The following is a 111899-nucleotide window of genomic DNA, read 5'->3' as shown; positions in this document are numbered from 1 at the left end:
CGCCCACCGCCTGGTTCTCTGTGGGTGAAGCGACTGCGGCGGTGCTGCAGTCCGCCGGTCTGAAGGTGACTTTCCCTGCGCAAGGTGATGACAGTGAGGCCTTGCTCGCACTCCCGATCCTGCGCGAGGCTATCGCAGTTCCTACGTCACGCGTGGTGATTGCCCGTGGCGTTGGAGGTCGCGAACTTCTGGCCGAGCGTCTTGCAGAGCAAGGTGCTAGTGTCGAATATCTGGAACTGTATCGTCGCTGCCTGCCGGACTACCCGGCGGGCACGCTGATGCGCCGCATAGAAGCGGAACGCCTCAATGGCCTGGTGGTCAGCAGTGGGCAGGGTCTTGAACATTTGCAGCAGATGGCCGCCGCCGACTGGCCGCAGGTAGCCAGGCTGCCATTGTTCGTGCCCAGCCCAAGGGTCGCAGAACAGGCCCGGGCCGCCGGGGCCCAACAGGTTGTGGATTGCCGTGGCGCGAGTGCCACGGCCTTGCTGGCAGCCGTGCAGCGCAGCGCTGCACCTGCTTCTCAAGGCGCTTCGCACTAGCGCGAAGCGCCCCCATGCAAAGGATGGATACGTGAGCGAAACTGTCTTGTCCAACAATGATCAGCCGTCGGCCCAGGAGCCGGCGCAACCCGTCACCGACAAGCCCGTAAAGCGCTCTGGCGGTGGTCTGGCCATGCTGGCGCTGTTGGTCGGTGCGGCCGGGGTTGCAGTAGGCGGCTGGGGTGTCTGGCAGGTGCGCCACCTGCAAGGCAGCGAAGCGAACCAGGGCCAGCATCTCGAAGCGCTCGACCAGCGCGCCGCTGCTCTGCAGCAGCGCGAGCAACAGATCAGTGCGCAACTGGCCAGCCTGCCGGCAGCCAGCGAGCTGGAAGACCGCCGCCGCCTGGTGGCGCAGCTGCAGGGCGACCAGCAACGCCTGAGCCAGCGTCTGGAAACCGTCCTTGGCGAAAGCCGCAAGGAGTGGCGCCTGGCAGAAGCCGAGCACTTGCTGCGCCTGGCTACCTTGCGCCTGTCGGCCTTGCAGGACATCACCAGCGCCAAGGCGCTGGTCGAAGGTGCTGACGAAATCCTTCGCGAGCAGAGCGACCCGGGTGCCTTTGCCGCCCGCGAGCAACTGGCGCGCAGCCTGGCCACGCTCAACAGCACCCAGCAGCCGGACCGCACCGGCCTGTTCCTCAAGCTCGCCGCCCAGCGTGAGCTGGTGCAGCAGCTCAGCGCCCAGTCGCCCGAGTTCGCCAGCAACGCCGATGCGCTGGGTGCGCTGACCGCTGATGGTGATGGGGCCAGTCGCCTGTCGCAGTGGTGGGCAGAAATCTCCAAGTACTTCCAGATCGACTTCAACGCCGACGACAATGTGCGGCCGTTGCTGGCTGGCCAGCAGCTGAACCAGCTGCGCCTGGCCCTGAGCCTGACCATCGAGCAGGCGCAGTGGGCTGCGCTCAATGGCGAGGCCAAGGTCTACACTCAGGCCCTGGATGATGCACGCAGCGTGCTGCTGGCCAACTTCAATGCCGACAACCCGCAAAGCAAGGCGATGCTCGACAGCCTCAATGCGCTGGCTGAGCAGCCTGTCTCGGTAGTGACCCCAGACCTGAGCGAAAGCCTGGCCGCAGTGCAGGCGTACATCCAGCGCCGCCATCTGCCAGCCGAGGCGGAAGGGGGCAAGCCATGAAGCGTGTCTACCTGCTGGCCGTATTGGCAATCGTGATTGCCGCAGCGCTGGGCATTGCAGTGGCCAAGCACAGTGGTTACGTGCTGATTGCCTACGGCGGTTTCCGCTACCAGTCCGGGTTATGGGCGGCGCTCGCAGCGCTGGTTGGCGTAATCGTATTGCTGTTGCTGCTGCGTTACCTGGTCGGCCTGGTGCTGACTTCCAGTGGCGTGGTCAACCCGTGGTCGCGACGCAACCGCAGCCGACGCGTGCGGATTGCTATCGAGCAAGGCCAGCTGGACCTGGCCGAAGGTCGTTGGGCCAGTGCCCAGCGTCACCTGCATCGTGCTGCCGAGGCCGAGCGTCAGCCGTTGCTGTATTACCTGGGTGCCGCCCGCGCCGCCAATGAGCAGGGGCGCAAGGAAGACAGCGACAGCCTGCTTGAGCGTGCCCTGGAGCGTCAGCCCCAGGCCGAGCTGGCCATTGCCCTGACCCATGCGCAATTGCAGATGGACCGTGGCGAGCGCGATGGTGCGCTGGAAACCCTGCTGGCCATGCAGGAGCGCCATCCACACAACACGCAGGTGCTGCGCCTTCTGCAGCGCCTGCACCTGGAGCGTGGCGACTGGTCGGCATTGATTCGCCTGCTGCCGGACCTGCGCAAGGGCAAGGTATTGCCAGCCGACGAGCTGGCCGCGCTGGAGAAGCGCGCCTGGGGCCAAAACCTTGGCCTGGCGACCACCCGCGGCGAGGATTCGCACAGTGCCCGTCAGGCCCTTGAGCGTGCCTGGCAGCAACTGACCGCAGCCCAGCGCCAGGAGCCGCAACTGGTGCTGGCCTATGCCGAACAGCTGCGCCAGGTGGGTGCCCAAGGCGAAGCCGAGCAGGTGCTGCGCACTGCGCTCAAACGCGAGTACGAAAGCCACCTGGCTCGCCTGTATGGCCTGGTACGCGGTGATGACCCGGCGCGTCAGCTGCAAACCGCCGAAGGTTGGCTGAAGGCCCATCCGGAAGACCCGAGCCTGTTGCTTACCCTCGGTCGCCTGAGCCTGCAAAACCGCCTGTGGGGCAAGGCACGCGACTATCTCGAAAGCAGCCTGCGCATGGAGCGTAATCCGGAAGCCTGTGCCGAGCTTGCGCGCCTGCTCGCCAGCCTGGGCGAAACCGAGCGCAGCAATCAGCTGTTCGAAGAAGGCCTGGGCCTGCTCGATGAGCGTCTTCTGGCGTTGCCGCTGCCACACGGCGAGCGCGCCTGAGCATCCCATGAGCCCGCGCGGGTGCGCGGGCTCATGGGGAGTAACTTTTTCCGCGTTGTAAGTTAGTTCTGCAGAATCTACTTAGGAAGTTTCCTACAGCTCGGGTGGAAACTTCCCTTGCAATACAGCGACTTGTCATTCCAGTAGCGCCTTGAAACAACCCCGGACTTTCCTCTACCGTTCCAGGTTACTTCAACTTTCCCGGGACCTTTCTGCCCATGTCGATGGCCAGTCTGCGCACGTTTTTCATTCCGGCATGCCTTGCTTCGCTGGGGGTGCTGGGCGTGTCGTTCTATCTCGAGAGTGCCCTTGGGCTTGTGCCTTGCCCGCTGTGTTTCAGTCAACGGCTACTGCTGGGCGTTTACGCACTGGTCTGCCTGTGTGCGGCGCTGCATGGGCCTGGTATTGTCGGGGCACGGCGGTACGCGCGAACGGCGCTGCTGTGCGCGGCCAGCGGTGTCCTGCTGGCGGCACGGCATGTGTGGTTGCAAGGCGCGACCGATGCCAGCCATATGTGTCCGTTGCCAATCGGGCGCGTGTTCGAGCTGTCGTGGCGTGATGCTGCGCGGCAACTTTTGCTCGGCGGCCCTGACTGCAGTTCGCTGACCTGGAGCTTTCTCGACCTGACCTTGCCGGAGTGGAGCCTGCTGGGGTTTCTACTGCTGGCGTTGCTGCCCTTGAGTTGGCTGCTGGCGTATCGTTTCCGCTCGCTTGGCAATCCTTGATCTGGCGCAGGCCGGTGGTCGATAGCGCGACCAATGGTGGTGCATCGGGGTATTAAACACTTGTATGAACTTTGTCTGCTGCGTACCTTGATGCCAAGCACGCTCGGGAATAATCTCGCAGCACGCATACCGAAAATACAACTGCTCGATGCCGTCCTGCTGATGTCACCTTTGTGCTGCACGGTCGTGGTGCGAGGTGCAGCGGCATCTACCCAGAAGGGAAGAGATTGCCATGCTCGATAGTTGCCAGAACGCCCAGGAACGCTGGGGTGGGGTTCACAAGCTGATCGACCGTTGGCTCGATGAGCGAGAGGCGCTGGTCCAGGCTTTCCGCACCTTGCGCGACGCCAAGCCGGCCTTTGCCGACAAGGACACAAACGGCGACTTTTGCACGCTACTGGTCGACTACGTTTCGGCGTGGCATTTCGAGGTCAGCGAGCAATTGGTCAGTGAAGCGAAAGCGTTCGGCGATACACGAGGCCTGGAACTGGCCACGCAGATCAATCCGCGCATTGATGAAAGCACTCAGTTTGCCTTGGCCTTCAACGACCATTGCGACAAGGGGGAATGCAAGGATCCTGCGCGTTTCGCCGAAAAACTCGGCAAGCTGGGCGGCCTTCTGCACGAACGCTTCGAGCTGGAAGACTGCCTGATCGAGGTGCTGCATAACGCGCACAAGGAAGAGGGCGCGGTTGAAGCCTGAAGGCCGGCGTCATTCGCCGACCGAGAGTAACTCGATTTCGAACACCAGCGGCGTGTAGGGCGCGATCAGGTCACCTGCGCCCTCGGCACCGTAGGCCTGTGCCGAGGGGATCACCAGGCGCCAGGCCGAACCCGCTTTCATGTGTGGCAGCGCCACCTGCCAGCCTTCGATCACCGAGCCCAGGCTGAACCACTGCGGTTGCTGGTTCTGGTCAAACACTGAGCCGTCGGGGAGCCTACCCACATAGCGCACCTGTACCTTGCCTCCGGCTTTCGGTTGCGCGCCATTACCCGCTTTCAGCTCACTGTACAGCACACCTTCCGGCAGCTCGTGCACACCGGCACGAGCCCGCTCGTTGGCCATGAAGCGGGTTTCCACGGCCTGCAGCCGGGTCACTTCGGCTTGTTCGGCGGCGCTGCTGGCCTGTTCTTCGTGCTCCTGGAGAATGGCCTGCATGCGTGCCTTGTCGAGCTGCAATGGCTGGCCCTGATAGGACTGGCGCAGGCCTTCGACCAGCGCATCCAGCTGCAGGCCAGGCACCTCCTCGCGCAGGCGCTCACCGAGGCTGGCGCCGAGGCTGTAGGCCAGGTCGTGATCATTGGCAGGAGCGGTATCGGTGGCGGCCAGTGCGAATGGCACCATCAGGTACAGGCCAAAAACAAGATAACGCGGCATGGGTAACTCCAGCTCAATGAGCAGGGAAGTATGCCAGCCTTGTTGCTTGTACATGCGTAAATATCAGCAACGTTTTGTTAAGCAACTACACTTGCATGGAGCTGCAAGATAACAACTTTGCCCAGGCATGCAACGCGGCGCCATCAATACTGTCAACATGCCCTAGCGGCGGTAGCAGCAGAAGCATAGTATGAGCCGCAATCTCGTCAGCCAGGAGGTAAACCATGTCGGCTAAAAAGAAGCCAGTAAGTACGCCGTTGCACCTGCTCCAGCAACTTTCGGGCAGCCTGCTCGAACACTTGGAAGAAGCCTGCTCGCAAGCGCTGGCTGATGCGGAGAAATTGCTGGCCAAGTTGGAAAAGCAGCGCGGCAAAGCTCAGGAAAAACTGCACAACGGTCGCCTGAAGTTGCAGGATTCGGCCAAGGCCGGCAAAGCCAAGGCGCAGAACAAGGCGCAAAAGGCTATTGGTGAACTTGAAGCATTGCTCGATTCGCTCAAGGAACGCCAGACCCAGACCCGTACCTACATTCAGCAACTCAAACGTGATGCCCAGGAAAGCCTGAAACTGGCTCAAGGTGTCGGCAAGGTTCGTGAGGCAGCTGGCAAGGCGCTCGACCAGCGTGCAGTGGCTGCCAAAACCGTGAAACCGGCTGCTGCCAAGGCACCGGCCCGCAGCGCCAAGCCTGCAGCCGCCAAGGCTCCAGCCAAACCGGCCGCAACCAAGGCCCCGGCCCGCGCCGCCGCCAGGCCAGCCGCGAAACCTGCTGCAGCCAAGCCAGCGGCCGCGAAGCCAGCAGCCAAAGCCCCGGCCAGAACTGCCGCTGCCAAACCTGCCGCCAAGCCAGCTGCGAAGCCTGCTGCTGCCAAGGCCCCAGCCAAGCCAGCGGCCGCCAAACCTGCATCAGCCAAAGCACCGGCCCGAACCGCCGCCGCAAAGCCAGCTGCCAAACCAGTCGCCGCCAAACCCGCCGCAGCCAAGCCAGCCGCTAAACCTGCTGCTGCCAAGTCTCCAGCCAAACCCGCTGCAGCCAAACCTGCCGCTGCCAAGCCTGCTGCTGCCAAAGCACCGGCCAAACCTGCCGCCGCCAAGCCAGCAGCCAGATCTGCAGCGAAGGCCCCGGCGAAACCTGCCGAAACCAAACCGGCTGCACCAGCAGCCAGTGCGCCAGCGACCAACTCGGCCGCTCCTGCCCCGTCTTCGGCACCTGCCAGCACCCCAGCTCAGTCGCCGTCTTCGGCCTCCTGAAGCCCTGCGGCCGCGACGCGCAAGTCAACCAGCGCGTCGTGGCCACGGGCCTGGTCCGGTGCCAGCCGGTCCAGCCAATCGTCCTTGGGCTCCTGCGAGCCCGAAGGCCACTGTTGCGCACAGGTTTGTAGCCGTTGCAGCAATTGCTTCTCCGCTTGCAACTCCAGCCCCTTCACTTGCTCACGCACCTCCGCCAGGTGTGGATCGTGCTGCGCGGGCGTGCGCCATTGCTGGCGCAGACTGCGTAACGGCGTAACCACATCGCGTTGCCATGGCCCGGCAATGGCGAGCAGTGCCTGGGCGCGCTCTTCATTGAAGGGCACTGCACGCGCCTGCAACCAGGTTGCACAGAGCAGCAGGCAGACGTCGCCCCCCATCGCCTGCACATCCAGGCAGGCCTTTTCGACACCCGGGCGGGCATACAGCGCCAGGGCGTAATTCCACAGGTCGGTGTACATGATTCCACTCACGCTGCGGGCCGAGGAAGCTGGTAGACTCCGCGACCACTATGATCAGACTATCCAACCTCACTTTACAGCGTGGTCCGCAGCGCTTGCTAGAAGGCGCCGAGATGACCCTGCACGCCGGTCACAAGGCCGGCCTGATTGGCGCCAATGGCGCCGGAAAATCCAGCCTGTTCGCCATGCTGCGCGGTGAGCTCTCGCCCGATGGCGGCGATTGCCAGCTGCCCGGCGACTGGCGCATTGCCCACATGCGCCAGGAGGTCGATACCCTCGACCGCCTGGCCGTGGACTATGTACTTGACGGCGACGCCCGCCTGCGCAAGGTCCAGGCCGAATTGGCCGTGGCCGAACAGGCCCACGACGGCACTGCCCTGGCACGCCTGCACAGTGAGCTGGAAGTGGCCGACGGCTACACCGCCGATGCCCGCGCGCGCAAGCTGCTGGCTGGCCTGGGTTTCACCAACGAGCAGATGGACCGCCGCGTCGGCGATTTCTCCGGTGGCTGGCGGATGCGCCTGAACCTGGCCCAGGCACTGATGTGCCCGTCCGACCTGCTGCTGCTCGATGAACCGACCAACCACCTCGACCTCGATGCAATTCTGTGGCTGGAAGACTGGCTCAAGGGTTACCCGGGTACGCTGTTGCTGATCTCCCACGACCGCGATTTCCTTGATGCGGTGGTCGACCATGTGCTGCATGTCGAGCAGCGCAAGCTCAACCTGTACAAGGGCGGTTACACGGCCTTCGAGCGCACCCGTGCCGAGCGTCTGGCCCAGCAGCAGCAGGCCTACGAGAAGCAGCAGGCGCAGCGCGCGCACATGGAAAAGTACATCGCCCGCTTCAAGGCCCAGGCCACCAAGGCCCGTCAGGCGCAGAGCCGGATCAAGGCCCTGGAACGCATGGAAGAGCTGTCGGCGGCGCATGTTGATTCGCCGTTCGACTTCGTTTTCCGCGAATCGCAGAAGATCTCCAGCCCGCTGCTGAGCCTGTCCGAAGGCCGCCTGGGCTATGGCGACAAGGCGATCCTCGACAAGGTCAAGCTGCAGCTGGTCCCGGGTGCGCGCATCGGCCTGCTCGGCCCCAACGGCGCCGGCAAGTCGACCCTGATCAAGAACCTCGCCGGTGAGCTCGAGCCGCTGTCGGGCCGCCTGGTCCGTGGCGAGAACCTCGCCGTCGGCTACTTCGCCCAGCACCAGCTCGACTCGCTGGACGACAAGGCCAGCCCACTGCTGCACCTGCAACGTATCGCGCCGACCGAACGTGAGCAGACCCTGCGCGACTTCCTGGGTGGTTTCGATTTCCATGGCGACCGTGTCGACGAGCCGGTGGTGAACTTCTCCGGCGGCGAGAAGGCCCGCCTGGCCCTGGCGCTGATCGCCTGGGAACGGCCGAACCTGCTGCTGCTCGACGAACCGACCAACCACCTCGACCTGGAAATGCGCCTGGCGCTGACCATGGCCCTGCAGGAGTTTGCCGGTGCCGTGGTGGTGGTTTCCCACGACCGCCACCTGCTCAAGAGCACCACCGACGATTTCCTGCTGGTGGCCGATGGCAAGGTCGAGCCCTTCGATGGCGACCTTGACGACTACAGCCGTTGGCTGGTCGAGTACCGTCAGCGCAGTGCGCCGGCCAGCAATGCGCCGGCCAACCCGGACAAGACCGACAAGAAGGCCCAGCGTCAGGCTGCGGCAGCCTTGCGCCAACAGTTGGCACCGCACAAGAAGGCGGCCGACAAGCTCGAGAGCGAGCTCAACCAGGTGCATGCGCAGCTGGCCGAGGTTGAGGCTGCGCTGGGCGACGGCGGTGTGTACGAGGCGGCGCGCAAGGATGAGCTGCGCGATCTGCTGGCTCGGCAGACCAAGTTGAAGCAGCGTGAGGGTGAGCTTGAAGAGGCCTGGATGGAGGCTCTGGAAGCTTTGGAGAGCATGCAGGCTGAACTCGAGGCGATGTCCTGACCCATTGATGTTGCAAGTGCTGGCCTCTTCGCGGGTAAACCCGCTCCTACAGGGGCCAGTGCAGGCGATAGATGCCCGCAGAATTTGCTGGTTATTTTTTCGCCAAAACCTTAGCTTAACGTTTTGCAACAATTGTTGAGCGAGGTGTGTGATGTCGATGGAAGTGTGGTTGGGCTTCTTTGCCGCGTGCTGGGTGATCAGCCTGTCGCCGGGTGCCGGGGCCATTGCCTCGATGTCCAGCGGGCTGCAGTACGGTTTCTGGCGTGGATACTGGAATGCCCTAGGCCTGCAACTGGGCCTGATCGTGCAGATCGCCATCATCGCTGCTGGTGTCGGCGCCATCCTGGCCGCTTCCGCCACCGCCTTCCAGGTCATCAAGTGGTTCGGCGTGGGCTATCTGGTCTACCTGGCGTACAAACAATGGCGCGCCTTGCCCATGGACATGACCGACGATTCCAGCGTGCGCCCGATCGGCAAGCCGCTGAGCCTGGTGTTCCGTGGTTTCCTGGTCAACGTCAGCAACCCCAAGGCGCTGGTGTTCATGCTCGCCGTGCTGCCGCAGTTCATCAACCCGCACGCGCCGCTGCTGGCGCAGTACATCGCGATCACCGTGACCATGATCAGCGTCGACATGCTGGTGATGGCGGGCTACACCGGGTTGGCTTCGCGGGTGCTGCGCCTGCTGCGCACGCCCAAGCAGCAGAAGCGCCTGAACCGTACCTTTGCCGGGTTGTTTATTGGCGCGGCGACCTTCCTCGCCACCCTGCGCCGGGCGCCTATCTGATCGTACGCCGGGGCTGCCTTGCAGCCCCGCTCATTTCTGCTTGTCCACCAACCCCTTGAGTAAGTCGACCGGTAACGGAAAAACAATGGTCGAGCTCTTATCCCCGGCAATCGTCCCCAGCGTCTGCATGTAGCGCAACTGCATGGCCCCCGGCTCCTTGCTGAGCATCTGCGCGGCCTGCATCAGCTTTTCCGACGCCTGCAATTCGCCCTCGGCGTGAATCACCTTGGCCCGCCGCTCACGTTCGGCTTCTGCCTGGCGGGCGATGGCGCGGACCATCGATTCGTTGAGGTCGACGTGCTTGATCTCGACGTTGGCCACCTTGATGCCCCAGGCGTCGGTCTGTGCGTCCAGTACCTGGCGGATGTCCAAATTCAGTTGCTCGCGCTCGGCCAGCAGTTCGTCCAGCTCGTGCTTGCCCAGCACGGCACGCAAGGTGGTCTGGGCCAGCTGGCTGGTGGCGACGAGGAAGTCCTCGACCTGGATGATCGCTTTCTGCGGGTCGAGCACGCGGAAATACAGCACGGCATTGACCTTCACCGACACGTTGTCGCGGGTGATCACATCCTGTGGCGGCACATCCAGCACCACGGTACGCAGGTCGACCCGGACCATCTGCTGGATCACCGGGATCAGCAGGATCAGCCCCGGCCCTTTGACCTGCCAGAAGCGCCCCAGCTGGAATACCACGCCCCGCTCGTACTCGCGCAGGATGCGAAATGCCGACAGCAACAGCATCGCCAGCACGATCAGCACCGCGCCGAAACCCACTTGCATGAACATCATCGGTCTCCTTGCGCCGCAGGCGCGGCGGCGCTCACTTCCAGCATCACCCCATGGCGTGCCGTGACCCGGACGTTCTGCCCGAGCTGCAGCGGCGTGGCGCACTGGGCTTGCCATTGTTCGCCCTGGGCTTGGACCGAGCCACAGAACGGGTTGCCCGCCATCACCTGGGTGACCGTCACCAGGCTGCCGACCAGGCCAGCATCACCGCTGACCAGCGCCCGTCGGCGCGCCTTGAGGGCCATGCCCAGCAGACCGCCGATCATCAGCGCCGAAAGCACGGCGAGGGCACCGATGAGCGTCAGCGGGATACCAAAGCCCGGTGCATCGGTGTCGATCAGGATCACGGCGCCGACCACGAAAGCGACGATGCCGCTGAAACCGATCACGCCGAAGCTGGGCAGGAACGCCTCGGCGATGATGAAGGCGATACCGAGCAGGATCAGCGGCACGCTCAGATTGGTGATGACGGCCTCCAACTCGGTGCCCTGGGCCTTGGCCTGTCCGAGGTTGCTAATCAGGCAGTCGGCGCTGGCCGGGGCAAGACCAAGCAGCAACAGCAGCAAGCAGCTGAAACATCGAGTGATCACCTGTCGTCACCTCGTTGACCTCTCTGTTTGAAGTTTAGCCATGCCTGCCCACCCGCGGCCTAAAATTGGAAATTGGGGGCGAAACCGGAGGTGCATCATGCGTATGGCCAAGACCCTGCAGCAGCGCCTGGACCAGGCCAACTGCGACTACGACATCATTCCCCACCCACACTCGGCCACTAGCCTTGAATCGGCGCGCACGGCCGGGGTACCCGCCGAGCGGGTCGCCAAGTCGGTCATGCTCGACGATCGCCACGGCAACTACATCATGGCCGTGCTACCGGCCAACCGGCACATGGACATGAGCAAGGTGCGCATGTTCGGCGACTGGCAAATGACCCGTGAAAGCGCCTTGCCGATGCTGTTCGGCGATTGCGAGCGGGGCGCCATTCCGGCAATGGGCGACGCCTATCAGATAAAGATGCTGCTCGATTCGAGTCTTACCCGTCAGGGCGATGTCTATCTGGAGGCGGGTGATCACGATCACCTGATCCACATGAGCATGGAGCAGTACCTCAAACTGGTACCGCACGCCGAAGTACGAGAACTGTGCTGATGATAACCAACCCATGCCGGGCCGAAAGCTCAGCTGACCGGCCCGGTGCTAAGGAGGCAACATGGAAAAACCGAACCACCACTTCTCGGAAATTTTCAAGCAACTGGGGCTGCCTGATGATCCCGTTGAAATCGAGCGCTTCATTACCACGCACTCGCCGTTGGATGACGGTGTGAAATTGGTGGATGCGCCTTTCTGGAATGAAGGGCAGCGCGCATTTCTCAAGGAAAGCTATACCGCTGATGCAGACTGGATACCGATGATCGACCAGTTGAACGAGGCACTGCATCCGAAGAAAAAATAAGTGCCGAGCGGCACCTGACGAGTGATCGGCCGTTGCTATGCTCAGGAAAAACAATAGGGGATAGCGCGATGAAAGATCCCTACGCACCAGGTTTCTGGTGCTCCGTGACGATCCTGGGCACCCTGACGGCCGGTTACTTCTTTGGCATCCGCCACACCCAGCAGATGAATCAGGCCATACAGTTTCTCTACGCTGGCGCTGCATTTTCCGCCGCCACCGCGATGGTGGCGCTGACCTGGATTGCCTGGCAGCAGTTGCGCCTGAACAAGCGTGAAGTGATCCAGGGTCGAACGCTGCTGACCATCTGGAACACCAAGGTTGCGCTACGCCGCGTCGAAACAGTATTCGACCGATACTTCTGGGGCAGCTACTGGCATTCCGGTCGCACCTTCGAGGAGGTCATGGGCGAGCTCAAGGGTACTCCGCTGGAGCAAAGCCTGGATGCGTTGAAACGCCAGTGCCGGGTTCTCGACCGTGAAATCCACGACCATCATCATCACTGGCTGGCCAATGCCCGAGACCTGTCCAGCGTGGCCACGGCCATGGCCCGCGAGCGTTATCAGCTGGACCTGTGCGAGCCTTCGGGCAACGGCCATGGCAACACCGCCGTGCTCAATCGTGACCTGGAGGTGCTGGTGTACACCTGGTCGGCGCGCCTGCGCAGCTTCGACCATCAGCTGGACGAGCTGGAGCGCGCCTACCACTGAGGCGTGGTCATTCGCCGCGAATGTATTGCTCCAGTTGCTTGATCAGGCTGGCCTGTTCGGCAATGGTTTCCTTGACCAGGTCACCGATGGACAGCAGGCCGAGCAGCTTGCCGTTTTCCACGACTGGCAGGTGGCGCAGGTGGCGGTCGGTCATCTGCTGCATGCAGTAATCCAGGTTTCTTTTTGGTTCCACCGTGATCACTGGCGCGCTCATGATTTCGCGCACCGGGGTGGCAGCGGAGGAGCGGCCCTTGAGCACCAGCTTACGGGCATAGTCCCGTTCACTGACGATGCCCACCACCTGGTCGTTCTCCACCACCGGCAGTGCACCCACGTTTTTCTCCGCCAGCAGTTTCAGGGCGTCGAGCACCGAGTCATCCGGGCCGATGGTGTACACGGTCTGGTGCTGGGACTTGGTCTTGAGGATTTGTTCGACGGTCTTCATACGGGCCTCTGCGGGAGAAAAGACGAGCTCTTGGAGTAAATAAAGCATCCGGCACGCCGGCCTGCACGGCAATGCAGGAAACGGCATCGAGTCGATTAAAAAACGTCATGGGTGTTTCTTGTACCGGCCTCTTCGCGGCTAAAGCCGCTCCCACCGGGACGGCACATGCCTTGAAGCTGATGAAAATCCTGTGGGAGCGGCTTTAGCCGCGAAGAGGCCGGTACGGCTGGCTCAGAGCTTCGGCATCTGCCCGATCCGCGCCACCATCTCGCTCACCACCTGCAGGTCGAGCATGAACTGTTCCACGGTCTTGAACTCGTTGTCGTTGTGCCCGGTGTACTTCACGTCCGGCATGGCCAGGCCGAACTGCACGCCATTGGGCAGGTCATGCACCGAGGTGGCGCCGGCCGAGGTGCCGAATTCATGTTTCATCCCCAGGTTCTCGCTGGCCACATCGAGCAGCGCCTTGACCCACTCGCCTTCGGGGTTGCGGAACATCGGCTCGTCGAGGCTGTAGTCGAAGGCCACCGAGGTGTGGCTCTGGCGGGTCCATTTGCCAAGCTTGTCGGCCAATTGGTCCTTCAGCGTGGCCAACGGCTTGCCTTTGGGGATGCGCAGGTTCACGGCCAGCTTCAGGCCCTTGGCATCCACCCCGACGAAGGTCAGTGAGGTGGTCAGCGGGCCCATGAACGAGTCTTCGAAGCCGATGCCGAGCTTCTTGCCCAGATAGTCCAGGCCCCAGTTGTCGGCGGCGTAGCGGGCGGCGTCGGTGAAGTGGTTGTGCTTGAGCGGCACCTGCTGGCCCAGGCCATTGAGGAAGTCGAGCATGCGGGCCACCGGGTTGACGCCGGACTCCGGTTCCGAGGAGTGGGCAGACACGCCGGTCACGGTCAGCAGCACGTTCTTGCCGTCGACCTTGGCGTCGATGCTGAAGTCCTTGCCATTGCGCTTCACATAGTCGGCGCCAGCCTTCTCCAAGTGTTTGGCCAGCTCGGCCGGGTTGTCCGCCACCAAGGTCGCCACCGACGTGGTCGGAATCTGGTTGGTCGCCAGGCCGCCGGTCAGGTTGACGATTTCCGCACCCTGGCCCGTGGCCGGGCGCTTGCTGAAGCTGGCCATGACCGTACCGTAGCCTTTCTCGGCAATCACCACCGGGTAGCCGCCATCGAGTGCCAGGTTGTAGTCCGGCGTGGGGTTACGCTCGAAGTAGTACGGGATGGCGTCGCCGCTGGTTTCTTCGGTGGTGTCGATCAGCAGCTTGAACTGCCGGGCCAGCGGTAGCTTTTCATCCTTGGCCACTTTCAATGCATACATCGCCACGATGATGCCGTTCTTGTCGTCCTCGGTGCCACGGCCGTACATGCGGTCGCCGACCAGGGTGACCTTGAACGGGTCGAGACGGGTGCCGTCGGCCAGTTTCCAGTTGTCCGGGTTGACCGGTACCACGTCGGCGTGGGCGTGGATGCCGACCACTTCCTTGCCTTCACCCAGCGAGATCTCGTAGACGCGGTTGTCGACGTTGCGGAAGGCCAGGCCGAAGCTCTCGGCCAGGGCCTTGATCTTGTCGGCGATCTTCAGGAATTCGGGGTTTTCGTGCTGCGGCACACCGTCGACGCTGAAGGTGGGGATGGCTACCAGCTCGCGCAGGTTTTCCGTGGCGGCTTTGGCGTACTTGATGCGGGTGTACAGGCCGAGCAGGCGGTTGATCTCGTTCTGCTGTTCGGCGGCGAGCGGCTTGCCGGCCAGGTAGGCGTCGAGCGTGGCGGTGAGGTTGTCGGCCTTGGCCAGGTCACTGCCCTTGAGGTTGCCGAGGAAATGCTTGAAATCGACCGGATCACTGCCATCGAAGGTTTTGATGATGGCGGCGGATTGCTGCTGGGTAAGGTTGGCCTGGGCAGGGATTGAAAACATGGAAACGCCGGTCACCAACAGTGACGTAGCGAAGATCTTGGCAAATGTCATGGGAATGCACATTCCTTTGCAATGTAGATGAGGCCCGATCAAAAAAACGAGCAGGGTCTCACGCTATCACCAATGCACAGTGGGAGGGAGAGAGGAAGGTATCTATTCCTACAGAATTGTAGGAGCTGTCACTCGCGACGAGGCATCCCGGTCTCATAGCTAGCCGGTGATCACTAATGTTCCCATGCAGTGAGTCTCACGACAGCGACAAGGAGCGCTTCCATGCGAATGCTGAAATTCTTATCCCTCACGGGCGCACTGGCCTTTACATTGGCCGGTGCTTGTTTTGCCAATGCTCTGGACGATGGTACTGATCACTCGATCACTGTCGAAAAGTTCGTGCATTCCTTCACCGTTCAGCCTGACGGCAGTTTCCAGCTGGAAGCCGAGTCGACTTTCCGCATCAATGAGGAACGGGCCATTCGGCAAGCGGCTCAGCGTGCGCTTAGCTTCAACCATTCGCTAGAAACCTTGACGATCATTGACGCATACACCCAGAAGCCTGATGGGCGAAAGGTGGTGGTGGATGCATCACAGATCAAGGAGCAGCAAGAGCAGATATCTTCCTTTGCGCCGATGTTCCAGGATTCGCGCGTCAAGGTGGTGATCTATCCACAGGTTGCCGTAGGTGATCGCCTGGTGCTGCGCTACAAGCTTGATCGCGCTACTGCGCTGTTCCCAGGCCACTTCGAAGAGCTGATCACACCAGGGTTCCATCCTGTGGAGCAGTTCACCATTATTTATGACCTGCCAGCAGGCATGCCGTTATACGCCGATGCCCGCGGCTTCAAGGCATCGGCCCCGGAAAGTGGCAATGGGCGTAAGGTCCATCGCTGGGACTTCGTGCCAGCCAACCAGGCACGGATCGAAGAAGGCGCGGTGTCCTATCTGGACTACGGCAGCTACCTCGCGGTTTCGACGTTCAAGGATTATGCCGCACTGGCATCCAGCTACCAGGCCCGTGCCACCGTTGAGGTGACGCCAGCGATAGCGACACTGGCCGAACAGTTGACGGCGGATACAGACGATGACCGTGCCAAGGCACTCAAGCTCAGTGACTGGGTGCGAAAGAACATTCGCTATGTGGCTGTTTACGTCGGTGCTGGCGGCGTGGTTCCGCACACGGCGCAGACCGTTCTGAACAACCGCTATGGTGACTGCAAGGACCATGTGGCATTGCTCAATGCGCTGCTGAACGCAGCAGGCATCGAAAGTTCGCCAGCGCTGATCAATCAGGGTAACGCCTACTCCTTGCCGAAGGTGGCAACGCTCGGCGTGCTCAACCACGCGGTGACTTACATCCCGAGCCTGGACCTGTATCTGGATTCTACCGATCCATCGGTCGCTGCCGGCTTTCTTCCGCAACTGGTACTAAACAAGCCAACAATACTGACCGTGTCGGGTAAGTTCGGGAGCACGCCACCTACTCAATTTGGCAGGGTGGCAAGTGATTTGCTGTTCAAAATAGACAGCAAGGGTGCTGCTGACTTCACCAGCACTGCGGCGATCGAGGGCTGGGCCAGTGAGTACCACCGATTCGGCGTCAAAAGCATGGATCCGGCTGACCTGGATCGCTACGTCGAACAAGTGCTCAACCACTATGGGCAGCGAGGTAGTGGCAAGATTGTCATTTTGCCTTCCCAGGGGCCTGAGCATTTCACCAGTGTGGCCGAAGGGCATACCGCGAATTTGGTCAATTTGCCTGGTCCGGTCGGGGTGGCGGCAATCAGCAGTCTGTTTGGTGGCATTGCGGGGCTTGTCAGCGACTACGCCGGGGAAAGTAACCGAACCCAACCCTTCGCCTGCTTTGGCGATGAAATGCTGGAAAAGGCGCGTTTTGAATTCCCGGCTGAAATCGCCATTCAGGCAATCCCCGAAAGCATCACTGTGAAAGATGACAGTTTCGACTACAGCGCTCGTTATACACAGGACGGCCATGCGGTCGTCATCGAACGGCGCATTCAGTTCAAGCACAACAAGGCGGTGTGCACTCCCGAGCAGTTCCAGGCGATGAAGCCGGCCATCGAAATGATGGTCAAGGACCTACAAGGGCAGATCATCGTGCAAGGCTGACTGCCCTCAACGCAAAAAGCCCCGCCAGAATGAACTGTGCGGGGCTTTTTGCGTGCATCTCGATCAGCCAAGCGACCGGGAGTGCTGAATTCATGGCGCACTCGGCGGGATTCGAACCCACGACCCCTGCCTTCGGAGGGCAGTACTCTATCCAGCTGAGCTACGAGTGCAACGCGCACGCATGATACCCATCTGATTCGGCGGCGTCCATCGCCTTGATCTAAGGCTGTTTTTCCACTGCTACTGGATCGGGCCAGCGAAAATCCATCTATCCATATGCGATATCAGTATTTCCTTACAGGCTCTTATGCCCTCTATTCTCTCGTCACAACTTGTTATAACAAGTCATCGATCAGCGAAGAGACCCATGGCCGAACTGCTCCCCCTTTCTCCGGTACCGCTCTACACCCAGCTCAAGGAATTGCTGCGCGAGCGCATCCTCGACGGCACTTATCCACCGCATAGCCGCATGCCCTCGGAAAGCGAACTGGGCAAGGCGTTCGACGTCAGCCGCATCACCGTGCGCCAAGCGCTGGGTGATCTGCAGAAAGAAGGGCTGATCTTCAAGATCCATGGCAAAGGCACTTTCGTCGCCAAGCCCAAGGCGTTCCAGAACGTCAGCACCCTGCAGGGCCTGGGCGAGTCGATGACGCAGATGGGCTACGAGGTGATCAACCGCTTGCGCAGCTTCCGCCATGTGCCGGCCAACGCACTTGTTGCCGCGCGGCTGCAGGTCGAGGAGGGCAGCCTGGTCACCGAGATCCGCCGGGTGCGGCTGATCAACCGCGAGCCGGTGTCGCTGGAACTGACTTGGCTGCCCAAGGCCGTCGGTGAAAGGCTGGAGAAGGCCGACCTGGTCACCCGCGACATCTTCCTGCTGCTGGAAAACGACTGCGGCATCGCCCTGGGTCATGCCGACCTGGCCATCGATGCGGTGCTGGCCGACAGCGACCTGACCCAGGCGCTGGAGGTGGAGGAGGGCGCGCCGATCATGCGCATCGAACGCCTGACCCACGCCGCCGACGGCACGCCACTGGACTTCGAACACCTGTATTACCGCGGCGATGCCTTCCAGTACCGCCTGCGCATCGACCGCCAGAAGGGGAGCAAGGCATGAGTATCGAGACCCAGGATTACGACATCATCGTCATCGGCGGCGGCACCGCCGGGCCGATGGCCGCGATCAAGGCCAAGGAGCACGACAAGAGTCTGCGCGTGCTGCTGCTGGACAAGGCCAACGTCAAGCGCAGTGGCGCCATCAGCATGGGCATGGACGGCCTGAACAACGCCATCATCCCCGGCCATGCCACGCCCGAGCAGTACACCAAGGAAATCACCGTGGCCAACGACGGTATCGTCAACCAGGCCGCCGTGCATGCCTACGCGACCCACAGCTTCGAGACCATCGAACAGCTCGACCGCTGGGGGGTGAAGTTCGAGAAGGACGAGACCGGCGACTACGCGGTGAAGAAGGTCCACCACATGGGCGCCTATGTGTTGCCCATGCCCGAAGGCCACGACATCAAGAAGGTGCTCTACCGCCAGCTCAAGCGTGCCCGTGTCGAGATCAGCAACCGCATGGTCTGCACCCGCGTGTTGCTCGATGCCGAAGGCGCCGCTGCCGGTGTGCTTGGCTTCGACTGCCGTAGCGGCGAGTTCCGCGTGGTCCGCGCCAAGGCGGTGATCCTCGCCTGCGGTGCCGCCGGGCGCCTGGGCCTGCCATCGTCGGGTTACCTGATGGGCACCTACGAGAACCCGACCAATGCCGGCGACGGCTATGCCATGGCCTACCATGCCGGCGCCGAGCTGGCCAACCTCGAGTGCTTCCAGATCAACCCGCTGATCAAGGACTACAACGGCCCGGCCTGCGCCTACGTCACCGGCCCGCTGGGTGGCTACACCGCCAACAGCAAGGGCGAGCGCTTCATCGAGTGCGACTACTGGAGCGGGCAGATGATGTGGGAGTTCCACCAGGAGCTTGAAGGCGGTAACGGCCCGGTGTTCCTCAAGCTCGACCACCTGGCCGAGGAAACCATCCAGAACATCGAAGAAATCCTGCACAGCAACGAGCGCCCCAGCCGCGGCCAGTTCCATGCCGGGCGGGGCACCGACTACCGCCAGCACATGGTCGAGATGCATATCTCCGAGATCGGCTTCTGCTCGGGGCATTCGGCCTCGGGGGTGTGGGTCAACGAGAAGGCCGAGACCAGCGTGAAGGGCTTGTATGCCGCCGGAGACATGGCTGCGGTGCCGCACAACTACATGCTTGGCGCATTTACCTACGGCTGGTTTGCCGGTGTGAACGCCGCGCAGTACGTGGCCGGGCGGGACCTGGCCGAGGTCGACGCCGAGCAGGTCGAGCGCGAGCGCGCGCGGGTGTTCGCCCCGCTGCAACGCGAGCATGGCCTGCCGCCTGCGCAGGTTGAGTACAAGCTGCGGCGCATGGTCAACGACTACCTGCAGCCGCCGAAGGTCACCAAGAAGATGGAGATCGGTCTGGCACGTTTTGCCGAGATCGAACGTGATCTCGACCAGATGAAAGCCAGTAACCCGCACGAGCTGATGCGTGCCATGGAAGTGTCGGTGATCCGCGACTGTGCCGAGATGGCGGCACGCGCCTCATTGTTCCGCAAAGAGAGCCGCTGGGGCCTGTACCACCACCGCGTGGACTTCCCTGAGCGCAACGATGGTGAGTGGTTCTGCCATTGCCATCTGAAAAAAGGCGAAAACGGTGAGATGACCAGTTTCAAGAAAGCAGTCGAGCCGTACCTGATCGCGCTGGATGCCCAGGAACAGACCGCCTATGACCGGCTGCGGGTCAAAGCCGACGCCGCCTGAATAAAACAGCGGGCCGAGGGCCCCAAGGACCCCGTGAAATGGCTTACCAGCCCCAGGAAATCTTTTTTCGCAGCAGCGCCCCGGTAACCATCGACGAAGACAAGTGCATCGCCGAAAAAGGCTGCACCGTCTGTGTCGAGGTCTGCCCCATGGACCTGCTGGCGATCAACCCGGCCACGCAAAAGGCCTACATGGCCTTCGACGAGTGCTGGTACTGCATGCCTTGCGAGAAAGACTGCCCCACCGGCGCGGTCAAGGTCGACATCCCGTACCTGCTGCGCTGATTCTTCCCCGCTACCGGTGAACCACCGGACGCGCCTTCCTGCACTGCCCCTCGTTTCCCACCCCCCAAGCCGGGCGGCGGAGACGATTCCAGAACTCAAAACGATTCGAGGGGAAACACCCATGCGCCTTGTAGCAACCGTGGCCGGCCTCGCGCTGGCGCTCACCGGCCTGAACGCCAACGCCGAAACCATCCGCATCGCCATTGGTACCCAGGACACCACGATCAACTGCGCCACTGGCGGCCTGCTGATCCGCGAGCTGGGCCTGCTCGACAAGTACCTGCCGCATGACGGCAAGTACAAGGATGCCCAGTACCAGGTCGAGTGGAAGAACTTCACCAGCGGCGCGCCGCTGACCAACGAGATGGTCGCGGGCAAGCTCGACTTCGGCGCCATGGCTGATTTCCCTGGCTCATTCAACGGTGTCGCGCACCTGGATGCCGGCAAGCGCAGCCTGTTCATCAGTGTGCTGTCGGGCAGTGTGCATGGCAGCGGCAACGGCATCGTCGTGCCGGCAGCGTCGAAGGTGCAGTCGCTGGCTGAGCTCAAGGGCAAGACCATCTCCGTGCCGTTCGCCTCCACCGCCCACGGCATGCTGCTGCGCGCCGTCGCCGCCCAAGGCTGGGACCCGCAGAAGGACGTGCGGATCATTGCACAGGCCCCGGAAATAGCAGGCTCCGCCTTGCGCAGCAACCGCATCGAGGCCCACGCCGACTTCGTTCCGTTCGCCGAACTGTTCCCCAATCGCGGCTTCGCCCGCAAAGTCTACGACGGTGCCCAGGCCAACGCGCCAACGTTCCATGGCGCCTTGGTGGATGCCGATTACGCGAAGAAGTACCCGGAAGTGGTCACCGCCTACCTGCGCGCCAGCCTTGAAGCCGACCGCCTGATTGCAGCCGAACCGGAGAAGTACAGCGAGCTGATCGAAAAGGTCACCGGCATCGAAGCCGAGGTCAACTACCTGTTCCACGGCCCGCTCGGCCTGCAGACCCGCGACCTGACCTGGAAGCCGGAATACCGCCAGGCCGTGGCCACCTCCATTGATACGCTGAAGCTGCTGAAAAAGACCGACCGCGGCCTCGATACCGACCAGTTCATCGACGACCAGTACATCCGTGCCGCCTACAAGCAGGCTGGCCTCGACTACGACAAGGCGCTGAAGAATTACGACCCGCTGCCGCTCAAGGCTAATGATGCGCTCACCGGCAAGCCGATCACCGACCTCAGCCGCCTGGCGCAGATCTGGGTGCGCGGTGAAGACAAGGTGCGTCATTACGCTTCGCCGCAAGCGGCCCTCGGCGCCCTGGCCCAGCTGGAGCAAGAGGGCAAAGACATCCGCGCGATCTACGCTCAGGCTGCCGACAGCGGCATCAAGCTGCTGGCCAACCAGGCCTGGTTCGTGCGCAACGCCAAGGGCGAGCTGTCGGCATTCCTGCTCAAGGACCAGGCCGAGCAGTACGCCAAGGCCCATGGCGGTGAAGCGCTGGACTTCGTCAGTGCCAACCAGAAGCTGGTCGCCCAGCGCTGACCGGGAGGCACCGACATGACCCGCGACCTCAAACGCTGGCCCGTGCGCCTGGCTTCGCTGCTGGCCTGCCTGTTGTTCTGGCAGGTGGCGGCCAGCGTCAAGCTGGACCTTGGCCTGCTGACCTTTACCTATGTCCCCACACCGCAGGCGGTGCTGGAGGCGGCCTGGCAGTTGCTGACCTCCAGCGCCCTGCTGGCGCACCTGGGCAGCAGCCTGTCGCGGGTGTTTGCCGGGTATGCCGCTGCGGCACTGCTGGGCGTGACCCTGGGGCTATTGATTGGCCGCTCGAAATGGGCCGAGGACACCTTGCTGCCGCCGCTCGAAGTGTTGCGACCGATACCGGCGGTGGCGTGGATCCCGCTGGCGATCCTGATGTTCCCTTCCTCGGAGCTGTCGATGGTATTCATCACCTTCACCGGTGCGCTGTTCCCGATCCTGCTCAACACCGTGCATGGCGCTGAGGCGGTCGACCCGCGTCTGGTGGCGTCGGCGCGCAGCCTGGGTGCCGGGCGCTGGGCGATCCTGCGCGAAGTGGTGCTGCCTGGTGCGCTGCCGAGCATCGTCACCGGCCTTGCCATCGGCATGGGCACCTCGTGGTTCTGCCTGGTCACCGCCGAGATGATCGCCGGGCAGTTCGGCATCGGTTACTACACCTGGGAGTCGTACACCTTGCAGAACTACCCGGACATCATCGTCGGCATGCTGCTGATCGGCGTGCTGGGCATGGGCAGCAGCGCGCTGGTCAAGCGCCTCGGCGCATTCGCCACGCCCTGGTACCGCACGCGGAGGGCTGGCTGATGAACAGTTATCAACAGCCGCCCGGGCGAATCGATGGGCATGCGCTGTCGATTCGGCTGGGTGAGGCCCGAGAGGCCTTCGAGGCGGTGCAGCGCCTGGATTTCGCCGTGGAACCGGGCGAATTTGTCTGCATCCTGGGGCCCTCCGGCTGTGGCAAGTCGACGCTGCTCGGCGCCTTGGCCGGGCACCTGGTGCCCAGCAGCGGAGTGCTGAGCGTGGATGGCCAGGCCATCGCCGGGCCGTCGCCTCAGCGCGGCATGGTGTTTCAGCACCACACCTTGCTGCCGTGGCGCAGCGTGCTCGACAACGTCGCCTTCGGCTTGAAGATGCAAGGCCTGGGCAAGGCCGAACGCCGCCAGCAGGCGCGTGAAATGCTCCAGCTGGTGGGCCTGGCCGATTTCGCCGAGCGCTGGCCCAGCCAGTTGTCGGGTGGCATGCAGCAGCGCGCCGAAATTGCCCGGGTGCTGATCAACCGCCCGCGTCTGCTGCTGATGGACGAGCCGTTCGGCGCACTGGATGCGCAAACCCGCTCGCGCATGCAGGAACTACTGCTGGATATCTGGGCGCGCATCCGTACCACCGTGGTGTTCGTCACCCACGATATCGACGAAGCCTTGTTCCTGGCCGACCGCATTCTGGTGATGAGCCCGCGCCCCGGCCGCTTCATCGAGAACCTGCGCCTGGACTTTGCCCGCCCGCGCCGCGCCAGCCTGTTGACCAGCCCTGAATTCACCCACCTCAAACGCCATTGTCTGGCCTTGCTGCGCCATGAAGAGGGCCGTGAATTGCCGCGCCTGACGCCGCTTGGCCTGCCGGCCGTCGACCCTCTGCCGTTAAGGATCGCATTATGACTGCGCGAAGCACCGACAACCCCGAGATTCTTGAACTGCTGCCACGCCTCGAAGCCGATGACGCCGGCGTGCGGCACATTGCCCTGATCGAACTGGCCGACCTGGAAGACCCGGACGCCTTGCCGTGGCTTACCGATGCCCTGCTGGTCGATGCTGCTGACGAAGTGCGCGCCGAGGCCGCGCGCCTGCTGGAAGCCTGGGAGGAGCCGGAAGTGGTTCAGGCCTTGTGCGCCGCACTGGCAGATAGCGCCGAAGCGGTACGCTTGGCCGCAGCACAGAGCCTCAGCGAATTGAAGAGCCCAGAGACCGGGCAGCTGATTTTGCCCTGGACGATCCACGCAGATACTTTCGTCCGCGCCAGTACCTTGCGTGCCCTGCGTGAGCTGCGCCTTGAAGACGCCGCCGGGCCTGCACTGCGGGCGCTGGAGGACCCCGACGCGGCAGTGCGGCGCGAAGCCGTAGGTATTCTGGGTTGGCTCAAACATGAGCCGGCGTTGCCCGCGCTGGCCAGGCTGGCCGAGCACGAGCCCGACACCGAGGTGCGTCGTGCTGCAATTGGTGCCCTGGGGCTTGCGCGTGATTCCGGCGTGCTGCCGGCGTTGGTCAGCGCGTTGCGCGACCCGGCCTGGCAGGTGCGCGAGGAAGCCGCGACGACGCTGGGCAAGGTGGGCCATGCCCAGGCGGGCCCAGCATTGGTAGCGGCGTTGGACGATGGCTTCTGGCAAGTGCGCTTGCGCGCTGCCCGCTCGCTGGGCCGTTTGCGTCACGCCGAAGCGCTGGATGCTTTGGCCGACTTGCTTGGCCACGGCATCGCCAACCTGCGCAAGGAAGCCGCGCTGGCGCTCGGCGAACTGGGCCAGGCCAGTGCCTTGCCGGCATTGCAGGCGGCTGAAGCAGACAGCGACCCGGAAGTGCGCAAGGCCGTGCGTATCGCCTTGGCGCAGCTGCGCGGGGCGGCTTGATGAACAGCCCGAGTGCAATACGCAACCAGCGCGAGGCAGGGCATCTGACTGTGCAATGGCAGGATGCCGAGCAGGTTATCAGCCACGCCCGCTTACGCGCTGCCTGCCCTTGCTCGCAATGCCGCGCTGCCCGCTTGGGCGGTGCGATTGCCGTGGTGCAGGACGATGTGCGGGTAGCGCGCATCGAGCCGCAGGGTTACGGCGTGCAGTTGCTGTTCAGCGATGGGCACCAACGGGGTATCTACCCTTGGGAGTATTTGCGCGGACTGGGGGCGGCATAGCAGTACCTCATTCATCTAACCGGGGCGGCGCAATTTCAAGGCTTGCGAACCGAGGAACAAACCGGTCTATGCCATGCGCACCGGTCTGCCGTTCGACCGGCAGGTCTATAAGCAGAAGGTGCAGCATGACGCCGTGGTCGAGCGCTTCTTGCCCGCGGCGGATTGGGCCTAGAGGGCAATCAGTTCGGGCCGCAAACCTTCCACTCGGCGGGCCGGCGGCGGCAGGTAGCCGCCGTCACCGGTGATCTGGTGCAGGACTTTTTCGCGCAGCCCATGCAACGCCACACCGGTGCGCAGGCGTGGGTGTGGCAGGTCGATCTCCACCACCGACTTGATCCGCCCTGGGCGCGGTTCCAGCACCACAACCCGGTCGGCGAGGTAGGTGGCTTCTTCAGCATCGTGGGTGACCAACAAGGTGGTGATGCCGGCGCGCTCGCGGATGGCCAGCAGTTCATCCTGCAACTGCTGGCGCGTCAGTGCATCGAGCGCGCCGAACGGCTCATCAAGCAGCAGGATGCGCGGGCTCGCCACCAGGCCGCGGGCAATCGCCACGCGCTGGGCCATGCCACCGGAAAGCTGGTGGGGGTAGGCCGACTCGAAACCGACCAGGCCTACCAGTTGCACGAACTCATGTACACGGCGGGCGCGCTCGCCCTGGGTCAGGCGCTCGTTGACCAGGCCCAGAGCGATGTTCTGCTCAACCGTCAGCCAGGGGAACAGGCGGTGCTCCTGGAACACGATGCCACGCTCGCCACCGATGCCGCTAACCGCCTGGCCATCGACGCGGATGCTACCGCTGTAGTCGGTGTCCAACCCCACCAGCAGGCGCAGCAGGGTTGACTTGCCGCAGCCCGAGGCGCCGACAATGGCGATGAATTCACCTTCATTGATGGCCAGGTTGAAGTTGCGGATGGCCTCGAACGGCTGGCCATCGACGCTGAAGACTTTGCCGACGCCCTCGAAGCTGACCAGTGGCGGTGTGGTGTCGGCCTGGTTGGCCGCGAGCAGGTGTGAGGCATTGAAGGCATTCATGCGGTTCTCCAGCGCGTGGCGCGCGATTCGAGGCGTTGACCGAGGGTGCCGAGCAGGGCGCCGACCAGGCCGATCAGAACCATGGCGGCCATGACCTGGTCCATGCGGAACAGTTGCTGGGCACCAATCATCAGGCTGGCAATGCCGCCGTCCGAGGGCATGAAGTACTCGGCGCCGATGGTGCCCAGCCAGGCGTAGATCAATGACAGGCGCAAGCCGGCGAATATCGCTGGCGCGGCGCCGGGCAGCACCAGCAGGCGCAGGCGTTGCCACAGGTTAAGGCGAAGTGTGCGGGCCGCTTCGCCCAGCTGTGGCGAGAGGCCGGCGATACCGCGTTGGGTGGCGATCAGCAGCGGGAAGAAAGCGGCCAGGCCGACGAACACGTTTTTGGCCCCTTCGCCAAGGCCGAACCAGGCGGTGAGCAAGGGCACCCAGGCGAACAGCGCCACTTGCCGCAGCGCCGTCAGGCTTGGCCCGAAAAGACGTTCCGCATTGCGCGAGAGTCCCAGCAACAGACCGCTCAGCAAGCCGGCGCCGCCGCCCAGGACCAGGCCGGTCAGGGTGCGCTGCAGGCTCAGCAGCATGGCTTCTGGCAGCGATCCATCGGCCAGCCCGGCGAGCAAGGTGCGCAGCACGTCCAGCGGTGAGGAGAGAATGTTCGGGTCGATCCAGGCGAGGCTGTTGCTGGCCTGCCACAGCGCCAACAGTGCCGCCGGCAGCAGCAGGCTCTGCCAGCCCCGCGGCATGGGCCCGCGCTGCTGTTCACCGGTGGCCGGTTGCGGCCAGTACAGCAGGTGTTTTTCCAGGGTCGAGAAACCACGCTCCAGCAACGCACCGACCACGCCGATCACCAGGATGCAAAGCAACACCAGGTCGAGCATGAACAGTTGCCGGCCCCAGACCATCAGGTAGCCAATGCCTTCGCTGGAGGCCAGCAACTCGACGGCCAGCAACGAGGTCCAGCCCGTTGCCAGGGCCAGGCGCACGCCGGTGAGGAACGCGGGCAGGGCAGCCGGCAGCAGCAAGCGCAGGAACAGCAGGTGACGCGGCAGGCGCAGGGCGGCGGCGGCCTCGCGCAGTTTGGGCTGGGCATCGCGCACGCCGACCAGGGTATGCAAGGTGACCGGCACCACCACGGCCTTCACCAGCACTACCAGCTTGAGCAGCTCGCCGATCCCGAAGAACAGCATGAACAGCGGAATCCAGGCCAGGGTAGGGATCTGCGCCAGGGCCACGAAGGTTGGCAGCACCCAGGTCTGCGCATGGCGTGAGGTGCCCAGCCAAGTGCCGAGCAGCAAGCCGCTGCTGATGCCCGCCAACAATCCCCAGAACAGCCGCTGCAGGCTTATCCACAAGTGCCCCCAAAGCTCACCGGAGCCAAACTCCAGCGCGCTTTGCCACACCAGTGAGGGGGCTGGCAGGATCTGCTCGCTCATCCAGTGCTGCCGGCTCGCCACTACCCACAACAGCGCAATAAAGACCGGTACTGCCCACGGCAAGAGTCTGCCCTTGTGGGAGCGGCCATGCGTCGCGATTGGGCCGCGCAGCGGCCCTCGAAGCCAACCTCGCCCTCTGCTCAGAACTCCATTCATCGGCCATCTCTCGAAGCGTTCCAATGTTATTCACTTATGGAATTAAAAAATTACACAAGTAGCTTTCAAGAGATAAGAGCATGCAACCCCTGCATACGGAACCCCCTTGTCATTGCGTTTTCCTCATATTTTCCATGCGTTTCCCGCAAGCCGTCCTGCGCCCCGCATGAATCCTCATTTATGTCTTTCAGTTACTAAAAAATGAAGTTTTGATCTTTGTAGGTTCTAACAAGACCTGCCTAGCTTCTGGCCAAAGCGCCGGCCATCGCCGGTGGCAGCCTGCCAAGGAGCCTTGCCATGAAAACCCCTCTGCGCCACCTCATCACCGCTCTCGGTCTAGCCTTCACCCTAAGCGGGCACGCGGCCGAGCTGGCAAAGCCTGAGAGCATCCGCATCGCCGTGCCCGACCTGAGTGCTGGCAGCAAGCACAGTGCTGGCGGCGTGGTGGATGTACTGCGTGACCAGCAGCTGCTGGAAAAGGAATTCGCCAAAGACGGCATCCGCATCGACTGGCATTTCTTCAAGGGTGCCGGGCCTGTGGTCAACGAAGCTTTGGCCAACGGCCAGGCCGATTTCGCCTACCTGGGCGACCTGGCGGCTATCGTCGGCAAGGCCAATGGCCTCGACACCCGCGTGCTGTCAGCCGGCGTGCGTGGGGTGAAGAGCTACCTGGGCGTGGTACCGGGCTCCGGCATCAAGACCCTGCACGACCTCAAGGGCAAGCGCGTGGCGGTGTTCCGCGGCACCGCCAACCAGCTGTCGTTCGCCAGCGCGTTGGCCAGCCAGGGGCTGTCGGAGCGCGACCTGAAAGTGATCAACCTGGACTTCAACGCCGCCAACGCTGCACTGGCCGCCAAGCAGATCGACGCTACCTGGGGCCTTTCCAACCTGCTGTCGCTGCGTGAGCGCGGGCTGGTCGAGCTGCCGGTCAACTCTCGCGACCTGAAGGGGGCCGGCAGCACCCAGGCGGTCTTGCTCGGCACGGGCGATTTCATCCGCAAGTACCCCGAACTAGTGCAGCGCCTGGTCAATGCCCAGGAGCAGGCCGCGAGCTGGCTGCGTGACGAGCACAACCGCGATGCCTACGTCGACCTGGTGGCAAGCAACGCCAACTGGCCACGCAGCATCCTCAGTGATGACCTGGCCAAGGAAGACCTCGGTCACTACTTCGACCCACGGCTGGACGCCGACTTCGTCGCCCAGCTGCAGCAGGGTGTCGACCTGGCCACCCGCGAGCGCCTGATCCGCCGAGGTTTCCAGGTTTCCGAGTGGATCGAACCGCGCTTCCTCGATGCCGCACTGCAACACGAACAGGCCGTGCAGGCCGCCCGCTGAACCCACAACCCGCCCCTGACCGCAAGGACCACGACCATGAGCAATGCCGCACTGGCCACCGCGCCGCACGCCCTCGAACTCGACATCCACCCGGTTGCCGGCCGTATCGGTGCCGAGATCCGCGGGGTGAAGCTGTCCGCCGACCTGGATGCCGCCACCGTCGATGCCATCCAGGCCGCCCTGGTGAAACACAAGGTGATCTTCTTCCGTGGCCAGACCCACCTGGATGACCAGAGCCAGGAAGGTTTCGCCAAGCTGCTCGGCGAGCCCGTCGCCCACCCCACCGTACCGGTGGTGGACGGCACCAGCTACCTGCTGCAGCTGGACGGGGCCGAAGGCCAGCGGGCCAATTCCTGGCACACCGACGTGACCTTCGTCGATGCCTACCCCAAGGCCTCGATCCTGCGCAGCGTGGTGGCGCCGGCTTCCGGCGGCGATACCGTGTGGGCCAACACGGCGGCGGCCTATCAGGAACTGCCCGAGCCGCTGCGCGAACTGGCTGACAAGTTGTGGGCAGTGCACAGCAACGAATATGACTATGCGAGCATCAAGCCCGATGTCGACCCGGCCAAGCTTGAGCGTTATCGCAAGGTGTTCACCTCGACCGTGTACGAGACCGAACACCCGGTGGTGCGGGTGCACCCGATCAGTGGTGAGCGGGCATTGCAGCTGGGCCATTTCGTGAAGCGCATCAAAGGTTATTCGCTGGCCGACTCGCAGCATCTGTTTGCAGTGCTGCAGGGGCATGTGACGCGGTTGGAGAACACCGTGCGCTGGCGCTGGGAGGCAGGGGATGTGGCGATCTGGGATAACCGCGCCACGCAGCATTATGCGGTCGATGACTACGGCACCCAGCCGCGCGTGGTGCGGCGGGTGACCCTGGCCGGCGAAGTGCCGGTTGGGGTTGATGGGCAGTTGAGCCGGACAACCCGCAAGGGGTAGGCCTGCAGACAACACCTGTGGGAGCGGGCATGCCCGCGAAGCAGGCGCCGCGATTGATGGCACCGGCTCCGCCGGTGTTCGCGGGCGCGCCCGCTCCCACAGATTGAGGTGGCCGTCAGATCTCGGTATCACAGTCAATCAATTGCCTGACCAGTCCCTGAGCCAATGGCGACAAGCCATATCCCACCCGGCTCACGACCCCATAGCGGGTGTAGAACGCCTCTTCCTGCTCCGGTAACAGGTCCACCAGTTTCAACGCCACCAGACCCCGCTCCCTCTGGTAGGGCCGCAAGTTGGCATTGCAGGCAATACCGATGGTGTCCGAATGCATCACCACGTTCAGCAGCGCGTAGCCGTGCTCGCATTCCACCGTCGGAAGAAAGTCTTGACGGCCGCTGAGGTCGCTGAGGATCTTGCGGATGTTCGGCGGGCGAAAAGTGGTTGCCAGCGGGTAGTCGAAAACATCGCGTGCGTGCACTTCGGCCTGCTCGGTCAGCGGGTGCCCGACCCGACAGCAAAAGTGCCAGCGCTGCGGCGCCAGCTTATGCACGCGGTAATCCGGGTCGGACTCGAACTGGCGGGTGTCGGCAACGAAGAACTCGATCTCCTCGGCGATCAGCTTGCGGTTCAGCGCCTGCCAGTTATCCACCTGGAAGCAGGTGCGCGCTGCCGGGTACTCGGCCACGAAGCGCGCCACGGCCTTTGGCACCAGGCCACCCGCGGGCGCCGGGCCGGAGCCGAAACGCACCACGCCCGTGGTGGCGCCATTGAACTGTTGGATCTCGTTGACCAGGTTATGCGCGCCATGCACCAGGCGCCGCGAGTGCTCCAGTACCAGCAGGCCCTGGCGGGTGGGTGAAAGTTCCTTGCTGGCACGGTCGACCAAGCGGCAGCCGACGTTGTGCTCCAAGGTCTGGATGCTGCGGCTGAAGGCCGATTGCGACAGGTTCACCGCCGCGGCTGCGGCGACAAAACTGCGGTGCTCGACAAGGGCAATGTAGTGGCGCAGCTGACGCAGATCGATATGCATTTTCTACATTAAAACCTTCGGTCAAATGCAATTGCTGACAAGGGTGAGTCCCCTTATAAAGGGAGTCACTTATTCCACAAAATATGAATTATAAATATTTATATCTCTTAAAAGAATATAAGCCCGACTGACCGCGATTCGGTTCCGCCAACGGAAATGCTCGCCCAGGGCCCATGCCTCAAGGAGCATTTGCATGTCTGGACTTTCCCGTTGGCCTGCGCGCGCGTCGCGTTTCACCTTGCAACCCTTGGCCGCCGGCGTGTTGCTGGCGGCATCCAGCGGCAGCTTCGCCGAAGAGCCCGTCAGCGTTACCCCGGCTGTGGAACAGGAAGCCAAGCTCGGCACCGTCACCGTCAACGCCCGTCGTCGAGAGGAAACCGCGCAGAGCGTGCCCACGCCGATCAGCGTGCTCAGCAGCGAAACCCTGGAAACCCAGCGCATTTATCGTGTGCAGGATCTGCAACAGCTGGTGCCCAGTACCAACGTCGCTTATGTGCATGCACGCCAGTCGAGCATCTCGATTCGCGGCCTGGGCAACAACCCGGCCAGCGATGGCCTGGAGGGCAGCGTCGGCATCTACCTGGACAACGTCTACCTTGGCCGCCCGGGCATGGCCGTGTTCGACCTGCTCGACGTCGAGCAGCTGGAAGTGCTGCGCGGCCCGCAGGGCACGCTGTTCGGCAAGAACACCACGGCTGGGGTGCTGAACATCACCACGCGCAAGCCGACCTTCCACCCGGAAGGCAGCATCCAGCAATCGATTGGCGAGGACGGCTACCTGCAGACCCAGGGCAGCTACTCCGGGCCGATCACCGAGACGCTGGCCGGGCGAATCAGTGCCTATCACACTGAAGACGATGGCTATGTGAAGAACATCCACAACGGCGACGAACTCAACGGCGGCAAGCGCCAGGGCTTTCGTACCCAGTTGCTGTTCCAGCCGAGCGAAACCTTCAACTTGCGCTGGATCGGCGAATATAACGAGGAAGATTCCAACAACGGCATCCTTAGCCTGTACAGCACCGGGCCGACCATCAACGGCGTCAACCGCTATGAAAGCCTGGCCGCCCAGGCGGGTGCGACGCTGGTGTCGGGCAAGGACCGCAAGGTCAATTTCGACGCCGACCAACAGGTGACGGTGTTCCAGGGCGGTACTTCGGTGGAAGCCAACTGGACCCTGCCCAACGACTTCACCCTGACCTCGATCAGCGCCTACCGCTGGTGGGACTTCACCCCGCGCAATGACGACGGCCTCAATGTGCCGGTGTTCTACAGCGCCGGGGTATCGGTGCGCGACAAGCAGTACTCCCAGGAGATCCGCCTGGCGTCGCCGACCGGTGGCCTCTTCGACTATGTGCTTGGCGCGTACTACTTCAAGCAGGACCTGGACAACAAGTCCTTCACTTATTACGGCCCTCAGGCCGACATCTGGAACATCACCCCGGCCGGCGCCCTGGCCAACGTCAATACCATCGGCAACGGCCACATCGATACCGACAGCTACGCGCTGTTCGCTCAGGGCACCTGGCACCTCACCGACCGCCTGGACTTCACCGCCGGCATCCGCGGCACCTACGAAGAAAAGAGCGCATGGGTGACCCGCGATGCGCCAACCGGTGGTGCTGCCGTGACCGGTGCTGCCGCTGCTGCGCGTCAGGGCAGGGTGGGGGCGTACGATTCGGGGGACCTCAACCAGTACAGCTTCAGCCCCTCCGGCCTGCTGGGACTGAGCTATCGGTTCAACGACCAGTTGCTCGGCTACGCCACCCTGACCCACGGCGAGAAGTCCGGTGGCGTGAACCTCACCGTCGGCGCTGCGCCACGCCTGGGCACCGACTCGTTGCTGGTCGGTACCGAGCGGGCCAACAACGCCGAGCTGGGCCTCAAGAGCACGCTGTTCGACAACCGCCTGCAACTCAACACCAACCTGTTCTGGACAGAGGTGCATGGCTACCAGGCCAACGTCTACGACCAGATCAACCGCGTGCAGTACCTGGCCAATGCCGGCAGCGTGCGCTCGCGGGGCCTGGAGTTCGAAGCCACGGCGCTGCCGATCAAAGGCCTGACGGTGAACTTCAACGGTTCGTGGAACGACGTGCGCTACCTGAAGTACGACGACGCACCGTGCCCGCCGGAAGTGAGCCTGGCCAACGCCAGCGCCACCTGCGACCTGTCCGGCCACCAGGTGGTCGGGGCCTCCAAGTACATCGCCAACCTCAACGGCGAATACAAGTGGCAGGCCAGCCAGCACGTCGAGCCCTACGTCACCGCCAGCTACGCGTTCCGCTCAAGAGCGGTGGGCACCATCGATGATTCCGACTTCGGCCAGATCCCCAGCTACGCGCTGGTCAACCTCTCCGCCGGCGTGCGCCTGGACCAGGGCGACGGCGTGGTCGACCTGTCGCTATGGGTGAAGAACGCCGGCGACAAGACCTATTTCACCAGCCTGTGGAATTCCGCCAACGGTGGTTATGCCGGCGTGCTCGGTACTCCGCGCACCTTCGGCGCCACCGCCCGTTACGACTTCTGAGTAAAAAGGAGCTTTGCCATGAATGCCAAGACCCAAACCCCTGAACTGCCCGAAGGCGCCTGCCTCACGGCCAAAGTCCCCGAGCGCGGCGAGGCGCTGCTCGGCGATGTGGTGGTCAACCCTTACCGCCTGGCGCCGCTGACCGCAATCATCCGCGATGGCGGCCGCAGCTTGAGCGCCGCCCATGTGCGGGTGCGCGGCAAGGGCGAGCGCGGTGTGGACATCGCCTACGAGGTGTCCGAGCGCTCGCTGTGGACCTATGGCGGCATCCCGGTATTCGGCCTGTACCCGGATCACGTCAACCAGGTGGAAGTGAGCTACAAGCTCGACGGCGAGCGCATCCGCGAGCAATACCAGATCTACGCCCCGGCAGTGCGCTTGCCGGTGGTGGCGAAACAGACCGCCGCGCTGCCGGAGGTGGAGCCGGTCAAGGTGGCGCCCGGTTTCGAACAGCGCCTGTACCTGTTCAACCACTTGCAAGGGGATATTCCCGGTGGCCGAGCCTTCAAGTGGAACGGCCTGGGCGGCGCTGCCGAGTGGGACCAGGTCGGCAACAACTGGATCTCCGACAGTAACGGTGACGTGCGCTGGTACCTGGACATCGAGCAGATCCACGATTCCAATCGCCGCGACGGCCTGGGCGGCACCATGGGCTTCCAGCAGACCCGCGATGGCAAGCTGATCTGGGGCCAGGGCCAGACCTACTCCAAGTTCGACCTGCTGGGCCGGCGTATCTGGCAGCGCAACCTGCCGGACAAGTTCGCCGACTTCTCCCATGAGATTCGCGAAACCACCAACGGCACCTACCTGCTGCGTGTCGGCACCAGCGATTACCGTCGTCCGGATGGCAAGCGGGTGCGCTCGATCCGTGACCACATCATCGAAGTCAGCGAGGCGGGGGATGTGCTGGACTTCTGGGACTTGAACCAGATTCTCGACCCCTATCGCGGCGACTTGCTGGAAACCCTGGGCAAGGCGGCGATCCAGCTGCCCGAGGGTGTACAAAAGCAGGATGATCGGCTGGCCAACGAACTGGCCGAAGGCAACCTGCCGTTCGGTGATACCCCGGGCGTGGGCACCGGGCGCAACTGGGCACACGTCAATGCCATCGACTACGATGCCGATGACGACAGCATTATCGTTTCAGCCAGGCATCAGGGGGTGGCCAAGATCGGTCGGGACAAGCAGGTGAAGTGGATTCTCGCTTCACCCCAGGGCTGGCCGCAGCACCTGCGCGAGAAAGTGCTGACACCTGTCGCAAGCGAAGGCTTCGACTGGTCCTGGACCCAGCACACTGCCTGGCTCACCGGTAAAGGCACGCTAACCGTGTTCGACAACGGCTGGGGCCGCGACTTTGCGCCCACCAAGCTCAGCGGTAACTACAGCCGGGCGGTGGAGTACAAGATCGACGAGGCCAAGGGCACCGTCGAGCAGGTGTGGGAATACGGCAAGGAGCGTGGCGACGAGTGGTACAGCCCGGTGACCTCGGTGGTGGCCTACCGGCCAGAGACCGATACCCAGTTCATTTATTCGGCTTCAGTGAACTTCCTCACGCCCGAGAAATTGACCACCACAGTGCTCAATGAAGTGCGTCGCGGCACGCAGGAGGTGCTGGTGGAGCTGAAGGTGCACAGCCGCCAGCCGGGCTCCGTTGGCTACCGGGCTCTCGTGATCGACCTGGCCAAGGCGTTCTGATTCCTTCCCCCTCCGGGAGGGCCGTCGGTCCTCCCATCACATTTCCTTCAGCTCGATCGTCTAACCTGTACCGGCCTCTTCGCGGGCGCGCCCGCTCCCACAGGAGTCTCACAACTTCTGAATTCGATGGGGTACCTGTGGGAGCGGGCATGCCCGCGAAGAGGCCGGCTGCTACAGCACAGAATTGTGAAATTTCCGCCGGGGTGTTCAACCATTCGTTCTTTTTTTCGAACAGCCTATTGTCCAACACCCCAGCAGCCGCTTAGCATTCGTTTGAGATTTCAAACGCTCGATGCCCTGCCTTGGGCGCTTTTCATACAATCAACAATTCGGGAAGCCGACATGCAGCTCAAAGACGCTCAGTTGTTCCGCCAGCAAGCCTTCATCAACGGTGAGTGGCTGGATGCGGACAGCGGCCAGACCATCAACGTGACCAACCCGGCCACTGGTGAAGTCATCGGTACCGTGCCGAAGATGGGCTCTGCGGAAACCCGCCGCGCCATCGAAGCTGCCGACAAGGCCCTGCCGGCCTGGCGCGCACTGACCGCCAAGGAGCGTTCGAACAAGCTGCGTCGCTGGTTCGAACTGATGATCGAGAACCAGGACGACCTGGCTCGCCTGATGACCACCGAACAAGGCAAGCCGCTGGCCGAAGCCAAGGGCGAAATCGCCTATGCCGCCTCGTTCATCGAGTGGTTCGCTGAAGAAGCCAAGCGCGTCTACGGTGACACCATTCCGGGCCACCAGCCAGACAAGCGCCTGATCGTCATCAAGCAGCCGATCGGCGTTACCGCGGCCATCACCCCGTGGAACTTCCCGGCCGCGATGATCACCCGTAAAGCCGGCCCGGCCCTGGCCGCTGGCTGCACCATGGTGCTCAAGCCTGCTTCGCAAACCCCGTACTCCGCCTTGGCCCTGGTCGAGCTGGCTACCCGTGCCGGCATCCCGGCGGGTGTGCTGAGCGTCGTCACCGGCAGCGCTGGCGAAGTCGGCGGCGAGCTGACCGGCAACTCCCTGGTACGCAAGCTGTCCTTCACCGGCTCGACCGAAATCGGTCGCCAGCTGATGGAAGAATGCGCCAAGGATATCAAGAAGGTTTCCCTGGAGCTGGGTGGCAACGCCCCGTTCATCGTGTTCGACGACGCCGATCTGGACAAGGCGGTCGAGGGCGCGATCATCTCCAAATACCGCAACAACGGCCAGACCTGCGTCTGCGCCAACCGTATCTACGTGCAGGACGGCGTCTACGACGCGTTCGCCCAGAAGCTGGCCGCGGCTGTCGCCAAGCTGAAGATCGGTAACGGCCTGGAAGAAGGCACCACCACCGGCCCGCTGATCGACGGCAAGGCTGTCGCCAAGGTTCAGGAACACATCGAAGACGCGGTGGGCAAAGGCGCCAAGGTGCTGTCCGGTGGCAAACTGATCGAAGGCAACTTCTTCGAGCCGACCATCCTGGTCGACGTGCCGAAAACCGCTGCTGTCGCTAAAGAAGAGACCTTCGGCCCACTGGCGCCGCTGTTCCGCTTCAAAGACGAAGCCGAAGTCATCGCCATGTCCAACGACACCGAGTTCGGCCTGGCCTCGTACTTCTACGCCCGTGACATGAGCCGTGTGTTCCGTGTCGCCGAGGCCCTGGAATACGGCATGGTGGGTATCAACACCGGCCTGATCTCCAACGAAGTCGCGCCATTCGGCGGTATCAAGGCCTCCGGCCTGGGCCGCGAAGGTTCCAAATACGGTATCGAGGACTACCTCGAAATCAAATACCTGTGCATCAGCGTCTGATCGCCGGGTAAACGCTTTTACCTCTGCCAGCGGGGCGCGAGAGCGACGTCTCGCTGGCCTTTTTGACATAGCAGTACCTGGTGGCCAGGGCGTTCATGGCAGTCGATCAACGAATACTGTTCGCGAACACTCCCAGCCACCCCCGAATAAAAGCGCCGCCATTGGCGCAATGAGGGCTTTATGAGCAAGACCAACGAATCCTTGATGCAACGTCGTGTCGCCGCCGTCCCACGTGGCGTTGGCCAGATCCACCCGATCTTCGTCGAATCCGCGAAGAACTCGACGGTGATCGACGTTGAAGGCCGCGAACTGATCGACTTCGCCGGCGGCATCGCAGTACTGAACACCGGCCACCTGCACCCGAAAGTGGTTGCCGCTGTGCAAGAGCAGCTGACCAAGGTCAGCCACACCTGCTTCCAGGTGCTGGCCTACGAGCCTTACGTAGAGCTGTGCGAAAAGATCAACAAGCTGGTCCCAGGCGACTTCGACAAGAAGACCCTGCTGGTTTCCACCGGCTCAGAAGCCGTTGAAAACGCCGTGAAGATCGCCCGTGCCGCCACTGGCCGCGCTGGCGTGATCGCCTTCACCGGTGGTTACCATGGCCGTACCATGATGACCCTGGGCCTGACCGGCAAGGTCGTGCCGTACTCCGCTGGCATGGGCCTGATGCCAGGCGGCATCTTCCGCGCCCTGTTCCCGAGCGAACTGCACGGTGTCAGCGTTGACGACGCCATCGCTTCGGTCGAGCGCATCTTCAAGAACGACGCCGAGCCGCGCGACATCGCCGCGATCATCCTCGAGCCAGTACAAGGCGAAGGCGGCTTCCTGCCAGCACCGAAAGAGCTGATGAAGCGCCTGCGCGAGCTGTGCGACAAGCACGGCATCCTGCTGATCGCCGACGAAGTGCAGACCGGCGCTGGCCGTACCGGCACCTTCTTCGCCATGGAACAGATGGGCGTCGCGCCTGACCTGACCACCTTCGCCAAGTCCATCGCTGGCGGCTTCCCGCTGGCTGGTGTGTGCGGCAAGGCCGAAATCATGGACGCCATTGCTCCGGGCGGCCTGGGCGGCACCTACGCCGGTTCGCCAATCGCCTGCGCCGCGGCCCTGGCCGTCATCCAGGTGTTCGAGGAAGAGAAGCTGCTGGATCGCAGCAAGGCTGTTGGCGAGCTGCTGACTGCTGGCCTGCGCAAGATCCAGGAAAAACACTCGATCATCGGTGACGTCCGTGGTCTGGGCTCGATGATCGCTGTGGAAGTCTTCGAAAAAGGCACCCACACCCCGAACGCTGCTGCCGTTGCCCAGGTTGTGGCCAAGGCACGCGACAAGGGTCTGATCCTGCTGTCCTGCGGCACCTACGGCAACGTCCTGCGTATCCTGGTTCCGCTGACCGCCGAAGACGCGCTGCTGGAAAAAGGCCTGGCCATCATCGAAGAGTGCTTCGCTGAACTCGCCTGATGTGACGCGCTTCATGAAAAAACCCGCTTAGGCGGGTTTTTTTTGTGCCCAGAAAAGCCGTGTGCGGCTATGGTGGTGGAAGGATTCGCCTTGGAAGCTGCGAAGGACTGTGTGTCAGGGATATTGAGGAGTTGGCCATGAGTGCTGCAGACCCCACCCCACCTTGCGTCCTGATCGCCGAAGGTGATCCTTGGGTACGCGAAATGTTGAGCGAAATGCTGCTCAGCGTGCGTTGCGACGCTCGCTTGCACGTCTGCGCCGACGGCTCGCAAGCGCTCACGGCGCTGGCCAGCAAGCCTGACCTGATCATCGCCGCCCGCGAGCTGGCAGGCTGCGATGGCCTCGACCTGCTGCGCAACGTGCGCGCCAAGGGCCCGGAATTGCCGTTCATTCTCATGAGCAGCCGCAGCGATAGCGCCAGTGTGCGCGAAGCGTTACCGCTGCACCCCACGGCTTACCTGAGCAAACCGCTGAATCTGGACAAGCTGCGCAAGAGCCTGGAAGAGCTGCTGCTGGCCGTGGGCGAGCAGATCACCTGCCCGGTACCGCCGTTGCAACCTGGCGCCAACCTGGCGGCCTACCTCGAACAACGCCGCGCCACCGCCGATGGTGGGCCGCTGTTCGCCGATGTGCAGGTAGCGATCAAGCGTGCGCTGAACCCACAGGGCCTGAACCTCAAAGTGCTCGAAGAGGAAGTGCGCGACGACCCGCAGATCACGGCGGTGCTGATCGCCGCTGCCAACAGTGCCGCCCTGCACCGTGACGCCCCGGTGCAGACCCTGATGCAGGCGCTGAACAAGCTCGGCAGCACCCAGAGCATGAATCTGATTCTTGGACTGACCCTCAAGCGCAGCGCACGCCTGAGCGACCCGTTGCTGACGCAGCATGCCACGCATTACTGGAATCTTTCTCTGCACACGGCCGAATACGCCCGCTCGCTGGCGCGCATGCTCGAACTGGAACAGGAACGTTGCTATTGCGCTGGCCTGCTGCACTGCCTGGGCGACCTGGCGGTGCTGCGCTGCCTGCAAGAGTGGCGCCTGGCCGGTGGCGAACTGGACGAGGACCGGGTACAGCTGTCGCTCAACGAGTTCGGCGCAGCGTTCGGTTCGGCGCTGCGTACCCGCTGGCGCCTGCCGCTGAGCCTGCGCGAGCTGATCGCAGCGATCTACCAGCTGGGTGGCGGGGTGTATTCACGGGAGATCCTGGCCCTCAACCTAGCCGGGCAATTGGCGCGCCTGCCGGCGGATCAGGGGCTGGACAAGATCGCCAGCAACAAGACGGCGCGCTTGCTGAAAGTAGGGCTACCGGAGCTGAGCCGGTTGCGCAAGGTGGAGAATCCGGAGGTGAAGCCGCAGGAGGATCAGACGCCAGCTGAGCCATTGAACGTCAAGCCTGAGGGCATGATTGACGGAGCGGAGCCTGAAAACGCCGCGTCCTGAAATGACAAAACCCAGCGAAGGCTGGGTTTTGCAAGTCCCTCAAGGGGGATAAACGCTAAGTGCCTCTATGGGCTACAAGGCAACAGTAAGGAGGATGGGCCTGGCTGTCAACCTCTCAGGAGCGAGCCTGCATTCATGACCTTTATGATCGCGCGTTGGATCCGTTCTACCACTTCACGAGCCAGAATCTGATCAAGGCAGCCTCTGCCGACTTGTCTCGGTTTGAATAAGCGCTCCCTGCTGACTTGTGCGACAAGATCGGCTTTGGCCCATCGCGTCTGCTGTTTGAAATAGGGCAGTTCAGCGATCAGCTCAGCAGATAGCTCAACATGCCATCCTCGGCTTAATTTTCCTGAATCCTTGGTGGTTGATAACGGGACTACGATACAAGCGTTGGAGTCGATTCTTCCGTTGATCACAATAACAAGCCGGTTCTTGACCATCTCTGGCTTGAGCCGAAAATCGTAATGAAAGGGTGTATTCATTTGCTCGGTGCAGATTCGGTAGTCACCATAATTGCACTCGAGAATTTGGCCGACTTTGGGCTCGAACCTGATTGCCATGTCCCATCCTGAGGCCTTTGTTTCGGACTCATGATGTCACGCGACCGGCGCCAAATGAGCTGATCGCAGTACTTCAAAGCAAATTGAGACCATTCCTACGGCGTGCTACTGCAGATCTGCAGGAATTTTCTGACCTCGGCTCTCTCTACCCACGAACTATCTGATTTTTGCCCTGCCGCTTGGCCCGGTACATCGCCGCGTCGGCGCGGGCAAACAAGCTGTCCAGCGACGCGTCTTCGTCGGTCATCCCGGTCAGACCCTGGCTTACCGTGACGCTGTACGCTTCATCACCATGGCTGAAAGCCTGCCGCTGAATCTCCCGCTGCAAGCGCTCGGCAATCTGCTCGGCCACCTGTGCATTGCAGCCTGGGAATACCGCCGCGAATTCCTCCCCGCCGATACGCCCGAACAGGTCACCACGGCGTAGCACGGCCTTGCCGCTGTCGGCGATGCGTTGCAGCACCTGGTCGCCTTCCTGGTGCCCGTAGCTGTCGTTGATGCGTTTGAAGTCGTCGATGTCCAGCAGCAGGAAGGCCAATGGCGTGCCTTCCTCGCGGGCACTGTCGAATGCCTGCTGGGCGCATTCGAAGAAGTGCCGGCGGTTGCTGCTCTGGGTCAGCACGTCGGTGGTGGCCAGGCGCTGCAGCTCACCTTCCAGTTGCTTCTTCTCGGTGATGTCTTCGGCGATGCCGACGATGATCACCCGGTCGCCGTCGTTCTGCTGGTTGATGTAGCACTTGTCGCTCAGCCAGCGCACCTGGCCGCTGGCGTTGAGGATGCGGTACTCGCGGTCTTCCACGGCACCCTTGAGCAGCACCTGGGCCAGGCTGCGTTCGGCGAACTCGAGGTCGTCGGGATAGATGCTGTCGCGCCATTCGTTGTAGTCAGCCAGCACCAAGCTGGCCGGGCGGCCGAAGATGCGCTCGTAGGCGGGGCTGACATAGAGCACCTGGCGGGTTTCCCAGTCGAATGCCCAGAGCACGGCGTTGACACTGTCGAGCAGCGAGCTGTACAGCTGTTCGCGTTCACTCAGACGGGCGACTTCGCCCTGAGCGTGGAACAGGGCCAGCAAGGTTTGCGCAGCTTCGGGAGGCGGGGTACCTGACAACGACGGCGGAAGGTTTTTGACCATGAGCACGGAGCAGTTCTCGACGATGAGGCGCGCGGCCACGAACCGGCCCGCCACGCGGGCGATGTACCGCGTTCGAGTCGATTTTCAGGGGGGAAGTTCCAGCAGGCACGCCCCGTTGCAGGGCGTGCCGATCAGCGGCTGTCAGGCGCAGGTGGGGCGCAGGGAGTAAGTCTTCAGCTGTGCTGCGAAGTCGTGCAGGGCATGGATACCGCTGGCCTCGGCCTCGTGCACCCAGTCCTTCATGGCCGCCAGCATGTCATGGCCGTTGGCGCTGGTGCGGGCCCAGATCTGTTGCAAGGCCAGGCGCTTCTCATAGATGGTCTTCAGCGCCTGGCTGTGGGCGAGCATGCCCTCGATGCGCACATGGTGGCGGTCTTCCAGCAGGCTGGTTTCACGCGACAGCAGACGCTTGGCACGGCGGAAACGGTGGCGTACCGAGGCATCGACCTTGGCCAGTTCCTGTTTTACCAGCGGGCCGATCACCAGCTTGCGGTACTGGGCCATGATCTGGAAACGGTTGTTGAGGATGGCCATGGCGGTGTCCATGTCCAGGCTGGCCTTGCCCTCCACGCGGTGGGCGATAGGCGCCACGCGTTGCACCTTGGCCAGGCGCAGCAGGCAGAACAGGCGAATCCAGGCCCAGCCCATGTCGAACTCCCAGCGCTTGACCGAGAGCTTGGCCGAGTTGGGGTAGGTGTGGTGGTTGTTGTGCAGCTCTTCACCACCGATGACGATGCCCCACGGCACAAGGTTGGTGGCGGCGTCACGGCATTCGAAATTGCGGTAGCCCACCGCGTGGCCCAGGCCGTTGACCACGCCGGCGGCCCAGAACGGAATCCACATCATCTGCACTGCCCAGATGGTGATGCCGGCGGTGCCGAACAACAGCAGGTCGATGGCCGCCATCAGCACGATGCCGCCGAGCTTGTACCGTGAGTAGAGGTTGCGTTCGATCCAGTCTTCCGGGCAGTTCTTGCCGTAGATGCGCAGGGTCTCGGGGTTGCGTGCCTCTTCGCGGTAGAGCTCGGCGCCCTTGCGTAGCACCGTGCCGAGGCCCTTGTACACCGGGCTGTGCGGGTCGTCCTGGGTTTCGCACTTGGCGTGGTGCTTGCGGTGCACGGCCGTCCATTCGCGGGTGTTCTGGGCCGTGGTCAGCCATAGCCAGAAGCGGAAGAAATGCTTGAGCGCGCCGTTGAGCTCCAGCGCACGATGGGCGGAGTAGCGGTGCAGGTAGATGGTGACGCTGACGATGGTCACGTGGGTCATCAGCAGGGTAACGCCAACCAGTTGCCAGGCCGACAAGTCGAGCAGACCGTTGTACCACATAGGGGTAGAAGCCCTCGGGATTGCAGGGAGAAGGGGGTGATTATCCCTTGGCGGGGAAATAAAACCAGTCACCCTTTCAGATAGGAAGTCACGGCATGTTTCAGCCTTTATAATGCCCCATCCTTTTTTATGGGCTTTCCCTCCCGACATGTCTGTTTCCGTTCGCGACGCCTTGCGCATGGCCGCGCTGTATGTGGTGCTCTCGTTCCTCTGGCTGGTGCTGGCCGAGGTGGTCCTGCGCAGTATGTCTGACGACCCACTGGCGTTGACCGTGGGACGGCAGATCAACGTGGTGGTGTGGGTACTGGTCAGCGCCTTGCTGATCTTCGTGACCCGCGCCCGCCTGCTTAACTTCATCGGTATCGGTGCGCGCCTGCGCAGCGAGGACCGTGAACGCCTGCGCATGGCCGCAGCGGTGTTCGACAGTACCCTGGAAGGCGTGCTGGTCACTGACCGCCAAGGCCTGATCGTGCACGTCAACCGCGCCTTCATGCGCATCACCGGCTACCAGCAGGAAGAAGTGCTGGGCCATCGCCCCAGCAAGTTCAAGTCGGGCCGTCACGGCGTGCCGTTCTACCAGCAGATCTATGCCACCCTGGCCGAAAAAGGAGAATGGAGCGGTGAGATCTGGAACCGCCGCAAAAGCGGTGAAATCTATCCCCAATGGCAGACAATCTGCGCCATCCGCGACGACAGCGGTGAGCTGAGCCATTACGTGGCGGTGTTCAGCGACATCAGTGCGATCAAGCACACCGAGCAGGAACTGGCCTACTTGGCCCACCATGACCCGCTCACCGGCCTGCCCAACCGTCTGCTGTTCAACGACCGCGCCGAGCAGGCGCTGGCTGCGGCCCAGGCCAACAAGCGCGGCTGTGCCTTGCTGTTGCTCGACCTGGACCATTTTCAGAGCATCAACGACGGCCTTGGCCATACCATCGGCGACCAGTTGCTCAAGCTGGTTGGCGAGCGCCTGCGTGAGGTTGTTGGCAGCAACGTGACCCTGGCACGCCTGGGCGGTGACGAGTTCGGCGTACTGGCCGAGAACTGCCAGCAGGTTGGCCAGGCCGGCAAGCTGGCGCAGGGCATCATCGAGCGCATGCGGGAGCCCTTCGAGTTTGATGGCCACCGCCTGTTCATCAGTGCCAGCGTAGGTATCAGCCTGTTCCCCAACGATGCCCTGAGCGCCGAGCAACTGTTGCGCAATGCCGACTCAGCGCTGTTCAAGGCCAAGGGCAACGGCCGTGCCTGCTATGCGCTGTACACCGAAGAGCTGACCGCCCATGCCCAGCATCGGGTGGAAACCGCGAGCGAGCTGCGCCGGGCGCTGGCCAAGGATGAGCTGCGGGTGTTCTTCCAGCCGGTGCATGATCTGTTCACGGCGGGGATGGTCGGCGTTGAGGCACTGGTACGCTGGCAGCACCCGGAGCGCGGGCTGGTGCCACCGGGCGAGTTCATCCCAATTGCCGAGCGCACCGGGCTGATTGCCGAGATTGATGCCTGGGTATTGCGCCAGGCCTGCCGGCAGATGGTCCAGTGGCGCAGGGATGGACGCGCGTTGGCGTTCGTTGCTGTGAACATTTCCAGCCGCTTGTTCGGCCAGCGAGAGTTGTATCAGCAGGTGGCCGATGTGTTGCACGAAACCGGTCTGGACCCGGCACTGCTGGAGCTGGAAGTGACCGAAAGTGCGGTGATGGAAGACCCGGAGGTGGCGCTGGAGCAGCTGCACCGCTTGCGCGAACTGGGATTGAACCTGGCCATCGATGATTTCGGCACGGGCTACTCGTCGCTGCTGCGGCTCAAGCGCCTGCCGGTGCAGAAGTTGAAGATCGACCAGGGCTTCGTGGCCGGCTTGCCGCTGGATGATGATGATATCGCGATTGTGCGGGTGATCATCGCCCTGGCGCGGAGCATGGGCATGCAGGTGCATGCCGAGGGGATCGAGCAGGCGGAGCAGGCGCGGTTCCTGCTGGAGCAGCAGTGCCAGCTGGGGCAGGGGTACTGGTTCGGGCGGCCGGTGCCGGCTGCAGATCTGCACTGGGGCTGATGGCCTCTTCGCGGGCACGCCCGCTCCCACAGGTACTGCAACGCTCCTGAGAGCTGTGATAACCCTGTGGGAGCGGGCGTGCCCGCGAAGAATTCAACGCTTGTTCAAGCCTTTCGCCAACCGGTCGCCACCCAGCTGTATCAGCGCCACCAAGGCCACCAGCATGGCAATCACGGTCAACATGATCTGGCTGTCGAAGCGCTGATACCCATACCGATAGGCAATATCCCCCAGCCCTCCCGCGCCAATCGCCCCAGCCATGGCGGACGAGTTGATCAGCGTCACCAAGGTAATGGTGAACCCGCCGACGATCCCCGGCAGCGCCTCGGGCAGCAGTACATGCCAGATGATGTGCCAGCGCCGGCAGCCCATGGCCTGCGCCGCCTCCACCAAGCCATGGTCGACCTCGCGCAGGCTCACCTCGGCGATCCGTGCGAAGAACGGCGTCGCGGCGATGGTCAGTGGCACCACGGCGGCCCACACACCGTAGGTGGTCCCCACCACCAGCCGGGTGAAGGGGATCAGCGCGACCATCAGGATCAGGAACGGAATCGAGCGGAACAGGTTGACGAAGCCTCCCAGCACGCGGTTCAGCAACGGGGCCTCAAAAATGCCGCCTTTGTCACTGGTGACCAGCAGCACCGCCATCGGCACCCCCACCAGCAGTGCAACCAGCGAGGACACACCCACCATCAGCAGAGTGTCGAGCAGGCCTTCAAGCAAACGATCAAACCACATGGCCCAGTACCTCCACGTCTTCGGCCCAACGGCGGGCGCGTTCGAGCAGTTGATGGGTGTCATGCGGCGAGCCCTGGATCGACAGGATCAGCTGCCCGAGCGCATGCTCGCCAATGGTTTCCACGCCACCTTGCAGCAGGCGCACGCGCCCGCCCAGTTCGGCGAACAGATCAGACAGCGCCGGCTCGCCCAGCAGCGTGAGTTTGAGTACCACCGCACTGTCACGGCCCACCGGGCTGGCCCGCAGGTTTGCCTGCAATGCCGCAGGCAGCTTGGTCTGCAGCGGCGCGAGAAGGGTGCGGGTGACCTCATGGCGTGGGCTGCCGAACACGCGCCAGACCTCGCCTTGTTCGACGACCGCGCCACGTTCCAGCACCACCACGCGCTGGCAGATATCACGGATCACGGCCATTTCGTGAGTGATCAGCACCACGGTCAGGCCCAGGCGCTGGTTGATGTCGCGCAGCAGCTCAAGGATTGAGGCTGTGGTCTCCGGGTCCAGCGCCGAGGTGGCTTCATCGCACAGCAGAATCTCGGGATCATGCACCAGCGCTCGGGCGATGCCGACCCGCTGCTTCTGGCCGCCGGACAACTGCGCCGGGTAAACGTGATGTTTGTCCTGCAAGCCCACCAGCTCCAGCAGCTCGCGGACCTTATGCTGACGCTCGGCCTTGGCCACGCCCGCCACCTTCAGCGGCAGTTCGACGTTCTGCCACACGGTCTTGGCCGACATCAGGTTGAAGTGCTGGAAGATCATGCCGATGCGCCGGCGCAGCGCCACCAGGCGGTCTTCATCGAACGGCGCGATGTCCACCTGGTCGATCAGCACGCGGCCCTGGCTCGGTTGCTCGAGGCGGTTGATGGTGCGCAGCAGCGACGACTTGCCCGCGCCACTGCGGCCGATGATGCCGAAGATCTCGCCGCGGCGGATGTTCAGGTCGATGCCGTGCAGCGCGGGTTGCGCCTGGCCAGGGTAGGTCTTGCCGAGCCCGATGAAGCGGACGTGGGCTTCGTTGACCTCCGGGCGCAGGGCCTGCTCCCGGGCCGTTGACGGCGATGGTTGTGCGGTAGGCGCCCTGAGCGCGTTGGCCTGGCTCATGTCAGCCTTCCCAACCGGCCTGGTACAGGTTGCCATGGGCCTTGTTCAGTGCCGAACGCACGGCAGGCGAGTGTTGGTAGATGTCGACGAACTTGGCCAGGCGCGGGTCGTCCTTGCTTTGCGGGCGGATGACGAACTGGATCACGTATTCCTTGTTCTCCAGGCCATCGAACAGCAGCGCCGAAGTGGCATCGAAACTGTTGGCCAGGCGGATGTAGGCCGGGTAGCCCTGCACCAGGTCGGCGTCGTCATAGGCGCGCACCAGTTGCACCGCTTCGACCTGCAGGATCTTTAGTTTCTTCGGGTTGGCGACGATGTCGTCTTCGGTGGCCTTGTAGCCGACACCCGGTTTGAGGGTGATCAAACCGGCCTTGGCCAGCAGCTGCAGGCCGCGGCCGCTGTTGATCGGGTCGTTGGCGATGGCCACGCTGGCGCCTTCGGGCAGTTCGGCGAAGCTTTTGTACTTCTTCGAGTACAGGCCGACGTTGTTGATGATGCCGGGGGCATAGGGCACCAGGTTGAAGCCGGCCGCAGCCTTGGCGTTCTCCAGGAAGGGGATGTGCTGGAAGTAGTTCACGTCGATGTCGCCGCTGTTGAGGCTGACATTCGGCGCGATCCAGTCGCTGAACTCGATCAGCTTCACTTCCAGACCTTGCTTGTGGGCTTCTTCCACTGCCGCCTCGAGGGGGATGGCGAAGGCGGCGGTGGTGCCGATTTTTAGCGGTTCGGCAGCGAAGGCGCTGGTGGACAGGCCGAGGGTAATGGCGATGGCCGCGACAGGCCGGAACAGTTTCTCAAGCATGGTGCAGGGCTCCAGTCGGGGCAGGGGTAGAGGTGTTGCGGTAGGTGGAACCCGGGTGGTCGGCAGGCAGGTGCGGGTGATCGCTGGCGAACAGCTTCTCGCGCAGGGTGCCGTCGGCATAGGCGGTCTTGTAGCGGCCACGTTGCTGCAGTTGCGGGACCACCAGTTCGATGAAGTCCTCGTAGCTTTCCGGGGTGACGGTGCGGGTCAGGTTGAAGCCGTCCAGCCCGGTTTCATCGATCCAGGCGATCAGCTGTTCGGCTACCTGATCGGGCGCGCCAACCAGGGTGACATAGCGGCCGCCGAGGGCGTGTTGCTCCAGCAGGCGGCGGCGGGTCCAGGCGTTTTCCTGCAGCTGGCGGGTGGCCGACTGGATGGCGTTGCCCTTGCTGGCGCCAATGGGTTCGTCCAGCCCATAGGTGGCGAAGTCGATGCCGGTAGAGGCGGCGAAGTGCGCCACGCCAGCTTCCGCGCTGGCATGTTGCAGGTACTCGGCATATTTGGCCTGGGCCTGCTGCTCGGTGGGTGCGACGATCACCGTGATGCCCATGAACACCTTCACCGCCTGCGGATCACGGCCGGCGGCTTGGGCAGCCGCACGAACCTTGTCGACCTGGGCGCGGGTGGCGGCCTTGTCCTGGCCGCTGATGAACACGCACTCGGCATGGTTGCCGGCGAAGGCCAGGCCGCGGGGCGAACTGCCCGCCTGAAAAAGAACGGGCGTGCGCTGTGGCGAGGGTTCGCACAGGTGGTAACCCTCGACGGTATAGAACTCGCCCTGATGGTGGACTTTGCGCACCTTGCCTGGCTCGGCGTACACCCGGCGTTGGCGGTCATTGACCACGGCGTCATCGGCCCAGCTGCCTTCCAGGAGCTTGTACAGCACCTGCAGGTATTCGTCGGCCTGGTCGTAGCGGCGGTCGTGCTCGGGTTGCTGCTCCAGGCCCATGGCACGGGCGGCGCTGTCGAGGTAACCGGTGACGATGTTCCAGCCGACCCGGCCGTTGCTCAGGTGGTCGAGGGTGGAAAGGCGTCGGGCGAACAGGTACGGCGCCTCGTAGGTGAGGTTGGCGGTGAGACCGAAACCCAGATGGCGGGTGACGGCGGCCATGGCCGAGACCAGCAGCAGCGGGTCGTTGACCGGCAGCTGGATAGACTCCTTCAGGGTCACGTCGACGGACTTGCCGTAGATGTCGTAGGTACCGACGATATCGGCGATGAACAGGCCATCGAACAGCCCCCTCTCCAGCAGGCGTGCCAGGTCGGTCCAGTATTCCAGGGTCTTGTATTGGGTCGAGGTATCCCGTGGGTGGGTCCACAGGCCATGGTTGATGTGCCCGATGCAGTTCATGTTGAAGGCATTGAGCAGGATCTGCTTGGCCATCAGATGGTCCCCCGGCGTGGTGGGTTTTCGTTGTTCAGGTAGTAGTTACCGATGGCGTGGTACTTCCAGCGCACCGGGTCGTGCAGGGTGTGCACGCGGGCGTTGCGCCAGTGGCGGTCGAGGTTGTGCTCGGCCAGGGTGGCCTGGCTGCCGGCCAGCTCGAACAGCGTGGTGCCAGCGGCGAGCGATACTTCCGTGCTGATCGCCCGTGCTTCGGCGACGGCGATGGAGGCTGCTGCCACGGTGGCGGCATTGCTGTCGGCCTGGGCGCGGTCGAGGTATTCGCCGGCGCGTTCGAGCAAGGCTTCAGCGGCGTGCAGGCGGATCACCAGGTGGCCGAAACTTTTCAGGGTCAGCGGGTCGTCGCTGGCCTTGTCCAGGCCGGAGTCGACCCAAGGCCGGCTGCGTGTGCGCACGAAGTGCAGGGCATCCTCCAGGGCGGCGCGGGCGATACCGGTGTCGATGGCTGCGTGGAGGATCTGCGCCAGCGGGCCAACCGGCGTCGGGCGCTCGAAGGCGCTCTGGAACGGCACCACGTCGTCGGCATCGACCCAGACGTTGTTGAACGTCACCGAACCGCTGCCGGTGGTGCGCTGGCCGAAGCCGCTCCAGTCGTCGATCACCTGCAGGCCCTGGCTGTCGGCGGGGACGAAGGCCAGTTGCTGGCGGCCTTGATCATCGATCACCGAAGTCGGGATGCGCTGGGCGTAGAGGGCGCCGGTGGCGTAGAACTTGCGGCCGTTGATGCGGTAGCCGACACCGTCGCGGGTCAGGCGGGTGGTGCGGTCGTGAGCGGTTTTCGTGCCCAGTTCGGCCAGGGCATTACCGAAGCGGCGGCCGGCCAGCACCTCGGCGTAAAGACGTTGCTGCTGCGCGGGGTTGCCGTTTACCCGTAGCACTTCCAGGGCATAGAAGTGGTTCTGCGGAATCTGCCCGAGCGAGGCGTCGGCCTGGGCGATCCGGGCAATGACCTGGGCCAGGGTGACGTTGGATACGCCCGCGCCGCCGAAGGCCTTGGGAACGCTGATGGCCCACAGGCCGGAGCGGGTGAACAGCTCCAGCTCGGCGTGGGGCAGGCGACGTTCGCGGTCGCGCAGGGCGCTGTCGCGTTTGAGTTGCTGGGCGATATGTTCGGCGGCAGCCAGGGCTTGGCTGTCACTGGTGATAACGGAAGTTGTCATGGTCGCCTCAGGTCAGATCCAGGAATGCCGCGCAGGCAGGGTGCCGTTGAGGTGGTAAGCGCCAACCGCGTGGTACTTCCAGCGCACCGGGTCGTGAAGGGTGTGCACGCGGGCATTGCGCCAATGCCGGTCGAGGTTGAACTCGGCCAGGCTCGCGCGGCTGCCCGCCAGCTCGAACAGCTTCTCGCTGGCTTGCAGCGCGATCTCGGTGGTCAGCACCTTGGCCTCGGCCACGGCGATCGACGCCCGCGCAGCAGCGGCTGCATCGATTGGCCCGGCATTGACTTCGTCGAGTACGCGCGCAGCCTTGCGTAGCAGCGCCTCGGCGGCGTGCAACTCAAGCTTCAGACGGCCGATGTCGGCAATCACGTAAGGGTCATCGCTGGCGCGCTCGACCTTGGCTTCGATCCAGGGGCGAGATTTTTCACGGACGAACGCGATCGCGTCGTCGATGGCTGCCTCGGCGATGCCGGCATCGATGGCCGCCTGGATCAGCTGCGAGGCTGCGCCCTGGATATTGGGAATGTCGCGCTGGCGCCAGTTGTCGATGACCAGCTCGGCATCGACCGGTACCTGGTCGAGCAGCACGGTACCGCTGGCGGTGGTGCGCTGGCCGAAGCCGGACCAGTCGTCGACGATGCGCAGCCCCGGGCTGCCACGGCGGACGAAGGCCAGGCGCTGGCGGCCTTCGTCGTCCAGTGCCTTGACGGCCACCCAATGGGCGAACAGCGCGCCGGTGGAATAGAACTTCTCCCCGCTGATGCGATAGCCGTCCCCGCTGCGGGTGATCCTTGCCTTGAGCGTCAGGGTGTCCTTGGTACCGCGCTCGGGGCCGGCGTTGCCGATGCGCCAGCCGTCCAGCACGCTGCGGAAGATCAGCGCCTGCTGGGCTTCGGTCGCGGTCAGGCGCAGCAGTTGCAGCATGCCGAACTGGTTCTGCGGGATCTGCCCCAGGGCCGGGTCGGCGGCGCTGATCAGGCGGAATACTTCGGCGACGGTTGCGAACGAAACGTCCGGGCCGCCGTAGGCCTTGGGTACGCTGATGCTGCCCAGGCCGCTGCGGGTGAACTGTTCGATTTCTGCCCACGGCAGCTTGCGTTGCTGGTCGCGGCGGGCGGCTTGCTCGCGGGCGCTCTCGGCCAGCTCACGGGCGGCTTGCAGGGCTTCGGCGTCGTTGCGTAACACCTTGGCCGGCAGCAGCAGGGGCGAGCTGTCGAGGTCGCTATGAAAGGGTGTATCTGGCTGGGTGGTCATCAGAACCGAACCTCACAAAAGTGGATGCGTCGCTTCAGCTGATGGCGACAAACATTTGCTGGTCCGGTGGTCCGGTTTATATACCCTAAGTGCTTATTAAAAGTTAATAAACTAACTTTTTGGAATATATATAGAAGAGAGGACTTTCAATGGGCGTGCCGGCGCCATCGCGGATAAATCCGCTCCTACAGGGCAGCTGTGCAGGAGCGGATTTATCCGCGATGAGGCCAGGGAGGATTTACTCGGAAGCAGCGGTACCGAGGAACTTGCGCAGGAACTGGCGGGTACGTTCTTCCTTCGGGCTGGCAAACAACGCCTTGGCCTCGCCCTGTTCCACGATCACGCCCTTGTCGAAGAAGATCACCCGGTTCGCCACATCCCGGGCAAAGCTCATCTCGTGGGTGACGATGATCATCGTGCGCTTCTCCTCGGCCAGGCCGCGGATGGTCGCCAGCACCTCGCCGACCAGCTCCGGGTCGAGTGCCGAGGTGGGTTCATCGAACAGGATCACTTCGGGTTCCATGGCCAGCGCGCGGGCGATCGCCACGCGTTGCTGCTGGCCGCCAGACAGGCGCCGTGGGTAGGCATCTTCCTTGCCCGCCAGGCCTACCTTGGCCAGCAGGCGTCGGCCGAGTTCGATGGCTTGTTCGCGGGGTGTCTTCTTGACGATCACCGGGCCCTCGATGACGTTTTCCAGGGCCGTGCGGTGGGGGAACAGGTTGAAGTTCTGGAACACGAAGCCCGCCTGCTGGCGCAAGCGGCGGATCGCACTCTGCTGGCCGCCGAGCGGGCGGTTGGCATCGATGCTGATGTCGCCGATCTGGATCTGCCCGGCATCCGGGGTTTCCAGCAGGTTGAGGCAACGCAGAAAGGTGGTCTTGCCCGAGCCGCTGGGGCCAATGATGGCCACCACTTCGCCGGGTTGCACGGTCAGGTCGATACCGTTGAGCACGGTCTGGCCCTTGAACTGCTTGGTCAGGCCTTTGACGACGATCATCTCATTGCTCCTGGTCGTGCTGGTTGACCCGCGCTTCCATGCGGTTCTGGAAGTGCGCGAGGATGCTGCAGAGGATCCAGTAGATCACTGCAACGGCCAGGTACATGGTGAAGACTTCGAACGTGCGCGCGGTAATCAGCTGGGCCTGGCGGAACAGCTCGGGCACCTGGATGGTCGCGGCCAGCGCGGTATCCTTGACCAGCGAAATGAAGCTGTTGCCCAAGGGTGGCAGCGCGGTGCGCAGTGCCTGGGGCAGGATCGCCCGGCGCATGGCCTGGGTGCGGGTCATGCCGATGCTGGCTGCGGCTTCCCATTGGCCGCGGTCGATCGAGGAGATCGCCGCACGCAGGATTTCGCAGATGTAGGCCGCCATGTTCAGTGACAGGCCGATCAGCGAGGCCGGGATCGGGTCGAGCTCGATGCCGATCTGCGGCATGCCGAAGTAGATCACGAACAGCTGCACCAGCAGCGGCGTGCCACGGAAGAACGACACATAGATGCGCGCCAGCCAGTTCAGCGGCAGGATCTTCGACAGGCGCATCAGCGCCAGGGCAAAGCCCAGCACCAGGCCGAAGAACATGCCGCCGACACTGAGCAGCACCGTATAACCCGCGCCCTTCAACAGGAAGGGCGTGGAGTCGGCAACGAGTTGCAGGCTTTCAGCGATCATTTGGTGACGTCAGCACCGAAGTATTTCTCGGACAGCTTGGCCAGCGTGCCGTCGGCCTTGAGCTTGTCGATGGCCTTGTTGATCGCGGCCAGCAGCTCAGGCTCACCCTTGCGCAGGGCCACGCCGCTTTCCAGGCGCGAGAAGGCGTCGCCGGCAAGTTCGGTGTCCTTGGCCTTCTGGGCGTATTCCAGCGCCGCCAGGCGGTCGATCAGGATGGCGTCGATGCGGCCGTTGCGCAGGTCGGCGAACTTGCTCGGGTCGTCTTCATAGGTGCGCACGTCAGCCTTCGGCACGTCCTGCTTCACCCATTGCTCGTAGTTGGTGCCCAGGCCGACACCGACTTTCTTGCCGGCCAGGTCCTGTGCGCTCTTGATGTTCAGCTGCTCGGCCTTCTTCTTCAGGATGAGCGCCTGGATGCCGGAGATGGTGTAGGGCTCGGAGAAGTCGTATTTCTTCTTGCGCTCTTCGGAGATGGTCACCTGGTTGACCACCACGTCCAGGCGCTTGGACTCCAGCGCGGCGAGGATGCCGTCCCATTTAGTCGGCTGGATCTTGGCTTTGACCCCCAGCTCCTTGGCCAGCAGCTCCGACAGCTCGACTTCGAAGCCAGTCAGCTTGCCGTTTTCATCCTGGAAGCTGAACGGCGGATAGGTGCCCTCCAGGCCGACGTTGATCACGCCTTTTTCCTGGATGGTCTTCAGTTGCTCGCCGGCGAAGGCCTGGCCGAGCAGGCCGGCACCCAGCAGGATAGCCAGGCTGGCGTTGAGAAGCGGTTTGGCGAATTTCGACATGTCAGACCCCGCGCTTGTTGTTGAAGTAGTGGGTGGCGACTATAGAGTTGGCTGCATAGGCCAGGAAATAATAAAAACTTATTTTGTTATTCCGTTTTTTGATCTGCGCCAGGTTTTGGCTGCTTTGAGGGTAGGCCAGGATACTGCCGCCGTCATCGCGGCTTATGCCCGACTTAGCGCAGGATGGAATAAAGCGTTGTTTTTTCCAAGAGCCGGATTTGCCGTAGAGTGGATTCCATAACGACAGATTGGCCACCTTGGGCAGGAGAACACCGTGAGCGAACAACCTTCAACTGGGCACTGGCAACTGCACAATATCGTCAGTGGCCTGCGCGGTGCCCGCGAGCAATGGCGCAGCCGCAATGGCCGCAGCAGTGGCGAGCAGGGCGGGCGAGAACTGCCGTCGCGCGAGGCCATGCGGCAGATTCTCGAGCAGCTGTGCGGGGCCCTGTTCCCGATGCGCCTGGGGCCGGTCGACCTGCGTGAAGAAAGCGAGGACTTCTACGTTGGCCATACCCTGGACGCGGCGCTGACGGCACTGCTGGCACAGGCGCGGCTGGAGTTGCGTTACGCGGCGCGCCAGAGCAAGGCGGAACTGGAGGGTATCGATGCCCATGCCCTGCACCTGATCCAGAGTTTCGCGGCGGCCTTGCCAGGCCTGCGCGTACTGCTCGATACCGATGTGCTGGCGGCCTATCACGGCGACCCCGCGGCGCGTAGCGTGGATGAAGTATTGCTGTGCTATCCGGGCATTCTGGCGATCATCCATCACCGTCTGGCTCACCATCTTTATCAAGCGGGCTTGCCGTTGCTGGCGCGGATCAGTTCGGAGCTGGCGCATTCGGCAACCGGCATCGACATCCACCCAGGTGCGCAGATCGGCCAGAGCTTCTTCATCGACCACGGTACCGGCGTGGTGATTGGTGAAACCGCGATCATCGGTGAGCGGGTGCGCATCTATCAGGCCGTGACCCTGGGCGCCAAGCGCTTCCCGAGTGATGAGTCGGGTACTTTGCACAAGGGCCTGGCGCGCCACCCGATCGTCGAGGACGACGTGGTGATCTATGCCGGAGCGACGATCCTGGGGCGGATTACCATCGGCAAGGGTTCGACCATTGGTGGCAACGTCTGGCTGACCCGCAGCGTGCCGGCCGAAAGCAACATCACCCAGGCCAACCTGCAGCTGGATTGCCAGGACAAGAATTGAGTTACAAGGGGCGCCAATCGGCGCCCCGGTTCGCATTGAAAGCCGATCCATGGTTAACTTGAACGCTTGTTCAATGAAAAACGCTGGTCCGCTGCCGGTGTTCAACAGGAGGATTCCTTTGCTGAACCCGTTCATTCCGAACCTCACGTCGATCGACGAGGTGCCTGTTTCATGAGTGCACCGTCCCCATCCCTTGCCAATGGCAAGATCCGCATGAACCCGCCGGTGTTCTACTTCGCGGCAAGTTTCATTCTCTTGTTCGGCCTGGTGGTCATCGCCTTTCCGCAGGCTGCCGGTGAGTGGCTGCTGGCGGCGCAGAACTGGGCGGCCAACACGGTCGGCTGGTACTACATGCTGGCCATGACCCTGTATCTGGTGTTCGTGGTGGTCACTGCCTTGTCTGGCTACGGCAAGATCAAGCTGGGTGCCGACCATGACGAACCCGAGTTCAGTTACCTGTCATGGGCCGGCATGCTGTTCGCCGCCGGTATCAGCATTACGCTGTTCTTCTTCTGCGTGTCCGAACCGCTGACTCACATGCTCACCCCGCCCGTGGGCGAAGGGGGCACGGCCGAGGCCGGGCGCCAGGCAATGGAGATTCTGTTCTTGCACTGGGGCCTGCATGGCTGGGGCGTATTCGCCTTCGTCGGCATGGCGCTGGCCTATTTCGCCTACCGGCACAATCTGCCGCTGGCCTTGCGTTCGGCGCTGTATCCGCTGATCGGCAAGCGCATCAATGGCCCGATCGGCTATGCCGTGGACGGCTTTGGCATCATCGCCACGGTGTTCGGCCTGGGCGCTGACATGGGCTTTGGTGTGCTGCACCTGAACGCGGGCCTCGACTACCTGTTCGGCATCAGCCATAGCCAGTGGGTGCAGGTGATCCTCATCGCGCTGATGATGGGCGCCGCCGTGGCGGTGGCCGTAGCGGGGGTGGAGAAAGGCGTGCGGGTGATGAGCGACATCAACCTGTTCCTGGCCTGTGCGCTGTTGCTGTTCGTGCTGTTCGCCGGGCCTACCCAGCACCTGTTCAATACCCTGATCCAGAACCTTGGCGATTACCTCGGCGCCTTGCCGCGAAAGAGCTTCGACGTGTACGCCTACGGTGAGCAACGCGACTGGCTAGGTGGCTGGACGGTGTTCTACTGGGCCTGGTGGATTGCCTGGGCGCCGTTCGTGGGGCTGTTCATCGCGCGCATTTCGCGTGGCCGCACCATCCGCGAGTTCGTTTTCGGCGTGTTGCTGATTCCGCTGGGCTTCACCCTGGCGTGGATGTCGATCTTCGGCAACAGCGCGCTGGATCAGGTGATCAACCATGGCATGACCGCGCTTGGCCAGTCGGCGTTGGACAACCCGTCGATGAGCCTTTACCTGCTGCTGGAGACCTACCCGTGGAGCAAGACGGTGATCGCCGTGACGGTGTTCATCAGCTTCGTGTTCTTCGTCACCTCGGCCGACTCTGGCACCGTGGTGCTGTCGACCCTGTCCGCCAAGGGTGGCGACGCTGATGAAGACGGGCCGAACTGGCTGCGGATTTTCTGGGGCGCAATGACGGCGCTGATCACCAGCGGCCTGCTGTTCGCCGGCAGCATCGACTCGCTGAAATCGGCGGTGGTGCTGACCTCTCTGCCGTTCTCGCTGATCCTGCTGTGCATGATGTGGGGGCTGCACAAGGCCTTCTACCTGGAGAGCCAGCGGCAGATCGCGCAGATGCACTCGCTGGCACCGTTCGCCCAGTCACGCCGTGGCCGTGGTGGCTGGCGCCAGCGCCTGAGCCAGGCCGTGCACTTCCCGTCGCGCGATGAGGTGTACCGCTTCATGGACGATGTGGTACGCCCGGCGATTGCCGATGTGCGCGAGGTGTTCGAGCAGAAGGGGTTGGTGTTGGTGACCCAGGACGACCCGAGCCATGACAATGTCAGCCTCAAGGTTGGCCATGGCGAGGAGCAGCCGTTCATCTACCAGGTGCAGATGCGTGGCTACTTCACGCCGTCGTTCGCGCTGGGCGGGCTGGGTACCCAGGAGTTGAAGAACCGACGCTACTACCGGGCCGAGGTGCACCTGAGCGAAGGCAGCCAGAACTACGACCTGGTGGGCTACAGCAAGGAGCAGATCATCAACGACATCCTTGACCAGTACGAACGGCACATGCAGTTCTTGCATCTGGTCCGCTAACAACCTGTTCCGGCTTCTTCGCGGGGCAAGCCCGCTCCTACAGGGAATCGCATTGCCCTTGTAGGAGCGGGCTTGTCCCGCGAAGAGGCCCGCGCAGGAAACCTCAAAACGGTGCATCCCCCAGGATGGTCGCCCGGTGCATCACGCGCCGATTGGGCCGATAGTCATCCACCGCAAAATGCTGGGTCACGCGGTTGTCCCAGAACGCTACGTCATTCTCCTGCCAACGCCAGCGAATGCTGAACTCCGGCCGTGTCGCATGGGCGAACAGCAGCTTGAGCAGCGCCTCGCTTTCCTGCTCGCTCAGCTCATTGATGCGCGTGGTGAACCCTTCATTGACGAACAACGCCTTGCGCCCGCTCACCGGATGCGTGCGCACCACCGGGTGCGACAGCGGCGGGTTGTTGCGCCGGGTCGCTTCCCAGCGTGCCAGGTCTTCGGCCGTGGTGCCAAAGCGCTCGAGCGGGAACGACTTGGTGAAATCGTGGGTGGCGGTCAGGCCATCAAGCATGTCGCGCAGCGGCGCCGACAAGGCTTCGAATGCCGCGATGCCGCTGGCCCACAAGGTGTCGCCGCCATAGGCCGGCAACTGCTTGGCGCTAAGCACTGCGCCCAGTGCAGGGGTCGGCAGGAAGGTCACGTCGGTGTGCCACACGGCGTTGTCGCGCACGTCGGTGACCGCTGTGTCGAGGACCAGCACCTGCGGCGTTTCTGGCACGTTGGGGTAGATCGGGTGGATGTGCAGGTCGCCGAAACGGGCGGCGAAACGCGCCTGCTGCTCCGGGTTGATCGGCTGGTCGCGGAAGAACAGCACCTGGTGCTGCAGCAGCGCCTGCTCGATGGCGTCGCGCTGCTCGGCGGTGATGTCGCGGCTGATGTCCACGCCGCTGATCTGTGCGCCGAGCGCCGGGCTGAGGGGGGTGATGGTCAGGCTCATGTCGGTCTCTTCAATCAGGCGCCAGGCTGCTGGCGTGGTCAGTAATCAGTGGCTCTGGCCGTGCCAGGGCACCAGCTTGCGTTGCAGGGCGCGCAGGCCCATCTCCAGGGCGAAGGCGATCAGGGCAATCAGCAGGATGCCCAGCACCACGACATCGGTAACCAGGAACTGCGCCGCCGACTGCACCATGAAGCCCAGGCCGCTGGTGGCGGCGATCAGTTCGGCGGCGACCAGGGTCGACCAGCCGACGCCCAGGCCAATGCGCACGCCGGTCAGGATGTCGGGCAGGGCACTGGGCAGGATCACGTGGCGGATCAGCTGCGCCTTACTTGCACCCAGCGACTGCGCCGCGCGCAACTTGGCCGGGTCGACGGTGCGCACGCCGGTGGCGGTGGCGATGGCGATCGGGGCGAAGATCGCCAGGTAGATCAGCAGCACCTTGGACAGCTCGCCAATGCCGCACCAGATGACGATCAGTGGCAGGTAGGCCAGCGGCGGGATCGGCCGGTAGAACTCGATCAGCGGGTCGAGGATGCCGCGGGCCACGCGGTTGTAGCCGATGGCGATACCGACCGGGATGGCGGTCAGGGTCGCTGCGGCCAGGGCCAGGCCGATGCGGCCGAGGCTGGCGCCCAGGTGCTGCCACAGGCTGGCGTCCATGTAACCTTGGGTGAGCAGGATCCAGGCCTTGGCCAGGATATCGCCGGGCGAGGGCAGGAACAGCGGCTCGATCCAGCCGGCAGCCGTTACCAGCCACCAGGCGAGCAGCAGGCTAGCCAGGGTCAGGGTGCTGATCCAGCGGGTAGACAAGGGGCGGCGGGCCTGAGGGGCGGGCCGGGCTTGGTTGTCGCGTTTGCCGGCAACCGGCAGATCCAGGCTGCTCATGCGTGCTCCTGCAGGCTTTGGCGTTGGGAGAATACGCGGGCCAGCACATGCTCGCGGGTTTCGATGAAGCGTGGGTCGGACTTGATCGCCCGGGCCGACTCGCCCGCCGCGTAGCGCTGGCCGAAGTCCAGCTGCAGGCGCTCGACCACGCGGCCGGGATTGGGCGCCAGCAGCACCAGCTCGCTGGCCAGGAACACCGCTTCCTCGATGTCGTGGGTAATCAGGAACACCGGTTTGGCGGTGCGTTGCCAGACCTGCAGCAACAGCTCCTGCATCTGTTCACGGGTGAAGGCGTCGAGGGCGCCGAACGGTTCGTCCATCAACAACACCCGCGGGTCGGCAGCCAGCGCTCGGGCCAGGCCAACGCGCTGCTTCTGGCCACCGGACAGTTGCCAGATGCGCCGCTCGCCGAAGCCGTCGAGGTCAACCAGTGCCAGCATCTCCCGGGCCTTGGCCTCACGCTGGGCGCGGGGCACGCCGGCCAGCTCCAGGCCGAAGGCAACGTTGCCCAGCACGTTCTGCCATGGCAGCAATGCATCATCCTGGAATACCACGCCGCGCTCGGCACCGGGGCCTTGCACCGGCACGCTGTCGAGGGTGATGCGCCCGGCGCTTGGTGCGACGAAGCCGGCGATCAGGTTCAGCAGCGAGGTCTTGCCGCTGCCGGATGGCCCCAGAGCCACCAGCAGCTGGCGTGGCCCAAGGCTCAGGTTGATGTCGGCCAGCACCGGGGCGGTGGCGCCAGGGTACTGTGCGCTGATGCGCTCCAGTTCGAGCAAGGCCATGACAGGCTCCGAATCAGTTTGGAAGGAATTTGTCGCTGACGTAGGGCGAGTAGTCCGGCAGCACCGCGTCGACCTTGCCTTGTTGCTTGAGGAAGGTGGCCGTGTCGGTCAGCGCCTGGGTGGTGGGTGCGCCCAGCTCCTTGGCCTGGTCGGCGGCCAGCGGGTAGACGTTGCCCTGCAGCAGTACCGGGATATCAGCCGGTTTGGCGCCGGACAGCTTGGCCAGCTTGGCCACATTGTCCTGGTTGGCCAGCCAGGCTTTTGGGTCCTTGCGGTAGTCGGCGTAGGCGTCGAGGGTGACCTTGGCGAAGGCCTTGACCACCTCCGGGTGCTTGGCGGCGAAGTCCTTGCGCACGATCCAGGCATCGAACGTCGGTGCGCCTTTTTCGGCCAGCTCGCCCGAGGTGATCAGCACCTTGCCGTTTTCCTTGGCCACGCCCAGAGCCGGGTCCCACACGTAGGTGGCATCGATGTCGCCGCGCTTCCAGGCTGCGATGATCGCCGGCGGTGCGAGGTTGAGGATCTGTACCTTGGACGGGTCGATGTTCCAGCTTTTCAGCGCGGCCAGCAGGCTGTAGTGGCCGGTGGAAACGAACGGCACGGCGACTTTCTTGCCGATCAGGTCCTGCGGGGTCTTGATGTTGTCGCGAGCGACCAGTGCCTCGCCAGCACCGATCTGGGTGGCGATGAGGAAGGTCTCGACCGGCAGCTTGCGGGTGGCGGCAGCAGCCAGCGGGCTGGAACCGAGGTAGCCGATCTGCACGTCGCCGCTGGCCACGGCGGTGATAACGTCCGCGCCGTTATCGAACTTGCGCCAGTCGATGCTGGTCTTGCTGGCCTTTTCATAGTTGCCATCGACCTGGGCCACCTTGGCCGGGTCGACGGTAGTCTGGTAGGCAACGGTGAGGTCGGCAGCCTGGGCCAACCAGCTGGTGCTGGCGAGGGTCAGGGCAGCGAACAGGCGCAGCGGAGCATGCGGGATCATGGTGAACCTCTCGTCAGGCAATAAGGGTCTTGGATGGCGAGAAGACTAGATGATCTAAGAATTGGAAAATAAATAACTTTTTAGAATTAGCTTAGGAGCCAAACGCTTTAACCCTGGCCAGTGCCGGAAAAGGCGGCTGGCGCAAGCGTGATCTGCTGCTAGTCTTTTTTCCCTTTGAAAGGGCGGGTGATCGGCTGCTGGTCGGCAAACGTTTGCAAATAACCTAAAGGTATGATTGACAGCGCCGATACAACTTTTCGCAGTGAAGGTTCCTACGTTATTCCGTAAAAATCTTACAAATTCATAAAACGGTCATTTTGGATTTATAGGATTGTCATTATCCTGTAGCGCAGGGGCGTCTTAGACCAAAGTCGAGAAATGTTTAGAAATGATTGACTAAATGGTCACGCTTTGGGGCTAATCGCCCATCCACGGTAGAGCGGGGCAACAGATCCTGCCGCCAGAGATACACAAGAATTAGAACGTAGAGGAGCAAAACATGTACAAGTCCAGCCTGGCTCTGGCCGTGGCAGTGGGGGTTTTCGCCCAAGCAGCAGGTGCCGCCGGTTTCGTCGAAGACAGCAAACTGTCGCTGAGCTCGCGCACCATGTACTTCAACAACGACAACCGTGATGGTGGCGCTGACAACCGTGAGTCGGGTCAGGGCTTCAAGCTCGACTACATCTCCGGTTTCACTCCAGGCACCGTTGGTTTCGGTGTAGACGCCCAGGCCCTGTGGGGTATTCACCTGGATGGCGGCAAAGGCCACCACCCTGATGTCGGCACCTTCTTCCCAAGCGACAGCGACGGTTCGGCCGTAGACCAGTGGGCACGCTTCGGCGCCAACGCCAAGGCCCGCTTCTCGAAGACCGAGGTTCACTTCGGTAGCGCCCTGGCGCCAAACCTGCCGATCCTGGTCTCCAACGACGGTCGTCTGCTGCCGCAGACCTTCGAGGGTGGCACCATCCAGTCGAAGGAAATCGACAACCTGACCGTCAACGCCGGTCAGCTGACCCACGCCATGGGCCGTGCTTCGAGCAACCGCACCGGTCTGTCGGTCGCGGGCGCTACTGCCGACAGCAACAAGTTCCGCTACGGCGGCCTGGATTACAAGCTCACTCCAGACCTGACCCTGCAGTATTACTACTCGAACCTGGAAGACTTCTACAAGCAGCACTTCCTGGGTGCGACCCACGTCTTCAAGATCGCTGACGACCAGTCGTTCAAGACCGACCTGCGCTACTTCGACAGCAGCAGCGACGGCAACAACGGTCACGGCGGCGGCTACAACTTCAACAACAACGGCGGCTACGCCAAGAACACTGGCAAGATCGACAACAAGACCTGGTCTGCCATGTTCACCTACACCCTGGGTGGCCACGCGCTCATGCTCGGTCGTCAGCAAGTCAGCGACGACGGCGGTTTCGTCTGGCTGAACCAGGGTAACGTTGTTGATGGCAACAACCGTCCTGAAGGCGCCGGTGGTTCCAGCTTCTACCTGTTCACCGACAGCATGATCAACCAGTTTGCCCGTGCCGGTGAGAACACCAACTTCGGTCAGTACTCCTATGACTTCGCCTCGCTGGGCGTTCCAGGCCTGAAGGCCTCGATTGCCTACCTGCGCGGTGACGACATTCGCTACAAGAGCGGCCACGGCACCTACAACGAGTGGGAACGTGACGCACGCGTCGACTACACCATTCAGGAAGGCACCCTCAAAGGCCTGGGCTTCAGCCTGCGTCAGGGCGTCTACCGTGGCGGTAGCAACGAGGCCAGCGCCGACCAGGATCAGGCTCGCTTCATCGTGAACTACACTTACAGCTTCCTGTAAGCCGTAGCCACATAGAAAGCCTCGCCTAGTGCGAGGCTTTTTTGTGGCCACAATTCGGTATGCGCAAAAGTTATAAATAAATCATTATTTATTCTTTTTATTTCTCATCGAATACAGGCACATTGAATCCATAAGGCAGAACACAGCCCAGAACACAGCATAGGAGCCGTACCCATGAGCCTCAAACTCGGCGACATCGCCCCGGACTTCGAGCAGGAATCCAGTGAAGGCAAGATCCGCTTCCACGAATGGCTGGGCAACAGCTGGGGTGTGCTGTTCTCCCACCCGGCGGACTTCACCCCGGTGTGCACCACCGAACTGGGCCTGACCGCCAAGCTCAAGGAAGACTTCGCCAAGCGCGGCGTGAAGGCTATCGCCCTGTCGGTCGACCCGGTCGATTCGCACCACAAGTGGATCGAGGATATCAACGAGACCCAGAACACTGTGGTCAACTTCCCGATCATTGCCGACGCCGACCGCAAGGTCTCCGACCTCTACGACCTGATTCACCCCAATGCCAACGACACCCTTACCGTGCGTTCGCTTTTCGTCATCGACCCGAACAAGAAGGTGCGCCTGACCATTACCTATCCGGCCAGTACCGGGCGCAACTTCAACGAGATCCTGCGGGTGATCGATTCGCTGCAGCTCACCGACAACCACAAGGTCGCCACACCAGGTAACTGGCAGGACGGCGATGAGGTGGTGATCGTGCCCTCGCTGAAGGACGAAGACGAGATCAAGCAGCGCTTCCCGAAAGGTTATCGGGCAGTGAAACCCTATCTGCGGCTGACCCCGCAACCTAATCGTTGATGAATTCCTCGTTGCATTGCTCTTAGCCATAGCAGGGATTTTCGGGCCGTTTCGACGGCCCTTTTTTATGCCTGTGGGAATAAGGTCGGATAAATCCAAAAAGGAATAAACAAATGAAAAAATATGATTTCTAGATATATGTGCAGGCTGGTAATGTCACTCCAACAGAACACAAGGCAACGCCGACACCACTGACCGGCCGCGCCATTCGCTCCACCACCTTACTCGCCCGTCAACGAGGCAAGCAGGTGCAACCCGAACCTCAATCGCACAGGAGAGCGCCATGCGCACAGTCTTCTTGCGTCGTGGTCTGGTCGCCCTGTTTGCGGCGGCTGTGTCCTTCGGCGCCATCACCCAAGCCCAGGCCGAGAGCCTGCGTATCGGTTATCAGAAATACGGCACCCTGGTGCTGCTCAAGGCCAAGGGCACGCTGGAGAAGCGCCTGGCCGAGCAGGGCGTGCAAGTGCAGTGGACCGAGTTCCCTGGCGGCCCGCAGCTGCTCGAAGGGCTCAACGTCGGGTCCATCGACTTCGGTGTCACCGGCGAGACCCCACCGGTATTCGCCCAGGCTGCTGGCGCCGATCTGCTCTACGTAGCCTACGAGCCGCCAGCGCCGCACAGCGAAGCCATCCTCGTGCCGAAGGGCTCGCCGGTCCAGTCGGTGAAAGAGCTCAAAGGCAAGAAAGTCGCCCTCAACAAAGGCTCCAACGTTCACTACCTGCTGGTCCGCGCCCTGGAAGATGCCGGCCTCAATTACAGCGACATCCAGCCCGTCTACCTGCCCCCTGCCGATGCCCGTGCCGCTTTCGAACGTGGCAGTGTCGATGCCTGGGTGATCTGGGACCCGTACCAGGCGGCCGCCGAGCAACAATTGCAGGCCCGTACCCTGCGTGATGGCAAGGGCTTGGTCGACAACCACCAGTTCTACCTGGCTACCCGCAACTACGCCACCCAGCACCCGGCAGTCATCAGCACCCTCATCGACGAAGTACGCGCCGTGGGCCAGTGGTCTCAGGCCAACCCGCAGGAGGTCACCGATCAGGTCGCGCCGCTGCTAGGCCTGCCCGCCGACATCACCCTGACCTCGGTTAAACGCCAGGGCTACGGTGCCCAGCCGCTCACCCCGCAAGTGGTGGCCGCTCAACAGAAGATTGCCGACACCTTCCAGGCGCTCAAGCTGATTCCCAAGCCGCTGAGCATCAAGGACGTGATCTGGACACCCCCAGCCAAGGTCGCCACCGCGCCTTGATTGATTCGCCTGCGCCAGGGCGCCGCCCTGGCCCTCGCCACCCTTGAGGAGACAACTCCAATGAGCCTTAACATTTTCTGGTTCCTCCCTACCCACGGTGACGGCAAGTACCTGGGCACTTCCGACGGCGCCCGCGCGGTCGATCACGGTTACCTGCAGCAGATCGCCCAGGCCGCCGACCGCCTTGGCTTCGGCGGTGTGCTGATCCCTACCGGGCGCTCCTGCGAGGACTCCTGGCTGGTGGCGGCGTCGCTGATTCCGGTGACCCAGCGCCTGAAGTTCCTGGTCGCCCTGCGCCCAGGCATCATTTCGCCAACCGTGGCTGCACGCCAGGCTGCGACCCTTGATCGCTTGTCCAACGGCCGTGCGCTGTTCAACCTGGTGACCGGTGGCGACCCGGACGAGCTGGCCGGTGACGGCCTGCACCTGAACCATCAGGAGCGCTACGAAGCCTCGGTCGAGTTCACGCGTATCTGGCGCAAGGTGCTGGAAGGCGAGAACGTCGACTACGACGGCAAGCACATTCAGGTGAAGGGCGCCAAGCTGCTCTATCCGCCCATTCAGCAACCGCGTCCGCCGCTGTACTTCGGTGGCTCCTCCGAAGCCGCCCAGGACCTCGCCGCCGAGCAGGTCGAGCTGTACCTGACCTGGGGTGAGCCGCCGAGCGCTGTTGCCGAGAAGATCGCCCAGGTGCGTGAAAAGGCTGCCGCTCAGGGCCGCGAGGTCCGCTTTGGCATCCGCCTGCATGTCATCGTGCGCGAAACCAACGAGGAAGCCTGGGCGGCCGCAGACAAACTGATCTCGCACCTGGACGACGACACCATCGCCCGTGCCCAGGCCTCGCTGGCCCGTTTCGACTCGGTCGGCCAGCAGCGCATGGCAGCCCTGCACAAGGGCAACCGCGACAACCTGGAAGTCAGCCCCAACCTCTGGGCCGGTGTCGGCCTGGTGCGTGGCGGTGCAGGTACGGCGCTGGTCGGCGACGGCCCGACCGTGGCTGCGCGGGTCAAGGAATACGCCGAGCTGGGTATCGATACCTTCATCTTCTCCGGTTACCCACACCTGGAAGAGTCGTATCGGGTTGCCGAACTGCTGTTCCCGCACATCGATGTGCAACGCCCGGAGCAGCCCAAGACTGGCGGCTACGTGAGCCCGTTCGGGGAAATGGTCGCCAACGACATCTTGCCCAAGTCCGTCGCGCAGAGCTGAGGGCCGGGCCATGAGTCGTACAACTTCCACCACCCTGAGCCAGCGCCTGGCGCCGTGGGCACTGCCGGTGCTGCTGCTGGCGGCCTGGCAGCTGGCGGTCAGCGCCGGCTGGCTGTCGACCCGCATCCTGCCGGCGCCGAGCGCGGTGGTCAGCGCCGGTGTCGAGCTGGTGCGCAGCGGCGAGATCTGGACCCACTTGGCCATCAGTGGCTGGCGCGCCGGGCTGGGCTTCGTGATTGGCGGCAGCATTGGCCTGGTGCTGGGCTTCATCACTGGCCTGTCGAACTGGGGCGAACGCCTGCTCGACAGCTCGGTGCAGATGATCCGCAACGTGCCACACCTGGCGCTGATCCCGCTGGTCATTCTGTGGTTCGGTATCGACGAGTCGGCAAAGATCTTCCTGGTCGCGCTGGGCACCTTGTTCCCGATCTACCTGAATACCTACCACGGCATCCGCAATGTCGACCCGGCACTGGTAGAGATGGCCCGCAGCTACGGCCTGTCCGGCTTCGGCCTGTTCCGCCAGGTGATCCTGCCTGGGGCGCTGCCGTCGATCCTGGTCGGCGTGCGTTTCGCGCTGGGTTTCATGTGGCTGACGCTGATCGTTGCCGAGACCATTTCGGCCAACGCCGGTATCGGTTACCTGGCCATGAATGCCCGTGAATTCCTGCAGACCGACGTGGTGGTACTGGCGATCGTTCTGTACGCCGTACTGGGCAAACTCGCCGACCTCGCCGCCCGCGGCCTGGAACGGGTATGGCTGCGCTGGCACCCGGCCTACCAGGTAGCCAAGAAGGAGGGCGCATGATGACGGTGCTCAAAGAACAGCCGCCGCGCCTGCTGCGTGGCATCCCACTGGCCGCCAACGGCCTGCGCAAGGCCTTCGGCCAGCGTGAAGTGCTGAAGGGCATTGACCTGCACATCCCGGCCGGTCAGTTCGTCGCCATCGTCGGCCGCAGTGGCTGCGGCAAGAGCACCTTGCTGCGCCTGCTGGCCGGGCTCGATCTGCCGACCTCCGGCGAGTTGCTCGGCGGTGCCGCGCCGTTGAGTGCGGCCCGCGAGGAAACCCGCCTGATGTTCCAGGATGCACGCTTGCTGCCCTGGAAGAAGGTGATCGACAACGTCGGCCTGGGCCTGCGCGGTGACTGGCGCCAGCGTGCACTGGATGCCCTGGAGGCGGTCGGCCTGGCCGATCGCGCCCATGAATGGCCGGCGGCGTTGTCCGGTGGCCAGAAGCAGCGTGTGGCCCTAGCCCGCGCCCTGATCCACCAACCGCGCCTGTTGCTGCTGGACGAGCCGCTGGGCGCGCTGGATGCGCTGACCCGCATCGAGATGCAGCAACTGATCGAACGCCTGTGGCGTCAGCACGGCTTCACCGTGTTGCTGGTGACCCACGACGTCAACGAGGCGGTGGCCGTTGCCGATCGGGTGATCCTGATCGAGGACGGCGAAGTCGGCCTGGACCTCACCGTCGACCTGGCAAGGCCAAGGGCGCGTGGTTCACACCGCCTGGCCGCGCTGGAAAGCGAAGTGCTCAACCGCGTTCTATCAGTACCGGGCATCCCGCCCGAGCCGGACCCTGTAGCCCCTTTGCCCACGCAGTTGCGTTGGGCGCACTGAATGACTCACCTACCAGACTGAAGCCAACGAGAAGGAATCAAGCCATGACCATCAAAGCCATCAACGTCCGTAACCAGTTCAAAGGCACCGTGAAAGAAATCCTCGAAGGCCCGGTACTGTCGGAAATCGACGTGCAGACCGCCTCGGGTGTCGTCACCTCGGTCATCACCACCCGCTCCGTGCGTGAGCTGGAGCTGCAAGTAGGCAGCGAAGTGATTGCCTTTGTGAAATCGACTGAAGTGTCCATCGCCAAGCTGTGATGCACTTCGTGACTGGGGCTGCGTTGCAGCCCTTCGCGGGTAAACCCGTTCCCACAGGTACTGTGCAGGTATCAGCGTTTGCGCGGCCCCTGTGGGAGCGGGTTTACCCGCGAAGGGGCCTGAACGCAGCCCCAAAATCTCAGCTGGAACGCTTTGCCAGAAACGGCGGCAGGTAGAGACCGAGATAGGCCTCGAACACCCGCTTGCCTTCCTCTGCCATGCGCGCGGTGATTGCCTCATGCAATTGCACCGACCGCGCATACACCCTGTCACTCAACTCCATGGCCAAGGCAAACACGTCCACATCCGTCGGCATCACCGGCAAGTGGAAGTGCTGGTCGAACAGCTTGTGCATCAGGTCGCCCAGCTCCATGTCGTGCTGTCGATCGGCCTGTACGACTTCACTGAGCCCATGCTGGGCCAGGATCAACTGCCGCGCTGCGGCATCCTCGTTGTAGATGTCGAGCATGCGCTGCTCGATCAATCGCGACAGCTCATGCCAAGTGGCAAACGCGCTGCTGTCGATTGGCGCACTCAATGCCTCGCGAAAGGCCCGGTGCACATCGGCGGTCAGCGCCTCCAGCAAGGCCGGGACGCTGGCGAAGAAGTGATACACCGACGACGGTGGAATCTGCGCACGCTCGGCCACGCTGTAGATCGACAGACCCGTCACCCCTTGTTCGGCCAGCAGCTCACGTGCGCAGGCCAGGATCGCTTCGATTCTGGCCTGGCTGCTGGCGCGTGGCTTGCGTGGGGTGGCGGTGCGGGTCATCAGTTGCTGATCGCCAGGATGCTGGCTTGGTAAGCGCCGACGAACAGGTCAAAGTCACCCACTTCCTCCTGCTCCAGCTCGGACTGCTTGGCCAGTGACTCGCGTGCCAGGGTCTCGAAGGCCTGTTGCTGTTCGACCGACAGCGGTTGCTCGCGGAAGGTCTCGGCGTGCAGGCGGCTTTGGCGCAAGGAGAACTGGATGAAGGTCTCGTCGTGCTCGGTCATGCGCGCCAGTACTTGGGCCGACGGGGTCAGCGAGGCATCGTCGACCTTGGCCTGTTGTGCAGCCAGGGCCTTGGCGTGATCGTCACCGCCCTGGGTCTGATCGAGCAGGCTGGCCAACTGACCGATGCGACCGATAAGCTCGGTGGCCCACTCGCGCAGGCCGACCGGCTGGCCGTTGCGGTGCAGCTCCAGGCCCGGACGGCGGCCTTCCTTGACCACGGTAAGGAAGTTGTCGGTGCACTGGCCGCATTCGCCGTTGTTCAGCTGCGGGCTCTCTTCGAGGGCGCAGAACAGCAGGAACGCGTCGAGGAAGCGCGCTTCGGTCAGGTCGATGCCCACCGGCAGGAACGGGTTGATGTCCAGGCAGCGCACTTCGACATACTGCACACCGCGCGAGGACAGGGCCTGGATCGGCCGCTCGCCGGTGTAGGTGACGCGTTTTGGGCGGATGTTCGAGTAGTACTCGTTTTCGATCTGCAGGATGTTGGTATTCAGCTGTACCCATTCGCCATCCACGTGCGTGCCGACTTCCACATAAGGCGGGTAGGGCGTGCCCACCGCCTTGCGCAAGCTGTCGGTGTAGCTGGCGAGGTTGTTATAGCAGGGCGTGAGGCCGGCCTGGGCATTGCTCTGGTAACCCAGGTCGCTCATGCGCAAGCTGGTGGCGTAGGGCAGGTACAGGGTTTCGGCATCCAGCTCTTCGAGCTGATGCGGGCGGCCCCGCAGGAAGCCTTTGTCCAGTGCCGGCGAGGCGCCGAACAGGTACATGAGCAACCAGCTGTAGCGGCGGAAGTTGCGGATCAGTGCAATGTACGCCGAAGACTGGTAATCGCGGTCGCTTTCCTCGCTGCCTTCGGCAGCGCGCAGCAGCGGCCACAGCGCTTCTGGCAGCGAGAAGTTGTAGTGAATGCCGGCGATGCACTGCATGGTGCGGCCGTAACGCAGGGCAAGGCCTTTGCGGTACACGTGCTTGAGCTTGCCGATGTTCGAGGTGCCGTACTCGGCGATCGGGATGTCCTCCTCGGCCGGCAGCGTGCAAGGCATCGACGGGCTCCACAGGTATTCGTCGCCAAGCTTGCTGTAGACGAAGCGGTGGGTCTGTTCGAGGCTTTCGAGCACCTTGGCTGGGTCGGCCAGGGCCGGAGTGATGAACTCCAGCAGCGACTCGGAATAATCGGTGGTGATCTGCTCGTTAGTCAGCGCCGACCCCAGTGCTTCGGGATGCGGGGTCTGGGCCAGGCGACCTTCGTCGGTCACGCGCAGGCATTCGCGCTCAATACCGTGCAGGCACTGCTTGAGCAGGGGAAGATTGGCGCCGAGCAGGCTCAGGCGGCGGTTGAGGAGGTCGCTCAAGATGTATTCCTTCACGCGTCAGTCGCCCCAATATGGGGGTAGAGCTGACGGTCTACAAGGGTAGGAAGAAAGGAACTGGCGTTGTCGCCTGGTTTACGCGGTTCCGGCAGTGCCAGCGCACTGCCGAAAAATACCGCAGATACCCCTTGGTGAGCTAGAGAACTGCGAAGGTTCCTTGCGCTTTCGCTACCAGTTTGTCGCCTTGAACTACGTCGGCGTCGACCACCAGAGTGCGGCGCCCGGCGTGCAGTACACGGGCGGTGCACAGCACTTCGCCGTCGCTGATGGCGCGCATGTAGTTGATCTTGCACTCGATGGTCACGCTCTGCTGGTCGAAGCCGTGACTGGTCGAGCAAGCCAGGCCCATGGCGATATCCACCAGGCTGAAGATCGCCCCGCCGTGCAGCTTCTGGCCGCGGTTGCGCAGCTGCGGTTCGAGCGCCAGCGCTACCTCGGCAACGCCTGTATCCAGGCGTTGCACGCGGCAACCAAGAAGCTGGCTGTAGGCGCTTTGGACCAAGTCCTGGGGAATGTCCATCACTTCTTCTTCAGCTGCTTGGCGTTGGCGAACAGCGAGGCCATGGCGTTGTTGGCCGGGGCCGCAGTGGCGGTTTCACGCTGGCGCGGTGCCTGCTGTTGGCGGTTGCCGCCGTTGCCCCGGTTGCCGCCACGGTTGCCTTCGACCTTTTCACCCGGGGTGTCGCCCATGCGCATGGACAGGCCGACGCGCTTGCGTGGGATGTCCACTTCCATGACCTTGACCTTGACCACGTCGCCAGCCTTGACCGCTTCACGTGGGTCCTTGATGAATTTCTCCGACAGCGCCGAGATGTGCACCAGGCCGTCCTGGTGCACGCCGATGTCGACGAAGGCGCCGAAGTTGGTGACGTTGGTCACCACGCCTTCGAGGATCATGCCTGGCTCCAGGTCCTTGAGGTCCTCGACGCCATCCTGGAAGGTGGCGGTCTTGAACTCGGGGCGCGGGTCGCGGCCAGGCTTGTCCAGCTCCTGCAGGATGTCGGTGACGGTCGGCAGGCCGAAGGTCTCGTCGGTGAACTGCTTCGGGTCCAGGCGCTTGAGGAAGCCGCTGTCGCCGATCAGCGAGCGGATGTCGCGCTCGGTGCCGGCAGCGATGCGCTGCACCAGTGGATAGGCCTCAGGGTGTACGGCGGAGGCGTCGAGCGGGTTGTCGCCGTTCATCACGCGCAGGAAGCCGGCGGCTTGTTCGAAGGTTTTTTCGCCCAGGCGGCTGACCTTTTTCAGCGCCGCGCGGGTGGCGAACGGGCCGTTGGCGTCGCGGTGGGCAACGATGTTCTGTGCCAGCGTAGCGTTGAGGCCGGAAATACGGGTCAGCAGCGCCACCGACGCAGTGTTGACGTCGACGCCCACGGCGTTCACACAGTCCTCGACCACGGCGTCCAGGCCGCGGGCCAGCTTGATTTGCGAGACGTCGTGCTGGTACTGGCCGACCCCGATGGATTTCGGGTCGATCTTCACCAGCTCGGCCAGCGGGTCCTGCAGGCGGCGGGCGATCGACACGGCGCCACGGATCGACACGTCCAGGTCCGGGAATTCACGGGCGGCCAGTTCCGACGCCGAGTACACCGAAGCGCCGGCTTCGGAGACCATGATCTTGGTGATCTTCAGGGCTGGGTACTTCTTCACCAGCTCGGCCACCAGCTTGTCGCTCTCGCGGCTGGCGGTGCCGTTGCCGATGGCGATCAGCTCCACCGAGTGTTTGGCGCACAGGGCGGCCATGATGGCGATGGTGCGGTCCCAGTCGTTCTTCGGCGCGTGCGGGTAGACCGTGGTGTAGTCCAGCAGCTTGCCGGTGGCATCGACCACGGCGATCTTGCAGCCGGTGCGCAGGCCCGGGTCGAAGCCCAGGGTGGCGCGCGGGCCGGCCGGGGCGGCCAGCAGCAGGTCGTGCAGGTTGTGAGCGAAGACGTTGATCGCTTCGCTTTCGGCGTTGTCGCGCAGCTCGCCGAACAGGTCGGTTTCCAGGTGAGTGTAGAGCTTGACCTTCCAGGTCCAGCGCACCACCTCGCCCAGCCACTTGTCGGCCGGGCGGCTGCGGTTTTCGATACCGACGTGGTTGCCGATCATCACTTCGCACGGGTGCAGGGTGCCAGGCAGCTCTTCGCCGACCTTGAGCGAGGCGCTCAACACGCCTTCATTGCGCCCGCGGAAGATCGCCAGGGCACGGTGCGAAGGCGCAGTGCGCAGCAGTTCATCATGGGCGAAGTAGTCGCGGAACTTGGCGCCTTCTTCTTCCTTGCCGGCCACCACGCGGGCGCTGAGCACCGCTTCCTGCTTGAGGAAGTTGCGCAGCTTCTCGAGCAGGGCGGCGTCTTCGGCAAAGCGCTCCATGAGGATGTACTTGGCGCCTTCCAGCGCAGCCTTGACGTCGGCCACGCCTTTTTCAGCATCGACAAAACGTGCGGCTTCGCTTTCCGGAGCCAGGTTCGGGTCGTTGAACAGGCCGTCGGCCAGCTCGCCGAGGCCGGCTTCCAGGGCGATCTGGCCCTTGGTGCGGCGCTTCTGTTTGTAGGGCAGGTACAGGTCTTCGAGGCGGGTCTTGGTGTCGGCCAGCTTGATCTCGCGGGCCAACTCCGGGGTCAGCTTGCCCTGTTCCTCGATGCTGGACAGGATACTGGCGCGGCGCTCGTCGAGTTCGCGCAGGTAGCGCAGGCGCTCTTCCAGGTGGCGCAGCTGGGTGTCGTCGAGGCTACCGGTCACTTCCTTGCGGTAACGGGCGATGAAGGGCACGGTCGAGCCTTCGTCCAACAGGCCCACGGCCGCCTCGACCTGCTGGGGGCGTACGCCCAGTTCCTCGGCGATACGGCTGTTGATGCTGTCCATGTAAACCACCTGACATTTGTGAATACGGGGGGCGCCGGTGGGCCTTCGGCCCGGTGGCGCTGGATGAAAGCCGCGCATTATACCCATCGCAAACGGCTTGCGGTGATGGCGCCCAGCCAGCCGGAACTGGCGCCCGGGGAAAAATCTGCTAACAATGCTCACGCAACGTGCAGCTATGGCTACGCCATAATGCGCGGCGAAATCAGAGGAGTTATTCATGACCGGCACCCACAACACCGCTGAAGGTGACAAGATTCTCATCGTCGACGACGATCCGGGGCTCAGCAGCCTGCTGGAACGTTTCTTCACCAGCAAGGGCTACCGTGCCCGTGCGGTGCCCAACACCGAACAGATGGACCGCTTGCTGCAGCGTGAGGTGTTCAACCTGGTGGTGCTCGACCTGATGCTGCCGGGCGAGGACGGCCTGTCCGCGTGCAAGCGCCTGCGCCAGTCGAACAACCAGATCCCGATCATCATGCTCACCGCCAAGGGTGACGAGCTCAGCCGCATCAAGGGCCTGGAGCTGGGTGCCGACGACTACCTGGGCAAGCCGTTCAATCCGGACGAATTGATGGCGCGGGTCAAGGCCGTGCTGCGCCGCCAGTCGCCGAGCGTGCCGGGCGCCCCGGGCACCGAGGACGAGTCGGTCACCTTCGGCGACTACGAGCTGTCGTTGGCCACCCGCGAACTCAAGCGTGGCGACGAAGTGCACATGCTCACCACCGGCGAGTTCGCCGTGCTCAAGGCACTGGTGATGCACGCCCGTGAGCCGCTGACCCGCGACAAACTGATGAACCTGGCCCGTGGCCGCGAATGGGATGCCCTGGAGCGCTCCATCGACGTGCAGATCTCGCGCCTGCGCCGCATGATCGAGCCGGACCCGTCCAAGCCCCGCTACATCCAGACGGTGTGGGGCGTTGGTTACGTGTTCGTACCAGACGGAAACGCAGGCAAATGATGCTTCGTCGTCGATGAAAACACCGCTCTGGTTTCCGCAAAGCTTCTTCGCCCGCACGTTGTGGCTGGTGCTGATCGTTGTCCTGTTCTCCAAGGCACTGACGCTGGTCTACCTGCTGATGAACGAGGACGTGCTGGTCGATCGGCAGTACAGCCACGGTGTCGCGCTGACCCTGCGCGCCTATTGGGCGGCGGATGAAGAGAACCGCGAAAAGATCGCCGAAGCCGCAGGGCTGATCCGGGTCACAGGTTCCGGCGTACCGGAGGGTGAACAGCACTGGCCATACAGCGAGATCTACCAGCGCCAGATGCAGGCCGAACTGGGTGAAGACACCGAAGTACGCCTGCGCATCCATGCGCCGCCTGCCTTGTGGGTGAACGCACCGAGCCTGGGCCCGGGTTGGCTGAAGGTGCCGTTGTACCCGCACCCGCTGCGTGGGCAGAAGATCTGGAACGTGCTGGGCTGGTTCCTGGCCATCGGCTTGTTGTCGACCGCCTCTGCATGGATTTTCGTGCGTCAGCTCAACCAACCGTTGAAGCGCTTGGTATTCGCCGCCCGGCAATTGGGGCAGGGCCGCAGCGTGCGCCTGCCGATCAGCGACACGCCCAGCGAGATGACCGAGGTCTACCGCGCCTTCAACCAGATGGCCGAGGATGTCGAACAGGCCGGCCGGGAGCGGGAGCTGATGCTGGCGGGGGTTTCCCATGACCTGCGTACGCCGCTCACGCGCCTGCGCCTGTCGTTGTCGTTATTGAACAGCGACAGCGAGCTGAGTGACGACATGGTCCGCGATATCGAGGACATGGACGCGATTCTCGACCAGTTCCTGGCGTTCATTCGCGATGGGCGGGACGAGCCGGTCGAAGAGGTCGACCTGGCCGACCTGGTGCGTGAAGTGGTGGCACCGTACAACCAGCCGGAAGAACGCGTGCGCCTGTGTCTGGAGCCGATTCCGCCGTTCCCGCTGCGCCGGGTTTCGCTCAAGCGCATGCTTGGCAACCTGATTGGTAATGCTCTGCATCATGCTGGCAAGGGCGTCGAGGTGGCGGCCTATGTATCGGGTGACGAGAGCGCGCCGTATGTGGTGCTCAGCGTGCTGGATCGGGGTACCGGGATCGACGAATCGGAGCTGGAAACCATCTTCAACCCGTTTATCCGCGGGGACCGAGCCCGAGGCGGCAAGGGGACCGGGCTGGGCTTGGCGATCGTCAAACGGATCGCGGCCCAGCATGGCGGGAATGTCGAGTTGCGTAACCGCTCCGGTGGCGGGATCGAAGCGCGTGTGCGGTTGCCGTTGGGGCTGTTGTTGCCGCGCAATGCTGTGTGAGGTTTTCCGGCCTCTTCGCGGCTTTAGCCGCGAGGAGGCCGGTGCAGGCCGGATCAGCCTTTACCTTTGGTCCGGGTCTGATTCGGCCCGCCATTCTTCTCCAGGTGCTCGATGATCATCCCGGCCACATTTTTGCCGGTGGTCACTTCGATCCCTTCCAGCCCAGGCGACGAGTTCACTTCCATCACCAATGGCCCGTGGTTCGAGCGCAGGATATCCACCCCCGCCACGCTCAGCCCCATCACCTTGGCGGCACGAATGGCGGTCATGCGCTCTTCCGGGGTGATCTTGATCAGGCTGGCCACTCCGCCGCGATGCAGGTTGGAGCGGAACTCCCCGGGCTTGGCCTGGCGTTTCATTGAGGCAATCACCTTGTCGCCCACCACGAAGCAGCGGATATCCGCACCGCCGGCCTCCTTGATGTACTCCTGAACCATGATGTTCTGCTTCAGCCCCATGAACGCCTCGATCACCGATTCGGCGGCCTTGGTGGTCTCGCACAGCACTACGCCGATACCTTGAGTGCCTTCGAGGACCTTGATCACCAGCGGTGCGCCGTTGACCATCTGGATCAAGTCGGGGATGTCGTCAGGCGAGTGGGCGAAGCCCGTGATCGGCAGGCCGATGCCGCGACGCGACAGCAATTGCAGTGAACGCAGCTTGTCACGTGAGCGGGCGATCGCCACCGACTCATTGAGCGGGTAAACGCCCATCATCTCGAACTGGCGCAGCACCGCGCAGCCGTAGAAGGTCACTGAGGCACCGATGCGCGGGATCACCGCATCAAACCCCTCCAGCGGCTTGCCGCGGTAGTGGATCTGCGGCTTGTGGCTGGCGATGTTCATGTAGGCCCGCAGGGTGTCGATCACCACCATTTCATGGCCCCGCTGAGTACCGGCTTCGACCAGGCGGCGGGTGGAATACAGACGCGGATTGCGCGACAGCACAGCGATCTTCATGCAGCACCTGTGACAGGGGAAAGGGTGGCCGGATAGGCCGGTTTGTCTTGCACGTATTTCAAGCCAGGGTTGACCACCAGTTGGCCATGGATGAGCGCCTTGGAGCCAAGCAGCAGGCGATAGCGCATGTTCTTGCGGCAGGCCAGGGTGAACTCGACTTCCCAGACGGCGTCGCCCAAGGCCAGCGTGGTACGGATCACGTAGCGGGTCTGGGCCTGCCCGTTGGAGCTCTTGATGGTCTTCATGGTCACCAGTGGCGCCTCACAGCGGCGGTGGCGCAACTGCACCACCGAGCCGAGGTGGGCGGTGAAGCGTACCCAGGATTGGCCGTCACGCTCGAACGGTTCGACCTCCGTGGCATGCAGGCTGGAGGTGCTGGCGCCGGTATCGATCTTGGCGCGCAGGCCCGCCACACCCAGGTCGGGCAGGGCCACCCACTCGCGTAGGCCGATCACTGTCAGATGGTCAAATTTCTTCACGAAGCACACCCTGGGGATAAGGTGGTGAACTGTAAGCACGGCGGGGACTTTTTGCATCCGTCAGTTACGGTAGTACAGTTCGATGAAAGACAGAATTCGAGGAAACGAGATGGCACAAAAAGCCGAGGACGATGACAAGGTCCGCCTGGATAAATGGTTGTGGGCCGCACGGTTCTACAAGACCCGTGCGCTGGCCAAGGCAGCGATCGAAAGCGGCAAGGTGCATTGCCGCGGCGAGCGCTGCAAGCCGGGCAAGGAGCCGCGGGTTGGGGATGAGTTCGTGCTGCGTACTGGCTTCGATGAGCGCACCGTGGTGGTCAAGGGGCTGTCGACCGTACGGCGCGGGGCGCCTGAGGCGCAGGCGTTGTATGCAGAAACTGAAGAAAGCGTGCGTCGCCGCGAGCAGGCTGCTGAGATGCGCAAGGCAGGGTCGATGGGCGTGACGACCGATGGTCGGCCGACCAAGAAGCAGCGGCGGCAGATTCACCAGCTGCATGGGAGCTTTGAATAGTTGGGGCCGCACAGCAGCCCCAGCGCTTTAGCGGATCACCGCCAGTCGTCCGACCAACGGTAGCTTGGCCGCGATTGCAAACAACGGCGCCGTCCAGCGCAGCAGCAAGGCACTGCCCTTGGCCGCCAGCGGCGTATGGCAGCTCCAGCCCAACGCCAGCACTGCCATCAGCAGGCCGCCGATGTAATCGTCCTGCCCCCAGTGCGCCCCGGCCACCAGTCGCGGCAGCATGAACAGCAAGGCAAGGCCCCAGACCACCAGGTGCTGCACCAGACGTCGGCTGAACAGGCTCATGAACAAGGCCCAGATCAGCAATACCGAGGCGTGATCGCCAGGGAAACTGTTGCTGGAACGGTCCTTTAGCTCCCACGCTTTTTCCAGGTTCGGGTAGTAGCTGCTGAGGTGCACCACGTTGTCGAACACCATCGATGGGCTGTCATGTTGCCAGCCCATTGCATCCACCCACTTGGAAAACAGCGCGCGAATCACCACTAATAGGAGCAGCGTGACCAAAAAGCCAAAGAAGGCTTCACGAACCTGGCTGGCCTTGAACACCCAATCGCCTCGGATCAGCACGGCCAGAAGGATCAGGCCGACGACGATATCAAAGGGGCGCAGACTGCCGACGGTCCAGATATAGCGCCAGGTCGTGTTGTCGGCCAAGGGCGTATTGAGGCTATGGAACAGCCACTCGTCGAAAGTCAGGCACAGGATCTGGCCAATAGGCCATAACCAGAAACACAGTAGAGCGATGGGAAGCAGCGTACAGGCTGCCAATGGCCCCCAGGACCACCTTGCTTGGAACAGTGGTCGATTGTCCATAAAATACCTCTATTGCCAACGGGAATGAGAGTGCCTTGTGAGCGCTCTACCACGGGATCTCGCAGTAGTTCGACATCCCGTGTAACCATTTTGTCATCATTTTTCAGATAGCCAAAACCTATGAGCGATTTGCCTGATACCGATTTCACCCAACGTTTCATCTTCGACGAGCGCGATGTGCGCGGCGAGTGGGTGTCTCTCGATGACAGCTACGCCGCGGTGCTGGCGCGTCACGAGTACCCGCAGCCGGTGCAGGCGCTGCTTGGCGAGCTGATGGCCGCCACGGCCCTGCTGGTAGGCGCGCTGAAGTTCGACGGCCTGCTGATTCTGCAGGCGCGCTCCGAAGGGCCGATCCCGCTGCTGATGGTCGAATGCTCGGGCGAGCGTGATATTCGTGGCATGGCCCGCTACGAAGCGGAACAGATCCCGGCCGATGCCTCCCTGGAGCAGCTGATGCCCGGCGGCCACCTGACGCTGACCATCGACCCGGTCAAAGGCCAGCGCTACCAGGGCACCGTCGACCTGGACGGCGCCAACCTGTCGGAGTGCTTCACCAACTACTTCGTGCAGTCGCAGCAGCTCAACACTCGCTTCTGGCTCAACGCCGAAGGCGGCAAGGCCCGTGGCCTGCTGTTGCAGCAGCTGCCGCGCGATCGCCAGCCGGACGATGAGGAGCGCGAAGACAGCTGGCAGCATGTGATTGCCCTGGCCAAGACGCTCAAGCCCGAAGAGTGGTCGGAAGACAACGAAACCCTGCTGCATCGCCTCTACCACGAAGACGCGGTACGCCTGTTCGACATTCAGCCGCTGCGCTTCAAATGCAGCTGCTCGCGCGAACGTTCCGGCAATGCGCTGGTCAGTTTGGGCGAGCTCGATGCCAAGGCGCTGGTCGAGGAGTGCGGTGGTACGGTGGAGATCGATTGCCAGTTCTGTAACCAGCGCTATTTCTTCGATGCCAGCGACGTGGCGCAACTGTTTGCCGGTGGCGGCACGGATGCGGCGTCAGAAACTCGCCACTGAAACGTTTAATTTCAGGTGAATCTCCTGTCGAATTGCGCAAAAGCGGAGTTCTGACAGGAGGGGCCTACTTTTTTTGGGCGTTTCTGGCATAATCCGGCCACTTTTTTCGCTGTAGTAGTTTTTTCGAGACAACTACAAAACGTTTGGAGCACTCGGCCTCGGGCCGGATGGGGTATCTCATGACGCAAGCCAACAACACCGTGTACACCGACCTGAGCGTCGATAAGCTGGTTGAAGAAGCGCTGCAACGCGGTGAAGGCGTGCTGGCCGATACCGGCGCACTGGTCGTCGAAACTGGCCACCGTACTGGCCGCTCGCCGGCTGACCGTTTTATCGTCGAAGAACCTTCCACCCAGGCCGCCATCGCCTGGGGCCCGATCAACCGCAAGTTCCCGGCCGACAAGTTCGATGCCCTGTGGGACCGCGTCGAGGCGTTCAACAACGCCCAGGATCACTTTGTTTCCTACGTTCACGTAGGGGCTGCTGCCGAGCACTACCTGCCGGTGAAGATGACCACCCAGACTGCCTGGCAGAACCTGTTCGGTCGTTGCCTGTTCATCAACCCGGAGCCAGGCCAGTTCAACCCGGCCGGTCGCGACCAGTGGCAGATCCTCAACGTCGCCAACTTCGTCTGCGAGCCTGAGCGTGACGGCACCAACTCCGACGGCTGCGTAATCATCAACTTCGCCGCCAAGAAAGTGCTGATCGCTGGCATGCGTTACGCCGGTGAAATGAAGAAAGCCATGTTCTCGGTGCAGAACTTCCTGCTGCCGGCTGCCGACGTGCTGCCGATGCACTGCGCTGCCAACATCGGCGAGGAAGGCGATGTCACCCTGTTCTTCGGCCTGTCCGGTACTGGCAAGACCACCCTGTCGGCCGACGAAAGCCGTTACCTGATCGGTGACGACGAGCACGGCTGGGGCGAAGGCGTTGTCTTCAACATGGAAGGCGGCTGCTACGCCAAGTGCATCGACCTGTCCGAGAAGAACGAACCGGTCATCTGGAAAGCCATCAAGCATGGCGCCGTGCTGGAAAACGTCGTGCTCGACGCCAACAAGCACGCCGACTACGCCGATGTCAGCCTGACCCAGAACAGCCGCGCCGCCTACCCACTGGAGCACGTCGCCAAGCGCGCCGAAGCCAACCTGGGTGGCGAGCCGAACGCAGTCATCTTCCTGACCTGCGACCTGACCGGTGTTCTGCCTCCGGTTTCGATCCTGAACAACGAGCAGGCGGCCTACCACTTCCTGTCCGGCTACACCGCGCTGGTCGGTTCCACCGAAATGGGTTCGGGCGGCGGCATCAAGTCGACCTTCTCCACCTGCTTTGGCGCACCGTTCTTCCCGCGCCCAGCCGGCGAATACGCCGAGCTGCTGATCAAGCGCATCAACGGCTTCGGCTCCAAGGTCTACCTGGTCAACACCGGCTGGACCGGCGGTGGCTACGGCGTAGGCAAGCGCTTCAGCATCCCGACCACCCGTGGCGTGATCGCTGCCATTCAGAGCGGTGCTCTGGTCGGCGCCGAAACCGAGCACCTGGACATCATCAACCTGGACGTGCCGAAGGCTGTTCCGGGCGTTGATACCGAGCTGCTCAACCCACGCGCCACCTGGGCTGACAAAGCTGCCTACGACGAGGCCGCCAAGGGCCTGGCCAAGCTGTTCATCGAAAACTTCAAGAAGTTTGAAGTTTCCGACGCCATCAAGGCTGCTGGCCCACAGCTGTAAGCTGACGCCAGCCGTAACGAGAAAGCCGCCCCCTGGGGCGGCTTTTTTGCGCCTGGGTCACGGCCACTGCTGTCGTGCGTGAAGGATGCGTATGATCTCAATGCAATCATCCATGATTCGGTAAATCATCACGTAGTTTGGCCTTACGACAATTCCTCGAGTGCCTGGATATCTGCCAGCCTTGTAGAGCGCTGGTGTCAGACTGGCGCGCCGAGCCTTGTCCCTGAATGTCTCGTCCAGCAATATGGCAGCGGCAGGGTTGTCCTCGGAAATGTGCTCCATGATGCGTATACGGTCTTTCAGAGCCATTTCTCGCCAAACCAGGCGCATCAGCGAATCTTGGCTTTGAGGTTGGCACGCAAGGCAGTGAGCTTCCGCTCCGCGTCATCGTCTTCGATTACCGGGGATTCATCTTTGAGGCTTGCCTCGACCTGTTCAGCAAACCAGCCTTCATAGGCTGCTGCCTCATGAGCTCGTTTGAGCGCCAGGGCGCGGTCAGGGCGCTGATAGGTGCTCAGCTGGCGTGGGTCGAAGGTGGACGCATCGACCTGGAAATGGTCGATACCAAGTTCGAGCAGGTAGGTCACCAAGGTTTCGAATTTCTTGAACAGCCTGACATTGCCACTGCGTTGAGCAATGAGCACGTGTTCCTGCTGATTGACGTCAACCTGAACTGCCCAGCCTCCAGGCTGCCCTACAATATGGGTTGCTTTGATTCGGCCTGATTCTGCCATTCGACTGAGGTTTGCATGGTCCAGCTGGTGAGTAGGCACGGGTGTGATTCTCGGTTTCATTGGGTGTGCACCATGCTATGCAATCTATAGTTGATTGCGACTATAGGCCTTCCCTGCTTGTTGTGGGAACCTTCTCTTTGATGTAACCAACTGTGGATAACTCATGACTGAATCCCCCAGCCGCACCGCCTTCTCCCACTTCCACCCAATCCTCACTCGCCCGCAGGACAACGACGTCAACGGCCACATCGCCGGCGCCACTGTGCATGGCTTCTTCGAAACCGCCATCCAGGCATTCCTTGTCGAGCAGGCAGAGGTCGACCTGCGCGATGGCGAGCTGGCGGCATTCGTGGTGAGTTCGGCGGCAGACTTCTTCGCCTTGCCCGGCTTCCCGGATGTGTTGGAAGTGGGGCTAGGGGTGACACGGCTGGCGGGCAGCACGGTGGAATACCGCCTGGCGCTCTATCGCCCGGGGGAAGCCGATGCGTGCGCGGCAGGGACGGTGGTGCAAGTGTTCATCGAGCGCGCCAGCGGCAGACCGGTGCCGCTGCCTGAGGCGTTACAGGTGACCCTGGCTGGGCTGCAGCTGGATCCGCAGGCATGAAAAAGCCCTGCCGTTGAGGGCAGGGCTTTTTTTACCTGCAGGCTGAGCCTCAGGTATCAGTCACGCCAGTGACGGTGCTTGCGGTGGCCATAGTGGCGGCCACGGTCATAGTGGCGACGGTCGTCGTAGTCACGACGGTAGCGACGGTCGTCATGGCGCTCGTCTTCATCGGCCTTGTTGCCCATGTAGTTACCCAGCGCACCACCAGCACCGCCGCCTGCGGCCGCACCGATGTAGCTACCGGTGGTGCCGCCCACCGAACGACCTACCACGTTACCGCCCGCAGCGCCGAGGGCGCCACCGATTGCTGCCTCGCCACGCTGGCGCTTGTCGGCACCCAGTGCACCGCCGGCCGCACCGCCCAGGCCGGCACCAATGGCACCGCCCGTGCTACCACCGATGGAGTTGCCCACTACGGAGCCGAGTACCCCACCCAATGCGCCGCCAATGCCAGCCTCGGTATTGCCGCCTGCCATGGCAACGCCGCTGAGCAAGCTGAAAGACAACAACAGAATCGAGGAGTACTTCTTCATCAAGAGAGCCTCATAGGGATGACGTGGGCGAATTTGAGGCTAAGGAGGGCAGCTGGCAACGAAAATCCGACGAGTAGCACGAGTTGTACACAATTCTCTAAGTTGCTGTATTTGCTGTGAAACTTTATCGGTTTTTGCGTGTCAGAGGTATTTATGACAAAGCCCTGAACCTCGCGGAACAGGGCTTTTTCGTTTTTTGCCGAGGCGTTTTCTATTTACAGGATTCGGCCGTCGTCCCGGGCGCGTTCCAGCTTGATGGCAACGAACTTGGACGTTGGCGTATGGCTGCCCTCGCCGATGCTTTCCAGCGGGATCAGCGGGTTTACCTCCGGGTAGTACGCCGCCGCCTGCCCGGCAGGGATATCGAAGGCCAGCAGTGTGAAGCCATGCACACGGCGCACATGCTCATCGCCCCACAACGAGACGATGTCGACCTTCTGGCCTGGCTGGAAGCCTAGGCGAATGATGTCGGCCTCGTTGGCGAACAGTACGTCGCGCTGACCGCGTACGCCGCGGTAGCGGTCGTCCAGGCCATAGATGGTGGTGTTGTACTGATCGTGGGAGCGCATCGACTGCATGATGAGGTCCGGCAACTGGCCGCTGGCCCTTACACGCTCGTCGATCAAGGTGTCGGGTAGCAGGTTGGCCTTGAAATTGGCGCGGCCCGTGGTGGTTTTCCACTGGCGGCTGCCGGCGCTGTTGCCCAGGTAGAAGCCGCCCGGGTGAGCCAGCCGCTGGTTGAAGCCGGCAAAGCCGGCAATGGTGTCGCCGATCAGGTCGCGGATGCGGTTGTAATCGGCCACCAGCCAGTGCCAGTCCACCGGCTGCTTGCCCAGGGTTGCAGCCGCGATACCGGCCACCACGGCAGGCTCCGAGCGCATCTGGGACGACAGCGGCTTGAGTTGGCCATTGGAGGCGTGGACCATGCTGAATGAGTCTTCCACGGTGACGGCTTGCGGCCCATCGGCTTGCAGGTCGATGTCGGTGCGGCCCAGGCACGGCAAGATCAACGCCTGCTTGCCGTGGATCAGGTGGCTGCGGTTGAGCTTGGTGCTGATGTGCACGGTCAGCTCGCAATTGCGCAGGGCCTGTGCAGTACGTTCAGTGTCCGGAGTGGCCTGGGCGAAGTTGCCGCCAAGGCCAATGAATACTTTCGAACGGCCGTCGAGCATGGCTTGGATCGCCTCGACGGTGTTATGGCCGTTGTGCCGCGGCACCGGGAAGTTGAAGCGCTTTTCGATGGCATCGAGCAGGGCCACCGGCGGGCGCTCGTTGATGCCCATGGTGCGGTCGCCCTGCACGTTGCTGTGGCCACGCACCGGGCACAGGCCAGCGCCCGGCACGCCAATGTTGCCGCGCAGCATCTGCAGGTTGACGATTTCCTGGATGGTCGGCACCGAATGGCGGTGCTGGGTGATGCCCATCGCCCAGCACATGATCACCCGCTTGCCCCGGCAATACATGCGCGCAGCCAGCTCGATGTCGGCCAGCGTCAGGCCGGACTGCTCCTGGATGTGCGCCCAGGAGGTGGCGTCTACCGCTGCCAGGTATTCTTCCACGCCATGGCCGTGCTCGGCGATGAACACATGGTCGAACACCGCTGGCTCGCCCTTGGCCTGCGCTTCGCGCTCCCATTGCACGACGAACTTGGCCATGCCGCGCAGCAATGCCATGTCGCCACCCAGCGCCGGGCGGAAGAACGCGGTGTTGGTCGGGCGGTCGCTGTTGGTCAGCATCTCCAGCGGGTTCTGCGGGTGCTGGAAGCGCTCCAGGCCACGCTCCTTGAGCGGGTTGACGCAGACCACCTGGGCGCCACGTTTTACCGCGTCGCGCAGGGGGTCGAGCATGCGCGGGTGATTGGTACCGGGGTTCTGGCCCCAGACGAAGATCGCATCGGCGTGCTCGAAGTCATCATAAGTGACGGTGCCCTTGCCGACCCCGACGCTCTGGCCCAAGGCCACGCCGCTGGCCTCGTGGCACATGTTCGAGCAGTCGGGGAAGTTGTTGGTGCCATAGGCACGCACGAACAGCTGATACAGGTAGGCCGCTTCGTTGCTGGCTCGGCCGGAGGTGTAGAACTCGGCCTGGTCGGGGTTGGCCAGCTTGTTCAGCTCACGGGCGATCAGGGCATAGGCGGCGTCCCAGGCAATCGGCTGGTAACGATCGCTTTGTGGGTCGTAGACCATCGGCTCGGTCAGGCGGCCCTGGTACTCGAGCCAGTAGTCACTTTGTTGCAGCAGTGCGCTGACGCTGTAGCGGGCGAAGAACGCCGCATCCACGCGGCGTTTGGTGGCTTCCCAGTTGACCGCCTTGGCACCGTTCTCGCAGAACTTGACCATGCCGCTCTCGGGCGAGTCGCCCCAGGCGCAGCCGGGGCAGTCGAAGCCACCATTCTGGTTGGTCTTGAGCAGGGCGCGGATGTTCTTCAGCGCGTTGTCGCTGCCCACCCAGGCCTTGGCCACGCTGCGCAGCGCGCCCCAACCGCCGGCGGGGCCGTGGTAGGGCTGGTAGCGAGGGGTGGAGGCTGGGGCGTTGTCCGGGAGTTGCTGGTACGAGGTCACGGCTGTTACGACTCCGCCGCTGGGCTGTAGACCCGCGGTGCACTGTGTTTGGGCAGATGAATGAGGTTGAGGTTGTGCTTGCGCGCCCATTGCAAGGCCAGGCCGGTGGGCGCCGACAGGCTCACCAGGGTCTGGATACCGGCGCGTAGCACTTTCTGGATCAGCTCCAGGCTGCAGCGGCTGGTGACGATGGCCAGGCCGCCTTCAGTGCTGATGCCTTGGCGCAGCAAGGCGCCGATCAGCTTGTCGAGGGCGTTGTGCCGGCCGATGTCTTCGCGGCCCATCAGTAATTGGCCCTGGGCGTCCATGAACAGTGCGGCGTGCACGGCACCGCAGTGCTGGCCCAGCGGCGTGAAGGCATCGATGCGCTCGCGCAGGCCCGTCAGCCACTGTGCCGGGGGCAGCGGTGCGCCAGGCAGTGCGGTCAATTCCGGCAGCGCCTGTTCGAGGGCTTCCACCCCGCACAGGCCGCAACCGCTGGTGCCGGCCAGTTGGCGGCGCTGGTTCTTCAGGTTCCAGAACGCACGGCTGGAGATTTCCAGGTCGGCGTACATCGCCGAGCCGCTGCCGGAAAGCTTCAGGTCGTAGATTTCCGCCGTGCCTTCGACAATGCCGCTGCCGACGCTGAAACCGACCGCGAAGTCTTCCAGGTCGGTGGGACTGACGAGCATTACCGCCTGGTTCAGGCCGTTGTAGGCAATGGCCAAGGCGACTTCTTCAGCCAGTGGCGTGCAAGCGTGTTCGCCGTCGCTGAGCTGGACGTAGTCGTAGGTGTTGCTGGCGGCGGGCAGGGCCAGAGGCATGGAGGCCGCGCAGACCGGGGGTTTGCTGTGCATCGGGAGGTTGACTACCGGCGGCTGTCTGATATCACCAAGCCTAGGCGTGTGGGCCGGGCGCGTCTAATCGCTAAGGTCTATGCCTTGATAGACCGCGTCGATTAGTCACAGAGGGGCGGTAGGGGCAATCCTGGCCTAGACTCCTGGCTCCGAGGTTTACGTCAACAAGGAGCGCGTCATGAGCCTGTTCAGTTTTGTGAAGGAAGCCGGCGAGAAGTTGATCGACCTGCTGACTCCCGGCAATGCCAATGCCGAAGAGCAGCTGAAGAAACACGTGGAAAGTGTCGGCCTGGGTAACCCGAACATCTCGGCCACTGTAGAAGGTGACAAGGTCATTCTCAAGGGCGAGGTAGCCAGTCAGGAGGAAAAAGAGAAGATCATTCTCGCCGCTGGCAACATCGAAGGGGTGGCCAGTGTCGATGATCAGATTACCGTGACCGGGCCGGTCGTGGCGGCGGCAAGGTTCGTCACGGTGAAGAAGGGTGACACGCTGTCGGCGATTTCGGTGGTTGTGTATGGCAATGCCGGCCAGTACAACAAGATATTCGAGGCCAACAAGCCGATGCTCAAGCACCCGGACAAGATTTATCCGGGGCAGGTGTTGCGTATTCCAGACTGATCCGCATGGCAGTTTCGCGGGCACGCCCGCTCCCACAAGTTGTGCAAAACCTGCGGGAGCGGGCGTGCCCGCGAATAGGCCCTCACAGGCCTACCAGCAACTCCCGGTAATCCTCGACCGCCGCGAATTCCTCGGTATCGCGCGGCTGCGCTTTGCTGTCCGGCTGGCGTACTGCCAGCAGGTGTCCCACACCGAACCGCCGCGCACTGCGCAGGATGGCCAGGGTGTCATCGATAAACAGGCTGCGCTGCGGATCAAAGCCGATATCCGCCTTCAGCGCATCCCAGAACTGCGGGTTCTCTTTCGGGTAGCCATAATCGTGCGAGCTGATCAGCCGCTCGAAATACGGTGCCAGTTCCACGCGCTCCAGCTTCAGCGACAGCGAATCGCGGTGGGCATTGGTGATCATCACCACACGCTTGCCTGCCTTGCGAATGGCTGCGAGAAAGGTGTCGGCATCCGGCCGCAGGGCGATCAGGTCGGCGATTTCGCGCTTGAGATCGCGAATCGGCAGGTTCAGCTCGCGGCTCCAGAAGTCCAGGCAGTACCAGTTGAGGGTGCCGGCATTGCGCTCGAACAGTGGCTGCAACTCCATTTCCGCCATGGCCCGGCTGACCCCATGCAGCTCGGCGTAGCGCTGGGGCAGGTGGTCGAGCCAGAAGCGGTTGTCGTAGTGCAGGTCGAGCAGGGTGCCGTCCATGTCCAGCAGGACGGTGTCGATGGCAGACCAGGGAAGAACAGGCATGGGAAACTCTCGATCAGTCGGCAAGCCACGGTATAGTAACCCGTTCACGCCAAGGAGCTGCCCCATGCGCCAGAAACCCACCGTCCTCAGTCGCGAAATCGTTGCCAGCAGCCGCCTGTTCAGGGTCGAGGCTGTGCAGTTGCGCTTTAGCAATGGCATTGAGCGCACCTATGAGCGCCTGGTCGGCCGTGGCAACGGCTACGGCGCGGTGATGATCGTGGCCATGCTCGACGCCGAGCACGCGGTGCTGGTGGAGGAATACTGCGGCGGCACCGACGAATACGAGCTGTCGCTGCCCAAAGGCCTGATCGAACCGGGTGAGGACGTGCTGGCCGCCGCCGACCGCGAGCTCAAGGAAGAAGCCGGCTTTGGCGCTCGTCAGCTGGAGCACCTGACCGAGCTGTCGCTGTCGCCTGGCTACATGAGCCAGAAGATCCAGGTGGTGCTGGCGAGCGACCTCTACGAGGAGCGCCTGGAGGGCGACGAGCCGGAGCCGATGCGGGTCGACAAGGTTAACCTGCGCGAGCTCTCGGCCCTGGCCATGCACCCGCAGTTCACCGAGGGGCGGGCGCTGGCGGCGCTATACCTGGCCCGCGACCTGCTGATCCAGCGAGGGCTGCTCGAAGCATGAACGACCTGCAACTGATGCACGAAGTGGTCAAGCTCGCCCAGCTGGCTGGCGAGGCTATCCTGCCGTTCTGGCGCGCCGACGTGGCGGTGGTGAACAAGGCCGACGATTCGCCAGTGACGGCCGCCGACCTGGCGGCGCATCGGGTGATTGCCGATGGCTTGCTGGCGCTGGCACCACAAATACCGGTACTGTCCGAAGAAGACTGCAATATCCCGCTGGCCGAGCGCCAGGGCTGGAGCCGCTGGTGGCTGGTCGACCCGCTCGATGGCACCAAGGAGTTCATCGCCGGCAGTGAGGAGTTCACCGTCAACATTGCGCTGGTCGAAAATGGCGAGGTGGTGTTTGGCGTGGTGTCGATGCCGACCAACGGGCGCTGCTATTTCGGCGGCCGTGGCCTGGGTGCCTGGCGTGCTGATGCTGGCGCCGAGGCTTCGCCTGTTCAGGTTCGCAATGCGCCGCCTGCCGGTGGCCGCTTCACCGTGGTGGCCAGCCGTCGTCATTCCAGCCCGCAGCAGGAAGCGTTGCTGGCTGGCCTGAGTGCTGCCGTGGGTGAGCTGGAGCTGGCGAATATCGGCAGCTCGCTGAAATTCTGCCTGCTGGCCGAAGGCAGTGCCGACTGCTACCCGCGCCTGGCGCCGACTTCGCAGTGGGACACGGCGGCGGCACAGGGCGTGCTGGAAGGTGCCGGTGGCGAGGTGATTGGCCTGGAGGGTCAGCCGTTCCGCTACCCCGCCCGCGAGTCGCTGCTCAATCCATTCTTCCTGGCCCTGCCCGGCGCCGCCAACTGGCGCCAGGCGCTGATCCAGCTCGCCTCAGCGATGTAGTACGTACTGCCCGCTGAAGGTTACCGCGGGCTCGTCACTGCCGGCGTTGCTGACGGTGGTCGCCAGTGTCAGCCGGGCTCGGCCACGGCGCTGGTACATCGTCAGGAACCGCTCCCAGGTCTTTTCGTCCGGTGCCGCGCAGCGCGCCACCGCCGTGCCGGTCACCGGCAGCGGATAGCTGATCTGGCCTTCCTGGATGACGATATGCCCGTCTTCGATACCCAGTTCGCGCAGGCGCAGGTGGAGCCAGCCCCAACCCACCAGCACTGCGGCGCAGTACAAGCTGCCGCCGAACATGGTGCTCTTGTGGTTGACGTTGGCCGCCAGCGGCAGTTGCAGGCGCAGGGTCTGGGCTTGCCAATCGATGACTTCCAGGCCCATTTCGCGCGTCAGTGGGATGTCACCGTGCAGCACGGACTGCAGGTATTGGCTATCGGCACTCATGGGCGATTTTCCTCGTGGTCGTCGCTGCCGCTAGTACCGCCTTCAAAATGCAGGCTGTGCTTGCGCAGCTTGTCGTGCAGGGTCTTGCGCGGAATGCCGAGGGCTTCGGCAAGGCTGCGCAGGGAACTGTGGGGCTGGGCCAGTTCGGCGGCGATCAACGAGCGTTCGAACTGCTCGACCTGTTCGCTGAGATTGCCCAGCAGAATCGGCGCTGCAGCGGGGGCAGCAGCCTGCGCCTGACCATCGAGGGCCAGCTCCAGGCCTAGGGCAAAGCGTTCGGCAGCGTTTTGCAGTTCGCGCACGTTGCCCGGCCAATCGTGGCGCAGCAGCATGGCCCGCTGGGCAGGTTGCAGGCTGTGGGGCGGCAGGCCGTGACGCTGGCTGGCGGCGTCGGCAAAGTGCTGGAACAGCACGAGGATGTCGTCGCCGCGTTCGCGCAAGGGCGGAATGCGCAGCGGTGCCACGTTAAGCCGGTAGTAGAGGTCGGCGCGGAAGCGGCCTTGGTCGGCGGAGGTGCGCAGGTCTTCCTTGGTGGCCGCGATGATGCGGATATCCAGCGGGATCAGCTGGTTGCCACCCAGGCGCTCGACCACCCGCTCCTGCAGCAGGCGCAGCAGTTTCACCTGCACGTCCAGGCTCATGCTCTCGATTTCGTCGAGGAACAACGTGCCGCCGTTGGCGAACTCGAACTTGCCGATACGGCGCTTCTGCGCACCGGTGAAGGCGCCTGGTTCGTGGCCGAACAGCTCGCTTTCGACCACCGATTCGGCCAGCGCGCCGGCATTGATCGCCACGAACGGGCCAGCGCGGCGACTGGACAGGTCGTGCAGGGCGCGGGCAACCACCTCTTTGCCGGCACCGGTTTCACCCAGGATCAGGACATCGGCACGTGTGCCTGCCAGGGCGCCGATCTGTTCGCGCAGGCGCTGCATCGACGGTGACTGGCCGACCAGGCGGGTGGCCAGTTGCTGGCGGTCGCTCAGGGCCAGGCGCAGGCTGCGGTTGTCCAGCACCAGGCGGCGCAGGGCCAGGGCGCGGCGCACGCTGTCGAGCAGGGCGTCGCTGGCGAAGGGCTTTTCCAGGAAGTCGTAGGCGCCCGCGCGCATGGCCTGTACCGCCAGCGGCACATCGCCGTGGCCGGTGATCAGCAGCACCGGCAGTTCGCTGTCGCGGCCGTGCAACTGCTCAAGCAACTGCAGGCCGTCGATGCCTGGCATGCGGATATCGCTGACCACCACGCCCGGCCAGTCGGGCTCGATGCGCTCGGCCAAGCCTTGGGCGTCAGCCAGGGCGGCCACCTTGAGCCCGGCCAGGTCGAGGGTCTGGCTCAGAGCCTGGCGCAGGTGTGGGTCATCATCGACCAGAATCACCTGAGCCTGGCTGTCGATGTACGGCTCGGTTGTCATGCCGAAGGGTCCTCCGAAGTGGGCAAGGTAGCGCCGGGTGCGGCCACGCGCAGTTGCAGGGTGAGCAGGGCGCCACCTTCGGGGTGGTTGGCCAGCAGCAGTTCACCGCCCAGGGCGCGCATCAGGCTTTCGCAGATGGCCAGGCCCAGGCCCAGGCCCTGGGTGCGCGTCTTGGTGGTGAAGAACGGCTCCTTTGCGTGCTCAAGGGCCTGGCGGCTGAAACCCGGGCCATTATCGCGAATGTACAGGTAGACGTAGCCATCGCGCTGTTCGGCACTCAGCCACAGGCGCCGTGGGTTGGCCTTTTCGGTCAGGGCGTCGAGGGCGTTCGCCAGCAGGTTGCCGAGCACCTGGCGCAGGCGGGTTTCGCCAGCCTGCACCCACAGGGTGGCCTCGGGCAGATCGCGGATCAGCTCCACGGCCATCGCCCGGCGGCGCTTGGCCAAAAGGGCCAGGGCGTCATCCAGTGCCGGTTGCAGGGCCACGCTTTCCGGGGCGTGGCGGTCGCGGCGGGCGAAGGCGCGCAGGTGGGCGATGATCGAGGCCATGCGCCCGGTCAGTTCGCCAATCAGCTTGAGGTTGCCGCGAGCGTCCTCGGTGCGCTGGTGGTCGAGCAGGATTTCGGCGTTCTCGGCGTAGCTACGGATCGCCGCCAAGGGCTGGTTGAGCTCGTGGCTGATGCTCGCTGACATGGTGCCAAGCACCGACAGCTTGCCGGCCTGGACCAGTTCATCTTGGGCGCGCACCAGTTCCTGCTGGGCGTTCTCGCGCTCCAGCACGGCGCTTTTCAGCCGGGTGTTGAGGCCTTCGAGAGCGGCGGTACGCTCGGCCACGCGTGACTCCAGTTCCTGGCGGGCGCGAGCCTCGAAGTCGATGCGGTCGATGTAGTGGCGCCGGCGCTGCATCACCAGACCGGTAAACAGCATCAGCACCAGCAGCGCGCCAGCGCCGATGGCCATGACCGTCTGCACCGAACGATCGACCAGCAGGCGCGGGGCGAGGATGCTCACCTGCCAGCCGGTTTCTTTGATGTCGCGGGTCTGGGTGAGCCACGCGTCCTGGTTGAGCAGCAGCGGTTGCGGGGCCTGGGTCGGGTAGGGCTGGATGGCGATGATCGCCTGGCGCTCGGCTTCGGTCAGCGCGCGGGTGGCGCGAAAACGCCAGTCGGGGCGCGAGGTGAGGATCACCACGCCGTTGTGGTCGGTCAGCAGCAGTTGCTCGGGGGTGCGGCCCCAGAGGGTTTCGGTGTGGTCCAGATCGACCTTGACCACCAGCACGCCAACGATGCGCTCACCGTCGCGCACGGCGGCCGCGAAGAAGTAGCCACGTTTGGCCGAGGTGGTGCCCTGGCCGAAGAAACGGCCCAAGTGGCCGGCCATGGCTTCGTTGAAGTACGGGCGGAAGGAGAAATTGCGGCCGACAAAGCTGTCCTGCTTGTCCCAGTTGGAGGCGGCCAGGGTGTTGCCGCTAACGTCCATCAGGTACATCACCTCGGCACCGGTCTGGTGGACGATGTCCTTTAGCAGGCGGTTGGCATTGGTGACCGCCTCGATGCGGAACGGGTCGGCCAGCACCCCGCGCAGCGCCGGCAGGTCGCCGAGAATCTGCGGCAGGGTTTCATAGCGGTGCAGGGTGCCGAGCAGGTTGGCCACGTACAGGTCAAGGGTCTGGCGGTTCTGCGAGGCCAGCTCTTGCTGGTAGTAACGTTCGGCCAGATGGTGCAGTGGCCACAGCAGGGGCGTCAGGCACAGGGCCAGCAGGGCCAGGCTGCGCCAGCGCGGACGGCGAGGGGGCGTGGGTTTTGCAATCATCGCGTAAATGCGCCAGAGGGGTCTGGCGCAATTATGCGCTACTTGAGGCAGTCGATCAGCGCTTGCTGCCAGTGCGGCAGGTGGACGTCCCACTCACGGGCCAGACGCGAACAGTCCAGGCGTGAGTTGGCCGGGCGGCGCGCCGGGGTCGGGTACTCGCTGCTAGAGATCGGCAGCAGCTCGGCGCAGGGACGGCCGCGCGCCTTGAGCTGTTCGCCGATCGCCTGGGCGAAGCCGAACCAGGAAGTTTCGCCCTGGGCGGTCAGGTGATAGGTACCCCAGGCGCCGCGCTGCCCGGCTTGCCAGCGCTCGATCAGTGCCCGGGTGGCAACGGCGATGGTGGTGGCCCAGGTGGGGGCGCCGATTTGGTCGCTGACTACGCGCAGCTGCGGTTTTTCCTGCAGCAGGCGTTGCATGGTCAGCAGGAAGTTGCGCCCGTACAGCGAATAGATCCAACTGGTGCGCAGAATCAGGTGTTCGCCATCCACTGCGGTTATTGCCTGTTCCCCGGCCAGTTTGCTGCGCCCGTACACACCCAGCGGGTTGGGGCGGTCGAGTTCGGTGTAGGGCAAGGCCTTTTCACCATCGAAGACGTAGTCGGTGGAGTAGTGGATCAGCGGTGCACCCAGGCGTACCGCCTCTTCGGCCAGCACCCGCGGACCATCGGCATTGATCGCGAAGGCCAGGTCTGGTTCGCTTTCGGCCTGGTCCACCGCCGTGTGGGCAGCGGCGTTGATGATCAGCTGTGGGGCCAGGCGACGCAAAGGTTCGCGCAGTGCCTCGGGGCTGGCCATGTTCAGTTGTTCGCGGCCAAGCACATGCACTTCGCCGAGCCCGTTCAACTGCGCCTGCAGTGCCTGAGCGACTTGGCCATGGTGACCACAGACGAGAATTTTCATGGGAACAGGTCCGCGTCTTTCAGCAGCACGGCCGCCTGGTCCTTGGCCGACAGGGCCGGGTTTTCAACGCCCCAGTCGATGGCCAGATCAGGGTCGTCCCAGCGGATCGAGCGCTCGGCGGCGGGGTTGTAGTAGTCAGTGGTCTTGTACAGGAAGTCGGCCGTTTCGCTCAGCACCAGGAAACCGTGGGCGAACCCGGGCGGGATCCAGAACTGCAGGTGGTCAGCGGCAGTCAGGCGCCGGGCCACCCAGCGACCGAAGTATGGCGAACTGCGGCGAATGTCCACGGCCACGTCCAGCACTTCGCCCTGCACCACGCGCACCAGTTTCCCCTGAGGGTTGTCGATCTGGTAATGCAGGCCGCGCAGCACGCCGCGCTGGGAGCGCGAATGGTTGTCCTGGACAAAGTGGCCATCGAACCCGGTCTGTTTCTTGAATTCGCGGGCATTGAAGCTTTCGAAGAAGAAGCCACGGCTGTCGCCGAAGATCTTCGGTTCGATGATGACTACGTCGGGAATCTCGGTCGCTATGATGTTCATGGGAGTTCTTCGGTCAGTGTGCTGAAGGTCCGACCTTGAAAGGTCCGCTCGATGTCCGCCGCCTTGGCAAACTGAGCCTAGATCGGCTGGCGGTGAGCCAGCACGCGCCCACCTGTTGATTTCATCTTCGCATCGGGTTATCGGCCAAAAGCTCGGCTTCCCAAGCAGAAATATGAAACAGGTTTCATCTTGAGGCTTTTTGGCATCCTGATGCAGCCTGTGCCAAGCGATTATATCGAACGTCGAGTGCAGAGAGCTCCTGGCTCACCGCTTGTCGATCAATATCGATTAAAAATACACATTGAATGGATTTTATCTACAAATCTGGCTTTTAAAGTCGATATATATCGGTTATAAATTGGCCAATCACCGCGGGCTTCACGCACCGTTGGTAATGTCACATTCACTTGCTATCCATCGACCATCGGCCCAGTGCCTTTGCAGAGGTTACCCATGAAGACCCTCAACTCCACCCCCCGCGCCGACGGTTTCCACATGCCCGCTGAGTGGGCCCCGCAAAGCCAGGTCTGGATGGTCTGGCCGGAGCGTTCGGACAACTGGCGCCTGGGCGGCAAGCCAGCCCAGGCCGCGCATGTCACCCTGGCCAAGGCAATCGCCCGTTTCGAGCCGGTAACGGTGGCCGTTTCCGCCAGCCAGTACGAAAACGCCCGTCGCCAGCTCGACCTGCCGAACATTCGTGTGGTGGAAATCAGCAACGACGACGCATGGGTGCGCGACACCGGCCCGACCTTCGTGATCAACGACCACGGCGAAGTACGCGGCGTGGACTGGGGCTTCAACGCCTGGGGCGGCTTCGACGGTGGCCTCTATGCGCCATGGAACCGCGATGAGGAACTGGCGGCCAAGGTACTGGAAATGGAGCGCTGCCAGCGCTACCACACCGAGGGCTTCGTGCTCGAAGGCGGTTCGATCCATGTAGATGGCGAAGGCACGCTGATCACCACCGAAGAGTGCCTGCTCAACCGCAACCGTAACCCGCACCTGAACCGCGAGCAGATCGAACAGATTCTGCGCGAGCACCTGGCGGTTGAAACCATCGTCTGGTTGCCCGATGGCCTGTACAACGACGAAACCGACGGCCACGTCGACAACTTCTGCTGTTACGTAAGCCCAGGCGAAGTGTTACTGGCTTGGACCGATGATTCCAACGACCCCAACTACGCCCGTTGCCACGCCGCTTACGAGGTGCTCAAAAACACCCGTGATGCCAAAGGCCGCGAGTTTGTGGTGCACAAGATGCCGATCCCAGGCCCGCTGTTCGCTACCGAAGAAGAGTGCGCCGGTGTCGATCAAGTGGCCGGTAGCCAGGAGCGCGACCCGTCGGTACGCCTGGCCGGTTCGTACGTGAACTTCCTGATTGTCAACGGCGGCATCATCGCACCGAGCTTCAATGACCCGGCAGATGCCCAGGCCAGAGCGATTCTTGCCAAGGTCTTCCCGGATCACGAAGTGGTAATGATCCCGGGCCGTGAGCTGCTGCTCGGCGGTGGCAACATCCACTGCCTGACCCAGCAGCAGCCAGCACCGGTCAAACGCTGATACTGGCCACACGAAGAAGCCCGTCAAATGACGGGCTTTTTTTCTCCGACGATCTTCGTCAGGCTGGATGGCATAGGTTTTGTATTGTTTTTCAGCGGGTTACCCGGGCAGACCGGGCACACCGATCTGTAACAATCAAGACGTAAATTAGCCGCTCACGGCCCAGGGAGTACGTGTGGACATGAACGCAGCAAGTGAGACGGCTTTGCGCCCATCGGCAGTGAATCACGCATCGCTCAGTGTTCTGGCGCAGTGGTTGAAACACCATGGAGGCAAACGGGTCAGGACGACCGACCCACGACGTCTGCTTGACGGCCGCTATCCTCAAGGGCTGATCAGCGATGCAGAGCTGGATGCACTGCTGGGGGGCTGGCACTGACCAGGGCAGGAGCCCGCCCCATGAAAAACGCCACCGCAATTGCGGTGGCGTTTTCATTTATGACAGGCGCAAAAGTAGGTCAGAAGCGGTAAGTACCGGTCACCACCAGGCTGCGCGGATCGCCGACCTGGATCTGCGCGGCACTGGTCGCCGAACTGTAATAGGTCTTGTCGGTAATGTTGCTCAGCGCTGTTCGCACATCCCAGTCGTGGGTACGGAACCCTGCCAGCGCATCCCAACGGCCATAGCCTGGCAATAGCGTGGTGTTCTGGTTATCGGCGTAGCGTTCGCCGACCAGCATCAGCCCGGTTTCGGCATACCAGCCCAGCTCTGGCTTCCAGGTCACGAACAGGCTGCCGTTGCGTTTTGCCACATCGTTGATGCGCTTGCCTTCCAGGCCATTGTTGTCTTTGACGATGGTGGCATCCTGCAAGCCAATGCCGCCGCGGACGTACCAGTTACCGACGATATTGCCAGTGGCCGTCAATTCGATACCACGTGAGCGCTGCAGGCCGCTGAGCAGGGTGATCTCCGGGTTGTTCGGGTCGCGGGTGCGGCGGTTGTAGAGCTCCAGTTCATAAATGGCGAGTGTGGTGCTCAGGCGTTCGTCCAGCCAGTCGCTCTTCACGCCGATCTCTTTCTGCCGGGTCAGCTCCGGACTAGTGTCGTTGCTGTTGCCCGGCGCGCCTGGGGTGATGCCGATCAAACCACCACCGACGGGCGAGAATGTCTTGCTCCACGACGCGTAGAAAGAGTGATCGCGCCAAGGTGTGTAGACCACGCCAAGGCGCGGGCTGGTGGTATTGCTGTCCTGTTTCTCGGAAAGGTTGCGGACCTTGTTGGTGGTGTCTACCTCGAACTGGTCGAATCGCACCCCGGCCAGCAGTTGCCATTGGTCATTCAGGCGAATCTGGTCTTGCAGGTAGAGCCCGCGGCTGTCGACCACAGTGTGGTTGTCGCTCGACACCACCATGCTGCCGTTGTGCTGCAGGCTGCGGTCGGGGTTGTGGACTTTGAGGCTGGGTACCGGGCTGCCTCCAGCCGCGACCGGCGCAGCGGTATACAGGGTCGGGTCACGGCGCTGATTGCCGAACTCCAGCCCGATCAACAGCTTGTGCTCCAGGCCGAGCGTGGCGAAGTCACCTTCGGCTTCCAGGTTGTTGAACAGGTTGCGGGTGGTCAGGTCTTGCTGCCAGCGCTGGCGGGTAACCGTCTGGTTGCTGGCGTTGTAGCCCGTCAGGTAGGTGTTGTCGAAGTTGCTGTCGAGCTTGAACAGGCCGAGCGTATGGCGCAATTGCCAGGTTTCGTTCAGTTGGTAGTTCAGGCGCGAGCGCAATGATTGCGCGCGGTCGTCGATGTAGTCGCGCTGGGTGTCGCCGTAGGTGGTGCTGCGGCCGACATCCGCCGGACGCCCGTCGACACCGGGGATGCCTCGGTCAGGCGTGCGGTTGTAGCGGCTGTATTCATACTGCACCAGCCAGTTGAGGTCGGGTGAAAGCTGCCAGCTGATCGACGGCGCGAACAGTTGCCGGCTACCGTCGATGCCATCGCGGAAACTGTTGTTGTCCTGGTTGCCCATGTTCAGGCGCAGGCTGATGCTGTCGCTGGGGTCGGCGCTGAGGTCGGCGTACAGGCTGCGCAGGTCTTCACTGCCTCCCTGGGCCTCGATCGACGAGCGACGCCCCTGCTCGGGGGCCTTGCTCACCCGGTTGACGATGCCACCCTGGCTGCCGCGGCCATACAGCACGGCGGCCGGCCCTTTGAGTACTTCGACCCGCTCGATGTTATGCAGGTCGCGTATGTACTGGCTGTCGTCGCGGATGCCGTCCAGATAAAAGTCGTTGCTGGCCTCGAAGCCACGAATCCGTACGCTGTCGAAGCGCGTATCGGCACCGCTGCTGACGTTGGGGATACCCTCCAGCGCCTTGCCCAGCGTATTGCTGCCGTAATCCATCACGTTGGAGGTTTTCACCGTGTCGATGGCTTGCGGCACATAGCGCACTGGCGTTGACGTGCGGGTCGCGGTGCTGACCTCCTTTACCTGCGGGTTGTCTTTTTCGCGCTCGCTCTCGGCAGTTACCGAGAGTTCGGGAAGTGTGGTGCTGGTGGCACTGGCCAGGCTGGGGCTGATCAACAGTGAAAGGCCAAGGCCAAGTGAGGGCAGGCGATTGGGGGCAAGCATCTGAGCATCCGGGCATAGGGAAATGAAACACAGGCGCGGATGGTAATGCTTGTTATTTGCTGTTGCTTGAGTATTTGTAAAGACTTGTCTTTACATATGTGTCAGTTTGTAAAATCTGCTATTCCCTGGCTTCAGGCCAAAACATCCCACAGAAGTCAAAATGCCTACCGATTGCACCGAGTAACATGAAAATGCACCGGCTACATCCGGCAATTTGGTTATATCAACCTGTAATTCACGACTTTTTGACATTTGTAATCGCACACGGCTAGGATTCGAGCAACGCTTGCTGGCCATCCATGGCCATGCTGCTGCGAAAAGCCCGCCACAGGTTGATCGGCGGGCTTTTCTTCGGATCCGCATAGCGTCGAACCTACGAAGGGGCGTTGGTTCCTGGCGTAATTGTGCAAAGCGTTTTTGATTTAGAAATAAGGAAAACAACATGTTGAAAACCAGGATCAGCCTGGTCGCTCTGGCGATGATCGCCGCGACCCAGGCCCAGGCCAACGATCAGGCCGACAGCAAGGGCTTCGTCGAGGACAGCCACGCCAACGTCCTTCTGCGCAACGCTTACATCAACCGTGACAAGAAGCACGGCACCGATGACCAGATCGAATGGGGTCAGGCAGCCATTGCCAACTTCTCCTCTGGCTTCACCCAGGGCACCGTCGGTGTCGGCGTCGACGCATTCGGCCTGTACGCCGTGCGTCTGGACGGCGGCAAAGGCCACAACGGTGGCGCCGGTGTCGACTTCTTCAAGCCGCACAACACTGTGAACGCCGATGGCAACGCCAGCGGCCCGCATGACCTGGCCCGCGCTGGCGCAGCCGTGAAGTTCCGCATCTCAAACACCGTACTCAAGTACGGTGACCAGATGCCGGCACTGCCAGTGCTGCAGTATGACGACGCCCGCCTGCTGCCAGAAAGCTTCACTGGCACCCTGATCACCTCCAAGGAGATCGAAGGCCTGGAGCTGAACGCCGGCCGCTTCACCCAGGAAGCGCGCAAGAGCGCCGAGCGTCGTGACGGTGGCGGCCTGAAGTCGATCAACGTCTTCGGCGGTAGCTACAAGTTCACCGACAACTTCACCGCTTCGCTGTACACCGCAGACAACGAAGACGTGATGAAGAAGCACTACCTGGGCTTGAACTACGTCTTCCCGATCGCCAGCGACCAGTCCCTGACCCTGGACTTCAACGGCTACAAGTCGGACATCGACCACAAGTACGTGCAGGCGGCTGGCCTGAACGGCGACTCCAACACCATCTGGAGCCTCGCTGCGACCTACGCCTACGGCGCGCACTCGTTCACCCTGGCGCACCAGCGCAGCACCGGCAGCACTGGCTACAACTACGGCTGGTACCAGAATGAAGGCGGCGTGGGTGACGGTGGTTCGACCATCTACCTGGCCAACTCCTACTGGTCCGACTTCAACGCCGAAGACGAGCGCTCCTGGCAGCTGGGCTACGGCCTGGACTTCGGCGCCTACGGCATCCCTGGCCTGACCTACAAGCTGGCCTACGTGGTGGGTGACAACATCAACACCCGCAACGTCGCCAACCCGCAGGGCTTCGGCGAAGGTAAAGAGCGCGAGATCTTCAACCAGATCCGCTACGTCGTTCAGGACGGCCCGGCCAAGGACCTGTCGATCAAGCTGCGCAGCTCGTTCGTTCGCACCAACAACGCTGTACAGCAGAACGGCTACAACGACGACGGCAACGAAGTCCGTGTATTCGTCGAGTACCCGATCAGCATCTTCTGATCCTGACCGAGCGTCTCGAGCAGCCCCGGCCTATGCCGGGGCTGTTTCTTTGCGGTGCACACTGGCCGCTACCGGTGCGGCCTGTACCTCGCCTGTCTCCGGCGCAAAGCTGTCACTGCGCGCCATCCGCCACATCCGTGCATAGAATTCGCTTTCGATTGAGCCGCTGAGCAATTCGCCAGGCTTGAGGAATGGGTGCAAGTCAGAAAACAGGCTGATCTCGCTGGTGCTGATACGCCGCGCCAGGTGCTTGGGCTTGAGCTCCGATGGGTGCTCCAACCCCGCCGCGGCGAGCATCTCGGCCAGGGCATGCAGCGTGTTGTGATGGAAGCTGGCCACCCGTTCGGCCTTATCGGGTACTACCAATGCGCGTTGGCGCAACGGGTCTTGCGTGGCCACGCCGGTCGGGCATTTGTTGGTATGGCAGCTCTGCGACTGAATGCAGCCGATGGCGAACATGAAGCCGCGCGCCGAGTTGACCCAGTCGGCGCCAATGGCCAGTACGCTCGCGATGTCGAAGGCACTGACGATCTTGCCCGCCGCACCGATGCGGATGCTCGAACGCAGGTTCAGGCCGACCAGGGTGTTGTGTACGAACATCAAGCCTTCGCGCATGGGCACGCCCATGTTGTCGCTGAACTCCCGAGGCGCCGCGCCGGTGCCGCCTTCCTTGCCATCGACGACAATGAAGTCCGGGGTAATGCCGGTGACTAGCATGGCCTTGGCGATGCCCATGAATTCCCACGGGTGGCCCAGGCAGAACTTGAAGCCTACCGGCTTGCCACCCGACAGTTCGCGCAGGCTGGCAATGAAGTGCAGCAGCTCCACCGGGGTGCGGAATGAGCTGTGCGCGGCTGGCGATATGCAGTCTTCGCCCACGCGTACGCCGCGGGTTGCGGCGATTTCCGGGCTGACCTTGTGCGCCGGCAGAATCCCGCCGTGGCCGGGTTTGGCGCCCTGGCTGAGCTTGAGTTCGATCATCTTCACCTGCGGGCTGCGTGCCTGCTCGGCGAAGCGTTGCGGGTCGAAACGGCCGTCTGCGGTACGGCAACCGAAGTAGCCGCTGCCGATTTCCCAGATCAAATCACCGCCATGCTCGCGGTGGTAAGGGCTGATGCTGCCCTCGCCGGTGTCATGGGCGAAACGGCCAAGGCGAGCGCCCTGGTTGAGCGCGGCAATCGCATTGGCACTGAGCGCGCCGAAGCTCATGGCCGAGATGTTGAAGATCGACGCGGAGTAGGGCAGGCGGCATTGCGGCCCGCCAATGGCAATGCGGAATGAGGCCGGGTCAGGGGTGGCGACCGGCAGCATCGAGTGGCTGATGAATTCGAAGCCAGGCTTGTAGGCATCGTTGAGCGTGCCGAAGGCCTTTTCGGCGCTCTCGTTCTTGGCCCGGGCATACACCAGCGAGCGCTGCGAACGGGAGAACGGCAGTTTGTCGTCGTCACCTTCGATCAGGTACTGGCGGATCTCGGGGCGAATGGTCTCGATCAGGTAGCGGATGTTGCCCAGGATCGGGTAATTGCGCCGCACCGCGTGATGGCTCTGGCGCAAGTCGTTGAGGCCGACCAGGCTGAGCAGGCCAGTGACCACCGTCAGCGGCCAGAGCCAACTGTGCTGGGCAAGGAACAGGAGGCTGGCGAAGGTGAACAGCAGGCACAGGGCCAGGCAGGCATAACGGCTGGGAAGCGAATCTTTCATGGGTCCATCGCAGGCAGGATGACCGGCGTAGGATAGGCAAACCCCCGGTTGGGAAAACCTGGGGTTTCGGTAAAAGACTATTACCTTGTGAGCACTTTTGCTAAAGAGCGCGGCTAGGTGGCGCCATCTCTTGGCAGCAGCACACTGACCCGCAAGCCACCGCCTTCGCGGTTGCTCAACAGCAGGGCGCCACCGTGGCTGCTGGCGATGCGCTGGGCGATGCTCAGGCCCAGGCCATAGCCGCCCGAAGCCTGGTTGCGTGAGCCTTCGCCACGCACGAACGGGTCGGTGATGGTTACCAGCAACTCTGGCGCGATCCCCGGGCCGCGGTCGTCGATGTGCAGGTAGACACCGGTGAGCGCTGTCTCCAGGGTGACCGAGACCGTTTTGGCGTAACGCAGGGCATTGGTCAGCAGGTTTTGCAGACAGCGTTGCAGCAGCAGGGCATCGACCCGCAAGGTACCGCCTGTGCCGTGTACCGGCAGGGGTTCGCTCGCGGTGGCCAGGTCGGTGCATAGGCGCGCCACCAGGCGGTCCAGGTCGACCTGCTGGAGGTTGCACTGCTCGCCGGCCCGCAAGTAGTCCAGCACCTGGCCGATCATGGCGTCCATCTGCGTGATGTTCTGCCGCAGGCGTTCGCGGTGTTCGTTGTCGGGCAAGCGCTCCAGGCGCAGGCGCATGCGCGTCAGCGGAGTGCGCAGGTCGTGGGAGACGGCGGCGAGGAAGTAGGCCTTGTCATTGACCATGGCGATCAGCCGTTGCTGCATGGCGTTGAAGGCCAGCGCGGCCTGGCGCACTTCTTCTGGACCGTCCAGGGCCAGCGCTGGCTGTTCGAGGTTGCTGCCCAGCCCGCGTGCAGCGTCGGCCAGGCGCCGCAAAGGGCGCAGGCACAGGCGCACCGCGATCAGGCATACCAGCAGCACGGCGACGATGCGCAGCGCGTAGACCCGCAGCAGGTAGTCGCTGATAAGCACCCATGCCGATTCTCCGCTCCAGCCCTGCAGCTCCTGGCCGTCGATGCTCAGCCAATGGCCATCGTCCAACGGTACGGCGAACTGGATATGCGTCTGGGCAGTGCGCAAGCCGAACAAGCTGCGCCAGACGATCGGCTGGCCCAGTTCGTCGGTCAGCTGCACCTTCAACAGGCGCACCTCCTGGGCATGGCCCAGTTCGAACTTGAGCGCCTGTTGCAGCAACAGTTCAACGCGCCGGCGCCCGCGCCGCGGATCTTCCTGTTGCGCGGGTTCGTTCTCGACGCAACGCAATTGATAGTGCGCGGGCACCTGCAGATTTTGCGCGTGGCAATCAGCCTGGACAATCAGCGGAGCGCTGCGTGCGGCCATGAGCCGGATCGGTGCCTCGAGCACCTGGGCGAAACGCACATCGAACCAGATACTGCTCGACATCAACTGAATCAACAGCGTGCCGCTGACCATGATCAGCAGCAGCTGGCCGAACAGCGTGCGCGGCCACAGGCGACGGAGCCAGCGCATTTTCAGCTGTCGGCCTCGGCGCGGGCAATGCTCAGCAGATAGCCTTCGTTGCGGATGGTCAGGATCTGGATGTCGCTGGCCGGCGCGTGGCGCAGTTGCTGTCGCAGGCGGCTGATGCACATATCCACCGAGCGATCGTCGGGGTGGTGATCGCGGCCAAACGCGCTGCGCGTCAGCTGATCGCGCGAGACCACGCGGTTGTTGGCCTCCAGCAGTTCACGCAGTACTCGGTAATCGGAACGCGGCAGGGTGAGGGTTGTGCCGTCCGGGCGGGTCAGCAGGCGCCTGACGTGGTCGAGGCTGAAACCGGCGAACTGCTGGGCCTCGACCGCTGGCGCGTCGGCAGGGGCATCCAGGCGTTGCGGGCGGCGCAGCACCGCCTTGATCCGGGCGATCAGCTCGCGGGGTTCGAAGGGCTTGGCCAGGTAGTCGTCGGCGCCCACCTCCAGGCCGATGATGCGGTCCAGGGTGCTGCCCTTGGCCGACAGCATGATCACTGCCATGCCCGGCGTCGCCTGCAACTGGCGGCATAAGCTCAAGCCATCCTCGCCGGGCAGCATCAGGTCAAGCACCACCAGGTCGACCTTGCGCGCGGCCAGTTGCTCGCGCATGCCATCGCCGTCGGAGGCCGCCAGAACGGTATAGCCGGCATCGGTAAGGTAATCGCAGAGAAGTTCGCGGATCTCGTCGTCATCATCGACAACCAGCAAGGTCGTGCTCATCGGTAAAACACCTGATCGGGGAGGGCCGGCAGCGCTCGTTACGTTCGATTACATCCCCGTACAAGCCGGGTATGGAGCCCAAAGGGCGGATGCCTAGAATCGTAACAAAAAATCATCTGCAAATACGAAACCTTCCCAAATGAATCACAAGAGCGCCATGAACGACTTCACTCCTGTTGTCCGGGGCGGTAGCCGCCTGCACCCGCTTGCCTTCTTCGTTGCTGTCGCCATCAGTGGCAGCGCCTTGGCGGCCGAAAGCCAGCCACTGGAGCTGGATGCCACACAGATCGAGGACAGTGCACTGGTGCCTGCAGATGAAACCGGTCAGCTCGGCTACACCGTGGAAAGCACCCGCGCCTCCACTGGCCTCAAGCTGACCCCACGACAGACGCCGCAATCGGTCACCACCATCACCCGTCAGCAGATGGACGATCGCGATGTGCACTCCATCGAGCAGGCCATGGACACTACCCCGGGGGTGAGTTCCAGCAAGTCCGAAGTGGGTGGGCGCACTGACTTCCGTGCCCGTGGCTACTCGATCAGCAACTGGAAGGTCGACGGTCTGCAGTTCCAGGGCGGCTCCGATTTCAGCGGAGGTGGTAATGCGCTGAACATGGACCTGTACGAGCGCATCGACATCGTTCGCGGCGCCAACGGCCTCCTCGGTGGCACCGGCGACCCGTCGGCCACCGTCAACCTGATCCGCAAGGCACCTACCAAAACCTTCGGCGGCAGCGCTTACGCCACCTACGGCAGCTGGGACAAGCGCCGCCTGGGCGCCGATCTCAACCTGCCGCTGTCCGAAGACGGCCGCCTGCGCTCGCGTTTCGTGATGACCCAGGGCGACGCCAACTCGTTCCGCGACAACCAGTCCGAGCGCTCGCGTGCGGCCCTGGCCAACTTCGCGTTCGACATCGACGACGCCACCACGATTGGTGCCGGCTACCAATACGAATACAGCAAGGTGGTCGGGGGTGGCTGGGGCGCCAATATCCCGATCTGGTACAAGGACGGCAGTAAGACCGACCTGCCTCGCAGCACCAACGTGGTGCCGAGCTGGAGCTTCGGCGAGTACACCACCCGCACCGCCTTCGGTTCGTTGGAGCACCGCTTCGACAATGATTGGGCCCTTGACCTGAAAGTCGCCCAAAGCACAGCCGAAGTGCTCAACCACCGTGGCCTGGCCAAGGTCAACTCGGCTGGCCGTGGCAGCTACGGCGGCTACTGGGACCAGGATGGCAGCGGCGCGGTGCTCAACGGCCTGCACAGCTCCAGCGACACCACCCAGCAGTCTGCGCAGATTGACCTGTCCGGCCCGTTCCAGCTGTTCGGCCGTACCCATCAGGCGATGGTCGGCTACAACGACAGCCGTACCGTGGCCTGGTCGCCGGAATACAGCTGCACCATGGTCAGCGACGACCGCGTCGGCGCGCCCTCGGTGGGCTGCCAGTTCCGCGCCAACATCGGCTTCCCGCTGACCGACTGGCACAACGGCGTGGACAGCGACTACGACATGATCGCCTCGCGCACCGGCCGCCACAGCAAGACCACCACCCGCTTGCAGGGCATGTACGCGGCCACCCGCATGAGCATTACCGACCCGCTGTCGGTCATCGTCGGCGTGCGGACCACCGATTACTCGGCAACCACCAACAGTGTCGCCGGCGTGCGCAGCAACCAGCAGAACAACGGCATCGTCACCCCTTACCTGGGCGCGGTGTACGACCTCAACGACCATTACTCGCTATACGCCAGCTATACCGACATCTTCAACCCACAGACGGCCGAGACCGAAAGCGGTACCAAGGTCGAGCCGATTCGGGGTCAGAGCTACGAGACCGGCATCAAGGGTGAGTGGCTGGATGGGCGCCTGAACGCGTCGGCGGCGTACTTCCGCACCAAGCAGGAAAACAAGGCCGTGCTCGATGACGGGCTGACCACGCCAGCCGGTGGTGACGCCTACAAGGCTGGCACCGGGCAGGAAACCGATGGTATCGACCTGGAAATCGCCGGTGCGCTGACGCCGAACTGGAACGTCTATGCCGGCTACACCTACCTGCACTTGCGCCGCGTCGACAGCGACGGGCGCAGCGACCCGTCGCACCTGTTCAAGGCCTCGACCACCTATCGCCTGTCCGGCCCGCTGGACCGCCTGACCCTGGGTGCAGGGGTGAAGGCACAGACCAACATCCGCGCGATTTCCAGCCCGGCGGGGCAGCCGGTGAACGGCGTGAGTGCGGGCGCGACCGATGTGAACTGGTCGGGTTATGCGATCTGGAATGCCATGGCCAAGTACCAGCTCACCGATGACACCACCGTGAGCCTCAATGTCGACAACCTGCTCGACAAGCACTACTACACCCAGTACGGGTTCTATGCCGGGGCGATCTACGGTGACCCGCGCAACATGTCGCTGACGGTCAGCACCGCGTTTTGATCAATTGGGGCCGCAACCCGGCCCCTTTTGCTAGGTCAGGGGATAGATCAGGCAATAGCGAATCAGTGCTTGTTCGACGCTTTGCTTCTGCCGGACAACCAGCTCCACAGCGATGGTGTGGTCATCCTCGATGATTTCATAGAAGACCCGGTAGCCGTCGAGACTGAGCTCCCGGTATTGCATCACCCCCAAGTCACTTGCCTGCGGGCTGACAGGGTAGCCAACCGGCGCGGCCGACAGCCGTTGTTCGATGCTGTCGACTAGCGAGGTAATCTTCTGCAGAGCAACCTGATTGCCGTGGTAAACGGCGAGATGATGGACCTGGTCTTCGATGCTTTGCGAGGCGGAATCGGTAAAACGGATGATTGGCTTGGTCATGCGCTACCGCTTACTCCTCGGAAAACTTCTTGTACAGACGCGCCTTCAGGTCTTCTACGGAACTGTGTTTGCCCTTCGCATACTCGCGAGAACCCATGGCTAGCAGCTTGACCAGTGCAATGGCTTCATCACGTTGCTTTCGATCCGCGTACGACTCGACGACGTAGGCCGGGGTGCCGTTCTGCGTGACGATCATGGGCTCTGCGAGGTCAAGGTCTGCCGCGTGACGCTTCAGATAGCTGATGGTTTCGACTCTCACCTGAGTGTCCTCGTTTATTTGATAGCGATATCGTAGTCTGAATTCAGACTGAATCAAGACCGAATATTCGATAGGCGTCCAGCGTCAGGCCATGAACAAGCAGTTGGGGGCTACAGCACAGCCTCTTCATCTGGCATTTCATCGGTAACCATGACGCGCACATGTGCCCCGCATGGGTCTTCCATGCGCAAGCCAAAGTATCGAGAGTCGTTGGCATCCCAGAATGCCTCGACCTGTGCCATGGAGGCGTTGGCAAGCAGCACTTCAGCGTTGTGCTCCAGGATGATCGAGTAACGGATTTCGGCATTCATTACAGAGGGGCTCGCAACGGCGGAGTGAATAGACGGACAGGCGGGTAAGTCGCGATGCCATTATGCCAACCTGTTGATTTTCGATCTTCGCCACTCGTCGCGCGGTGCAGCCCATCGTCGGCTTATCCGTCGCGGGGCGGCTCGTCCTGCGAAGGCCGTGCCCGCCACTTCCAATGCTGAATATTCCAGATCCAGATATCTGCTTGACAGATATCTGGATCTGGAATATTTTCGTCTCTGCTCGGGACGCCGGAACAAGAAAAAATGCGGGTGATTACTAAAGCGGCGGTTACAAAGGCCATCGAGGCCCATGCGCAATGGAAGGCACCTTTGAGCTTGTGGCTGAACACATTCGACAGGGCTGCCCTGCGCTTCGAGTCTTTTGAGCAGCTCCGGCAGACGTGGTTAACCGCATCGGGGTGGAACGTTGATCGGGTTGCTCACTCGAAATTGAAACCTGCAAGCCAGAAGGGGCCGCTGGATATCTATATATTTGATATCAAGAAAACCGAGTGCAGGGTTGTCGCTTGGATCAACGGAGCCTCAGGCATCATCTACATCAAGGCCATTCTGTCGCACGCTGAATACGACAAGTGGTGCAGACGCGATGTTAAGTAATTGACGAATTTGAAGGTGACAACATGAAGCGAGAAAAAGTCGAAGCCGCTGGGCTGGATGCCTTCATCGCTAACATTTCACCCCTACTTGCAGGGCTTGACGAGCAAGCCACGACCTTGGCTCAGCTGCTGGCTGCTTGTCACGATCCGATACAGGACGATACTGATCTGCAGGGGCGGATGAAGCTGATCGATGAGCTTTACTCCCATGCAGGTAGCGAAGAACACGCGGCAGCTCGCTTTGCCGTGATGGTGACGGATCGCGTGTATGAGTACGAACGTGAAACGGTACTGGTTCCCTTCGCTACTCAATCAGAGGCCTTGCAGTTTCTGATGTTTGACCGCGATGTAAAACAGAAAGACTTGGCTGCGATTGCGAGCCAGAGTGCGGTGTCGGAGATATTGAACAACAAGCGGAAAATGACAGTTGCTCAGATTAAGGGGTTTGCTGAGTTTTTTAAGGTGCCTGTGGAGTTCTTCATGCATGGGGTGGTTTAAGTGCTCGGCAAATAAAATGGCTCACCGCGTGGTGAGCTTTTTCGTATCCATGGCAGGCGACTGCAAGTGCCGAAGGTCGTTGAGGATCTGCTGACGGCGTTCAAGCACGAGCTTCCCAAGATCTCGTATCATCAGCGCCTTCGCATCTGGAACGAACTGTGTGAAATCGCCAACTGGAAAAGCACCGGCTGCCGCTGAAGGGACCAAGTGGGACGTCGGCGAAGCTGCCAATCAGCTCTCGTGGGACGACCTGCGGATCATCAAGACGCTCAGTGATTGCGGCAACCGTGCGGCTACGGCCAAGAAGCTTGGCATCAATGTTTCCACCGTTTCGCGCCGTGTTGCGCAAGTTGAGCGAACGCTTGGCATAGCGCTGTTCGACCACCGTAAAACCGGCTATCTGCTGACCGCCGAGGGTGCAGAGTTGCGCGCACTGGCCGAGCGCGTGGAGCTGGATATCGTCAGCGTCACCCGGCGTGTTTCGCGTGCAGGCCAAGGCCCCCTCGGGAAACTTCGCATCACCACCAGCGACTCGCTGCTGCTGCACTTCTTCACCCCCATCATCGCGGACTTCAAAGCCCTGAACGAGGGGATCACCATCGAGGTGCTGGTGGGCAATCAAACCCTCAGCCTTGCCCGGGATGAATCGGATATCGCGATTCGCGCGACCAGGAAACCTGCAGAAAGCCTGGTGGGCCGCAAATTGGCGAACATTGCCTGGGCACCCTATTGCAGCGCCAGGCAGATGACGGCCTTGCCGCTTTTCGAAGACGGCCAGGACTGGGTGTCATACTCCTCGGCGCTCTGCGGTTTGAGGGCGACGAGCTATGTCGAAAGCAGAGTCCCAGCCGAGCGCATCGCCTACCGCACCGATTCGGTGGCAGCCGCCAGTGCTGCGATCGCGGCGGGCCTGGGGTATGGGTTTCTGCCCTGCATGCTGGGCGACATGACCCCAGGGCTGGTGCGCGCAGGCCCTGTGGTGCCAGAGCTTCAGGACGAGTTGTGGCTATTGACCCACCAGGACATTCGTAAGTCGTGGCGCGTCAAAGCCTTCATGACCTTCTGCGCCGCTGCCGTGGCCAATCAAAAGCCCCTGGTCGAGGGGCAACTGGCACCCCCGGCCACGTAAACCGAAACCGGGAGCGCGGCTCAGATGCCCCGGGCGCCTATCACGGCCTTGCACACGATCTCGATCAGCTGCGGGCGCTGGGCAAGCCTCGACACCCCAATGATATTGCTCGCGCACTGAGGCCGCTCAATGCCATAGGCCGCCTTGCGCACGTTGCCGACTACCGCGAACGCAGCGTCCATATCCAGCACATACAGCGTTTCCTCGACAACATCCTGCAATGTTGCGCCATACAGGGCCAACAACTTCGCAATGTTGTCGTAAGCGACCCGCATCTGCTCGCCCATCGTGGAAAAGTCACTGGGCTTGCCGTCGGCATCAAGCGGCGCCGGCGCTACCAGATTGCCTTCCTCGTCATGGTTGAACTGCCCGGATACGTAGATCTCGTTGCCTATCCGCCGTGCCTGCGGATAGCCATAAGCCTCCTCCCAGGAAACGCCCCAGTAGGCGGTCTGTTTGTTCAACGGTTGTGAAGCTGCCATTGCATTCTCCTGCGCATAAAGGATCGGTTCGATCCGGATGGGTGCGCGAATGCTAGCAGCGAAAGGACAAAGTTCATGGCGCATGAATGCGCCAGTAGAGGCGCAAAAGTGCGCCACCGAAAGCCGATTTGTTTCGTTATCTTTTGCTCGTCCTCAAGCAACGACGCTGAGGTGTGTACTCGTGGCTACGGGTGCCTCTGAACATCACAAAGTTGAAAGGAAACAAACATGAGCAATCCTAAAACCGAAGTACTGACTCCACTGAACAGCCAACTGATCTTCATCGATCAGCAGCCACAGATGGCCTTCGGCGTTCAGAGCATCGACCGGCAAACACTGAAGAACAATACCGTTGGCCTGGCCAAGGCAGCGAAGATCTTCAACATCCCGACCACCTTCACCACGGTCGAGACAGAGAGCTTCTCCGGTCACACCTACCCCGAACTGCTCGCCGTGTTCCCGGATGCCCCGCTGCTGGAACGCACCTCGATGAACTCCTGGGACGACCAGAAGGTGCGCGACGCACTCAAGAAGAACGGCCGCAACAAGATCATCGTCTCCGGCTTGTGGACCGAGGTCTGCAACGCCACCTTCGCCCTGTCGGCCATGAACGATGCCGGCTATGAAATCTACATGGTTGCCGACGCCTCCGGCGGTACCACCAAAGAAGCCCACGACTACGCCATGCAGCGCATGATCCAGGCCGGCGTCGTGCCGGTGACCTGGCAGCAAGTGCTGCTGGAATGGCAACGCGACTGGAAAAACCGCGACACCTACGACGCCGTAATGGACCTCGTACGCGAGCATTCCGGTGCCTACGGCATGGGCGTCGACTACGCCTACACCATGGTGCACAAGGCGCCTGAGCGTGTGCAGCACGGCCCCACCTTGGCGCCTGTCGCCGCCTCTATCTGAGCCATCGCCAGCCCCTGCCCTGGGGGCTGTTCCTGAACATGTGAGAATGGATGTGTATGAACAAGGACCCATCTACTGTGCTGGCGACGTTTGCACTGGCTTCGACAGGGCAGCTCAGCGCCTGGCAGATACGCACTGCCAAACAACTCATGCTGGACAGGCTGGATACCGGCATCACCGTGACGGAACTGGCCCAAGCGTGCGCATTGTCGCGCAGTCACTTCTCACGCATGTTCAAGAACAGTACCCAGATGGCACCGCAGCGATGGCTGCGTGAACAGCGGGTCATGAAGAGCAGGGCGTTATTGAAGAGCTCCACGATGTTGCTTGCAGACATCGCACTGGAATGCGGCTTCTGCGATCAATCGCACTTCTGCCGCACCTTCGTGAAGGCAGAAGGCATGACACCGCAGGCCTGGCAGCAACAAGCGAACCGCCAGAGTTCATCGGCGGCTTGAGACGCTTTACAAACACTTGATTCAAAAGCCCGTAAGGCCCATACCGGGTCGATGACCTCTTGCGCGCTGTTGGCAGCCAAGCATTCAAAGCGCCAATAGGCATTCAAACATAAGGAAAGCCATGAACGTTCTCTATACCGCAACCGCGACCTCAACCGGTGGTCGTGATGGCCGAGCCATCTCCAGCGACAATATCCTCGATGTAAAATTGAGCACGCCGAAGGAACTGGGCGGTGCCGGTGGTGATGGCACCAACCCTGAGCAATTGTTTGCCGCGGGCTATTCTGCTTGCTTCATTGGTGCACTGAAGTTCGTCGCCAGCCAGAGCAAACGCCGCATTCCAGCCGACGCCTCGATCACGGCCCAGGTCGGTATTGGCCAGATTCCGGGTGGGTTTGGCCTGGATGTCGACCTGAACATCAACTTGCCAGGGCTGGAGCAAGCTGATGCACAAGCGTTGGTGGAGGCGGCCCATCAGGTGTGCCCATACTCCAACGCTACCCGCGGCAACATCGAGGTTCGTTTGCACGTTACCGTCTGATGTTCTGCCCCTGCTATCCACTTTACCTGTCGGCGCTGATGCCTGATCGAGCATAGGGGTGCAGCACGCTGAAAGCAAAAAAGGCCCACCTTTCGGTGAGCCTTTTGAGTATTGCGTATGGTGCCGGCACCAGGAATCGAACCCGGGACCTACTGATTACAAGTCAGTTGCTCTACCATCTGAGCTATACCGGCAATGGGGCGTCATTATAACGATCGGTTGGCGCCTGTAAACCACTTCCTTGCGAAAGCGTGAAAATAGCCTAAGTCACCGGCCCAAAAGGATATTTTCTTACCAGCCGCGGTGGATGGTGTTGACGTTCGGTTCGGTCTTGCCAGGGTTGAAAAACAGCTTGTCGTTGTCGCAGCCGCGCTTGCGGCAGGGGCTTTCGACGCGCAGGGGCAGGCCGTTGTCGCCGCCCAGCTGCATGCCGGGGGTGTTCCAGTCCAGGTTGCTGGCAGGGTGCGGGGCGGGATCGCTGGCGCAGGCGCCCAGGGTCAGGGTGAAGGCCAGCAGGGCAAGGGGTTTGGCTTGGGTCACGATGGTGTAGTCCGTTAGTCCATTGTCGATTCTGGCGCAACGCCAGACGGTCGCAGGGCTGGCGGGCAGCGTGCGACGTAGCTTTTTAATGATTTGGGGGGCGGATGATACACCGTCCGGCCTCTTCGCGGGTGAA

Annotated in this window: 108 protein-coding genes, 2 tRNA genes and 1 pseudogene (1 of these 111 running past the window's edge); 56 read left to right on the top strand and 55 right to left on the bottom strand. The window is 62.7% G+C overall.

All coding sequences use genetic code 11. The annotated features are described in order from the left end of the window. The 5 genes from APH28_RS03295 to APH28_RS03275 form a co-directional block, all read left to right on the top strand. Positions 1–539, top strand: partial view of a uroporphyrinogen-III synthase gene (locus APH28_RS03295; RefSeq protein WP_060507616.1) — the 3' portion only. Its footprint begins 244 nt before the window's first position; only the last 539 of its 783 coding nucleotides appear in the window; its start codon lies beyond the left edge, outside the window; it ends in the stop codon at positions 537–539. Positions 540–570: 31 nt separating this feature from the next. Further along, positions 571–1671 (top strand): uroporphyrinogen-III C-methyltransferase, encoded by a 1101-nt coding sequence (locus APH28_RS03290; RefSeq protein ID WP_060507615.1) that lies wholly within the window; start codon positions 571–573, stop codon positions 1669–1671. Beyond that, positions 1668–2906, top strand: coding sequence for a heme biosynthesis HemY N-terminal domain-containing protein (locus tag APH28_RS03285; protein WP_060507614.1), 1239 nt, complete (start codon positions 1668–1670; stop codon positions 2904–2906). Before APH28_RS03290 ends, APH28_RS03285 begins: the two co-directional genes overlap by 4 nt. A gap of 218 nt (positions 2907–3124) precedes the next feature. Further along, on the top strand, positions 3125–3631 hold the full coding sequence (locus APH28_RS03280; RefSeq protein ID WP_060507613.1) for a disulfide bond formation protein B: 507 nt from the start codon (positions 3125–3127) through the stop codon (positions 3629–3631). A 232-nt stretch (positions 3632–3863) separates the two neighbouring features. Beyond that, a complete protein-coding gene (locus tag APH28_RS03275; RefSeq protein WP_060507612.1) occupies positions 3864–4334 on the top strand; it encodes an Rsd/AlgQ family anti-sigma factor in 471 nt (156 codons plus the stop codon). A 9-nt stretch (positions 4335–4343) separates the two neighbouring features. On the opposite strand, the gene APH28_RS03270 is transcribed toward APH28_RS03275, so the two are convergent. Further along, positions 4344–5009: an FKBP-type peptidyl-prolyl cis-trans isomerase gene (locus tag APH28_RS03270; RefSeq protein WP_060507611.1), complete on the bottom strand. Its 666-nt coding sequence runs from the start codon at positions 5007–5009 to the stop codon at positions 4344–4346. Positions 5010–5233: 224 nt separating this feature from the next. Between APH28_RS03270 and APH28_RS03265 the strand changes: the two genes are divergently transcribed. After that, positions 5234–6256, top strand: coding sequence for an AlgP family protein (locus APH28_RS03265; protein ID WP_060507610.1), 1023 nt, complete (start codon positions 5234–5236; stop codon positions 6254–6256). Here APH28_RS03265 and APH28_RS03260 read toward each other — a convergent pair. After that, positions 6232–6714: a TIGR02444 family protein gene (locus tag APH28_RS03260; protein WP_060507609.1), complete on the bottom strand. Its 483-nt coding sequence runs from the start codon at positions 6712–6714 to the stop codon at positions 6232–6234. The genes APH28_RS03265 and APH28_RS03260 overlap by 25 nt on opposite strands. A 50-nt stretch (positions 6715–6764) precedes the next feature. Between APH28_RS03260 and APH28_RS03255 the strand changes: the two genes are divergently transcribed. Together APH28_RS03255 and APH28_RS03250 are read left to right on the top strand one after the other, a co-directional pair. Then, complete coding sequence (locus APH28_RS03255; RefSeq protein ID WP_060507608.1) at positions 6765–8675, top strand: ATP-binding cassette domain-containing protein; 1911 nt, start codon at positions 6765–6767, stop codon at positions 8673–8675. 151 nt (positions 8676–8826) lie between these two features. After that, positions 8827–9459, top strand: a complete 633-nt coding sequence (locus APH28_RS03250) for a LysE family transporter (protein WP_060507607.1) — start codon at positions 8827–8829, stop codon at positions 9457–9459. 30 nt (positions 9460–9489) lie between these two features. On the opposite strand, the gene APH28_RS03245 is transcribed toward APH28_RS03250, so the two are convergent. Next, a complete protein-coding gene (locus tag APH28_RS03245; protein WP_060507606.1) occupies positions 9490–10242 on the bottom strand; it encodes a slipin family protein in 753 nt (250 codons plus the stop codon). Further along, positions 10242–10694 (bottom strand): annotated as a pseudogene (locus APH28_RS03240) (NfeD family protein); the annotation flags it as partial. The gene APH28_RS03245 and the pseudogene APH28_RS03240, both read right to left, overlap by 1 nt. Before the next feature lie 235 nt (positions 10695–10929). Here APH28_RS03240 and APH28_RS03235 point away from each other — a divergent pair. The 3 genes from APH28_RS03235 to APH28_RS03225 all read left to right on the top strand — a co-directional run bounded on the left by APH28_RS03235 (position 10930) and on the right by APH28_RS03225 (position 12399). Further along, complete coding sequence (locus tag APH28_RS03235) at positions 10930–11388, top strand: aminoacyl-tRNA deacylase (RefSeq protein WP_060507605.1); 459 nt, start codon at positions 10930–10932, stop codon at positions 11386–11388. A gap of 61 nt (positions 11389–11449) precedes the next feature. Beyond that, positions 11450–11692: a DUF2789 domain-containing protein gene (locus APH28_RS03230; protein WP_060507604.1), complete on the top strand. Its 243-nt coding sequence runs from the start codon at positions 11450–11452 to the stop codon at positions 11690–11692. Positions 11693–11760: 68 nt separating this feature from the next. Further along, entirely contained in the window at positions 11761–12399 is a 639-nt protein-coding gene (locus tag APH28_RS03225; RefSeq protein WP_060507603.1) for a hypothetical protein, read from the top strand. A gap of 7 nt (positions 12400–12406) precedes the next feature. Here the strand turns inward: APH28_RS03225 and APH28_RS03220 are convergent, their stop codons facing one another. Then, complete coding sequence (locus tag APH28_RS03220) at positions 12407–12844, bottom strand: CBS domain-containing protein (RefSeq protein WP_060507602.1); 438 nt, start codon at positions 12842–12844, stop codon at positions 12407–12409. Between the two features lie 231 nt (positions 12845–13075). Next, a complete protein-coding gene (locus tag APH28_RS03215; RefSeq protein WP_060507601.1) occupies positions 13076–14806 on the bottom strand; it encodes a dipeptidase in 1731 nt (576 codons plus the stop codon). Positions 14807–15034: 228 nt separating this feature from the next. On the opposite strand from APH28_RS03215, the gene APH28_RS03210 reads away from it, so the two are divergent. Further along, positions 15035–16879, top strand: coding sequence for a DUF3857 and transglutaminase domain-containing protein (locus APH28_RS03210; RefSeq protein WP_060507663.1), 1845 nt, complete (start codon positions 15035–15037; stop codon positions 16877–16879). A 93-nt stretch (positions 16880–16972) separates the two neighbouring features. Here the strand turns inward: APH28_RS03210 and APH28_RS03205 are convergent. Continuing rightward, a tRNA-Arg gene (locus tag APH28_RS03205) sits at positions 16973–17049 on the bottom strand. A gap of 197 nt (positions 17050–17246) precedes the next feature. Here APH28_RS03205 and APH28_RS03200 point away from each other — a divergent pair. From APH28_RS03200 to APH28_RS03165, 8 genes are all read left to right on the top strand, one after another. Then, the gene (locus APH28_RS03200) at positions 17247–17996 is read left to right on the top strand and encodes a GntR family transcriptional regulator (protein ID WP_060507600.1); all 750 of its coding nucleotides are present in this window, start codon (positions 17247–17249) and stop codon (positions 17994–17996) included. Further along, complete coding sequence (locus APH28_RS03195; RefSeq protein WP_060507599.1) at positions 17993–19717, top strand: fumarate reductase/succinate dehydrogenase flavoprotein subunit; 1725 nt, start codon at positions 17993–17995, stop codon at positions 19715–19717. The genes APH28_RS03200 and APH28_RS03195 overlap by 4 nt, the downstream gene beginning before the upstream one ends. A gap of 38 nt (positions 19718–19755) precedes the next feature. Further along, positions 19756–20001, top strand: coding sequence for a ferredoxin family protein (locus tag APH28_RS03190; protein ID WP_008096634.1), 246 nt, complete (start codon positions 19756–19758; stop codon positions 19999–20001). A 121-nt stretch (positions 20002–20122) separates the two neighbouring features. Beyond that, on the top strand, positions 20123–21529 hold the full coding sequence (locus APH28_RS03185; RefSeq protein ID WP_060507598.1) for an ABC transporter substrate-binding protein: 1407 nt from the start codon (positions 20123–20125) through the stop codon (positions 21527–21529). Between the two features lie 15 nt (positions 21530–21544). Then, positions 21545–22327: an ABC transporter permease gene (locus APH28_RS03180; protein WP_060507597.1), complete on the top strand. Its 783-nt coding sequence runs from the start codon at positions 21545–21547 to the stop codon at positions 22325–22327. Then, entirely contained in the window at positions 22327–23178 is an 852-nt protein-coding gene (locus APH28_RS03175) for an ABC transporter ATP-binding protein (RefSeq protein ID WP_060507596.1), read from the top strand. Before APH28_RS03180 ends, APH28_RS03175 begins: the two co-directional genes overlap by 1 nt. After that, positions 23175–24140, top strand: coding sequence for a HEAT repeat domain-containing protein (locus APH28_RS03170; protein WP_060507595.1), 966 nt, complete (start codon positions 23175–23177; stop codon positions 24138–24140). The genes APH28_RS03175 and APH28_RS03170 overlap by 4 nt, the downstream gene beginning before the upstream one ends. After that, the gene (locus APH28_RS03165) at positions 24140–24421 is read left to right on the top strand and encodes a gamma-butyrobetaine hydroxylase-like domain-containing protein (protein ID WP_060507594.1); all 282 of its coding nucleotides are present in this window, start codon (positions 24140–24142) and stop codon (positions 24419–24421) included. The genes APH28_RS03170 and APH28_RS03165 overlap by 1 nt, the downstream gene beginning before the upstream one ends. Positions 24422–24589: 168 nt before the next feature. Here APH28_RS03165 and APH28_RS03160 read toward each other — a convergent pair whose 3' ends face one another. Together APH28_RS03160 and APH28_RS03155 are read right to left on the bottom strand one after the other, a co-directional pair. After that, positions 24590–25453, bottom strand: coding sequence for an ABC transporter ATP-binding protein (locus APH28_RS03160; protein WP_060507593.1), 864 nt, complete (start codon positions 25451–25453; stop codon positions 24590–24592). Next, positions 25450–27045, bottom strand: a complete 1596-nt coding sequence (locus APH28_RS03155; protein ID WP_256248414.1) for an ABC transporter permease — start codon at positions 27043–27045, stop codon at positions 25450–25452. Before APH28_RS03155 ends, APH28_RS03160 begins: the two co-directional genes overlap by 4 nt. A 297-nt stretch (positions 27046–27342) precedes the next feature. On the opposite strand from APH28_RS03155, the gene APH28_RS03150 reads away from it, so the two are divergent. Next, positions 27343–28380 carry an ABC transporter substrate-binding protein gene (locus APH28_RS03150; RefSeq protein WP_060507591.1) on the top strand — a complete coding sequence of 346 codons (1038 nt, stop codon included), beginning with the start codon at positions 27343–27345 and terminating at the stop codon, positions 28378–28380. A gap of 36 nt (positions 28381–28416) precedes the next feature. Then, complete coding sequence (locus APH28_RS03145) at positions 28417–29322, top strand: TauD/TfdA family dioxygenase (RefSeq protein ID WP_060507590.1); 906 nt, start codon at positions 28417–28419, stop codon at positions 29320–29322. A 115-nt stretch (positions 29323–29437) separates the two neighbouring features. Here the strand turns inward: APH28_RS03145 and APH28_RS03140 are convergent, their stop codons facing one another. After that, the gene (locus tag APH28_RS03140) at positions 29438–30352 is read right to left on the bottom strand and encodes a LysR family transcriptional regulator (protein ID WP_060507589.1); all 915 of its coding nucleotides are present in this window, start codon (positions 30350–30352) and stop codon (positions 29438–29440) included. A gap of 193 nt (positions 30353–30545) precedes the next feature. Here APH28_RS03140 and APH28_RS03135 point away from each other — a divergent pair, with 193 nt between their 5' ends. The 5 genes from APH28_RS03135 to APH28_RS03115 all read left to right on the top strand — a co-directional run bounded on the left by APH28_RS03135 (position 30546) and on the right by APH28_RS03115 (position 39262). Then, positions 30546–32882 (top strand): TonB-dependent receptor, encoded by a 2337-nt coding sequence (locus APH28_RS03135; RefSeq protein WP_060507588.1) that lies wholly within the window; start codon positions 30546–30548, stop codon positions 32880–32882. Positions 32883–32900: 18 nt separating this feature from the next. Further along, positions 32901–34577, top strand: a complete 1677-nt coding sequence (locus tag APH28_RS03130) for an aryl-sulfate sulfotransferase (RefSeq protein WP_060507587.1) — start codon at positions 32901–32903, stop codon at positions 34575–34577. Between the two features lie 342 nt (positions 34578–34919). Continuing rightward, positions 34920–36362 carry an NADP-dependent succinate-semialdehyde dehydrogenase gene (gabD, locus tag APH28_RS03125; protein WP_060507586.1) on the top strand — a complete coding sequence of 481 codons (1443 nt, stop codon included), beginning with the start codon at positions 34920–34922 and terminating at the stop codon, positions 36360–36362. Between the two features lie 180 nt (positions 36363–36542). Continuing rightward, complete coding sequence (gene gabT / locus APH28_RS03120; RefSeq protein WP_060507585.1) at positions 36543–37820, top strand: 4-aminobutyrate--2-oxoglutarate transaminase; 1278 nt, start codon at positions 36543–36545, stop codon at positions 37818–37820. Positions 37821–37957: 137 nt separating this feature from the next. Next, the gene (locus tag APH28_RS03115; protein ID WP_082432250.1) at positions 37958–39262 is read left to right on the top strand and encodes a response regulator; all 1305 of its coding nucleotides are present in this window, start codon (positions 37958–37960) and stop codon (positions 39260–39262) included. Positions 39263–39369: 107 nt separating this feature from the next. On the opposite strand, the gene APH28_RS03110 is transcribed toward APH28_RS03115, so the two are convergent. The 3 genes from APH28_RS03110 to desA form a co-directional block, all read right to left on the bottom strand. Then, positions 39370–39825 (bottom strand): type II toxin-antitoxin system PemK/MazF family toxin, encoded by a 456-nt coding sequence (locus APH28_RS03110; RefSeq protein WP_060507584.1) that lies wholly within the window; start codon positions 39823–39825, stop codon positions 39370–39372. A 145-nt stretch (positions 39826–39970) separates the two neighbouring features. Then, positions 39971–40957 (bottom strand): sensor domain-containing diguanylate cyclase, encoded by a 987-nt coding sequence (locus APH28_RS03105; protein ID WP_060507662.1) that lies wholly within the window; start codon positions 40955–40957, stop codon positions 39971–39973. 141 nt (positions 40958–41098) lie between these two features. Beyond that, entirely contained in the window at positions 41099–42283 is a 1185-nt protein-coding gene (gene desA, locus APH28_RS03100) for a delta-9 fatty acid desaturase DesA (protein WP_060507583.1), read from the bottom strand. Positions 42284–42431: 148 nt separating this feature from the next. Here desA and dibA point away from each other — a divergent pair, with 148 nt between their 5' ends. Next, entirely contained in the window at positions 42432–44327 is a 1896-nt protein-coding gene (gene dibA / locus APH28_RS03095) for a phosphodiesterase DibA (protein WP_060507582.1), read from the top strand. Positions 44328–44420: 93 nt separating this feature from the next. Here the strand turns inward: dibA and APH28_RS03090 are convergent, their stop codons facing one another. The 10 genes from APH28_RS03090 to APH28_RS28560 all read right to left on the bottom strand — a co-directional run bounded on the left by APH28_RS03090 (position 44421) and on the right by APH28_RS28560 (position 53499). After that, the gene (locus tag APH28_RS03090; RefSeq protein ID WP_060507581.1) at positions 44421–45065 is read right to left on the bottom strand and encodes a methionine ABC transporter permease; all 645 of its coding nucleotides are present in this window, start codon (positions 45063–45065) and stop codon (positions 44421–44423) included. After that, positions 45055–46164: a methionine ABC transporter ATP-binding protein gene (locus tag APH28_RS03085; RefSeq protein ID WP_060507580.1), complete on the bottom strand. Its 1110-nt coding sequence runs from the start codon at positions 46162–46164 to the stop codon at positions 45055–45057. The genes APH28_RS03090 and APH28_RS03085 overlap by 11 nt, the downstream gene beginning before the upstream one ends. 1 nt (position 46165) lies before the next feature. After that, positions 46166–46966, bottom strand: a complete 801-nt coding sequence (locus tag APH28_RS03080; RefSeq protein ID WP_060507579.1) for a MetQ/NlpA family ABC transporter substrate-binding protein — start codon at positions 46964–46966, stop codon at positions 46166–46168. Further along, on the bottom strand, positions 46959–48350 hold the full coding sequence (locus APH28_RS03075) for an LLM class flavin-dependent oxidoreductase (RefSeq protein ID WP_060507578.1): 1392 nt from the start codon (positions 48348–48350) through the stop codon (positions 46959–46961). The genes APH28_RS03080 and APH28_RS03075 overlap by 8 nt, the downstream gene beginning before the upstream one ends. After that, entirely contained in the window at positions 48350–49531 is a 1182-nt protein-coding gene (locus APH28_RS03070) for an SfnB family sulfur acquisition oxidoreductase (RefSeq protein ID WP_060507577.1), read from the bottom strand. Before APH28_RS03070 ends, APH28_RS03075 begins: the two co-directional genes overlap by 1 nt. A gap of 12 nt (positions 49532–49543) precedes the next feature. Further along, positions 49544–50785: an SfnB family sulfur acquisition oxidoreductase gene (locus tag APH28_RS03065; RefSeq protein ID WP_060507576.1), complete on the bottom strand. Its 1242-nt coding sequence runs from the start codon at positions 50783–50785 to the stop codon at positions 49544–49546. A 238-nt stretch (positions 50786–51023) separates the two neighbouring features. Further along, positions 51024–51782, bottom strand: a complete 759-nt coding sequence (tcyN, locus tag APH28_RS03060; RefSeq protein WP_060507575.1) for an L-cystine ABC transporter ATP-binding protein TcyN — start codon at positions 51780–51782, stop codon at positions 51024–51026. Position 51783: 1 nt separating this feature from the next. Then, positions 51784–52452 (bottom strand): cystine ABC transporter permease, encoded by a 669-nt coding sequence (gene tcyL, locus APH28_RS03055; protein ID WP_060507574.1) that lies wholly within the window; start codon positions 52450–52452, stop codon positions 51784–51786. Then, positions 52449–53243 (bottom strand): cystine ABC transporter substrate-binding protein, encoded by a 795-nt coding sequence (gene tcyJ / locus APH28_RS03050; RefSeq protein ID WP_060507573.1) that lies wholly within the window; start codon positions 53241–53243, stop codon positions 52449–52451. Before tcyJ ends, tcyL begins: the two co-directional genes overlap by 4 nt. 1 nt (position 53244) lies before the next feature. After that, entirely contained in the window at positions 53245–53499 is a 255-nt protein-coding gene (locus APH28_RS28560) for a hypothetical protein (RefSeq protein WP_156340863.1), read from the bottom strand. Between the two features lie 18 nt (positions 53500–53517). Between APH28_RS28560 and epsC the strand changes: the two genes are divergently transcribed. Together epsC and betT are read left to right on the top strand one after the other, a co-directional pair. After that, positions 53518–54450, top strand: coding sequence for a serine O-acetyltransferase EpsC (gene epsC, locus APH28_RS03045; RefSeq protein ID WP_060507572.1), 933 nt, complete (start codon positions 53518–53520; stop codon positions 54448–54450). 213 nt (positions 54451–54663) lie between these two features. Continuing rightward, the gene (gene betT / locus APH28_RS03040) at positions 54664–56625 is read left to right on the top strand and encodes a choline transporter BetT (RefSeq protein ID WP_177334214.1); all 1962 of its coding nucleotides are present in this window, start codon (positions 54664–54666) and stop codon (positions 56623–56625) included. Positions 56626–56728: 103 nt separating this feature from the next. Here the strand turns inward: betT and tauD are convergent, their stop codons facing one another. From tauD to tauA, 4 genes are read right to left on the bottom strand one after another with little or no spacing between them, the layout of a single operon-like run. Beyond that, entirely contained in the window at positions 56729–57562 is an 834-nt protein-coding gene (tauD, locus tag APH28_RS03035; RefSeq protein ID WP_060507570.1) for a taurine dioxygenase, read from the bottom strand. Between the two features lie 45 nt (positions 57563–57607). Continuing rightward, a complete protein-coding gene (gene tauC, locus APH28_RS03030) occupies positions 57608–58447 on the bottom strand; it encodes a taurine ABC transporter permease TauC (RefSeq protein ID WP_060507569.1) in 840 nt (279 codons plus the stop codon). Then, positions 58444–59232, bottom strand: coding sequence for a taurine ABC transporter ATP-binding subunit (gene tauB / locus APH28_RS03025; protein ID WP_060507568.1), 789 nt, complete (start codon positions 59230–59232; stop codon positions 58444–58446). The genes tauC and tauB overlap by 4 nt, the downstream gene beginning before the upstream one ends. A 13-nt stretch (positions 59233–59245) precedes the next feature. After that, positions 59246–60217, bottom strand: coding sequence for a taurine ABC transporter substrate-binding protein (gene tauA / locus APH28_RS03020; protein WP_060507567.1), 972 nt, complete (start codon positions 60215–60217; stop codon positions 59246–59248). Between the two features lie 499 nt (positions 60218–60716). On the opposite strand from tauA, the gene APH28_RS03015 reads away from it, so the two are divergent. From APH28_RS03015 to APH28_RS02985, 7 genes are all read left to right on the top strand, one after another. Next, on the top strand, positions 60717–62048 hold the full coding sequence (locus tag APH28_RS03015) for an OprD family porin (protein ID WP_060507566.1): 1332 nt from the start codon (positions 60717–60719) through the stop codon (positions 62046–62048). Between the two features lie 174 nt (positions 62049–62222). Further along, a complete protein-coding gene (locus tag APH28_RS03010) occupies positions 62223–62861 on the top strand; it encodes a peroxiredoxin (protein ID WP_060507565.1) in 639 nt (212 codons plus the stop codon). A gap of 283 nt (positions 62862–63144) precedes the next feature. Next, positions 63145–64110 carry a sulfonate ABC transporter substrate-binding protein gene (locus APH28_RS03005; protein ID WP_060507564.1) on the top strand — a complete coding sequence of 322 codons (966 nt, stop codon included), beginning with the start codon at positions 63145–63147 and terminating at the stop codon, positions 64108–64110. A gap of 60 nt (positions 64111–64170) precedes the next feature. Then, entirely contained in the window at positions 64171–65319 is a 1149-nt protein-coding gene (gene ssuD / locus APH28_RS03000; protein WP_060507563.1) for an FMNH2-dependent alkanesulfonate monooxygenase, read from the top strand. A 10-nt stretch (positions 65320–65329) separates the two neighbouring features. Next, a complete protein-coding gene (gene ssuC / locus APH28_RS02995) occupies positions 65330–66127 on the top strand; it encodes an aliphatic sulfonate ABC transporter permease SsuC (protein ID WP_060507562.1) in 798 nt (265 codons plus the stop codon). After that, entirely contained in the window at positions 66127–66939 is an 813-nt protein-coding gene (gene ssuB / locus APH28_RS02990) for an aliphatic sulfonates ABC transporter ATP-binding protein (RefSeq protein ID WP_060507561.1), read from the top strand. The genes ssuC and ssuB overlap by 1 nt, the downstream gene beginning before the upstream one ends. A 44-nt stretch (positions 66940–66983) precedes the next feature. Further along, positions 66984–67199, top strand: a complete 216-nt coding sequence (locus APH28_RS02985) for a molybdopterin-binding protein (RefSeq protein WP_027595183.1) — start codon at positions 66984–66986, stop codon at positions 67197–67199. Positions 67200–67338: 139 nt separating this feature from the next. Here APH28_RS02985 and APH28_RS02980 read toward each other — a convergent pair whose 3' ends face one another. The 4 genes from APH28_RS02980 to APH28_RS02965 all read right to left on the bottom strand — a co-directional run bounded on the left by APH28_RS02980 (position 67339) and on the right by APH28_RS02965 (position 72410). After that, positions 67339–67971 (bottom strand): TetR/AcrR family transcriptional regulator, encoded by a 633-nt coding sequence (locus APH28_RS02980; RefSeq protein WP_060507560.1) that lies wholly within the window; start codon positions 67969–67971, stop codon positions 67339–67341. Continuing rightward, on the bottom strand, positions 67971–69548 hold the full coding sequence (gene gshA, locus APH28_RS02975; protein WP_177334211.1) for a glutamate--cysteine ligase: 1578 nt from the start codon (positions 69546–69548) through the stop codon (positions 67971–67973). Before gshA ends, APH28_RS02980 begins: the two co-directional genes overlap by 1 nt. Before the next feature lie 154 nt (positions 69549–69702). Then, positions 69703–70086 (bottom strand): PaaI family thioesterase, encoded by a 384-nt coding sequence (locus APH28_RS02970; protein WP_060507558.1) that lies wholly within the window; start codon positions 70084–70086, stop codon positions 69703–69705. Continuing rightward, on the bottom strand, positions 70086–72410 hold the full coding sequence (locus APH28_RS02965) for a Tex family protein (RefSeq protein ID WP_060507557.1): 2325 nt from the start codon (positions 72408–72410) through the stop codon (positions 70086–70088). Before APH28_RS02965 ends, APH28_RS02970 begins: the two co-directional genes overlap by 1 nt. Before the next feature lie 217 nt (positions 72411–72627). Between APH28_RS02965 and ompR the strand changes: the two genes are divergently transcribed. Both ompR and APH28_RS02955 read left to right on the top strand, forming a co-directional pair. After that, complete coding sequence (gene ompR, locus APH28_RS02960; RefSeq protein WP_060507556.1) at positions 72628–73368, top strand: two-component system response regulator OmpR; 741 nt, start codon at positions 72628–72630, stop codon at positions 73366–73368. 13 nt (positions 73369–73381) lie between these two features. After that, positions 73382–74695 carry an ATP-binding protein gene (locus APH28_RS02955; protein WP_060507555.1) on the top strand — a complete coding sequence of 438 codons (1314 nt, stop codon included), beginning with the start codon at positions 73382–73384 and terminating at the stop codon, positions 74693–74695. 53 nt (positions 74696–74748) lie between these two features. Here the strand turns inward: APH28_RS02955 and rimK are convergent, their stop codons facing one another. Together rimK and APH28_RS02945 are read right to left on the bottom strand one after the other, a co-directional pair. After that, entirely contained in the window at positions 74749–75654 is a 906-nt protein-coding gene (gene rimK / locus APH28_RS02950) for a 30S ribosomal protein S6--L-glutamate ligase (protein ID WP_015268602.1), read from the bottom strand. Next, a complete protein-coding gene (locus APH28_RS02945) occupies positions 75651–76133 on the bottom strand; it encodes an ATP-dependent zinc protease (protein ID WP_060507554.1) in 483 nt (160 codons plus the stop codon). Before APH28_RS02945 ends, rimK begins: the two co-directional genes overlap by 4 nt. A gap of 109 nt (positions 76134–76242) precedes the next feature. Between APH28_RS02945 and APH28_RS02940 the strand changes: the two genes are divergently transcribed. Beyond that, the gene (locus tag APH28_RS02940; protein ID WP_060507553.1) at positions 76243–76644 is read left to right on the top strand and encodes an RNA-binding S4 domain-containing protein; all 402 of its coding nucleotides are present in this window, start codon (positions 76243–76245) and stop codon (positions 76642–76644) included. Between the two features lie 27 nt (positions 76645–76671). Here APH28_RS02940 and APH28_RS02935 read toward each other — a convergent pair whose 3' ends face one another. Next, complete coding sequence (locus tag APH28_RS02935; RefSeq protein WP_060507552.1) at positions 76672–77466, bottom strand: phosphatase PAP2 family protein; 795 nt, start codon at positions 77464–77466, stop codon at positions 76672–76674. Between the two features lie 120 nt (positions 77467–77586). Here APH28_RS02935 and hslO point away from each other — a divergent pair, with 120 nt between their 5' ends. Both hslO and APH28_RS02925 read left to right on the top strand, forming a co-directional pair. Further along, on the top strand, positions 77587–78486 hold the full coding sequence (hslO, locus tag APH28_RS02930; protein WP_060507551.1) for an Hsp33 family molecular chaperone HslO: 900 nt from the start codon (positions 77587–77589) through the stop codon (positions 78484–78486). Positions 78487–78665: 179 nt separating this feature from the next. Further along, positions 78666–80213, top strand: a complete 1548-nt coding sequence (locus APH28_RS02925) for a phosphoenolpyruvate carboxykinase (RefSeq protein ID WP_060507550.1) — start codon at positions 78666–78668, stop codon at positions 80211–80213. A gap of 57 nt (positions 80214–80270) precedes the next feature. Here the strand turns inward: APH28_RS02925 and APH28_RS02920 are convergent, their stop codons facing one another. Further along, positions 80271–80543: a type II toxin-antitoxin system mRNA interferase toxin, RelE/StbE family gene (locus tag APH28_RS02920; protein WP_060507549.1), complete on the bottom strand. Its 273-nt coding sequence runs from the start codon at positions 80541–80543 to the stop codon at positions 80271–80273. After that, on the bottom strand, positions 80543–81007 hold the full coding sequence (locus tag APH28_RS02915; protein ID WP_256248390.1) for a hypothetical protein: 465 nt from the start codon (positions 81005–81007) through the stop codon (positions 80543–80545). Before APH28_RS02915 ends, APH28_RS02920 begins: the two co-directional genes overlap by 1 nt. Before the next feature lie 103 nt (positions 81008–81110). Between APH28_RS02915 and APH28_RS02910 the strand changes: the two genes are divergently transcribed. After that, positions 81111–81551 carry a thioesterase family protein gene (locus tag APH28_RS02910; RefSeq protein WP_060507547.1) on the top strand — a complete coding sequence of 147 codons (441 nt, stop codon included), beginning with the start codon at positions 81111–81113 and terminating at the stop codon, positions 81549–81551. 56 nt (positions 81552–81607) lie between these two features. Here APH28_RS02910 and APH28_RS02905 read toward each other — a convergent pair whose 3' ends face one another. The 3 genes from APH28_RS02905 to fdhD form a co-directional block, all read right to left on the bottom strand. Further along, entirely contained in the window at positions 81608–82084 is a 477-nt protein-coding gene (locus APH28_RS02905; RefSeq protein ID WP_060507546.1) for a glycine zipper domain-containing protein, read from the bottom strand. 215 nt (positions 82085–82299) lie between these two features. After that, positions 82300–84645, bottom strand: coding sequence for an FdhF/YdeP family oxidoreductase (locus tag APH28_RS02900; protein WP_060507545.1), 2346 nt, complete (start codon positions 84643–84645; stop codon positions 82300–82302). Positions 84646–84650: 5 nt separating this feature from the next. Next, positions 84651–85481, bottom strand: coding sequence for a formate dehydrogenase accessory sulfurtransferase FdhD (gene fdhD / locus APH28_RS02895; protein ID WP_060507544.1), 831 nt, complete (start codon positions 85479–85481; stop codon positions 84651–84653). Between the two features lie 178 nt (positions 85482–85659). Here fdhD and lysM point away from each other — a divergent pair, with 178 nt between their 5' ends. Beyond that, on the top strand, positions 85660–86100 hold the full coding sequence (gene lysM / locus APH28_RS02890; RefSeq protein WP_060507543.1) for a peptidoglycan-binding protein LysM: 441 nt from the start codon (positions 85660–85662) through the stop codon (positions 86098–86100). 82 nt (positions 86101–86182) lie between these two features. Here lysM and yrfG read toward each other — a convergent pair whose 3' ends face one another. Then, complete coding sequence (gene yrfG / locus APH28_RS02885) at positions 86183–86845, bottom strand: GMP/IMP nucleotidase (RefSeq protein WP_060507542.1); 663 nt, start codon at positions 86843–86845, stop codon at positions 86183–86185. Between the two features lie 64 nt (positions 86846–86909). Here yrfG and nudE point away from each other — a divergent pair, with 64 nt between their 5' ends. Beyond that, positions 86910–87476, top strand: coding sequence for an ADP compounds hydrolase NudE (gene nudE, locus APH28_RS02880; protein ID WP_060507541.1), 567 nt, complete (start codon positions 86910–86912; stop codon positions 87474–87476). Next, positions 87473–88300, top strand: coding sequence for a 3'(2'),5'-bisphosphate nucleotidase CysQ (gene cysQ / locus APH28_RS02875; protein ID WP_060507540.1), 828 nt, complete (start codon positions 87473–87475; stop codon positions 88298–88300). Before nudE ends, cysQ begins: the two co-directional genes overlap by 4 nt. Here cysQ and APH28_RS02870 read toward each other — a convergent pair. From APH28_RS02870 to rfbC, 5 genes are read right to left on the bottom strand one after another with little or no spacing between them, the layout of a single operon-like run. Continuing rightward, on the bottom strand, positions 88289–88744 hold the full coding sequence (locus APH28_RS02870) for a YiiD C-terminal domain-containing protein (protein WP_060507539.1): 456 nt from the start codon (positions 88742–88744) through the stop codon (positions 88289–88291). The two genes, cysQ and APH28_RS02870, sit on opposite strands and share 12 nt — an antisense overlap. Beyond that, positions 88741–90150, bottom strand: coding sequence for a sigma-54 dependent transcriptional regulator (locus APH28_RS02865; RefSeq protein ID WP_060507538.1), 1410 nt, complete (start codon positions 90148–90150; stop codon positions 88741–88743). Before APH28_RS02865 ends, APH28_RS02870 begins: the two co-directional genes overlap by 4 nt. Continuing rightward, on the bottom strand, positions 90147–91961 hold the full coding sequence (locus APH28_RS02860) for an ATP-binding protein (RefSeq protein ID WP_060507537.1): 1815 nt from the start codon (positions 91959–91961) through the stop codon (positions 90147–90149). The genes APH28_RS02865 and APH28_RS02860 overlap by 4 nt, the downstream gene beginning before the upstream one ends. Before the next feature lie 38 nt (positions 91962–91999). Beyond that, the gene (rfbD, locus tag APH28_RS02855) at positions 92000–92860 is read right to left on the bottom strand and encodes a dTDP-4-dehydrorhamnose reductase (protein WP_060507536.1); all 861 of its coding nucleotides are present in this window, start codon (positions 92858–92860) and stop codon (positions 92000–92002) included. Further along, positions 92857–93399: a dTDP-4-dehydrorhamnose 3,5-epimerase gene (gene rfbC / locus APH28_RS02850; protein WP_060507535.1), complete on the bottom strand. Its 543-nt coding sequence runs from the start codon at positions 93397–93399 to the stop codon at positions 92857–92859. Before rfbC ends, rfbD begins: the two co-directional genes overlap by 4 nt. A gap of 453 nt (positions 93400–93852) precedes the next feature. Here rfbC and aguA point away from each other — a divergent pair, with 453 nt between their 5' ends. Together aguA and APH28_RS27735 are read left to right on the top strand one after the other, a co-directional pair. After that, on the top strand, positions 93853–94959 hold the full coding sequence (gene aguA, locus APH28_RS02845; protein WP_060507534.1) for an agmatine deiminase: 1107 nt from the start codon (positions 93853–93855) through the stop codon (positions 94957–94959). A gap of 181 nt (positions 94960–95140) precedes the next feature. Then, positions 95141–95338: a hypothetical protein gene (locus tag APH28_RS27735; RefSeq protein WP_082432249.1), complete on the top strand. Its 198-nt coding sequence runs from the start codon at positions 95141–95143 to the stop codon at positions 95336–95338. Positions 95339–95417: 79 nt separating this feature from the next. Here the strand turns inward: APH28_RS27735 and APH28_RS02840 are convergent, their stop codons facing one another. Then, positions 95418–97520, bottom strand: coding sequence for a TonB-dependent siderophore receptor (locus APH28_RS02840; protein WP_060507533.1), 2103 nt, complete (start codon positions 97518–97520; stop codon positions 95418–95420). A 442-nt stretch (positions 97521–97962) separates the two neighbouring features. Between APH28_RS02840 and APH28_RS02835 the strand changes: the two genes are divergently transcribed. Continuing rightward, positions 97963–99282, top strand: a complete 1320-nt coding sequence (locus APH28_RS02835) for an OprD family porin (protein WP_060507532.1) — start codon at positions 97963–97965, stop codon at positions 99280–99282. A 30-nt stretch (positions 99283–99312) separates the two neighbouring features. Here APH28_RS02835 and APH28_RS02830 read toward each other — a convergent pair whose 3' ends face one another. From APH28_RS02830 to APH28_RS02820, 3 genes are all read right to left on the bottom strand, one after another. After that, entirely contained in the window at positions 99313–100983 is a 1671-nt protein-coding gene (locus tag APH28_RS02830) for an FMN-binding glutamate synthase family protein (protein WP_060507531.1), read from the bottom strand. A 113-nt stretch (positions 100984–101096) separates the two neighbouring features. Continuing rightward, complete coding sequence (locus tag APH28_RS02825) at positions 101097–102476, bottom strand: ATP-binding protein (RefSeq protein WP_060507530.1); 1380 nt, start codon at positions 102474–102476, stop codon at positions 101097–101099. 2 nt (positions 102477–102478) lie between these two features. After that, entirely contained in the window at positions 102479–103198 is a 720-nt protein-coding gene (locus tag APH28_RS02820; RefSeq protein ID WP_060507529.1) for a response regulator, read from the bottom strand. A gap of 157 nt (positions 103199–103355) precedes the next feature. Here APH28_RS02820 and APH28_RS02815 point away from each other — a divergent pair, with 157 nt between their 5' ends. After that, entirely contained in the window at positions 103356–105635 is a 2280-nt protein-coding gene (locus tag APH28_RS02815; RefSeq protein WP_371263060.1) for a TonB-dependent siderophore receptor, read from the top strand. A gap of 30 nt (positions 105636–105665) precedes the next feature. Here APH28_RS02815 and APH28_RS02810 read toward each other — a convergent pair whose 3' ends face one another. The 3 genes from APH28_RS02810 to APH28_RS02800 all read right to left on the bottom strand — a co-directional run bounded on the left by APH28_RS02810 (position 105666) and on the right by APH28_RS02800 (position 106583). Next, a complete protein-coding gene (locus APH28_RS02810) occupies positions 105666–106013 on the bottom strand; it encodes a type II toxin-antitoxin system RelE/ParE family toxin (RefSeq protein WP_060507527.1) in 348 nt (115 codons plus the stop codon). A 10-nt stretch (positions 106014–106023) separates the two neighbouring features. Beyond that, a complete protein-coding gene (locus tag APH28_RS02805; protein WP_060507526.1) occupies positions 106024–106272 on the bottom strand; it encodes a type II toxin-antitoxin system Phd/YefM family antitoxin in 249 nt (82 codons plus the stop codon). Between the two features lie 110 nt (positions 106273–106382). Next, positions 106383–106583 (bottom strand): hypothetical protein, encoded by a 201-nt coding sequence (locus tag APH28_RS02800; RefSeq protein WP_060507525.1) that lies wholly within the window; start codon positions 106581–106583, stop codon positions 106383–106385. 264 nt (positions 106584–106847) lie between these two features. Here APH28_RS02800 and APH28_RS02795 point away from each other — a divergent pair, with 264 nt between their 5' ends. The 3 genes from APH28_RS02795 to APH28_RS02785 all read left to right on the top strand — a co-directional run bounded on the left by APH28_RS02795 (position 106848) and on the right by APH28_RS02785 (position 108827). Continuing rightward, positions 106848–107201, top strand: coding sequence for a type II toxin-antitoxin system HigB family toxin (locus APH28_RS02795; protein WP_082432248.1), 354 nt, complete (start codon positions 106848–106850; stop codon positions 107199–107201). A gap of 23 nt (positions 107202–107224) precedes the next feature. After that, a complete protein-coding gene (locus APH28_RS02790; RefSeq protein WP_060507524.1) occupies positions 107225–107698 on the top strand; it encodes a type II toxin-antitoxin system HigA family antitoxin in 474 nt (157 codons plus the stop codon). A 160-nt stretch (positions 107699–107858) separates the two neighbouring features. After that, a complete protein-coding gene (locus APH28_RS02785; protein ID WP_177334210.1) occupies positions 107859–108827 on the top strand; it encodes a LysR family transcriptional regulator in 969 nt (322 codons plus the stop codon). A gap of 20 nt (positions 108828–108847) precedes the next feature. On the opposite strand, the gene APH28_RS02780 is transcribed toward APH28_RS02785, so the two are convergent. Beyond that, a complete protein-coding gene (locus APH28_RS02780; RefSeq protein ID WP_060507523.1) occupies positions 108848–109309 on the bottom strand; it encodes a RidA family protein in 462 nt (153 codons plus the stop codon). A gap of 228 nt (positions 109310–109537) precedes the next feature. On the opposite strand from APH28_RS02780, the gene APH28_RS02775 reads away from it, so the two are divergent. The 3 genes from APH28_RS02775 (at position 109538) to APH28_RS02765 (ending at position 111223) form a co-directional block, all read left to right on the top strand. Next, positions 109538–110224: a hydrolase gene (locus tag APH28_RS02775; RefSeq protein ID WP_060507522.1), complete on the top strand. Its 687-nt coding sequence runs from the start codon at positions 109538–109540 to the stop codon at positions 110222–110224. 56 nt (positions 110225–110280) lie between these two features. Continuing rightward, positions 110281–110682 (top strand): AraC family transcriptional regulator, encoded by a 402-nt coding sequence (locus tag APH28_RS02770; RefSeq protein ID WP_060507521.1) that lies wholly within the window; start codon positions 110281–110283, stop codon positions 110680–110682. Between the two features lie 121 nt (positions 110683–110803). Continuing rightward, a complete protein-coding gene (locus APH28_RS02765) occupies positions 110804–111223 on the top strand; it encodes an organic hydroperoxide resistance protein (protein WP_060507520.1) in 420 nt (139 codons plus the stop codon). Positions 111224–111341: 118 nt separating this feature from the next. On the opposite strand, the gene APH28_RS02760 is transcribed toward APH28_RS02765, so the two are convergent. Continuing rightward, positions 111342–111417 (bottom strand) — tRNA-Thr (locus APH28_RS02760). A 97-nt stretch (positions 111418–111514) separates the two neighbouring features. Continuing rightward, positions 111515–111763 (bottom strand): hypothetical protein, encoded by a 249-nt coding sequence (locus APH28_RS02755; RefSeq protein WP_060507519.1) that lies wholly within the window; start codon positions 111761–111763, stop codon positions 111515–111517. Positions 111764–111899: the final 136 nt, after the last annotated feature.

Origin of the sequence: Pseudomonas sp. NBRC 111124, assembly GCF_001320245.1 — a bacterium.
Taxonomy (GTDB): domain Bacteria; phylum Pseudomonadota; class Gammaproteobacteria; order Pseudomonadales; family Pseudomonadaceae; genus Aquipseudomonas.
The sequence above is the reverse complement of the archived record's forward strand: the minus strand, read 5'-3'. Positions and strand labels throughout refer to the sequence as shown.

Excerpts from the sequence above, each read along its gene's own strand:
- fdhD (WP_060507544.1), bottom strand. The coding sequence starts at position 85,481 with ATGCACAGCAAACCCCCGGTCTGCGCGGCCTCCATGCCTCTGGCCCTG.
- rfbD (WP_060507536.1), bottom strand. The coding sequence starts at position 92,860 with ATGAAAATTCTCGTCTGTGGTCACCATGGCCAAGTCGCTCAGGCACTG.
- ompR (WP_060507556.1), top strand. The coding sequence starts at position 72,628 with ATGACCGGCACCCACAACACCGCTGAAGGTGACAAGATTCTCATCGTC.
- tauC (WP_060507569.1), bottom strand. The coding sequence starts at position 58,447 with ATGAGCAGCCTGGATCTGCCGGTTGCCGGCAAACGCGACAACCAAGCC.
- APH28_RS03280 (WP_060507613.1), top strand. The coding sequence starts at position 3,125 with ATGTCGATGGCCAGTCTGCGCACGTTTTTCATTCCGGCATGCCTTGCT.
- APH28_RS03170 (WP_060507595.1), top strand. The coding sequence starts at position 23,175 with ATGACTGCGCGAAGCACCGACAACCCCGAGATTCTTGAACTGCTGCCA.
- APH28_RS02865 (WP_060507538.1), bottom strand. The coding sequence starts at position 90,150 with ATGACAACCGAGCCGTACATCGACAGCCAGGCTCAGGTGATTCTGGTC.
- tauB (WP_060507568.1), bottom strand. The coding sequence starts at position 59,232 with ATGGCCTTGCTCGAACTGGAGCGCATCAGCGCACAGTACCCTGGCGCC.
- tcyJ (WP_060507573.1), bottom strand. The coding sequence starts at position 53,243 with ATGTCGAAATTCGCCAAACCGCTTCTCAACGCCAGCCTGGCTATCCTG.
- APH28_RS02820 (WP_060507529.1), bottom strand. The coding sequence starts at position 103,198 with ATGAGCACGACCTTGCTGGTTGTCGATGATGACGACGAGATCCGCGAA.
- desA (WP_060507583.1), bottom strand. The coding sequence starts at position 42,283 with ATGTGGTACAACGGTCTGCTCGACTTGTCGGCCTGGCAACTGGTTGGC.
- APH28_RS03130 (WP_060507587.1), top strand. The coding sequence starts at position 32,901 with ATGAATGCCAAGACCCAAACCCCTGAACTGCCCGAAGGCGCCTGCCTC.
- rimK (WP_015268602.1), bottom strand. The coding sequence starts at position 75,654 with ATGAAGATCGCTGTGCTGTCGCGCAATCCGCGTCTGTATTCCACCCGC.
- aguA (WP_060507534.1), top strand. The coding sequence starts at position 93,853 with ATGAAGACCCTCAACTCCACCCCCCGCGCCGACGGTTTCCACATGCCC.
- APH28_RS02765 (WP_060507520.1), top strand. The coding sequence starts at position 110,804 with ATGAACGTTCTCTATACCGCAACCGCGACCTCAACCGGTGGTCGTGAT.
- APH28_RS02910 (WP_060507547.1), top strand. The coding sequence starts at position 81,111 with ATGACTGAATCCCCCAGCCGCACCGCCTTCTCCCACTTCCACCCAATC.
- yrfG (WP_060507542.1), bottom strand. The coding sequence starts at position 86,845 with ATGCCTGTTCTTCCCTGGTCTGCCATCGACACCGTCCTGCTGGACATG.
- gabT (WP_060507585.1), top strand. The coding sequence starts at position 36,543 with ATGAGCAAGACCAACGAATCCTTGATGCAACGTCGTGTCGCCGCCGTC.
- lysM (WP_060507543.1), top strand. The coding sequence starts at position 85,660 with ATGAGCCTGTTCAGTTTTGTGAAGGAAGCCGGCGAGAAGTTGATCGAC.
- APH28_RS02985 (WP_027595183.1), top strand. The coding sequence starts at position 66,984 with ATGACCATCAAAGCCATCAACGTCCGTAACCAGTTCAAAGGCACCGTG.
- APH28_RS02840 (WP_060507533.1), bottom strand. The coding sequence starts at position 97,520 with ATGCTTGCCCCCAATCGCCTGCCCTCACTTGGCCTTGGCCTTTCACTG.
- APH28_RS02775 (WP_060507522.1), top strand. The coding sequence starts at position 109,538 with ATGAGCAATCCTAAAACCGAAGTACTGACTCCACTGAACAGCCAACTG.
- betT (WP_177334214.1), top strand. The coding sequence starts at position 54,664 with ATGAACCCGCCGGTGTTCTACTTCGCGGCAAGTTTCATTCTCTTGTTC.
- APH28_RS03275 (WP_060507612.1), top strand. The coding sequence starts at position 3,864 with ATGCTCGATAGTTGCCAGAACGCCCAGGAACGCTGGGGTGGGGTTCAC.
- APH28_RS03090 (WP_060507581.1), bottom strand. The coding sequence starts at position 45,065 with ATGTGGTTTGATCGTTTGCTTGAAGGCCTGCTCGACACTCTGCTGATG.
- APH28_RS03080 (WP_060507579.1), bottom strand. The coding sequence starts at position 46,966 with ATGCTTGAGAAACTGTTCCGGCCTGTCGCGGCCATCGCCATTACCCTC.
- gabD (WP_060507586.1), top strand. The coding sequence starts at position 34,920 with ATGCAGCTCAAAGACGCTCAGTTGTTCCGCCAGCAAGCCTTCATCAAC.
- APH28_RS02810 (WP_060507527.1), bottom strand. The coding sequence starts at position 106,013 with ATGACCAAGCCAATCATCCGTTTTACCGATTCCGCCTCGCAAAGCATC.
- APH28_RS02825 (WP_060507530.1), bottom strand. The coding sequence starts at position 102,476 with ATGCGCTGGCTCCGTCGCCTGTGGCCGCGCACGCTGTTCGGCCAGCTG.
- APH28_RS02970 (WP_060507558.1), bottom strand. The coding sequence starts at position 70,086 with ATGGACATTCCCCAGGACTTGGTCCAAAGCGCCTACAGCCAGCTTCTT.
- hslO (WP_060507551.1), top strand. The coding sequence starts at position 77,587 with ATGAGCGATTTGCCTGATACCGATTTCACCCAACGTTTCATCTTCGAC.
- APH28_RS03185 (WP_060507598.1), top strand. The coding sequence starts at position 20,123 with ATGCGCCTTGTAGCAACCGTGGCCGGCCTCGCGCTGGCGCTCACCGGC.
- APH28_RS02965 (WP_060507557.1), bottom strand. The coding sequence starts at position 72,410 with ATGGACAGCATCAACAGCCGTATCGCCGAGGAACTGGGCGTACGCCCC.
- APH28_RS03225 (WP_060507603.1), top strand. The coding sequence starts at position 11,761 with ATGAAAGATCCCTACGCACCAGGTTTCTGGTGCTCCGTGACGATCCTG.
- APH28_RS03195 (WP_060507599.1), top strand. The coding sequence starts at position 17,993 with ATGAGTATCGAGACCCAGGATTACGACATCATCGTCATCGGCGGCGGC.
- APH28_RS03110 (WP_060507584.1), bottom strand. The coding sequence starts at position 39,825 with ATGGCAATCAGGTTCGAGCCCAAAGTCGGCCAAATTCTCGAGTGCAAT.
- ssuB (WP_060507561.1), top strand. The coding sequence starts at position 66,127 with ATGACGGTGCTCAAAGAACAGCCGCCGCGCCTGCTGCGTGGCATCCCA.
- APH28_RS02780 (WP_060507523.1), bottom strand. The coding sequence starts at position 109,309 with ATGGCAGCTTCACAACCGTTGAACAAACAGACCGCCTACTGGGGCGTT.
- APH28_RS03070 (WP_060507577.1), bottom strand. The coding sequence starts at position 49,531 with ATGACAACTTCCGTTATCACCAGTGACAGCCAAGCCCTGGCTGCCGCC.
- APH28_RS03135 (WP_060507588.1), top strand. The coding sequence starts at position 30,546 with ATGTCTGGACTTTCCCGTTGGCCTGCGCGCGCGTCGCGTTTCACCTTG.
- APH28_RS02795 (WP_082432248.1), top strand. The coding sequence starts at position 106,848 with ATGCGGGTGATTACTAAAGCGGCGGTTACAAAGGCCATCGAGGCCCAT.
- APH28_RS03265 (WP_060507610.1), top strand. The coding sequence starts at position 5,234 with ATGTCGGCTAAAAAGAAGCCAGTAAGTACGCCGTTGCACCTGCTCCAG.
- APH28_RS03165 (WP_060507594.1), top strand. The coding sequence starts at position 24,140 with ATGAACAGCCCGAGTGCAATACGCAACCAGCGCGAGGCAGGGCATCTG.
- APH28_RS03140 (WP_060507589.1), bottom strand. The coding sequence starts at position 30,352 with ATGCATATCGATCTGCGTCAGCTGCGCCACTACATTGCCCTTGTCGAG.
- APH28_RS02955 (WP_060507555.1), top strand. The coding sequence starts at position 73,382 with ATGAAAACACCGCTCTGGTTTCCGCAAAGCTTCTTCGCCCGCACGTTG.
- APH28_RS03235 (WP_060507605.1), top strand. The coding sequence starts at position 10,930 with ATGCGTATGGCCAAGACCCTGCAGCAGCGCCTGGACCAGGCCAACTGC.
- APH28_RS03230 (WP_060507604.1), top strand. The coding sequence starts at position 11,450 with ATGGAAAAACCGAACCACCACTTCTCGGAAATTTTCAAGCAACTGGGG.
- APH28_RS03260 (WP_060507609.1), bottom strand. The coding sequence starts at position 6,714 with ATGTACACCGACCTGTGGAATTACGCCCTGGCGCTGTATGCCCGCCCG.
- APH28_RS02870 (WP_060507539.1), bottom strand. The coding sequence starts at position 88,744 with ATGAGTGCCGATAGCCAATACCTGCAGTCCGTGCTGCACGGTGACATC.
- APH28_RS03145 (WP_060507590.1), top strand. The coding sequence starts at position 28,417 with ATGAGCAATGCCGCACTGGCCACCGCGCCGCACGCCCTCGAACTCGAC.
- APH28_RS03255 (WP_060507608.1), top strand. The coding sequence starts at position 6,765 with ATGATCAGACTATCCAACCTCACTTTACAGCGTGGTCCGCAGCGCTTG.
- tcyN (WP_060507575.1), bottom strand. The coding sequence starts at position 51,782 with ATGATCGTCGTCAAAGGCCTGACCAAGCAGTTCAAGGGCCAGACCGTG.
- nudE (WP_060507541.1), top strand. The coding sequence starts at position 86,910 with ATGCGCCAGAAACCCACCGTCCTCAGTCGCGAAATCGTTGCCAGCAGC.
- APH28_RS03075 (WP_060507578.1), bottom strand. The coding sequence starts at position 48,350 with ATGGCCAAGCAGATCCTGCTCAATGCCTTCAACATGAACTGCATCGGG.
- APH28_RS03150 (WP_060507591.1), top strand. The coding sequence starts at position 27,343 with ATGAAAACCCCTCTGCGCCACCTCATCACCGCTCTCGGTCTAGCCTTC.
- APH28_RS02980 (WP_060507560.1), bottom strand. The coding sequence starts at position 67,971 with ATGACCCGCACCGCCACCCCACGCAAGCCACGCGCCAGCAGCCAGGCC.
- ssuD (WP_060507563.1), top strand. The coding sequence starts at position 64,171 with ATGAGCCTTAACATTTTCTGGTTCCTCCCTACCCACGGTGACGGCAAG.
- APH28_RS03180 (WP_060507597.1), top strand. The coding sequence starts at position 21,545 with ATGACCCGCGACCTCAAACGCTGGCCCGTGCGCCTGGCTTCGCTGCTG.
- rfbC (WP_060507535.1), bottom strand. The coding sequence starts at position 93,399 with ATGAACATCATAGCGACCGAGATTCCCGACGTAGTCATCATCGAACCG.
- APH28_RS03250 (WP_060507607.1), top strand. The coding sequence starts at position 8,827 with ATGTCGATGGAAGTGTGGTTGGGCTTCTTTGCCGCGTGCTGGGTGATC.
- APH28_RS03010 (WP_060507565.1), top strand. The coding sequence starts at position 62,223 with ATGAGCCTCAAACTCGGCGACATCGCCCCGGACTTCGAGCAGGAATCC.
- APH28_RS02790 (WP_060507524.1), top strand. The coding sequence starts at position 107,225 with ATGAAGCGAGAAAAAGTCGAAGCCGCTGGGCTGGATGCCTTCATCGCT.
- tauA (WP_060507567.1), bottom strand. The coding sequence starts at position 60,217 with ATGATCCCGCATGCTCCGCTGCGCCTGTTCGCTGCCCTGACCCTCGCC.
- APH28_RS03155 (WP_256248414.1), bottom strand. The coding sequence starts at position 27,045 with ATGAATGGAGTTCTGAGCAGAGGGCGAGGTTGGCTTCGAGGGCCGCTG.
- cysQ (WP_060507540.1), top strand. The coding sequence starts at position 87,473 with ATGAACGACCTGCAACTGATGCACGAAGTGGTCAAGCTCGCCCAGCTG.
- APH28_RS03200 (WP_060507600.1), top strand. The coding sequence starts at position 17,247 with ATGGCCGAACTGCTCCCCCTTTCTCCGGTACCGCTCTACACCCAGCTC.
- tcyL (WP_060507574.1), bottom strand. The coding sequence starts at position 52,452 with ATGATCGCTGAAAGCCTGCAACTCGTTGCCGACTCCACGCCCTTCCTG.
- APH28_RS03215 (WP_060507601.1), bottom strand. The coding sequence starts at position 14,806 with ATGACATTTGCCAAGATCTTCGCTACGTCACTGTTGGTGACCGGCGTT.
- APH28_RS03220 (WP_060507602.1), bottom strand. The coding sequence starts at position 12,844 with ATGAAGACCGTCGAACAAATCCTCAAGACCAAGTCCCAGCACCAGACC.
- dibA (WP_060507582.1), top strand. The coding sequence starts at position 42,432 with ATGTCTGTTTCCGTTCGCGACGCCTTGCGCATGGCCGCGCTGTATGTG.
- APH28_RS02770 (WP_060507521.1), top strand. The coding sequence starts at position 110,281 with ATGAACAAGGACCCATCTACTGTGCTGGCGACGTTTGCACTGGCTTCG.
- APH28_RS03085 (WP_060507580.1), bottom strand. The coding sequence starts at position 46,164 with ATGAGCCAGGCCAACGCGCTCAGGGCGCCTACCGCACAACCATCGCCG.
- APH28_RS03285 (WP_060507614.1), top strand. The coding sequence starts at position 1,668 with ATGAAGCGTGTCTACCTGCTGGCCGTATTGGCAATCGTGATTGCCGCA.
- APH28_RS02915 (WP_256248390.1), bottom strand. The coding sequence starts at position 81,007 with ATGAAACCGAGAATCACACCCGTGCCTACTCACCAGCTGGACCATGCA.
- APH28_RS02800 (WP_060507525.1), bottom strand. The coding sequence starts at position 106,583 with ATGAATGCCGAAATCCGTTACTCGATCATCCTGGAGCACAACGCTGAA.
- APH28_RS02830 (WP_060507531.1), bottom strand. The coding sequence starts at position 100,983 with ATGAAAGATTCGCTTCCCAGCCGTTATGCCTGCCTGGCCCTGTGCCTG.
- tauD (WP_060507570.1), bottom strand. The coding sequence starts at position 57,562 with ATGAGCCTGACCATCACCCCCCTCAGCCCGGCGCTCGGCGCACAGATC.
- APH28_RS03015 (WP_060507566.1), top strand. The coding sequence starts at position 60,717 with ATGTACAAGTCCAGCCTGGCTCTGGCCGTGGCAGTGGGGGTTTTCGCC.
- APH28_RS03210 (WP_060507663.1), top strand. The coding sequence starts at position 15,035 with ATGCTGAAATTCTTATCCCTCACGGGCGCACTGGCCTTTACATTGGCC.
- APH28_RS02940 (WP_060507553.1), top strand. The coding sequence starts at position 76,243 with ATGGCACAAAAAGCCGAGGACGATGACAAGGTCCGCCTGGATAAATGG.
- APH28_RS03065 (WP_060507576.1), bottom strand. The coding sequence starts at position 50,785 with ATGACCACCCAGCCAGATACACCCTTTCATAGCGACCTCGACAGCTCG.
- APH28_RS02935 (WP_060507552.1), bottom strand. The coding sequence starts at position 77,466 with ATGGACAATCGACCACTGTTCCAAGCAAGGTGGTCCTGGGGGCCATTG.
- APH28_RS03115 (WP_082432250.1), top strand. The coding sequence starts at position 37,958 with ATGAGTGCTGCAGACCCCACCCCACCTTGCGTCCTGATCGCCGAAGGT.
- APH28_RS02905 (WP_060507546.1), bottom strand. The coding sequence starts at position 82,084 with ATGAAGAAGTACTCCTCGATTCTGTTGTTGTCTTTCAGCTTGCTCAGC.
- APH28_RS03175 (WP_060507596.1), top strand. The coding sequence starts at position 22,327 with ATGAACAGTTATCAACAGCCGCCCGGGCGAATCGATGGGCATGCGCTG.
- APH28_RS02925 (WP_060507550.1), top strand. The coding sequence starts at position 78,666 with ATGACGCAAGCCAACAACACCGTGTACACCGACCTGAGCGTCGATAAG.
- APH28_RS03105 (WP_060507662.1), bottom strand. The coding sequence starts at position 40,957 with ATGGTCAAAAACCTTCCGCCGTCGTTGTCAGGTACCCCGCCTCCCGAA.
- APH28_RS02920 (WP_060507549.1), bottom strand. The coding sequence starts at position 80,543 with ATGCGCCTGGTTTGGCGAGAAATGGCTCTGAAAGACCGTATACGCATC.
- APH28_RS02835 (WP_060507532.1), top strand. The coding sequence starts at position 97,963 with ATGTTGAAAACCAGGATCAGCCTGGTCGCTCTGGCGATGATCGCCGCG.
- APH28_RS03190 (WP_008096634.1), top strand. The coding sequence starts at position 19,756 with ATGGCTTACCAGCCCCAGGAAATCTTTTTTCGCAGCAGCGCCCCGGTA.
- ssuC (WP_060507562.1), top strand. The coding sequence starts at position 65,330 with ATGAGTCGTACAACTTCCACCACCCTGAGCCAGCGCCTGGCGCCGTGG.
- APH28_RS02860 (WP_060507537.1), bottom strand. The coding sequence starts at position 91,961 with ATGATTGCAAAACCCACGCCCCCTCGCCGTCCGCGCTGGCGCAGCCTG.
- APH28_RS03005 (WP_060507564.1), top strand. The coding sequence starts at position 63,145 with ATGCGCACAGTCTTCTTGCGTCGTGGTCTGGTCGCCCTGTTTGCGGCG.
- APH28_RS27735 (WP_082432249.1), top strand. The coding sequence starts at position 95,141 with ATGAACGCAGCAAGTGAGACGGCTTTGCGCCCATCGGCAGTGAATCAC.
- APH28_RS03245 (WP_060507606.1), bottom strand. The coding sequence starts at position 10,242 with ATGTTCATGCAAGTGGGTTTCGGCGCGGTGCTGATCGTGCTGGCGATG.
- APH28_RS03160 (WP_060507593.1), bottom strand. The coding sequence starts at position 25,453 with ATGAATGCCTTCAATGCCTCACACCTGCTCGCGGCCAACCAGGCCGAC.
- APH28_RS02815 (WP_371263060.1), top strand. The coding sequence starts at position 103,356 with ATGAACGACTTCACTCCTGTTGTCCGGGGCGGTAGCCGCCTGCACCCG.
- APH28_RS03270 (WP_060507611.1), bottom strand. The coding sequence starts at position 5,009 with ATGCCGCGTTATCTTGTTTTTGGCCTGTACCTGATGGTGCCATTCGCA.